We start from the raw sequence: 115343 nt of genomic DNA, 5'->3' as shown, positions 1-115343 counted from the left end.
TGGTCGCAGGCACTCCTGCAACTCGGATTCGGTGGATCCCGGCGCCTCCTCCAGTTGCTGCATCAGCGCGTCGCTGCCGAGGTTCGAGGTCATCAGGATGACGGTATTGCGGAAGTCGATTTCACGCCCTTCGCCGTCGCGCATGAAGCCGCGGTCAAACACCTGGTAGAACAGGTTAATCACGTCGCGGTGTGCCTTCTCGACCTCATCGAGCAGCACCACGCTGTACGGGCGCTTGCGCACCGCTTCGGTAAGGATGCCGCCCTGACCGTAGCCGACGTAGCCCGGCGGGGAGCCCTTCAGCTGGCTGACGGTGTGCGCTTCCTGATACTCGCTGAGGTTAATGGTAATCAGCGACTTCTCGCCGCCGTACAGCAAATCGGCCAACGCCAGCGCGGTTTCGGTTTTGCCTGTGCCACTGGTGCCGACCAGCAGGAACACGCCCTGCGGGCCGTTTTCAGAGGTGAGACCGGTTTTCGAGGCGCGCAGGCGCTGGGCAATGGCGCTGAGGGCGGTATCCTGCCCGACCACACGGGTGCCAAGCTGGTTTTCCAGCGCCAGCAGCTCTTCCTGCTCATCCTTCATTAACGAGGAGAGCGGTACGCCGGTCCAGTCGGCAATCACGCCAGCCACAATACGCGCGTCCACGTCCAGCGTCAGCAGCGGTTCGCCCTGCTGCAGGGCATATAGCGCGCCTTGCAGCTCCTTGGGGCGCGCCTGCTGCGCACGGTCGCTGCGGCTTGCCAGCAGCGTCTGCACCAGCTCGCGTTCGGCGGCGTAGCTCAGTTCCAGCTGCTCCAGCCGCTCATCGCCTTCCGCCAGCTCGAGCGTAATGTCGCTGATACGCTTGTCGTCCACCGCACCGCCCAGCTCCGCGTCATCCAGCAGCGCGCGCTTTTCGGTGTGCAACCCGTCCAGGCGGGCGCGCAGCAGCGTGATGCTCTCCGGCACCGTGTCCTGGCTCATCACTGAGCGCAGGATCTTTGAGGATGGACTCCAGCTCTTTGCGGAAGGTCACGTTGTCGAGCAGATTGGATTTGAGGTCGCGCAGCAGATTGCGCATCGCCAGCATCGCTTTGAGTTGGGGGATCTGACGTGCGACCTGCTCTGGCTCGAAGTCTTTCATGTTGCTGAAGGTGAGGTTAACCGCCTGCTCGCTGCCGTCGCCCGCCAGGGTGTCCGGCACGGTGAGACGTACAGCGGGAGAGAAATCCGCCAGCACACTGTCGAAGTTGTTTTTGTTAACGTTGACCTTCTCGCGCTCAGAAAGCACGCGATCTTCCTGGCCGTTGCTGAAATCACCCGTGACCAGCAGCTTCAGTGGCAGTTCCATTTTGCGGGCTGCACCGCCGGTGTGTACGTCAAGTTTAATGTTGACGCGCGCTTTGGGTATTTCATTTTGATAAGAATTACTCATATAAACTCCTGTAAGAAAAGCGCGGAAAGCACGCTTCAAGCACACTTTCCTTGTGTGTTTCAGCGCGAATATAGCTCAGGGCGATTTGAGTTAGCAACAGGCAATGTTGATCTTTATGATCTGATTTATATAAGAAATTTCTGATATGTGGTTTTAAGTCGTTGAAGTTAATCCGGGATTCTGATTAGGAACACTCCGAAAAAAATTTATTTTTGTTGATCATCCCTACGACTTCACCTTAAGAATAATCGCAAGAAATATCCTAAACACTAATGTATTTAGAAGAGAAACAGTCCCCATTAAAAATCATTCAGCAGGCGAGATTCAGGCAGAAAAAAACCCGCAGGAAGCGGGTTTGAAAGGGTCAGCTATTACGCTGTAAATGGCTACTGACAAAGGCTCGACAGCGCTCAGAGAGTGGGTCATTAAACACCTGCTGTGGCGGGCCGGACTCCTCGATTTTCCCTTGATGCAGAAACACCGCTTTGTTGGACACGTCGCGCGCAAAACCCATTTCATGGGTGACGATAATCATCGTGCGCCCCTCTTCTGCCAGGCTGCGAATAACCCGCAGCACTTCGCCCACCAACTCCGGATCGAGCGCTGATGTAGGCTCGTCAAACAGAATGGCCTTGGGCTGCTGTGCCAACGCGCGCGCAATCGCCACGCGCTGTTGCTGCCCACCCGAAAGCTGCGAAGGCCACGCGTTGCGTTTTTCATACAGCCCGACACGCTGCAATAAAGCTTCGGCTTCTTCAATCGCTTCCTTGTTGCTGCGCTTCTGCACATGAACCGGCGCTTCAATGATGTTCTGCAATACCGTTTTATGCGGCCAGAGATTAAAACTCTGGAACACAAAGCCGAGCTGCATGCGCATCAACTTGATGCGGCGTTGCTGCTCGCGAGTCAGTTTCTCATCGGGGTTATCGATGGTCACTACCTCATCCCCAACCGCGATTTCCCCGCCCTGCGGCACCTCCAGGAAAGGAATACAGCGCAGCAGCGTGCTTTTGCCAGAACCGCTGGCACCGATCAGCGATATCACATCGCCGTCATGCGCGGTCAGGCTAATGTCATGTAGCACTTCATGCCCGCTATAACTTTTTCTGAGATGGCTCAGGGCGATAGTGGGTTTACTCATTGTCGTGCTCCAACATGATAAGGGGACAAACGGCGCTCCAGCAGCGCCACTGCTTTGCTCACCAGTACGGTCAGCAGCAGGTAAATAATCGCCGCGCTGATAAACACCTCCAGCGCGCGGAAGGTTTCCGAAACGATTGAATCCGCAATACCGGTCATCTCCATCAGGCTGATGGTACTAACCAGAGAAGTGGATTTAATCATCGAGATAATCTCATTGCTGTATGCGGGTAGCGCCTGACGCACGGCCAGCGGCAAAGTAATCCGGCGCAAAGTGGTGAAGCGCGACATGCCGCACACCTTCGCTGCCTCCAGCGACTGGACGCTGACAGCATTCAGCCCGCCACGCAGTATCTCCGAGGTGTAAGCCGCATCGTTCAGCACCAGCGCAATCAAGCCACACCAGTAAGGGTCGCGCAGCAGCGGCCATAACACGCTTTCGCGCACTGCGGGTAAGCTACCAAGTCCGTAGTAGATCATGAAGATCTGGATCAACAGCGGCGTACCGCGAAACAGCCAGACGTAAAAGCGCGCGAATACACTGCCGAATCGATTCTGTCGCAACAGATTCAGCAACAACGCCAACACTCCACCGCCCAACAGCGACAAAACGGCCAGATTCAGCGTGAGCGGCAAGCCACGCAGCAACGCGCTCAGCGTATGCTGTAAGAACGTGAAATCCATGGTGGCTCCTTACAACCGCGCGCGTTGTTGCCCGCGCATGGCCACTTTTTCCACATAGCGGAAAACAAAATCGGAACAGGTGGTGATGATCAGGTAGATCACCGCGCCGACGCTGTAAAAGAAGAACGGCATTTGTGTGGAGTTGGAGGCGGTGGAAATCTGGTTCATGGTTTCCACCAAGCCAGTCACTGAAACCAGCGCAGACTCCTTAATCACGGATTGCCACTGATTCCCCATGCCGGGCAGTGCCGTTCGCAGCGCTTGCGGCACAATCATGCGGCGGAACAGCATCAGCCGTCCCATACCGGTGACGGTTGCCGCTTCCAGTGTGCCCTTCGGGATGGCGTAAAACGCACCGCGAAACACACCACTTTGATAGGCGCCAGAGATTAAGCCAATCGCGATGGCGCCCGCGACAAAGCCGTTCACATCGAACGGTCCCTGCAAGCCAAGCGATTCACCAACGAAAGACACCACCTGGCGTCCACCAAAATAAAACAGGTAGATCACCAGCAGCTCAGGCACGCCACGGAACAGCGTAATGTAGCCATTGGCGAGGCGCTGCTGCCAGCGCGCGCCACCAATCTGCATCCAACAGAGCAGGCTGCCGAGCACTGCGCCCAACAGCCATGCACACAATGAAACGGTGACGGTCACCGTAGCGGCGTTAAGCAACACGCCGCCCCAGCCTTCATCACCAAAACCTAACAGTTGCCAGTCAATAGTCATAAGCGCTTAGCATTACTCCGCTGGCGCGACGTTCTCGCCGAACCATTTTTCTGACAGCTGTTTCAGCGTGCCATCTTTGATCATCGAAATTAACGCGGTATCCAGCGCTGCTTTCAGCTCAGGATTGTTTTTCTGAATGGCAATAGCGGAACCCTGCCCTAACACACCACCGGAGAAGCCATAGCCGGTGCTGTTCACGGTATCGGCGTGTTTTTTCACATAGGCATTCAGGTTGGTACGTGAAGCCATCACCGCGTCTACACGTCCGTTAAGCAGATCGGCGAAGGTTTCTGGACCGGCCTGATAAGTACGGATGGTCGCCACATCGGCAAGGTATTTGTTAAGGAAATCAGCCTGGATGGTTGCAACCTGAACGGCGATGGTTTTGCCTTTGAACTTGGCTTTCAGTGCATCAATGGCTTTTGTCATACCTGCATCATCACCTGCCTGCACCACTTCACCGTTACCAGGCAATGTGTCAACGGCGCTGCCTTTCAGGGTCACGAAACCCGAAACGCTCACAGTGTATTGATGGGTGAAATCCACCACTTCTTCACGCTTTGGCGTCACGGTGACCGCATCAATTACCGCGTCGTATTTGCCATCGACCAGGCCTGGGATCATGCCCGACCATTTTTGCGCCACGATTTCGTATTTGAAGCCCGCGCGTTTTGCCAGTTCAGCCACCATATCTGGCTCATAACCGACGATCTTGCCGCTTGGCGTAGATTGGTTAAACGGAGGATAAGCCGCCTCAGTGGCGAATTTCAGGGTGCCAAAATCTTTGGCCTGTACCAGTGCAGAAGCAGCTAACAGCAACATGCCTGCGGAAGCGGTGAAAAGCCCTTTACGCATCATCATAAAACCTCAGTGTTCATTATTTTTAAGAGAGTAAATCGATGGCTAAACGGGCTAATGCCTGAGTGCCTGCGTGAATACTGCGCTCATCGGGTTGGTAATCCGAATTATGCAGATGGTCATCGCGCCCTGGGGCACCGGAGCCAATGTGTATCTGACAGCCCGGCGCACGTTCGGTAAACAGCGAAAAATCTTCCGCGCCGAAACTGGCGCTGGGTTTACCGATTATCGGCTTGCCAAACTGGTGCGACAAAATCGCCTCTAACGCATCAATTAGCGCATCATCATTCATTAACGGCGGTACACCGCGCTGATAATTGACGTCGATTCGCGTGTTGAGCGACAGTGCGACACCGGCGCAGATGCGTTTGAACGCCGTTTCGATATGCGCACGTGCCTCTGGCGATTTCGCCCGCACCGTGCCCTGAATGAGACAGCTATCGGAAATGATGTTGTGTGTCGTGCCGCCATGTATGTGGCCGATAGTCAGCACCGCAGAATTGGCCGGATCGAGTTCACGCGAAATGATGGTTTGCAGTTGGCTAACCAGACTAACCGCCGCAATGATTGGATCGGTGCCCATATGCGGACGTGCCGCATGGGTCGATTTACCGTGCACCACCACATCAAATTCATCACTCGATGCGGTACTGGCACCGCGCGTCAGGCCAATCTCGCCCGCCGCCAGTTCGGGTTTGTTATGTAGCGTGATCGCCAGATCAACCCCTTCCGCTGCCCCATCAGCGATCATCGCTTCGGCGCCGCTGTCGGGTGTCTCTTCGGCAGGCTGGAAAATCAGGCGAACGGTACCTTTTAACTGGGCACGGTAGTGCGGCAAGATCGCGGCTACGCCCAGCAGGGTGGCGGTGTGAATGTCGTGGCCGCAGGCATGCATTTTACCCGGATAGGTGCTGCTAAAGGGTAAACCGGTTTGTTCGTGAATGGGTAATGCATCCATATCGGCACGCAGCAGGATTGTTTTCCCAGGCTGGTCACCGACGATATCGACCATCACCCCCGTTCTGCCCACACCGGTTTTTGGCTGCAGGCCAAGGCGCACTAATTCACGCTCTACGAGACTGGCAGTACGGATGGTGTCGAAACCGAGTTCAGGGTGTGCGTGAATATCACGGCGGATGGCGATGAGGTGCGCCTCTAAACTTTCACTTCTAGCGCTGATATCCCTGGCTAAAGCATCTTTAAGGTCGGTCATGTTTGCAGTGATCTTTTCAGGCGGGTGCCTGGCCTTTATGGCATTTTTATTAAGCTTGGCCTCGTATTTATTCACAGCCCCCATCAGATTGCAACGCGCAATACCATGGGTTACTTGCTGAATTTTCGTGATATTTCCTAATACACTGCCTGAGCAGGATAAAACACTGCCACTGCATTAGCAGTCAGTTATAACATTCATGATCCCGCCAAGATCATCAGTTTTACTGATTTTGATATTGAACAAAAAATCCCAGCATTCCCCCTCACTTTACTTGCGCCATTAACCACTCACGCACCGCCAAAACCGTGGCTTGTTCCCTCGGGCGACGTGGAGAAACCAGATACCATCCGGCATCCACTGTCATATGCTGGTTGAATGCCGACACTAAGCGTCCGCTGGCGAGATCGTTTTGCACGAACTCTGGGCTGGTGAGCGCAATACCTTGTCCACTGATGGCCGCCTCCAGCGCCAGCGCCGTCTGGTTAAAGCGCAGATGATGTTGATGCTGCATAGTGGCATCCGGGAAAATGAAAGACAGGAACGCAGGCCAGAGATGGTGCCCGTCATGCAGCAAGGCATAGCGCAGGCAATGATCACGCACCCGCGGATCGCCCAGCTCCGCCAACAGGGCTGGGCTGACAACAGCCATAACATTTTGACTAAACAACAGTGTGGCATCCAGCCCTGCGCCAAACGGCGGGCGGCCGTATCGCACCGCTAAATCTACCCCCTCATGATGAAACTGCACCAATCGTTCTGAAGCCAGCACGCGCAGGTCGATATCCGGCCAGGCTGCAGTAAATGCCGGTAAACGAGGCAGCATCCAGCGGCTGGCAAAAGTGGGCGTGACACTCAAGGTCAGGTGATTGGGTTCGGGCCGCAGAGCGCGGGTTGCCTCATCAATTAACTCGAAAGCCTGGCGTACACTCACGGCGTAACCAGCGCCCGCGCCGGTTAACGCCAGCGTGCGGGGCAAGCGATCAAACAGCTTTAAACCCAGACTGCTTTCCAGCCCACGGATCTGTTGCGCCACCGCGCCCTGTGTCACGCCGAGTTCTTCCGCTGCTAAGCGAAAGTTAAGATGCCGTGTCACCGCTTCAAAGACCTTAAGCGCGTTGAGCGGTGGCAGCGTAGTAAATCCTTGGATCATCCTGTAGTTTTCCTATCGTCAATTGCGAACCAGACTGACTCTCTCATGATGCTAACAACCACTATACTGCGTGAAATCAGCTATAAGTCACTAAGGAATTAAAACCATGACAGTAGAAAAAGTAGCAGTGATCATTGCAGGCGGCAGCGGTATGGGTGCGGCAGCGGCAGAAAAACTGGCGAGTGAAGGATTTAAGGTCGCCATTCTCTCCTCGTCGGGTAAGGGAGAAGCGCTGGCTGATCGTTTAGGTGGCTTGGGCATCACCGGTTCTAATCAGTCGGTTGACGATCTGACAAAACTGGTTGAGACAACCATCGCACGTTGGGGTCGTATTGATGTGCTGGTAAATAGTGCAGGTCACGGTCCACGCGCCCCGATTTTGGAACTCAGCGACGATGACTGGCAGCGCGGCATGGAAACCTATTTCCTGAATGTGGTGCGCGCTGCGCGCCTGGTCACGCCCTTTATGCAAAAACAGGGTGGCGGCAGCATCATCAACATCTCATCAGCCTGGACGTTCGAACCTACCGATATGTTCCCCACTTCAGCGGTATTCCGTGCGGGTTTGGCCTCATTCACTAAGATCTTCGCTGACACCTACGCGATGGACAACATCCGTATGAACAATGTGTTACCGGGTTGGATCGATAGCCTGCCGAAAACCGATGAACGTCGTGATAGCGTGCCATTGCAACGCTACGGGACATCTGAAGAGGTGGCCGCGACCATCGCCTTCCTGGCGTCACCGGGCGCGGCTTACATCACCGCACAAAACATTCGCGTTGATGGCGGGGTAACGCGCAGCGTGTAATGCGTCGTCAATACTGCACAATCTTTTGAGCAGCGTAACCATAACGTCCTCACAGTCGGAAAACCAAGACGGGTCTCGTCGATCGGTGTTTAAAAAACCGTCAGAATAGTCTTATTCGCAGCGGCTACCGGTTAACCGCAGCCACTGACTACTCCTTTAAACTTTCTGACTTGAGGTCGTTATGCAAATGATTTTACGTGCGCGCCTGAATGCGCTTTTCAACCCTGAACGTCACCAAATCTGGCAGTGGATGCTGAGTGGCTGTGCGCTGTTCTGGATTTTAGTGGTGGTTGCCGTGATGGGTCTTCGTTGATTCAGTGTGGCTGCAGCCGTGCGGAAAGTTGTTCCGGCGGCAGCAGCTCAAACGCTTTTTTCATTACCCGCGCTTCTTCCGCCGGACTGCGGCCAAACATGCGTTTAAATTCCCGATTAAACTGAGAGTCGCTTTCATAGCCCACTCGTGCCGCCGCGCCCGCCGCCGTCAGGTTATCCCGAATCATCATCAATCGTGCCTGATGCAAGCGCAGTGATTTGAGATACTGAATCGGCGATGTCTGGGTGACAGTTTTAAAATGCAGATGGAAACGCGCTACGCTCATCCCCGCTTCGTTCGCCAGGTGCGGCACATCCAAAGGCTGTTTCCAGTCAGCATGAATACGTAGTAACGCCCGCGCAATACGACCAAAGTGCCCCTGATACGTCAGCGCTGCACGCACCGCCCCACCCAGCTCACCCATTAATACCCGAAAGCAAATCTCCTCAACGCGTGCCGGCCCCAACACTTTCGCCTCAAGCGGATCGCTCAGCGCTTGCAACAAGCGTAAGGTGCTTTCCGCCAGAGCATCATTGACAGGCGTTGAGACAATCCCGGCTGGAGGTTCCGTCAGCGCCTTTTCAACATCGGCCAGTTGTGCCACCAAACGTGCCACCATGGTCGCATCCAGTCGAATGGCAATACCGAGCAAAGGCTCTTCCGAGGTCGCTTCGGTCTCGGCAGAGAAAGGCAGCGGCACCGACAGCACCAGATAATGCTGCGCGTCGTAGCGATACATCTTATCGGCAAGAAAAGCCCGCTTTGAACCCTGACAAATAATGATGATGCTGGGCTCATAAAGTACCGGCGTTCGTGACCATTGTTGGTCGGCGCGCATAAAACGCACGCTCTCCAGCAACGACTCGGTATAGCCTTCCTGACGCGCCAACTGACGTAGCAGATGGCAAGTTTGCTGTTGCACGCTGTTCGACATAAGAATTTTCCTGAGAGATTCAGGCAAAGCATAGCCTTGTAAATTTCATTAGCACAATCGCGACGAGAGAATCAGGCAAAGATGCACCACTTTCCGGTCTATTGGCCCTAAGCGTTTTTTTTAACAATGGCTTCCTCAACCAAAGGAGAAGCCACCATGAACCCCAATGCAAAAGTGATTATTCTGACCGGTGCCAGCAGCGGTATCGGCGAAGGGATTGCCCGTTACCTGGCACAGCAAGGCCACACCTTGGTACTTGGTGCCCGACGTACCGAACGTCTCGCGACGTTGTGTGATGAATTGCGTAGCCAAGGCGCAGTCGTCGATTATCTTGCCACGGACGTCACCCAACGCAGTGATACGCAAAAGCTGGCGAATTTTGCACTGGAAAAATATGGCCGCATCGATGTAATGATCAATAACGCGGGCGTGATGCCGCTCTCGCCGATGAGTTCAATGAAGGTCGAGGAGTGGGATGCGATGCTGGACGTCAATATTCGTGGCGTGCTGTACGGGATAGCGGCGGTGTTGCCGACGATGCAGACCCAACGCGCCGGGCACATTATCAACATCGCCTCGGTAGGGGCGCTGACGGTGTCACCGACCGCCGCCGTCTATTGCGCGACAAAGTTTGCCGTGCGCGCCATCTCAGATGGTTTACGCCAGGAATCACGTGAACTGCGTGTCACGGTAATCAACCCCGGCGTAGTGGAGTCTGAACTCGCTGATAGCATCAGCGATAGCGTGGCGCGCGAAGCGATGAAAAGCTATCGTCAGATTGCACTCAAACCCGAAGCCATTGCTAAAGCCGTCGGCTGGGCCATCGATCAGCCTGGCGAAGTTGATGTCAACGAAATCACTGTGCGCCCTACTGCCAGCGGGCATTGAGGCTAAATAAGCGTGGCGATTTCAGGCTGAAATTCGTAAAAATCGCTGCGGCGTTTCGCCCATTAACCGACGAAACATGGAGATAAAAGCGCTGGGGCTCTGATAACCGAGTTGATTGGCAGTGCGCAACACGGTTTGCCCCTGCGCCAGTTGCACCAGCGCTTCTGAAAGTCGCAGTTGCTGACGCCACTGGGTAAAGGTAATGCCGGTTTGCTCGCGGAACAGTCGCGCCAGCGTGCGTGAACTGGCACCCACCCGCTGCCCCCACTCCTCCAATGTATCGCTGCTGGCCGGGCTTGCCAGTAACTGCTGGCAGATATTGAGCAAGCGACGGTCGCTCGGCAGCGGTAAATTGCACACCGGGCCATCGGCAGCGCGATGAATCTCATCCAGCAACAAAGGTGAAATCAATGCTACCCGAGTCAACTCGGGCTGCGGTTGCAATTCAATTTCCACTAGCGCTTGCATCAACGCCTGCAGCAACGGCGAGATCAACATACTGCGCGCCTGTGGCCAGAAAGCGCGGGCCAGTTTCGGATCGAGATATAAGCTGGTACTGCGGATATCGCTTAGCGCTGTCAACGCATGCGGTAACGTCCCCGGCAGCCAGAGTGCGCGACCGGGCGTTAAGGTCCAGGAAGCCGTCTGCGTTTGTACCCGCATCACTCCTTGCGTGCAAAGCACCAACTGCGCCACCTCATGCGCGTGCCAGCGCTCCTCACGACCCGCGTGATAATGCATCTCGCGCGTGGCGAGTAAAGGCTGTGGTGGCGTCATCTCCGCCGCAAGTGGTTTCTGCAACACCCTTTCACCCAATCCCGTTAATTTGCCGTTTGATGTCTGCTCTGCGTGATTAGTGGTAAACACCGCGTGAATCCGCCAGCAGGACGCTATTAAATAAAATAGTAATGATTATCATTTGTATCACTAATTGGGGCCATTGGAACATATCGGGGAAAATAAATGCCGGGTCATCGCACCTTTAAGCGCAAGCCATTGAGCGCATTGCTGCTGATAATGATCAGCAGTGCGCCGGGCTGGGCCGCTGATAATAATAATTCAAACAATACACTGACCGTGACGGCCAACAGTGTCGATAGTGACAGTGGTGATGCCGACAGCTGGAATCAGGTGGCTAAGAAAGCTGATTCTGTCACGAAAAGCACGCGGCCGATTATCGAAACGCCACAAAGTATCGCCGTGATTACCCAGGCACAAATGGCCTCACAGGCGGCGTTGAATGTTCCGCAGGCCTTGCGCTATAACGCCGGGATTGGTGCGGAAGGCGGCGGTGCGGATTACCGTTTTGACGATATCTATATCCGTGGTTTTTCCGCTGACGAGTACCTGGATGGCCTGCGCTTACCCACGGTAACCTATTGGTCACGTCCGAATTACGACACTTTCCTGTTGGATCGCGTTGAAGTGGTTAAAGGCCCAAGCTCGGTGACATTCGGACAAGCCAGTCCTGGCGGCGTGATTAACCTGATGAGCAAGCGCCCGACGGCGGAGCCAATTCATCAGATATTCGTCAGTACCGGTAGCCACAATCTGTTTGAAACCGGCCTCGATCTCTCGGGCGCATTGGATAACGATGAACACTGGCTGGGCCGCATCACCGGCACCTGGTCACGCAATGATACTCAGGTCGATTACACCAAATATAAGCACTATGACATCGCCCCTGCGCTGACCTGGCAGCCCAATGACGACACGCGCCTGACACTACTCGGTCAGTTCCGCAAAGATCCCTACACCGGTTTCTATAACCAGATGCCGCTGGAAGGTAGCCTGATCAAACTGGCTCAAGGTAACTATTCAGACAGTTTCTATGGGGGTCAACCGGGCTTCGATTATTACCGTCGCGAGCAGGCCAGCATCGGCTATGACTTTATGCACAAATTTGATGACGTCTGGAGTGTGCATCAGAACCTGCGTTATCTGCACACCAGCAGCGACTATCAGATGGTGTATCCAACGGCCACGATAACCGATGGTTCGGCCACGGTGAGCCGCGACAGCATGCGGGTGATCGAATCGTTCAACGCCTTCGATGTTGACACCAATCTGCAAGGTAATGTGGATACCGGTGCGATCAATCACGCGCTGACGCTGGGCTTCGATTTTGTGCATGACGATCTGCGCCAAAACAGCGGTTATGGCAGCGCTTCGGACATCAGTTACCTCAATCCAGACTACAGCACGCCGGTTGAGTCACCGTCGATCGATTATCACAGCCGCTCGTTTATGACCCAGCAAGGTATCTACCTGCAGGACAGCATGAAGTGGAACAACTGGGTGCTGAATCTGGGTGGACGTTATGACAAAGCGCAAACCCGCAGCCAGAACTGGGTCAGCGGTGTGCGCACCGAGTTAAATAATTACGCCACCACTGGCCGTGCCGGGTTGTTGTATCACTTTGATAACGGCATCGCGCCTTATATTAGTTACGGCACCTCGTTCCAGCCGCAGGCGGGCACCTCCTTTGGCGGCGATCCATTCAAGCCGACCAAAGGCAAGCAGTCCGAAGTGGGCGTGAAGTATCAACCCAACGGCTTTAATGCGTTGTTTAGCGCCGCACTGTATGACCTGCGTCAGACCAACGTCTTAACCGCCGACCCGGATCACGCTAACTACTCGGTGCAAACCGGCGAAATTCGCTCACAGGGACTGGAGTTGGATGCCAAAGCGAATATCACGTCACGCTGGTTGGTTAATGCGTCTTATGCGCTGACCAATCCGAAAGTGCTTTCGGCCAACGACGATACCCAAGGCAAACAGCCGGTGGCCATTGCGCGTCAGACGGCAGCACTGTGGACCGAATATGCCTTACCTGGCGTGCTAGATGGCGTGACCATCGGCGGTGGCGGGCGCTACGTCGGCACCAGCTATGCCACCACGGACAACAGCCTGAAAGTGCCGGCCGCGATGATCTACGATGCGATGATGCGCTACCGCTGGCAAGACTGGCAGTTGGGGCTGAACTTGCAAAACCTGACCGACAAACAGTACATCAGCAACTGTAACGATCTCGGCTGCCACTTCGGCCTGCGGCGTCAGCTGATTGCGACGGTCAGTTATCAGTGGTGATACGTCGTCGAACACTGATTAAGGGGGCGCTGGCAGGCGCTGCCCTTTTTTCATTTCCGGCATGGGCACAGCCTGCGCCGCGTTGGGTGATCCTTGACTGGGGATTAACCGAAATGGCGCTGCTGTTAGGCATCACGCCGGTGGGTGTGGCTGCACCGGATTGGTATCGCCGCCTGTTCAGCCAGCCCGCTTTACCCTCCCAGGTTGCTGACGTGGGTTTGCTGTTCCAACCGAATTACGAAACGCTGTTTGAACTGCGCCCGTCTCAATTGCTGGTCACGCCCGCACACCGCATGGCGGAGGCACAGCTCTCCCGCATTGCGCCACTGTCCTATTTTGCCACCAGCGGCCCGAGTCCGTGGCAACTTGCACAGCAGAACTTTCAAAAGCTGGCACAGCTTGCAGATGACCCTACTCAGGCCGACAACGTGATGGCCAGACTGCAACAGCGCCTTGTAGTGGCGCGTCAACAAGCCGCGCGCTTCAAAAACCAGCCCATCTACTTGCTGCATCCACTGGATACCTTACACGTGCTGGCCCTTGGCGCAGGCAGCTTGTTTGTGGATGTGTTGGCGCTCTTAGACCTGCAACACAGCATACCGTTTGCCGTCAGCGCACAAGGTTACGCGACCCTGGAATTAGAAACACTGACTCAGCTCGCGCCCGGTTGGTTAGTGCTGCTCCCCTCCTGGCCCGAGATCGATATGACGCCCGTTTTACAATCACCGTTGTGGCATACGCTGACGCGCCCTGAAGGCCATCGCTTACTGTTGTTGCCGGACGGCCTCTCAACCGAGGGTGGCGTGCTGACTGCCGTGCGTTTTGCGGAAGCCCTGGTCAAAGCGCTGCAGGAGGCGAATCCTTGAGTCGCCATCCCGCTTCACTCACCTTACTGCTGTTTGCGATGGCCCTCATATTGTGTCTGGAGCAATTAGGCCATCAACTGCCTTGGCACGAGGCTTGGCAAGCACTGCGCGGTACCACTCGCCCGACGCTGGCGCAACAGGTGTTTACCCTGATGTGGTTGCCGCGTCAGGGTATGGCAATCCTGTGCGGCCTGGCACTGGGCTTTACCGGCGTGGTGATGCAGCAGGCATTGCGTAATCCGCTGGCGGAACCCATGACGCTGGGCATCGCATCCGGCGCAACTTTAGCACTCTCTTTGGTGACGCTGATGGCGCCCGCCTGGCTGTTGATTGGCCGGGAATGGATTGCCCTGAGCGGTGCATTCGTCGCCTTTGCCATGGTGATTTTACTCAGCCTCCGCCAGGGATTTACCCCACTGGCGTTAACCCTGGCCGGTATGCTGGTGAACCTGTACTGCGGTGCCGCCAATCTGCTGTTATCGATCATTTATGATCGTTCACTCTCAGCCGTATTTATCTGGGGCGGTGGCTCGCTGACGCAAGAGAATGCGCACGCACTGTGGTGGCTGTTGCCGCGCTTGCTGATGGCTGCCCTTCCTGTTTTATTCATTCTGCGCCCCTTGCGTCTGCTGGCGCTGGATGAGCGGGTCACGCGATCAATCGGCCTGCCCGCCGGATGGGTCCGTGCTATCGCGATTGCCTCAGCTCTACTGATCAGCAGCCTGGTGATCAGCGTGGTGGGAGTGATTGGCTTTATCGCACTGGCGGCACCGCATCTGGCCGCGTTAGCAGGCGCAAAACAGCTGCGGCAGAAACTTATCTGGTCGCCGCTGTTAGCTGCCGGATTGCTGTGGCTGACCGATCAAGGAGTCAGTCGGCTTAATGGCATCGATGGCCTGCTGCTCCCCACCGGCATGATGACTGCCCTGGCTGGTGCGCCGCTGCTACTGTGGTTTTTGCCGCGCCTGCGCCATATATTTCAGCCCGATGTTAACGAGCCTCAGACCTCGCCTTTTCCCGCTCGCCGTTTTGCGTTGCTTCCGGTAGTCATGCTTTTACTGATTATGTTGGCCGTTGCACTTGGATTTGCGCATGGGGTGAATGGCTGGCACTGGAATTCACTCAACGAAATGCGCGTGATGTTGCCGTTTCGTCTGCCGCGCCTGCTGGCGGCGATTGCGGCGGGTGTGTTACTGGCAGCCGCGGGGGTGATTTTGCAGCGTATTAGCCGCAATCCTATGGCAAGCCCTGAACTGCTGGGGATTGGTGCCGGTGCATCGTTGGGCATCACGCTGCAGTTGTTGCTGTGGCCAATGGCGGGCATGTCAGGAATGTTAGTCAGCAGCGCCGCCGGTGCCCTGCTGACGTTGGGGCTGACGCTGTGGCAAGCGCGTCACTATGCCCTCAACCCTCAACGTATGTTGCTAAGTGGATTGGCGATCACTGCGCTGTTCCAGTCGGTTGCCGCAATTGTGATCAGCAATAACGGTATGGCTGCCGCGATGCTGCGCCAGCTGATGACCGGCTCCACCTATTACGTCAGCACACCGATTGCCGCCATCGCGTTTTCCCTGGCACTGGTGCTACTGGCCATCACGCCGCTGCTGCGCCGCGCCTTAGTACTGCTGCCGCTGCATCAAATCCCGTCGTCGTTGGGTCTTAACATCACCCAATCCCGGCTGTTGCTGATGCTACTGGCGGCAACCATGACTGGCGTTGCCACCTTGATTGTTGGACCGCTGTCATTTATTGGCCTGCTCGGTCCCCAGTTGGCTCGCCAGCTTGGCGCGCGCAGGCCGATGGGACAACTGATGCTCGCCTCGCTGATCGCGGCAATGCTGATGATGCTGGCCGACTGGGCAGGCAGCAATTTGCTCTATCCGCGCCAAATCCCGGCAGGACTGATGGCAACACTAATGGGTGGTCCATGGCTGGCGCTGTTGCTGTGGCGACCGCTGAATAGCTCAAACTCATAGGAGATGAGGTGGCGATTTATTTGATGTTACTGCGCACCACCGGTGTGTTGTTCATTGTCGCGCTGGCGTGCAGCGTGATTGGCGGGTTAAGCAATGCGGCACTGTTGGCGGTGATTAATCAGGGTTTAGGCGCCAGTGATGCACAGCGCTGGCACTTAGCGTGGCAGTTCGCGCTGCTGGCACTTCTGATGCTTGGCACGCGCACGCTGAGTCAGTCACTGTTTATGGCAATGGGTCAGCGCTGCAAAGCCGAGTTGCGCCGCAAGCTGGTACAACAGGTGGCGGATGCCGGTTACGCCCAGCTGGAACGGCACGGCATGCCGCGCGCACTCAGCATCCTGACGCAAGATCTCGATCAGGTGGTGGTATTTTTTATCGCCCTACCCAGCTTTGTCATGTCGCTGGCGGTGATCCTGGGTTGCATGGGTTATCTCGGCTATCTCTCGTTGAGCGTGATGGTGATTGCGCTCGTGACCGTGCTGGTTGGCTCGCTCGGCTATCACTGGGTTCACGGCCGCGCGTTGAAGTTGATGCGCCAGTCACGCCAGCGTGAAGAGACGCTCACCGGCGAAGTCAGTGCGTTGTTTAGCGGGGCGAAAGAGCTTCGCCTGCACGCACCGCGCAAGCAGGCATTCCTGCACAACAAACTGTTTCACACCATTGAACAAGTGCGGGTCGAGCGCACGCGTGGCTATGTGCTGTATGCCCTCGCCAACATCTGGGCCAGCGTATTTTTCTTTGCATTTATCGGCGTGGTGATGTTTTTACTGGCGGACAGACTCAATGTGCAAGGTGCCGTAATGTCAGGCTTCGCCATGGTGTTTCTCTATATGATCGTGCCGATTGAAAATGCGCTCTCCGCCCTGCCCGGCCTAACCATGACGCAGGTGGCACTCAAGCGTATCAACGCCATGCAACAGCAACTGCCACCCGAGCACACCCACTTTGACGCACCACCGCTCAGCTTCCAGCGCCTGGAACTGCGTGCTGTCACCTATCGCCACGATGCGTTTCAGCTTGGACCGATTACGCTGCAGTTTCAGCCCGGTGAGTTGGTGTTTCTTACAGGAGGCAACGGCAGCGGAAAAACCACGCTCGCCAGGTTGCTGACGGGCTTGTATCCGGCTGATAGCGGTCAACTGCTGCTGGACGGCAAAGAGATAAATGCCGTCAATCGGGCGGGTTATCGTCAGCTGTTCTCTGCGGTATTCAATGATTTTCACTTATTTGAAGATTTGCAGGGTATTAATAGCGCACGCTGGAATGATGACGCTCAGGCACTGCTGGCGGCGTTGCAATTAACGCAAAAGGTGACGCTGGAGGAGGGAAAATTCTCGACGTTAGCACTCTCCACCGGGCAGCGTAAGCGCCTCGCGCTGCTGGTGGCCTGGCTGGAGGACCGTCCATTCTATCTGTTTGACGAATGGGCCGCCGACCAGGACCCCGCCTTTCGCGAGGTGTTTTACCACCAGCTGCTTCCCGCGCTGACCGCTCGGGGTAAAGCAGTGGTGGTCATCACTCATGACGATCGCTATTTCCACCTTGCGGATCGCTGTTTAAAACTGGAATGGGGTCAGTTGGTTAACGCTTAAGTCTGGCGGCCGCCGCTTCTGTTGCCACGCGGCGGCGGGTAATAAAATCCTGCATCTGCTTTTGCGCCTGTGAAAGACGTTCGGGTGAGGCGCTGCGTGGCGACCCGGCGTTAAATGGCGGTGCCGGATCATACTCCATCTGCAGCTGAATATTTTCTGCCACCTCACGACCAAACAACTCTTCCGCCACGGTCAACGCAAAATCGATCCCCGAGGTCACACCCGCCCCGGTGATGCGGTTACGATCCCGCACCACACGTTCCGCAACCGGCGTTGCACCCAGAAGGCTGAGTTGATCAAGCGATCCCCAATGGGAAGTGGCGCGATATCCTTGCAACAATCCCGCGGCCCCCAACACCAGTGAGCCAGTGCACACCGACGTCACCCATTGCGCGTTTTGCGCCGTGTGCCGCACAAAATCCAGCGTCTCCTCGTCGTCCATCAGCGCAATTTGCCCTGGACCACCGGGAATGCAGATCAAATCGAGTGGCGGACAGTCAGCAAAGGTGGTGGTCGGCACGATAGCCAGGCCGCGATCGGACATCACCGGTTGGCGATCTTTCCAGATAAGGTAGTTATTCACACCGGGTATGCGGGCAAAAACTTCCCACGGGCCGGTCAGATCGAGTTGTGTCAGATTGGGGAACAGCAGCAGACCAATGTTCAACGGCGAGGAAGCGGCCATGATAGGCTCCAAAGGGGAATCAGAGCGTTATCATGGCCTTGTTGCTAAAACGATTGCAATACGTTAGTTAAGTATCGGTTTTGCTAACGGCTGTTTTACGCCATCGGCCAGGGCAAACAGCGCCTCCACACGGGCTTTCTCTTTGTCATCGACAGGGATAAGGATGCCACACAGCACAAACACCGCGACGTTGCCCGCCAGTCCAACAATCCCGCTGGTGAGAGAACCCAGCGCCGGGATGTCATCTGGGAAGAACACCGTCAGAACAATGGCGATAATGATGCCAGTCATCATGCCCATTAACGCGCCTTGCTTGTTGCCGAAGCGGCTAAAGATGCCAAAGAACAGCGGGACCGCCAGCTGGATAATGCCCTGATACGAGATCTGTGCCAGCAACTGCAAACGTGAATAGTTAAAGGTAAAGTACGCCAGCAGTGCCGCAGCCACGATAAACACCACCATGCCCGATTTGGCCAGCACCGTCAGTTGGCGATCGCTGCGCGGTTTATTCCAGGTGGCAAGGTCGTTGGCAAATTGGGTGCCACACACCTGCACACAACCGTCCACGTGACCGATACTCGCCGCCAACACGATGACCAGCGCCAACGCCAGCAGCCAAGGGCCGCCTTGATCAAACAGCGCGGTAAAGAAGCCGTTTTGTGGATTGGCCTGAACGTTAGGATCCTGACTCACTGCCGTGGCAAACAGCATCAGGATGGCGTAAAAACCGCCCACCAGCAGAATGGTCAGCAAGGTGCCTTTCTTCACTGCGCGAATACCACTGGCGGTGTAAATACGCTGGAAGCTCATTGGCCAGCACATCGAACCAATCACACCGGTAAAGATCAGGCTGAACATATACCACGGACCATAATGCGATCCTTCAGCGCCGGGGATCTGCAACATCGCTGGCGGCAGTGAGGCCAGTTGCCCAAAGCCATGGTCACCGCCAAACAGCAGAGCGACACAGACTAATGCACCCAAGCCATAAGCGATGATGCCTTGATACATGTCTGTCATGATCAGACCGCGCATCCCCATGCTCACCGTCCAGTATTGACGGACCAGGATCAGCAGCACACCGGCGATCAAACAGGTGGTGACGCCCCAGCGGCCAAAGCTGGCGAACTCCACCAGCAGTGCCAGGGCCTGAATGCCCATCACCACCCACGGGAACACGCAGATGATACCGATAATCGAGGCCACGCGTTTTACCGCTGGACTGTTAAAGCGCATGCCGAGCAAATCGGGTTGTGTGGTGAGATTGAAATGCTGCCCCCACTTCCATGCACGTCGAGCCATCAGATACATCGCGGTGACACCCAGCGTTGAGTAAACCGCACCGTAAAAACCAATGACGCCGCTGACTGACAATGAAAAGAATGCGGTGAAGGTTGCGCCCGGCCACCACGAGTTGGTGTAACTCATGGCGATGTACCACGGACCATAGGATCGACCGCCCACTGCATAATCAGAAAACGAGGTGCTTTTACGGTTAGTGGCGTACAACACCGCGATCATGATCGCCAGAAACAGGCCAATCATGCCAAAGGTAATCAAATAATGGGGTTCTGCTGCGCTAATGTTCATGCTACTTCCTCGTCATCCGGAATCTCACCAAAGGCACATTCCGCCAGGTACATCACCCATAATCCCACACCGAGAAATACCGCTATTGCCAGCCAGTAAATAATCGGCAGTGGGATCCCCAGAAATAACGCGCTGTTACCGCTCACGCTTAAATAGAGTGGCGGGCACAGTGCCAGCAGTAATAATGCTGCCAGGTATAAGGCAAATATTTTATTTTTAATACTAATGCGGGCGCGCAATTGCTGCGCCATGACCATCGAACTCATAACAACCTCCGAATATTACAATGACGATGAGCGCACTCCTTTACCTGCTGAAAAACAGCATTTCCCCGTTGGTGCTATTTAAAATTCTTTTAAAACAATCCTACGCCCTGAATCATTCGCGGCACAGCAAGGCGACAAGAGAGCCCATCCCCATGAAGTCAGTGACTGGGGTGGACATCCGCAGCCAACGCCGCTGTGACTCGAAGTTTGACGGGAATATTAGACAGCGCGCAGCCAGTTCTCCCAATCCGGATGATTCAACACGCTGCGTGCGCGTAAGTTCTTCCACGCCCCATATTTAGAAAAGTCAAAATCAATATCCGCCACATGATGCTGAATAATGGCCCAGGTAGACCACTTCATATCGGCAAGATATTTATGAATTTGTACGCGAGCAAATAAGGCGTTATCGACTTTGCCGAAATAATCTTCCAGTAATTCCTGCTCAATTTGTGGCGTAAAGAACATTTCGCCAAACCACAATGCCAGTTCATAGCAGCGATCATTATTCGAAGCGTATTCAAAATCCACCAGCCGAATATCATCGCTATCATTAAGCATGAAATTACCCGCGAGAGTGTCATTCATGCAGGGCACCAAATCCAGCCCTCCGGCCTCTAATGCGCGCTGCGCACGCTTGGCCTGTTTGTGCAACCAGGCGGCATCGGCGGAGAACGGTACGTTCAGCGCCGTCACCTGCTCAATGTGCTCATCCAGCATGTCGAACACGGTTTTATTCTGTTTGAGCAGCGGCTGATCGTTGAAACTCTTCAACCCCTGTAACGCACGATGGCGAATGGCCCGCTGCTGAAAATCCAGGTTCGACGAGGCACGCCAGCCGTCAATAAATTCGAAGATCTCAACGCCCAGGTCGCGCAGATAAGCCACCACCGGCACGCCATAACCGGTTTGTGCCGCTTTCAGACTGGCTTCATGCGCGGTATCACGATTGATGAAACGTTCTGTACCTTCACCCGGAATCTTCACAAAGTAGGCACAAGGCGCACCCTCCACCGCAACGTGCCAGTTTGCGTTGGAGATCCCGCCACTGACCGGACGATAGTGCACTGCCCTACCCTGCCATTCCGGCATCGCTGCAATCGCTTGTTCAACCCGCTGCTCTTGCCAGCTCTGCGCTTCACCCAAGGATTTACTCATTTCGCCTTCTCCGCAGTCAGGTTCAACCAACGTTCAAAACGGGGATCGCTCGCACTCTGGCGACAACGCAACAACTGCCATTGCCCGAGTTTGGCAAACTCCAGCCCACGCGGGCTGGTCGCGCCGTTTAGCATCCCCCACAGCGTCCAGTGATAATCATCAACAAAGGCATACAACCGGCAGCGTGCCACATCGGCTTCACTGCAACTGCCGCGCCACGTCCGGATGGCATCACGCCAGCGATCGTCAGTGGGCAGCTGTTCATGGATTAACGTGGCAATATCGTGCCAGGCATCACCTTGTGCAGCGTAATCAAAATCGAGTAAACGCCATTCACCTTGTGGGTTCACTACCCAGTTGCTGGCGATGTTGTCCCCGTGGATCAGCACCGGCTCAAAAGGGGTGGCATTGATTGCCTGCCAGGCGAGATCGACACACTCCCCCAGCCAAAGCATCTCATCAGGCAGCACCAGCGCCGCCTGCTCCGCTAACCCGCGCAGCCGCAGCATATCTTGCTGACGAGAGTGTGAGGGCAACGGCAATCCGGATTGATGCAGTCTGTCCAGGGTGCGCGTCAACGCGGCAAAATGTTGCGGGTCACGCAATTGTTCCAGCCTGGCCCAGTGAAAATCGCTATCCAGTGCCGTAAAGATCAACACGCCTGCAGCTGAATCGACATGACATAACGTTGGCGAGATACCGAGTTCGCCTGCCTGTCGACTGATTTCAGCGCTGCGTTGAATATCAATCAGTGCCTGTTGGTCATCAAATAACACTTTGGCGTAATAGTGCTGACCGTTCGAGGTCAGGCGAAATCCTGCCCACTCCGTCGCTAAACGATGCGGTGAGGCAACTCCCGCCGTTCCCGGCTGAAAATCAAACTCAAGTGCTGGCTGCCAGCCCGCCAGCGCCTGCTGCAAACGCGTCAACATGGAGTGCCCTCGCTGGTTAGACAGAGTTGACTCAACAACGCCATCAGTAAATCGAGACCCGTATGCAGGTCAGCCGTGGCGGTAAATTCGTGCTCGTTGTGGGAAAGCCCACCGGCACTGGGTACGAACAGCAGCGCACTGGGGCAGTGATAGCTGAGGCTGATAGCATCGTGCCCCGCCACCGATCGCATGGGCATTGCGCTTAATCCCAGCGCCGTTGCCTGAGCAAGCACCAGCTGACTCAAATCAGCATCCAGTTGCTGGCGCGGACGATAGTGCGCGCGGTCGAGGCTGACATCCGTTGCCGTCATCTGAGCAATCGATTGCATCTTTTGGCTAAAACTCTCCTGCAACTGTTTTAACAACGCCTCATCAGCAGAGCGAAACTCAATAAACAGCGTGGCCTTTGACGTCACCACGTTGGGGGAATTCGGGGCGGTTTCCACTCTGCCCACCGAGGTATGCAGGATGTTGCCATAATGATCAGCCTCGGCGCGCACAGCGACAATGGTGTGTGCGGCGGCCAACAGCGCATCACGCCGACGCTGCATTAATGCGGGGCCGGTATGGTTCTGTTCACCACTGAAGGTGACCTGCCATTTCAGCGCCGCCCAGGTTTCGGTCACCACGCCGATCTGCTTGTGTTGCTGCTCCAGGTGCGGGCCTTGCTCGACGTGGAGTTCGAGATAGGCTGATAAGGGCAGCCCCGGTAACGGCGTACCGCAATAGCCGATGTCATGTAAGGCGGTTTGTAGTGAGATACCGTCGCCATCCACACAAGCCAAAGCCTGCTCCAGCGTCATGGCACCGGTAAATACTGAACTGCCGGTCAGGCTGGGCTGAAAACGCGCACCTTCCTCATTGGTCCAGTTCACCACCGCCAGATTGCGCTGAGCAGATTGCGGGCTATCACGCAACTGGCGCACCAAAGAAGCAATGGTGGTCGCCGCACCGGTCACACCGTAGGCACCATCAAAACGGCCACCCAACGGCTGGCTATCCAGATGAGAGCCGCACAAAATCCACGGCGCGCCTTCTCGCAACGTCATCAGACCAAAAATGTTGCCAATTTCGTCGATATGAACCTGAAAACCCTGCTGGGTCAGCCAGGTACAAAAGGCATCGCGCATCTGCTTATCGGCCTCGGAGGCCGTCAGGCGATGCAAGCCTCCTGCGGGCGTCGCACCAATACGGCTACTGAGGGCAAATAGCGCATCAAATGCCTGATAATCTTGCGCTGTCATCCGCGGCATTACCGGGATGGAGGATGTTGACATGTGCGTTCTCCAGACTCGCTACAAAAGCTGCCGCCGGTGGCGCATTGGTCACTAAGGTGTCGACCGCGCTAAACGGCAGCGTATTCACAAACGTTCGCAGTCCAAATTTGCCTTCATCTGCCAGAATCACACTCTGGCGACAGTGCGTGCTCAGCACGCGCCTCAATAACGCCTCAGGCTCTTCGTAATCCATAAACCCGTTCTCCCGATCCACGGCACCAATCCCCATAAAGGCGATGTCGTAATGGAACTGTCGAGCGAACTCCAGCGTATGGGGGCCAATCAGTGCGTTATCATTTCGCCGTACGCGCCCTGGTGTTAGCGTGACAGCATTCTCGCTTTGCTGCGTTAACAGCGCGGCGATATCCATTGAGTTCGTGATCACTTTCAGACGCGAAAACCGCGTTAACTGCTGCGCCAGGGCCAGCGTCGAGGTGCCGGTATCCAGAAACAGCGCCATCCCCTCTTCCACCAACTCGCTGGCCAGTTGCCCGATGCGTACTTTGGCGCGCGGCTTAATGCGGCTACGGATCTGTAATGGCTGCTCCTCACTCGGCACCGGTAAAATGGCGCCACCGTGTACCCGTCGCAACACGCCTTGCTCTTCCAGATACTTCAGGTCTCGGCGTATCGTCTCTTCCGATACCACGAACTTTTGCGCCAACTCCGTCACGCGCACCCGTTTTTCGTGGCTCAAAATCCGTTTTATTTCATCGAGTCGTGGCTGATTAATCATGCTTACCTTCTGTTTATCTACGCCAAACTCGCAGTATACCTTCGTGTGGTCGCAAGCGGCTTCCTACAGAGCGGGTTGATGTTGATCCCATGGCATCAGTGCTTCCAGTGCAGCGCAGAACTGCAAGACATCGCCTTCTGCATAGCGGCGGCCAATCACCTGCAAGCCCACTGGCAGCCCTTCTTTGGTGAAACCACAGGGAAGGGTTGCTGCCGGATTGCCGCTTAAATTGAAGGGCCAGGTGAACGGCGTCCATCGTGCCCACTCCACACCACTGTTGCCGTTGGCTTGCGTCTCCGGCACGTGACGACCGGCCGCGAAAGGCAGAATTGGTAGCGTGGGCGTTATCAGTAAATCGATCTCATCAAAGAGCGCATGCACCTGGCCGTTAAAGGCCGCACGCTGTTTTTGTGCCGCCAGGTAATCCGCCAGGGTCAGGCTTTGTGCACGTTCGATCAGGGCAGCAAAGCCGGGATCGAGTTGGTCAAGCTGCTGTTGCAAAGCAGCACCATAGGCCACGCCACGCCCGCCGCTCCATAAGGTATCGAAAGTATCAAATGGCGATGACCAGGCGAGTGGACCGGTACTGAGCGTTACAGGCAGCGCATGCGCAATCTGTTCCACCGCCTGTTCAACGCAGGCCGCAATTTGCGCATCCACCGGCGTATTAAACAGTGTTGGGCTGTAGTGAACCCGCAATCCAGATAAGGGCTGATCGCAACGCGCCAGCCAGGATTCCGTTTTGGCGGGCAGCGCCTGATGATCACGCGCATCCGGCCCGGAAAGCAGATCGAACAGCAGCGCACTGTCGCGCACCGTCCGCGTCATCGGCCCGGCGTGGCTCAGCATCTCGGTGGCGGACCACGGCCAGGTGGGAATGCGGCCCAAGGAGGCCTTGAGCGCGAAAATACCGCAAAAAGCGCCGGGTATACGTACTGAGCCACCGCCGTCAGAACCCAGCGCCGCTGGCACCATGTGGGCAGCCACACTAATAGCTGAACCGGAACTGGAGCCGCCGCTGGTTAATGCCGGATTCCACGGATTGCGGCCGTGGCCAAATACTCGGGAGTAGCTCGAACCTGTCCAGCCAAACTCGGTAGTGGCGGTTTTGCCGATAATGATCGCCCCTGCCGCTTTTAACCGTTCAATAATGGGCGCATCGCTATCCGGCACATTATTCAATGATGTCAGTGACCCTTTGGTGGTGCGCAATCCCGCAGTGGAAAACAAATCTTTAACGCCAAAAGGCACACCATGTAGCGGTCCACGGATTTTGCCCTGCTGACGTTCGCGATCGCAGATAACCGCTTCTTCCATTGCCTGCTGGTCATAGACATCACCAAAGGCATTTAATGTGGGATTGTGGGTTTTAATCTGTTTCAGGCAATGCCCAACCAGCGCTTCGCTACTGCTCTCACCCTCGCGGATTTGCTGAGCTGCGCTGAGTACATCGGGAACACGCTGGGATAAATCCTGCTTAACCACCATCTTCACACCTTACTGACAGACCATACTATGAGGGTGATAGTCGCAATAGTTGATGTGTGAATCAAGACCGTCAAATGTGGTAAATGTGGGATATGTTGTATTTAACAGGACTGAGTAATAGGAAAAGATGATGGTTAAAAAGTCAGCAACATGACAAGGAAGTGGCAGTTGGATGAAGGTTTAAATCCGCAAGGCGCATCAGCATTCACTTGCGGGCTTTGGGTCCTTATCACTAAACGGGGCGGTTTTTGGCGGATTCAGGCTTCACTGCGTTGCCGAATCGAACGCAGTGATAACAAAATCATTTGGAAGAAAATCGTTGTGGCTTTACAGCCAACCCGCTTTTTTCAAGCGTGACCACATCAGACCACAAATCATCAGCGTGACGATCAGCACCACCGGATAGCCAAAATGGGTTTTCAACTCCGGCATGTCCGAGAAATTCATGCCGTACATACTGAAAACAATGGTGGGCACAATCAGTACGGCCCCCCAACCAGCGAGCTTTTTGTTTACCTCACTCTGCTGAACCGAGACTAATGCCAGATTGACTTGCATGGCGCTGGTGAGCATTTCCCGCATGTCTTCGGCATCAATCATCACATGGTGTGCATGGTCCTGAACATCACGCAGATAAGCGCGCAGGTTTTTCGGAATAATATCTTCATGGAAGCGAGCCAGCTGCGCGCAGATTTCGGTGACCGGCATGGCAGCGTTGCGCAGCGAAAGCAATTCACGCCGCAAGTGGTAAACGTTCTCCAGCGTTTTACTGTCGAAACGCGTGGTGAACATGCCGTCCTCCAAATCCCCAATGCGGGAACTGAGTGATGCGGTGATTTTGCTGTAGTTATCGACAATAAAGTCGAGGATGCAGTAAAACGCATAGCCCGGTCCCTGGCATAGCATGGTGTGATTTTTTTCGGCTTTTGCGCGAATCGCCGCATACCCTTCTGAAGAGCCGTGGCGCACCGTAATCAGAAAGTTTTTACCGAGGAAAAAGTGGGTTTCCCCAAAGCTGATACGCTGCTGGTCGTCAAGGTGAGCGGTTTTCACCACGATAAATACCGACTCGCCATACTGTTCAATCTTCGGGCGCTGATGGGCCACCAGCGCATCCTCGATCGCCAACTCATGCAGGCTAAACTCCTCCTGCAAAGTCTGCATAAAACCCGGTTCAGGCTGGTTCAGGCCCAGCCAGATAAAGGCGTTTTCATCTTTCAGCACTTCGCTGATGTCGGCGACATCGACATGCTCTTCACGTTTGCCGTGGCGATAGGCCACGCAGTTAATCACCATTTTGCTGCTGTCCATGTTGTTATTCACTCTCTTCATCATAGTGTCAGCATCATCTCGACGCAGGGAAGATCGGCTTTGGCTAACGCGGAGGGGTATAAGGCTTCTCGCACTGTGCTGAAACCGTGGAGGAGGTAAAAGCCGCTGGCATTCGGGGTAGCAGCCAGCGTCAATTGTTTGAAACCGCGCAGGCGCGCTTCGTGGATAATCGCCGTCATAATCGCACTGGCGTAGCCCTTACCGTTGCACGCGGGCAAGGTGAATATCGCCTCGACGCTGCCGCTCTTGAGGTCCAGAAAGCCTGTAGCCGCCACGCCATGTTCAGGATCGTCTATGACGAAGAACGGATTACCTTTAATCGCTTCAAAGTACCCCGCAGGTAACGCATCGGGCGTCCACGCGGTGATCACCTCAGCGGGATACACCGACTTGCAACCATGGCGAATGGCAAGATTGCGGATGCGCCAAAGTACGGCGGCTTCGTCAGGGTGTGCTAAGCGCGGGGTCATATGTCCTTCTCTTTAGGCGATTTCCGGATGCTTCACAGTAACAAAATCGATGCGCCGCGTTTGTTGATTTTGCTCACGGCACCCCAAAGTAGCGTAGCAAAGCCGTCATCACTGCCGCGCCGATGATCACCAGGATCAGCGGGGTACGACGCCACGCCAGGAACACGGCAAACAGCACGCCAGCAATACGCGCCACGCCGGCAAAGTGACTGCCTTCAAACAGTGCCGTGGTGACGGCAACCGCTAACAACAACACCGTAGCCGCATCCGATAGCATGTTGCGCACGCTGTCTGACATCTGCATCCGGCTGCCCAGGCGGTAACCGGCAAAACGCATCGCATAGGTGCCCACCGCCAGCAGTGCGATACCCGCAATCACTAAGTTATTGTGCATTTTTACGCTCCCGCCAGCTCAGCAAACCGAGTAAGGAGAACAACACCGGCATACCTGCTGGTACAAAGGGGGTGACTAACACGGACAGCACCGTGCCCAGCGTGGCCGGAATGCGCGTACGACGCTGACGCAAAGCAGGAAAAATCAGAGCAATCAGGATCGCCGGGAACACAGCGTCGAGGCCAATGGCGGAAACATCCGGAATAAACCGCCCGATCACTGCACCGCACACCACGCTCAGCGGCCAGATGGCAAAAATCCCTAAACCACAAATCCAGTAAGCCGCACGGCGCTGGCCGATTTTCTTTTGGGAAATGCCGAACACCACGCTTTCATCATTCATGATGTGGCAGCCTAACAGGCGACGACCGCCCTGCCCGACCAGATCTTTAACGGCAATACCAAAAGGTAAATGGCGCGCGTTGACCAGTAAACCGGCCGCCGCTGCGGTTAATGGGCTGCCTCCTCCGGCGACAATACCGATAAACAGAAATTCTGAAGCGCCCGCCAGCACCAGCGTGGAGAGTGCAATCGGCACCCACAGTGGAAAGCCATCCGCCGCCGCCAGCGAACCGTAAGAGAGACCGACAATCCCATCGGCCAGACAGACAAGGAAAATCGCTTTTAAAACGCCGCGATCAAGCGGAACTGCACCCAGACGCATCACAATTTGATCTCATATCGAACAAGAAAGTCGTTATAATGAACGCCCCTTGGATGTTTTACAAGATGAACAAAACGTTCGATATAAAGAACAGGAGTAACTGTGACACCACCGATTGACCTTATTGCGGCCGGCTTAGTGCGTGAGCGCCAGCGTGCCGGGCTGTCACTTACGGAAGTCGCTCGTCGTGCCGGGATCGCGAAATCAACGCTGTCACAGCTTGAATCCGGCAACGGCAATCCCAGCATCGAAACCCTGTGGTCACTGTGTGTGGCGCTGAATATTCCTTTTGCGCGCCTGATGGAGCCAGAAGTGAAACGTTTGCAGGTAATCCGACGCGGCGAGGGCATGATGGTGTCGGCAGAGTTAGCGGATTACCAGGCCGCGCTGTTAGCCAGCTGTCCGCCGGGCGGCCGCCGCGATCTTTATCTGATCACCAGCCAGCCCGGTGCGCCGCGTGCATCGCATCCTCACCCACCGGGTTCGGTCGAGCACATTATTATTGCGCGTGGCCGCGCACGTGTTGGACCCACGGATGCGCCTGTTGAACTGCATCCCGGTGACTATATTTGCTATCCGGCTGACGAACCGCACATCTTTGAGGCGCTGGAAGCGGACACCATGGCGGTGCAGTTGTCAGAACAAAATTAGCCATAATAATTTCCTATCGTTAAACCCGATGATCGGCGCGTAACACAGTGGCATGCTGTGTTTTTCGTATGATGATTATCAGGAACAAATGGACATTATTCCCGCTCGCCCACATCACGCCGCCGCCATTCAGAAAATCTATGCCTGGCATGTGATTCATGGCACCGCCACCTTCGAAACCGAGCCGCCCAGCGCAAGTGAAATGGAAAACCGTATCAAGGATGTACAGCAGCGCGGTGGATTCTGGCTGGTGGCACAAGAGAATCAGCAGGTGCTGGGTTACTGCTATCTCGCGCCCTATCGCCCTCGCTACGCCTATCGCTTTACGCTGGAAGATTCAATTTATCTCGATCAACAGCAAACCGGACGCGGTATTGGCCGCGCGCTGTTGCAGAAGGCCATTGCGCTAGCGGAAGCGGCGGGGTTTCGCCAAATCATCGCTATCGTCGGTGATAGCGCCAATCAGGGATCGCTGGGATTGCACCGGGCGCTCGGCTTTGAGCACACCGGTGTGATGAAGTCCGTGGGTTTTAAACACGGCCGCTGGCTCGACACCGTGGTGATGCAACGCTCATTAGGTGCCGGAGACAGTCAGCCACCTGAACGTTAAGCCGCCTGCATCGCCAGCACGCGATGGGCGCTTTTTTCCAGCAAATCGCGATCGTGGCTTACCAGCAATACCGCACACTGCTGCTCGTGCGCCATCTCGATAATGAGTTGCAAGGTTTGTTGCTGTACCACCGGATCGAGCCGCGATGTGGGTTCATCGGCGAACAAAAACACCGGCTCCAGCAGCATGACGCGTAACAGCGAAAAACGCTGTAACTCACCGCCGGAAAGCGAATCGGGGAGACGTGCGAGTAATGAGGCGTCCAGTGCCAGTTGCTCCATCAGCTTATCTCTACGCGGCCGGGCGATGCGGTGCAGTCGCAGAACATCATCCAGACTTTGCGCCAGCGTTTGCAGAGGGGGAAACAGCGCAGAGGGATCCTGATAGATCTTCTGATACTTCAACCCGTCAGCGGACGCGAGGCGTGTGATGGTGCCTTGCTGCGGCTTTAATAACCCCAGCAACACATCGCCAAAGCTGCTTTTACCACTGCCGCTCGCCCCCTGTAACCCGACGATTTCACCGGCATGCAGCGTGAAATTTTCCGGTACGCCCAACGCTTTACCGCCACGCTCCAGCCTGATGCCTTGAGCCTGAACCACCGGCTTGCTGCGAATCACCGCGGGTTGCCGTGCGGGCCAGTTGGCAGGATCAGCCGCCAGCAACTCGCGCGTGTAGCGCTGAACTGGCGTCTGCAATACATGCTGTGCCCTGCCCTGTTCAATCACTTTACCCTTGTGCATCACCATAATGTCGCCGTCCAGCTGACGTGCCAGCGCGATATCGTGGGTGATGGTGAGTAACGTGCCGCCCTCCGCCACTTCACGGCGCAATAAAGCAGAGACTTCATCACGTCGTGACACATCCAGCCCTTTGGTGGGTTCATCTGCGATTAAAATCTGCGCACCGCCCGCGCGAGCGGCGGCAAAGGCCGCTCGCTGCGCCATACCGCCAGAGAGTTGCCAGGGGTATTTGAGCGCTGACGCTGCTAAACCGAGTTGTTTAAGGTCATCTTGCGCGGCAGCCTCGCTGCGATTGTCTGAATGACCCCGCACGAAGCGATAGCCCTCAGCGACCTGCTGCTGGATCACCATCGTGGGGTCCAGTGCCCGCCAGGGTTCCTGTGGCAGTGACGCGAGAGTGCGCCCCCACAAACCACGCAACGCCGCACCGTCCTGCGGCAAATGATAGTGCTGACCGTTAATGATCAACGTGCCGCTGGCTTGCAATCCCTGCGGCAAAATCCCCATCACCGCCTGTGCCAACAGACTTTTTCCCGAGCCCGTTTCACCAAGTAACGTCAGCGGCTGACCGGGTTGCAGCGTGAAATTCACCGGATCCACCAGCGTGGCCTCGTCTGCGATGACCGTAATCCCGATGGCCTGTAATCCTTTCATTTGCGTTCCTTTTTCATCATCAGATTGAGGCTAATCAGCAGTAAGAACAGCGCGATCACCGGCTGGAGCAGCAACCACGGCGCTTCCCAGGCAAACGGCAACAGTTCCGTCATCATTAAACCCAGTTCGGGCGTGGGCGGACGCACACCGACGCTGATGAAGCCCAGCGCGGAGACGGCCATAATGGCGCTGCTGAACGAGAACAGCGCTACCGTCAGTAACACCGGCGCCAGCGCGGGCCATAAATGACGACGGAAGCGATAAAAGGCCGAGAAGCCCAGCAGTTTTGAAGCCTGCATGCCCGGCGCCTCGATGATGGGGCGCAGCGTTGCCCGCGTAACGCGGAAGAACTCCACCCACAGCACCAATGAAATGCCCAGCCACAGCATCTGCGGTGAGTCCGGCGCAATGGCGGCCAGCAATAGCACCAGCAGCAAACCAGGCAGCGCCAGACACATATCAGCCAGCATACCGATCACTCGGTCCAGCATGCCGCCGTACAGCGCGCTCAGCACGCCAGCCAGCACGCCGGTGATCAAAGCGCTGATCACACACAATGCGGCAAGGCCAAGGGAAAGGCGCAACGCAGCGCTTAAGCGCGGCAACATGTCGCGACCAAGAAGGTCGAACCCCAACAGATTGGCATAGCTGGGAGGCTGCAACATATTCAACAGTTCCTGCTGCAAAGGATCCCCGAAGTGAAACAGCGGCAGGAGAAATGCGTATGCCAGCAGCAGGGCTAACAGCAAAAGGCCCGTTCGGCGTGAATTCAGTTTCATGCGCGCGTCCCTCGCGGATCGAGCCAGTAGCAACCTGCATCCACCAGCATGTTAAGTCCAACAAACAGTAAGCCAAGTGTCATCGCGCTGGCCTGGATTACCGGCACATCGCGGGCAAAGATGGCGTGCACCAGCGCATGCCCAATGCCCGGCCAGGCAAACAGGGTTTCCACCACCACCACGCCCTCAACCAGCCAGACAAACTGCATGCCAAACCAGGTGAGGACCGGCGTGCCGAGATTGCGTAATCCGTGACGACGCAACAAGGCGACAGGCGGTAAGCCTTTTTGCGCCCCCCAGCGATAATAATCAGCATTCACCACCTGCAAAGTCGCCTCACGCACCACGCGCACACCGACGGCAGTCAACGACAGCGCCAGCGTCATCGCGGGCAGCAGGAAATGACGCAGCTCGCCGTGTCCGGCGCTGGGCAGCCAATCCAGTTGCAACGCAAACACCACAATCAGCAGCATGCCAAGGGCGAAATGCGGCACGGATTTCAGCAGCGATGTCAGCCAAAACAGCAAACGATCAAGCTTGCCATTGGCGTGGCAGCCGGCCCAAATACCCAATGGCAGCGTGAGGATCAGCGACAGCAGCAGCGAACATCCCGCCAGTGCCAGTGTCTGGCTTAGCTGCCAGTGCAATTCATCCATTACAGGTTCACCTGAAACCAGAGAACGACCAAAATTGAATTGCAGCAGCTCGAATAGCCACTGCAGTAGTGCACTCGCGTGATCGGTTGCGCCGCTTAACTCTTGCTGCACACGCGCCACCGCATCGGCATCAACCCGGTCATAGCCGTAGCGTCCGCTGGCAATACGCCACGCCATATCGCCCGGCAGCGCCCGCACCAGAAACCAGGTCAGCAATCCCACCGACAGCATTACAAATAGCGCCTGCATCAGTCGCCAGCTCAGTTGTTTGATCATCACGGCTCCCAGTGCATGTTGCGCAGGCCAAAGTGACGCTCAAAGGGATCGAGTGCGACGTCTTTTAGCTGGCTGTTAATAGCTGCCGATTGCTGATACCAGGCAATGGGTATGACCGGAAGATCCTGTTGCAGCGCCGTGGTGATCAGTGCGCGAGCCTGTGCGCGTGCGGCTGCATCCGTTGATTGGGTCAGCGTGTGGAGTGCGGCACTGAAGCCAGTGGGATGCCAGTTCATTGCGCCCCAGTCACCGCCGTTTTCCGCATAATCCTGCAGCAATGTGCCGGTTGGGTCAGGCGTCAGTGCAAAATTACGTGAGAACAGCGCCATTTGCAGTTGCCCGCTGTGGTGCTGAGCCGGGATTTCGCTGGCATTGGTCGAGTTGATCTTTACTTCGATGCCGACTTTGCGCAGCTGCTGCTGGATGACCATGGCCATTAATGGCAGTTCGGGGCGATCCGGGAACGTCAGTAACGTGACGCTCAGACGCTGCCCGTTGCGCGTTAAAACACCATCAGAACCTGCTTGCCAGCCCGCTTCTTTTAAACGTTGCGCCGCCCGTTCGGGTTGATACTGCAACGGTTGCAATGCCGCGTTGTGCCACTCCCCCATATTCTGTGGAAACAGTTGTGTGGCAGCTCCAGGGTAACGCAACACCGCCATTGCCATTGCGTTACGATCGATGGCCATGCTGATCGCCTCGCGCACGGGAAGTTCGGCCAACAGTGGGTCGCCAAGATTGAGTTTCAACATCAACGTGCGGGGAACAGGAATCGCGGGTATTTGCAGCCCAGGCTTACGCGCCAGCCGCTGACGACTGGCTGCATCGAGATTGAAAACGTAATCGGCATCGCAACTGTCCGCCAACAGTGCACGCGTTTCTGCACGTCCGGATGAGAGATAACTGGCAGCCGCGATCTGCGGTTTTTTGCCCCAGTAATCTTCAAAACGTTTTACCGCCAGCGACTGCGGCGGCTGGAAGGCCATCAGCATAAAGGGACCTGAGCCGATAATTTGCGTGATGTTGCCCTGCTGATCCCAACTGGATAACGCCAGAATTTGCGAACGGCTCTCCGCCAATACCGAGAGTAACGGGGTGAACGGCTCACGCAGCCTGATAGTCACCACCTGCCCCTCCCCGCTGATATCACTGATTGGCGTTTTATCTAATAAGCCCTCTTTGCTGCGTGCGGCATTCAGTGATTTCACTACGGCTTGCGCATTCAACGGTGAGCCATCATGAAAGCGCACGTTATCGCGCAACACAAATTGCCAGTGCAATCCGTCATCGGATACCTGCCAGCTCGCAGCCAACGCGGGGATTGGCTCAGCGTGTGCATCCACTTCCACCAGCGTTTCGACCACATCCATACGTAAAAGGATGTCGCCCGACAACGCCGGATCTGCGCCTTTAATCTCAAACGGAGCGGCAATGCGCACCGTGTTTTCCTGATGGGGCGCCGCCAATGAGGCGCACGAAGCCACGCCGAGCGCCGTAGCGATCAGCAATTTTTTCATTGATTTCATTATGATTTCCGAAAAATTACACGTTAAAAACCCAGAGTGTTTACGTTATAACATAACAATACACATTTAAACACAGATCCCCTGCAGGGATAAACGGTTTGAGAGAGGTTATGACAAATTGTCGCTGCGTGAGCGGCCCTGGCTGGGTTATGCTGAAACCTGAATCTGAACCCTCAAAGGAGACACGGATATGCCAGAAATCGTTGTTTATGCTGCGGAAGGCCGCACAGTTGAGCAGAAGAAGAAGTTGCTAAAAGCGGTGACCGTCGCCGTGGCGGAATCGTTTGAAATTGATGCCAACTCCGTGACGGTGTCGATCATTGAAACGCCAAAACATCATAAAGCTAAAGGTGGCGTACCGTTTGATGAGCGCTGAGTGAAAGGTACGATATCACAGGCGGCCAAAAGGCCGCCGCTACAACAGAATGCACTACTTCAATGGGGTGAAAATTCAGTATCATAACCCCACCGATTGCCTACCTCATTGAGTGTCACTGTCTGCTATGACCGATCACGCTTCCCTGTTTTCGCGACTCACCCACACGCTGGCGGAAGAGAGCCGTACACCGCTGTATAAGCGTTTTGCTGTGGCAATCAAAGATGCGGTGCGCGATGGCACGCTGGTGAATGAAGAGATTCTGCCCAGCGAGCGCGATTTCAGTCAGTCGCTCAACATCTCACGTATTACCGTGCGCAAAGCCATGGATGAGTTGGAGAAGGAGGGTGTGGTATTTCGCTCTCGCGGTTACGGCACGCAGATCTGCAGCCAGTTTGAATATTCGCTGAAAGAGCCAAAAGGCTTGTCGCAGCAGGCTGTCCTACGCGGTAAAAAGCCAGATACCGTCTGGATTAACAAAAGTAAAATTCAGTGCAGTGCGGAGATTGGTGAGAAGCTGGGATTAGATAAAGGCAGTGATGTTTACCAGCTCAAACGCATTCGCTATGTCGATCAGCAAGCGGTTTCGGTGGAAGAGTCTTGGGTGCCTGCGCGCTTTATCGCAGACGCCGATGAGATTGGGATTTCGTTGTATGACTACTTCAACAAACAGCAAATTCTTCCGGTTAAGTCGCAAAGCAGAGTGAGTGCCCGCATGCCTGATGAAGCCCTTAAAATGCAAATTGCCCTGCCCGACAATGTGCCGGTGCTGGTGATTAAGCAACTGGCACTCGACGCGCAAGGCAATCCGCTGGAATACAGTATCAGCTACTGCCGCAGTGATATGTACGTGTTTATTGCTGAGTGATTTTTTGCCGCCAGTAAGTCTGCAACGCATCGCGATCCGGCGCGCAATCCCCCCCGCGCTGCGAAACCACATAAGAAGCCACGGCATTGCCCAGCGCAACACTCTCCGCCAGCGACCAGCCTGAAGCTAACCCTGCCAGCAGTGCCCCGGCATGGCTGTCGCCCGCGCCGATGGTATCGACCACTTTCGTGACCAGCGCGGGCACCCACCCCTGGGCATGTGCATCGGCAAAACCCGCGCCTTCACTGTCCAGACGCACCACTATCGCGCCACCAAACTGCGATTGCCATTGCGCCATTAACTGTCTGGCATCAAAGGGTTCAGCCTGGTTCAAACGCTCACGCCACAGCAATTCCGCTTCTTGTCTGTTCACTGTAATCAGTGGTTTTCGCCCCATGATGCGGTCAAATTGCGCATCGCCGATATCCGCCAGGCGCGGCCCGAAGTCCACCAGCAGCTGATAGCTTTGCTCCTGCTGCTCAAGCCAATCGATCAGGACATTGCCGCTTTTACTGGTGAGCTGATAACCCGAAAGATAGATCCAGCGATCTTTCGGCTGCGGCACCGCCCTCAGCAGTTCCGCATCCCACAGATTTTCCACGCCACTGACGGAGAGAAACGTGCGCTCACCGTCCGGCTCCACCAGCGCCAGGCACCAGCCGTTATCGCCTTTAGGGGCTTCCAGTACGCTTTCAATGCCATACTCCTTCAGCTTTTGCCGCACAATGCTGGCCCAGGTCCCGTTACCCAGCGGCAGTGCGTTGAATGCTGGGATCCCGAGCCGATGCAGTGCGATCGCCACATTCAGTGCGCACCCTCCCACATTGACGCCCTGCTGGTGGAGTTCAATGTCACTGCCCCGATGGGGTAAGGAATAGGCATCGGCAATCACATCAACGACGGCAGCCCCAATCACGCACACCGGCAAACGCGCTTGCAACCGATTCAGGTCATCAGGCGTTAGCATAAGCGGCCTCACGCTGCTGGCGAAAACGGGTAAAGGCGCTGCTGTAGCGCGTGAAATCCAGCGCGTTCGCCGCATCCAGTTGTACTTTGAGATCGGCGTCGATGCCGTCGATGCCGTGAAGCGCACCACAGATCGCCACCGCCATCGCGCCAATGGTATCGGTATCGCCCCCCAAATTGGCGCAGAGGATCGCGCAGCGATTGGGGTCAGTGCCAGCGAGTTCAACCATGGCAATAGCAGCGGGCACGGATTCGATGGTGCTGGTTCCCGTGCCGACCAGGTCGTATATCTGTTGCATAGTCGATTCCACACCCCGTCCCTGCGCCACCACAGACAGGGCTAACTCAAGACGCGCAGCCATGGATGCGCTAAAGGTGGTGACGCGTTTTTCCTGTGCTGCGCGCGCAATCGATGGCAGCTCATCGCGGATCGTTGTCCAGGTGGCCCCATCGACGGCACGAGAAACCGCCCAGGCAACCACCGTCGCCCCAGCGATGGCAACGTCAGATTTGTGCGTGGGACTGGATGCCAGTGCGACGGCATCAGTAAAGGCACTGAGGTCACGCGCGGGCAGCAGGCAGCCAAGTGGTGAAACGCGCATTGCCGCACCATTGGTCATGCCGTTGTTTTCCAACTGAGCCACAGGGATACCGTTTTTCAATGCATTGAGCGCGATCTTTGAGGTTGGCCCAAGCACGTTTTTATTGAAGGCATCAAAGTCTTCTGCCCAACGCAAAATATTAGCGCCAATGGTTTCCGCGTCGATTTCACCGTGATGGGTCATGATGGCATCGGCCAGCGCCAGTGCCATCGACGTATCATCCGTAAAGGCCGCCTGACCGAAATAACAGGCGGCATTGTTTTCTGCTGGCCCCGGCAGGAAGCGATCAATCCAGCCAAAGTGCTGCTTAACACGGCTGCGCGGCCACAATTCTGAGGGCATACCCATGGCATCGCCCAGCGCCTGACCGTAAAACGCGCCTAAAATCCGTTTTTCCTGGAGTGTCATCGTCATCATTGCTTCTCTTATTTATGGCTATCAGCGGTGGTTGATTGCTCAAACGAGGTTAATTCGTCACTGCGTTTTTTACCGTCACGGAACAGTACGATGAAGGCGACAGTGATAATGATGATCATCACGCTGCCAAACATCCACATACCCGCCCAGTTAAACGTCTGTCCGTTGCGCGGTTGGTCATAAGCGAACATCTCCTGCATCAGATAGCCTCCCAGGCGATAGCCCAGCAAGCTACCAATCCCCTGACAGGCGAGCGTGATCAAGCCCTGAGCGGCATTGCGCATGGCAACAGGCGCTTTTTTATCGACGTAGATGTAGGCGGTGATGAAGTAGAAGTCGTAGCTGACGCCGTGCAACAGGATGCCCATAAACAGCATGCCCATGGTCAACATGTTTTGATCGCCGCCAAACACGAAGAAGATGTAGCGTAAAGCCGCTGTGGTTAAGCCGAGTAACAGGACTTTGCCGATGCCGTAGCGTTTGATGAAGAACGGCAGAGCCAGCAGGAAGAAGATTTCGGATACCTGGCCAAGTGTCATCCAGCCGGTGGCATGGGGTAAGCCCACTTCCGTCAAATAACCTTCAGCGAAGATGTAGTAAAACGCCAGCGGCATGCTGAACAGGAAGGAACAGACAAAGAACACCAGGAAGCTACGATCTTTTAACAGATGCAGCGCATCAAGCCCCAGCGCCACGCGCAGGCTGAATTTTCCGGTGCTTTTGGGTTCAGTGGCGGGCAGCGTCAAGGCAAAGATCCCTAGTACCAGCGAACTGGCCGCAGTGATCAGCAGCGGAACGTTACTGGCGGAGATATCGCCAAAGCCCATCAGAGGAGGTAAGAAACCGCAGGCGATGCCTGAAGCTATCCAGCCTAACGTCCCCATCACGCGTACTCGTGGGTAGTCTCGCTCTACATCACCCACGTGTGAAAAGGCGATACTGTTAGTCAACGCAATGGTTGGCATGTAAGTGAGCGCATACAACAATAGCAGCGGGAAGAAGCCACTGAAGTGGGTTTGCTGAGCGGCAAAGTACATCAGAACTGAGCCGACGATCATCAGTAACGACAGTACCTTTTGTGCCTGGAAGAAACGGTCTGCCAGCGATCCGACCAGGATCGGTGACAGGATGGCGGCAATCGAGGTACAGGCGTAGCACCAGGCGATCTCAACCGGCGAGAAGCCGTTTTTGCTGAGAAAGGCCCAGAGTGGTACAAACCATGCTCCCCAGATAAACCACTCGAGAAACATCATGAACGATAATTTTGGGATTGTTGTTTTCATTAAAAGGGACTCCCCGGTGTAGGTGAGGCCAATCTAGCACCACTAACAATACCTTTATAATACCATTGGCGGATTTTTTGAGCTGCCCCACAACAATTTTAACGGGGGATTTACAGTTGAAGAGTAGCAATGCTGAGGAAATGGGCGCGAGGTTCGCGCCCAGAAGGGGTTAGCGGCGGTTTTTCCAGACGGTCTGGATGTTACAGAATTCATGAACGCCGAAGCTGGACAGCTCACGGCCATAACCACTTTTCTTCACTCCACCGATTGCCACACGTGGATCGGATGCACCGTTACCGTTAATAAATACCGCACCGGTTTCCAGTTTTTCCGCCAGGTCATTGGCAACGCTTTCGTTTGCGGTCCACACGGTGGCACTCAAGCCAAATTCGCTGTTGTTTGCCAGTTCTAACGCATGTTGCGCATCACGAGCGACAGTGATTGCCGCAACAGGACCAAAGATCTCCTGCTGGAACGCGGTCATCTCCGGCGTCACATCGGCAAGGATCGTGGGCGCGTAATAGTTACCCTCACCCTCGATCTTATGACCGCCAAGAACCAGTCGGGCACCTTGTTTAATGGTTTCCTGGACTTGGCTATCTAACTCGTCACGCAGATCGTAACGTGCCATTGGGCCAATAAAAGTCTCTTCGTTCAGAGGATCGCCGATCTTCAGTGCCTGAACCGCAGCGCTGAAACGCGCCTCAAACGCTTCTGCGACACTCTCTTCAATGATGAACCGTTTGGCAGCCATACAGACCTGTCCGGTGTTCTGGTAGCGTCCTACGACCGCTGACGCCACTGCTGCGTCCAGATCGGCATCCGCCAGCACAATAAACGGATCGGCGCCGCCAAGTTCAAGCACGGTTTTCTTCAGAACAGCACCCGCTTGTGCCGCAATTGCCCCACCCGCTCTTACGCTTCCGGTGACGGCTACGGCAGCGATCCGGGGATCTTTGATAGCTTGTGACACACCGTCGTTATCCACGTTGATCACCGTGAAGCCACCTTTGGGCAGATCAGTCGCATCAAACAGTTCTGTCATCAGGTGCGCGGAGCCCATTACGCTCGGTGCATGCTTCAGCACATAGGTGTTGCCCGCCAGCAGCATGCTGACTGCACCGCGCAGAACCTGCCAGTAAGGAAAGTTCCATGGCATCACGGCAAGGATGACGCCTAAAGGACGGAAAGATTGCCAGGCTTGCTGATTCTCCACCAGCGAAGGCTTGTCTGCCAGTATGGCTGGGCCATGTTCTGCATACCAGTCACACAAGTTTGCGCACTTCAGCACTTCTGCGCGCGCTTGCGCGATAGGTTTACCCATTTCGAGAGTCGCGGTTTTCGCGAGCTGATCCTGACGCTGGCGAATTTGCTCTGCTAACTGACGCAACACGATAACGCGCTGCTCCATAGTCGTTGCGCGCCACTGTGCGAATGCTGCAGCACTTTGTTGCAGTGCAGTTTCTAACTCAGCTGCACTCTGCAATGGATAGGTTGCGATGATTTCGCCCGTTGTGGGATTACGCGAGATGACGTTGTCAGTCATAAGATGCCTTCCTAAATGTTTAATAGGGTCGTGTTGGATTTCACCTTACGCCTGCCAAAGGTTGATGAAAAATGAATAATAATGAGGAAGTTGTTCATCTTGAATGAATCAGCACGTTCTTTCTCGCGGAGAACTTATGTTTATCTGTGTTAGTGAGGGTGGCTTTCAAAAGCGGCATGTTTTGACAGTTTCGACCCACAGATGTCGATTCATCATAGGGTTATGCAGTTATACAGTGAATAGATCTCTATTAAAGATCATAGAGAGATCTTAAAGAGATCCTAAGAGATCCCCGATCGTCGCAAGCCGCACCACACAAGGCCTGAGAAGGTGATCGCGTTCACTATAATCAGATAAACGCCCACTGTAGTCAGTACAATATTCACTATAGACTGTAGAATGTTCACTATAAACAGTGTTAATGTTCACTGTAATCAGAAATCGATCCTTTTCATCCACAGAATGAAGACCTCAGGCTATGGCAGATAAAGAGAGTGAAAACAAAGCGTTACTAGAACCTTTTCTGTCGGTGACAAAAAATAGCGGTGAAGTTATCCAGCTCCACCCTAATAAAAATAACACCGTACAACCGGTCGCTTTGATGCGCCTGGGACTGTTCGTTCCTACCTTGAAATCTACCGCACGCGGCAAGTCGGGTGCGATGGCCTCAACAGACGCCACCAAAGAGCTTAAGAACCTCTCACTGGTTAAGTCGGAAGGTTATGAAAAGATTACCATTACCGGCGCGAGGCTGGATATGGATAATGATTTCAAAACCTGGGCTGGCATTATTCAGTCATTCTCACGCTATCCCTCAAAGGGCGATACCGTCACGCTGCCGTTTATCGATTTCGTAAAAATGTGCGGGATCCCTTCGGCTAACTCATCTGCGGCGCTGCGGAAGCGGTTAGATGCTTCTTTACGACGCATCGCGACCAACACCTTGTCCTTTGAAGGTAATGGCAAAGCGTACCACACCCACCTTGTGCAATCGGCGTATTACGATCGCGAAAAGGATCTGGTACGTATCCAGGCCGATCCTAAGCTGTTTGAGCTGTATAACTTTGACCACAAGGTTCTGTTGCAGCTGCGAGCTATTTCCCGGCTGAAACGCAAGGAGTCGGCCCAGGCACTCTACACCTATCTGGAAAGTTTGCCGACGAATCCGGCGCCTATCTCGCTAGCGCGTTTACGCATGCGTTTAAATTTGGGTTCTAAGACTACGACGCAAAACCACGTCGTCAGACGCGCGATGGAGCAGCTAAAAGAGATTGGCTATCTGGATTACTCAGAAGTTAAACGCGGTCGTTCGGTGTTCTTCATCATCCACAGCCGCACGCCAAAACTTGATGGAATGAGCAATCTTGAGAGCATCGACTCTCTCGATGAAATCGAATTCGAAGACTGATTTTCGCGTTCACTGTAATCGGAACGTCCTCTGTGGCAGTGTCACTTTATGAGCAAAAGTGACACTCGCTCTCTTCATTATGTTCACTGTAATCAGCACTGCCTTCCTCATTCACTGTAATCAGTAACATTCACTGTAAACAGTAGAGCGCGCTTATCCCGTAACGCACTGCAAAGCTGTCCATCTATGGCTTGCCTATTTATAAAGCTATTCATGATAGTAAGTACTTACCAGGTGGCTATTCCACCCTCTTAGGATTTCCATGTAAGGTGGATTGCTGATTACAGTGAACATACAGGGTTCGATATCAGTCTACTGATTACAGTGAATCCCTTGAAAGTGCGGTGTGCTGACTACAGTGAACGTTTTTGTTCAACTTATTGTTTATATTGATTTTAATTAGTCTTTCTTATTACGTTCACTGTAATCAGTAAATGACCTGTAAAAGTAAACAGTAAAAGTGACAGGGTTCGTCATCTAAGCTGATTACAGTGAATGTAAGAACCTTGTACCGATTACAGTGAACGTTTTACACCACCCTCCATCGACGTATTTATCACGATCTTTGCGGACGTCACGCTGTCACTGATTACAGTGAATCTTCGGTCTCCCTCCCCTCCTCCGGCTACTGAATCTGATCATTACAGTGGTGCTGGGTAAGTCATTTTACTGATTACAGTGAATGGTTGTTGCAACGGGAGTAACCGCTTTCTACTGATTACAGTGAATGTCTGCTGCCCATGTGTTTCTGTGTGGTGAGGATGAAACGCATATCAGCTTACTGATTACAGTGAATGCTTCAACGCAATATCTGGTTTACTCACACAAAACACACTCACTTGTGAGAGCCAGATTCAGTGGCTATGACGCTGAGATTTACTGATTACAGTGAACGCTGTTGTGGTTGTTAACTCATCCGGATGGACGAGCTTTTGTAAGCGACCACGCGCTGCCAGCTAAGCATCAGGCAGTGCCTGTGCTGATTACAGTGAATGTTTTACTCGCCTGCAGAGTGGGATTTTTACTGATTACAGTGAATGTTTGCGGAAGGTGTATCCATCACTAGCCAAGAACAGAATGCGCTGCGTTCAATGAGTACTGATTACAGTGAACGTTTTATATGACGATTGATTTGAGTTACTGATTACAGTGAACACTCGAATATGAAGTGTACGGACTGACTGATGACAACGAATCTCCAATCAACGGGTATGTATCCGCTTTGCTGATTACAGTGAATGTTTATATCTCAGGATGGATGAAAATGTTGGGTGTTCACAGATTACAGTGAATGTTTCACCTCTCGCGATGAACATAGGATGCGGGATACTTACTGATTACAGTGAACGTTTGAGGTTAATGTGGGGGACTAACGAATTGCATTCGATGGCTCTGTGAAGTCACGCCAACAGTCATTTACTGATTACAGTGAATCTTTCTCATCTGACTACTGATTACAGTGAACCTTACACAGATTACAGTGAATGTTTACTGGTTATAGTGAATGTTGTGCAGATCACAGTGAATGCATGCACGATTTCAACCGCAATGCCCTGCTCTTCTTAACGGGCTATCTTCTCATCCCCTTAATACCGAACTGCTGATTACAGTGAATGTATGCTACCTGTTCTAAAGCTGAGGGAGATCACAATTTCATCAATTACAATAGTCTGGCTAAAATGCATTCACTGATTACAGTGAACGTTTGCATTAACTCGCTCTTACCTAACGTATTTTCTCAACACTAAATGTTCCTCATCAAATGAGATAGATTTGCCTCATGTGCAGGATTTCGGTATAAAGTCATAAATCCTACATGTGTGGAGCAAGTATGGCTAATGATGAGAAGCAAGTTCTGAAGGTCGCACAACGTTCAGAAAAGATGCTGATGAGCCTGACAGAACAAATTCAGGCACAGAAAGAAGAGTTGCAGGAAAATACGTTTTATCAGGTTTACGCAAAAGCGGCGTTAGCCAAATTGCCAAAATTAACGCGTGCGAGCGTTGATTACGCTGTAAATGAGATGGAAGAAAACGGATATCCGTTCGACAAGCGCGCGGCAGGCAGTTCAACCAAGTATGCGATGTCGATTCAAAACATCATCGATATCTACCATCACCGTGGTGTGCCTAAGTATCGCGATCGCCATCAGGATGCGTTCACGCTATTTGTGGGTAACTTGAAAGGCGGCGTGTCCAAAACGGTATCGACCGTGTCGCTGGCTCATGCTTTGCGAGCCCACCCGCATCTGCTCTATGAAGACTTGCGAATTCTGGTTATCGACCTCGATCCACAGTCTTCCGCCACCATGTTCCTTAATCACGAACGCTCGGTTGGGCTGGTAGAAGCGACCGCTGCTCAGGCGATGCTACAAAATGTCGAGCGTGAGGAGTTGCTGAACGAATTTATTGTTCCGTCAATCATCCCTGGCGTGGATGTCCTGCCTGCTTCCATTGACGATGCGTTCATTGCGTCCCGTTGGGAAGAGCTTTGCAGCGAGCATTTACCCGATCAGAACGTCCATGCCGTGTTGTATGAGAACGTTGTGGCCAAACTGAAGAAAGATTATGACTTCATTTTCATCGACAGTGGTCCGCATCTGGATGCCTTCCTTAAGAACGCGATTGCCGCTTCTGATCTGTTAATGACGCCGGTTCCACCTGCACAAGTGGATTTCCACTCTACTCTGAAGTATTTGACTCGTTTACCAGAGCTGATTGGCATTATTGAGGAATCGGGCGCAACCTGCCGCTTGCAGGGCAATATTGGTTTTATGTCTAAGCTCTCCAATAAAGCCGACCACAAGCTGTGTCACAGCCTGGCGAAGGAGATCTTTGGTGGCGACATGTTGGATGCCGCATTACCCCGTCTGGATGGATTTGAGCGCTGCGGAGAGTCGTTTGATACGGTCATTTCCGCTAACCCATCCACCTACGTGGGCAGCACCGAAGCCTTGAAGAATGCCCGTTCGGCTGCGGAAGATTTCGCTAAAGCCGTGTTTGATCGCATTGAATTTATCCGCCTGAACTGAGGTTACTATGAGCGCAAAACGAATCACGATTGGCCGAACCTTCAGCCAAACACCTTTGCAAACTGAGGATGCTTCAGAAGGCCATTCTCAGACGTTTATCCTCTCGACCGGTAAACGTGCCCTCTTCACGCTTGAGCACATTGCGGCGAAAGAAATTGAAGAAAAAACCTATGTGGTGATGGAGACCAATGGCCGCGATCAGTCCGGCCTGACGCCTGAATCGCTACGCGATATTATTCGCACTATCAAATTGCAGCAGTTTTTCCCCGCCATCGGTGTTCTGCGTGGCGACCGTATAGAGATTCTTGACGGTTCACGCCGCCGTGCAGCCGCACTGCACTGCAAAACCGGCTTGGATGTGCTGGTTACTGAAGTGGCTATCTCTGCTGACGAGGCGCGTCGTTTGGCGCAGGATATTCAGACGGCTCGTGAACATAATCTGCGTGAAGTGGGCATGCGCTTGTTGTCGCTCAAAGAGAGCGGCCTTTCACAGAAAGATATCGCACAGAGTGAAGGGCTCTCACAGGCCAAGGTGACGCGCGCCCTGCAAGCCGCCAGCGTTCCGCTGGAGTTGGTCACACTCTTCCCCAATCACTCTGAGTTGACCTATCCCGATTATAAAACGCTGCTGCAGGCTTACGAGAAGTTGCAGGAAACGGGCCAGACAGTCGATGCTTTGATTGATACCATCGGTATGGATGTTGATTCTGTTTGCGCGCGTGATGGTCTGGCTGAAGATGAAGTGAAAAACGGTATTTTACGTCTGGTGCGCAATGGTAGCCAGACGCTGATTCAGTCTCCCGCCAAAGATAAAGTGGTGGCCACGCCATTGTGGACTTTCGCGGACAAAGACCGTTACGCACGTAAGAAGACGCGTGGCCGCATGTTCAGTTACGAGTTTAACCGTCAGTCGAAAGAGTTGCAGGAAGAGTTGGATAGGGTGATCAACGAAACACTCAGCAAGTACCTTAATCAATAATCGAAATGCCGCCTCAGGGCGGTTTTTTTTCGTCCTTAGCTGGGGCTTCGCCAGCGTAATTTCATCGCTAACTGTATGAAAATTAACTGACATGCGTTGAAATTTCAGGCTGAAATCGCCACTAATTTCATCATCCAAGTTTGTCACTGCCGCCTTCAATCGCTTCCAGCCAGATCGGTTGCAGCTAAAGTAACCAGCTGAATATCAAACCGCCTAAACAGCATTCATGCGGAAATCCAGATGAAAATACGCCTGCAATTCACACTGTTCGCCGTAATGATTTCACTCTTAACTCTATGAATTTACGGCGTTTGTCTTTTAAATTTCAGGGTGAAATCGCCAGGTTTCACCAAGGCTACAACGTCTGCCAGAAGACACAAACTCAGTTTAGTCAGATGATATTCAATGATTTATCCACAGAAAAGGTGGATAACTCTCAAGGTGACTAAGCCGTTAGCGTCAGCGAAGTAGAAAACTGCCAGACTGCATCCCGAACCCTAACAGGCTTATTAATCAAACCCAAGGCATAGAAACGATCGGCGATAATCTGTTGCTCTTTAATCACTTCAAATGCCATGGCCCGGGTTCTGTGGCTTCGGCGGCTAAGCGCCCTTTCTACAGATGCTAATTCCAGTCCCAGCTCCTCAGCGAGCAAGCCCGCCGCCTCCTCTCGATGGCTATCAATGAACAACCCGGTTTGCTGTAAACTTTCCACCAGTTGCTGTACCACATCATCATGCTGAAGTACGTAATCACGGCGAGAAAGATAGAACTGGTGGTTACGCACACGTCCTTCGCCATTTGCTAAAACACGCAGTTCAGCATTGGACTCAGCTGCACTCAAAAGTGGATCCCACATCATCCAAGCATCCACCGCCAGATAATCACTAGCGGTTAAAGGGTATTTTGGCGGCGCATAAACGACTTTGACCTCATCCAACGCAATGCCGGCTTCTTCAAGCAGTTGCAGCAGAAGCCAGTGAACGTTTGACCCTTTATTAATGGAGATACGCTTACCGCGTAAATCCGCAAGGGTTTGAATATCACTGTCATACGGCACCACCAGACCCACGCTGTTGGGTGCGGGAGGTTCCCAGGCAATATAGGTCACGGCATTGCCCCCAACCTGAGCGAATATCGGTGGGACTTCACCGGTGGTACCAAAGTCGATTTCGTTATTTTGCAGCGCGTGAAGCAATTGAGGTCCGGCTGGATATTCACTCCACAACACGCTGACGCCTTGCTGAGAAAAGCACTGCTCAAGGCTTTGGCGTGCTTTTAACACCCCCAGGTTGCCAAATTTTTGATAACCAATACGCAGTTCACGTTCCTGACCATCAACAGACGCAGGTGTGACTGTTGCGCCGCTGGTGGTTTTACGGCGGCCTTTAATCATGCCTTGATGGGCAAGTTGAGTACGTAATGTATGACGACTGATGCCGAGTAAGGCCGCAGCCTGAGTCTGATTCTGATCCGTGAGCTCAAGCGCATTATTAATCAGGCTGGCAACCACACGATCAAACAGTTGATGCGGTTCTGACGAAAGTTGCTGACGCAGAAAACTGTCCAGCGTTGAATCTGACGAAGAGATAAACCGATGTTCACTGTAACCTGCAAGCCGCAGTTGTGCCGGGGTCAGCGTTTCATCACGGCTGAGCAGTACCGCGTTATGCAGGGTGTTTTCAAGTTCACGGATATTGCCCGGCCAGCTGTATTCGTGCAATGCCTCAAGCGCGTCGGGAGAAAGCCGCCGTGCAGGACGCCCCAAACGTCGTGCGTACAACGTCAGAAAATGTTGTGCCAGAAGAGGAATATCATCCCGGCGCTGACGTAAAGGCGGCAAGGGCACCACGGCGATATTGAGTCGATAAAAGAGATCTTCCCTGAATCGACGTTCGCGGATGGCCTGAGCTAAGTCTACATGTGTTGCTGCAATGACGCGCACATCCACTTTAATCGCTTTACGTGAGCCGACGCGGTTAATCTCCCGCTCCTGCAACACGCGCAATAATTTAACCTGCAATGGCGGGCTAAGTTCACCAATTTCGTCGAGGAGCAGCGTACCGCCCTGCGCAGATTCAAACCAGCCAGGATGTGCCTGCGTCGCACCGGTGAAAGCCCCTTTCTCATGACCAAAAAGCTCAGCCTCCGCCAGACTCTCGGTCAGCGCTCCACAGTTCACGGCAAGAAAGGGGCCATGGCGGCGCGCGCTATGGTGATGTAGATAGCGGGCGACAACTTCTTTGCCGGTGCCGGTTTCACCCACAATCAACACGGTGGCATCCGTGGGGGCAAATTTATCGAGCAGTGATTGAAAGGCAAGTGAAGCCGGGTCGACTAAACGAGGCGAATCGGTGTGGTTGGCGTAGGTGTTGAGCATGGTTTGATTTCCTTTCAGGAGCATCATCACACGCTAACCATTCAGGTTCACTGTGAACAGCAGGAAAAAAGCATAAGCAGTTGCATATGCAGCAATAGCTGTTGACGTGAAGTTGTGAATGCAACAACGCTTTACGGAGTGCATAAAGCTAACTGGCTGAAATACCGTAAGTAAGGCCCATTACCAAGCTGGCACGCTTTTCGCTAATAGCCATATAACTAAATAAACAGTCAGAAATGACCAATTTCTAATAAAGTTATATAGGAAAAGCATAATGGCCGATTCCGCAAACAACGCTATCAATGTCTTCTGGTTTCTCCCTACTCACGGCGATGGCCGCTATCTGGGCACCACCGAAGGAGGTCGCCCGGTTGACTTAGCCTACTTACAGCAGGTGGCTTTGGCTGCCGACAATCTCGGATTCTACGGTGTGCTGATTCCAACCGGTAAAAGCTGTGAGGATTCATGGCTGGTTGCGTCTGCACTGGCACCGATTACGCGTCGGCTACGCTATCTGGTTGCGGTGCGTCCAGGCTTGCAGCCGCCAACCCTAGCGGCACGCATGGCCACTACACTCGACCGTTTGTCTGAAGGGCGTCTGTTAATCAACGTAGTGACGGGTGGCGATCCGGTTGAGAACAAGGGCGACGGTATCTTCCTGAATCACAGTGAACGTTATGAGGTGACCAAAGAGTTCCTTGACGTCTACAGCCGCTTAATGCGCGGAGAGAAAGTTGACTATCAAGGAGAGCATATTCATGTGGAAGGTGCCGAAGTCCTGTTCCCGCCGGTACAAGAAAATGGCCCACCGCTCTACTTTGGTGGGTCTTCCGAGGCGGCCATAGAGGTCGCGGCACAACAGATTGATACCTACCTGACGTGGGGCGAGCCGCCTGAGCAGGTAGCGGAAAAAATCGCGGTGGTGCGTGAACGTGCCGCCGCACGCGGACGCAAGCTTGAGTATGGCATTCGCTTGCACGTCATCGTGCGTGAGACCGAAGAGGAAGCGAAAGTCGCTGCAGACAAGTTGATTGGTCAACTGGATGAAGAGACCATCGCGCAGGCACAAAAGATCTTTGCCCGCATGGACTCGGCAGGGCAGGCGCGGATGAGCGCCTTACACAAGGGATCACGCGATAATCTCTACATTGCGCCAAACTTATGGGCAGGCGTGGGGCTGGTGCGTGGCGGTGCCGGAACGGCACTGGTGGGCAGCCCGCAGCAAGTGGCAGAACGTATTCGTGAATATCAGGCGTTGGGTGTGACCAACTTCATCTTGTCAGGCTATCCGCATCTGGAAGAAGCCCATCGTGTGGCAGAATTGTTATTACCGCTGCTGCCGTTGGCGCACGGACAACAGCAGCGAGCGCGCACGTTCAATACCGGGCCTTTTGGCGAAACCATCGGTGGCGATAAGCGTCCATCGAAGCAAACGAGCGCCAGCTAATGCAGGAGAAGGCAATGGCGATAGCACATGTGATGATTGTCGGCGGCGGCTTTAGCGGAACCGCCTTAGCGATTCACCTTGCGCGTACCTCAGCCAGCCGATTACTGATTACAGTGGTCGAGCCGCGCGATCGCCTTGGCGGCGGTGTTGCCTATTCGACGCAGGAGCCTGCGCATCGTATTAATGTGCCCGCATCGCGTATGCAATTAAGCGGTGATGAGCAGGGTGCATTTGACCGCTGGTATCGTCAGCAGCCGGAATGTTCACTGGACTCAGTAGCCCATTGCACCGACGGATCGGTCTATCCGCAGCGCGGACTGTTTGGTCGCTATCTGGCGGAACAGTTTGCGCTCGCCGCACAAGCGCATCCACATGTCACGCTACGACATGTTCGAGCCCGCGCCATCGCGTGGGAAGGAGATCAGTTGCTACTCAGTGATGGTCAAATCCTTAAGGGCGATGTGCTGGCTTTGGCCGTGAGTCATCCACCGCCGTCATTGCCACATTCATTACAGCCCTTAGCGCAGCATCCAGCCTTGATCGCCAATCCCTGGCAGCAAGGCGCACTGGATGCCATCGATCCTGACACATCGGTGGCGATTATGGGCACCGGGCTGAGTATGGCTGATGTGGTTGCCTCACTGGCCACCCGTCACCATCGTGGCCCGTTAATCGCCTTCTCACGCCGTGGGCAGCTCTCACGCGCTAATCTGACAGGTGAGTGGCCTGAATGGACGTTAGCGCCGCAGAACGCCGCAGAGACGCGTTTGTGGCTACACCATATTCGCGCCGAGGTCGATCGTGCTGCGCAGCAGCAATTGCCCTGGCAGCGCGTACTGGATGAGGTCCGTGTGCAGGGGCAGCGTATCTGGCAATCATTGCCGTTACGTGAACAGCAACGGTTTGTGCGTCATCTGCGCTCCTGGTGGGATGTACACCGCTACCGCATTGCGCCTCAGGTGTCGGCGATCATCACTCAACGTCAGCAGCAGGGCAGTTTGCAGGTGCTGGCGGCCAGACTGCACGCTATCGCTGCGCACGGTCATCAGCTGGAAATAACACTGCACACTCGGCAAGGTGAAACACTGACGCGGCTTCTGGACCATCTGATCGTCACTACCGGTCCAGGTCACGATGCTTTGACCCACAGCCAGCCGCTATTACATTCGTTGAGTGAGCAAGGCCTGATACGTGCCGATGCACTCGGCTTCGGTCTGGATGTGGATGAACAATCCCATGCCCTTAATCATCAAGGCCGACCCAATGCCCGGTTGCTGGTGGTTGGCCCCGCCGCACGCGCACGCTTTGGTGAGCTGATGGGCTTGCCGCAAGTCGCCGACCATGCTGCGGCCGTGGCGCAGCAAATCCTGAAAGAACTGCATATCGCTCATGCCGAGCGATGTCCCCCATCTGATTCTTAATCTCTCAACATCTTAAAAATTAACTGACGAACGCCGGGTCGTAGCACGATCACGGCCTCGCTATGGAGATTGCTATGCCATCGCAACGTGAAATTCGCTTGAATGCATTTGATATGAACTGTGTCGGACACCAGTCACCCGGACTGTGGGCCCACCCGCGTGACCGCTCCTGGCAGTACAAAGATCTGGAGTATTGGGTCGATTTGGCGCGTCTGTTGGAACGCGGGAAATTCGATGGGCTGTTTATTGCCGATGTACTGGGCATCTACGATGTGCTGAATGGCAATGGCGATGCTGCCATTCGCCAGGCAACGCAGGTGCCGGTGAACGATCCGTTGGCGCTGATTACACCGATGGCGCTGGTTACCGAACATCTCGGTTTTGGCCTCACCGCGTCGCTGTCATTTGAGCATCCTTATCCTTTTGCGCGCCGCCTCTCCACGCTCGATCACCTCACCAAGGGACGCATTGGCTGGAACATTGTCACCTCGTATCTGGAGAGCGGCGCTCGCAATATTGGCCACCAGGCACAGACCGATCACGACAGCCGTTATGACTATGCCGATGAGTATCTGCAAGTGGTCTATAAACTGCTGGAAGGGAGCTGGGAACAGGATGCGGTACTGCGCGATCGCGAACGCCGTATATTCAGTGACCCTCGCAAAATCCATCCGATTAATCATCAGGGCACCTTCTTCAATGTGCCCGGTATCCACCTGTGCGAACCCTCGCCGCAACGGACACCGGTGTTGTATCAGGCAGGGGCTTCAAGCCGCGGTAAGCAGTTTGCCGCTGAGCATGCAGAGTGCGTATTTGTGGCGGCACCGTCAAAGGTGCTGCTGAAGAAAACCGTGGCCGATATTCGCCGCCGTGCAGAAGAAGCAGGACGCGATCCGCGCAGCATTCTGATCTTCAACCTGCAAACGGTGATTGTCGGGGAAACCGATGCGGCGGCGCTGGCCAAGTGGAAAGAGTACCAAAGTTGGGTCAGCTACGAAGGTGCGTTGGCGCTGGTGTCCGGCTGGACCGGTATCGACTTCGGACAGTATCAGCCGGATCAAGTGTTGAAGTACCTGCACACCAATGCCATTCAATCTGCCGTGGAAACCTTCTCGACTGCCGACCCCGATCGTCAATGGACGGTCAAAGCATTAGCGGACTGGGTGGGTATTGGTGGTTTTGGCCCGCTGATTGTCGGCAGCGCAGAAACCGTGGCGGATGAACTGCAAAGTTGGGTCGAAGATACCGATGTGGATGGCTTCAACCTGGCCTATGCGTTGACGCATGAAACCTTTGAGGACGTGGTTGAACTGCTGATCCCTGAACTGCAAAAGCGCGGCGTCTATAAAAAGGATTACGCACAAGGCACGCTGCGCGAGAAGCTGTTTGATGCCGGACCTCAGCTCACTGCACCGCATCCGGGCGCAGGCTATCGCGTGAAAAGCCGTGTGCAGCAGGAGGTCTGATGATCGAGATTGAACAGCTGAGTAAGCACTATCGCAGCACTGATGGCCGCGTGACAGAGGTGCTGAAAGCGATAAACCTGCAGGTTCCTCAGGCCAATATCACTGCCGTGGTGGGTCCGAGCGGAGCCGGTAAATCGACGCTGGCAAAATGCATCAGCCTGCTGGAACAGCCCAGCTCCGGTAGCATTCGCGTGAACGGCAGCGATCTTTCCAGACTGGATGGTGAGGAACTGCGCCGCGCACGCCGATCGATTGGTACGGTGTTTCAGTCATCTGCGCTGCTGCAACGCAAAAGTGCGTGGGAAAATATCGCGTTGCCGCTGCGCTATCTCGGCGTGGTAGAGCGTGATATTGCCGCGCGCGTCGGTGAGTTGCTGGAGAGTGTCGGCCTGAGCCACAAAGCCAACGCCTACCCTGGGCAGCTTTCCGGTGGTCAGCGCCAACGGATCGGGATCGCGCGTGCACTGGCATTGCGTCCTTCGGTGCTGTTGGCCGATGAAGCCACCTCAGGGCTCGATCCTGAGGCAACGCTTACCGTGCTCGATCTGCTCAAGAAACTGCGTGACGACTATAAGCTGGCGATTGTGTTGATCACCCATGAAATGGATGCGGTACGCCAGGCAGCCGATGCGGTGGCCGAGATTCGCAATGGGGAAATTGTACAATACGGCGTGGTGAAAGACTTACTGGCTGAACCGGATTCAGCGCTGGGGCAACGCCTGTTCCCGCTGGTGGCAAAACCGGGTGTCGCAGAACTGATCCTGCAACTCCGCTATCGCACCGATGTGCCGGTCGCCAGCGACTGGATTTCGCGGCTTAGCCAGCAGTTTGCGCTGCGCATTGACCTGCTTGGCGCGCATATCGAACAGGTCAATGGCATTCATGCTGGACGCTTGCAGGTCGGTATTCACTTCCAACAGGAGCGCGTGCCGCTCGCACGTTTACTGACGCAACTTGAACAATTCGGGTTAGTCGCCAGTGTCTCTGGCAGCGTGCTGCCATTAAGGGAGGCGGTATGAGCGTCTCCGTGATGAGTCAAGACACGCCATGGCTGGAAATCCCAACCTTGATGCTGCCTGCGTTGGGTGAAACCGCGTTGATGGTGGCAATCGTGATGCTGTTTGTCGTGACATTCGGCGGCATGGTCGGTGTGGTACTGTTCAACACCTCGGCTCGCGGGTTGTTTCCCCATCGCGGCGTGCATCGGGTGTTGAGTTGGATCGTTAACATGGGGCGATCACTGCCGTTTCTGGTGCTGATGGCCGCGATCATTCCGTTCACTTTCTGGCTAACCGGCACCACCATCGGTATTCCAGCCGCGGTAGTGCCGATGATTGCCGCTGGCATCCCGTTCTTTGGTCGGCTGGTGGATAACGCCTTGCGCGAGCTGCCTGGCGAGGTCACGGCGGTGGGGCTGGTGTGTGGTGGCTCGCGTTGGCAAATCATCCGCTCGGCGCAACTCAGTGAAGCCTTGCCCGCTATCGTGGCCGCTATCACGCTCAACCTGATTTCGATGATTGAGTATTCGGCAATTGCCGGCACCATCGGCGCGGGCGGCATTGGCTATCTGGCCGTGGTGTACGGCTACCAGCGCTTCGACAACCACATCATGATCGCCACCATCGTGGTGTTAATCGCTCTCATCCAAACCATTCAATTTCTCGGTGACCGACTGGTTACCGCATTGCGCCATCCTCAGGGGACATCCATATGACAACACAAGAGTTTGAATTACGTAAAACCCGCCGCTGGCCATGGCTGCTACTGATTATAGTGGTCATTGCACTGGCCGCTGCGGCCTGGTTCTGGCGCAGCCAGCAGGCACAAGCGGTGGTCTTTGGTAGCACCTTGCAGGTGCACTTTGAACCAGCAATGGCCGGTGAGCAGAAGCTAATTGAGTATGTCGGCGAACACATCGCACCTGACTACGGCCTGAAGCTGCAAGCTGTGGGTGTGCAGGACCCGGTGCAAGCTGACCGTGCCGTCGCCGAAGGGCAGTATGCGGCCACGGTTTATCAACATCAGTGGTGGCTGAAGCAGGTGGTCGACGCCAACGGCTTTAAATTGACTTCTGCTCTACCGCTGTTCCAGTGGGCATTTGGTATCTACTCGGACCGCTATAAATCGGTGGCCGATCTGCCGCAGGGCGCTACCATCGTAGTTCCCGATGACGGCGCCAACCAAGGTCAGGCACTTTGGTTACTGGCACGTCAGGGATTGATCACGCTGGACCCCAATGTCGAACCGCGTACCGCCAAACTCAAGAATATTGTGGGCAATCCGCACGGCTTTGTTTTTAAAGAACTCGATTTGTTAACGATGCCGCGTGCCCTCAATTCTGTCGATGCTGCGATTGGCTACGTCTCACAGTTTGATGCCGGCAAAGTCTCGCGCGATAAAGGCATCCTGTTCCCGCCAGCACCGCGTACCTTTGCATCGCAGCTGGTGATTGGCACGCCGTATTTAGAGCAGGAAAATATCGTCAAACTCAAGCAGGCATTCTCCGACCCGCGCGTTCAGCAGTGGTTAAAAACCACCGATGACCCACTGGTAAAAGGTGTGCTGGTGCCTGTCTCCGCTGAGTAATCCCGCGGCTTTCAATACCCCCCGGACTCGCGCTGTGCGTCCGGGTTTTTGTGCTTGTTTTGTTTTTATCTTATTGATATATAACACATTAATATCACTATTTGTTGTTTTGGTCCTGCCAGTAAAGCGTTTATAACAACCTCACCTGCATAACTAAAAATAACGTGAGGCGTTATGAGTACTCTTCCTTTAGAAAACACCTTGCCGGCTTCCGAGCCGGTGCGTTCGGTCAGTGATGTGGCAAAGCTGATCAACACCCGCAGTGACAAAAACAATTATGCGCGCATGATTGTGTTCCTCGCGCTCGGCGGCGTCTTCCTTGATGCTTACGATCTCACCACGCTCTCCTACGGCATTGATGACGTGGTGCGCGAATTCCAGTTAAGTCCTTTCATTACCGGGCTGGTGACCTCTTCGATTATGGTCGGCACCATCGTCGGCAACCTGATTGGTGGCTGGCTCACCGACAAATATGGCCGCTACTCGGTGTTCATGGCCGATATGTTGTTCTTTGTGGTCTCCGCCATTGCCGCCGGATTAGCGCCCAACGTCTGGGTACTGATTGGCGCACGCTTCCTGATGGGGATTGGCGTCGGCATCGATTTACCCGTGGCGATGTCCTATCTGGCGGAATTTTCGAAGTTTGCGGGCAAAGGTAACAAAGCGGCGCGTCTGGCTGCCTGGTGTCCGATGTGGTACGCCGCCTCAACGGTGTGCTTCCTGCTGATCTTCGGCCTCTATTTCCTGTTACCAAAAGAGCATCTCGATTGGTTATGGCGCGCTTCGCTGCTGTTCGGGGCGGTTCCTGCGTTGCTGATCATCGCTGTGCGCAGCAAGTTTATGAACGAATCCCCATTGTGGGCCGCCAATCAGGGGGATCTGAAATCAGCGGTGCGCATCCTGCGGGATTCTTATGGCATTCATGCGCATGAAGCCGAGCCGGAAGCGCCACCTGCAGAAGCCGCGCCGAAGGTGAGTTTCCGCGTGCTGTTCCAGAAACCCTGGCGTGAGCGCACTATCGTGGCCGGTGTGATGAACATCTGCATCTCGTTTGAGTACACGGCGATCGCGTTTTTCCTGCCCTCTATTCTGGCGCAATTCCTCGGCGCTGGTGTGTTTGAAACCATATCTGCTTCGCTGGGCCTCAACGCCTTATTCGCCTTTACCGGCGGTTTGTTAGGCATGCGTCTGGCATGGAAATATCCGTCACGCCACGTGGCTATCACCGGTTTTGCTTTGCAGTTCTTTGCTCTGATCGCGCTGGCACTGATTGGGCATCCTGAAGCCATCGCCGGGATTGCGTTCGCGATACTGATGCTGGGCTTGTGGCTGTTTGCTGAAGGCTTCGGTCCTGGCGCACAGCTGATGGTCTATCCGGCGCTCTCGTATCCCACCTTCATTCGTGCCACCGGCGTGGGTTTTAGCCGCGCGCTTTCCGGTATTGGCAGTGCGCTGGCACTGTTTATTCTGCCGATTTTGCAGTCTGCACTGGGCACCAACATGTTCTGGGTGGTGTCACTTGCCGCCATCATCCCGATCTTTTTCCTGCTGGCGGTACGTCACGAACCGACTCGCCATGACATCGACGATCTTTCTCATCAGGAGTGACCATGAGCTTACTTTCAACAGGTACTGATTACGCTGCGCTGGCAGCCCATTTCCGCCCGTTGTTTGCCCGTATTGCCGAAGGCGCAGTGGCGCGCGAACGCAGCCGCACCTTGCCGCATGAAGCCCTGACGTGGCTGAAAGAGGCCGGATTTGGCACGGTACGCATCCCTAAAGAGAAGGGGGGCTGGGGTGCATCACTGCCGCAACTGTTCCAACTGCTGACTGAACTGGCGGAAGCGGATTCTAATCTACCGCAGGCGCTGCGTGCGCACTTCGCTTTCGCCGAAGACCGCCTGAACCAACCTGACAGTGAAGAGCGCGATCGCTGGTTCGGCCGTTTTATCGACGGCGAGCTGGTGGGCAGCGGCTGGACGGAGACTGGCGTGGTGAAACTCGGTGATGTGATCACGCGCGTCACGCCGATGGCAAACGGATGGACCCTTAGCGGCGAGAAGTTTTACAGCACCGGGACGCTGTTTGCTGACTGGATTGATGTCTATGCGCGTCGCAACGACAACCAGGGTGATGTGATCGCTCTGGTGAATACTCACCAACCGGGCGTGACACGTGAAGACGACTGGGATGGTTTTGGCCAGCGCTTAACCGGGAGTGGCACCACGCGCTTCGATAATGCGCATGTTGAACAAGCGCACGTGTTCGATTTCGCCACGCGCTTCCGCTATCAAACGGCGTTCTATCAGCATGTGTTACTGGCTACGCTGGCGGGGATTGGCCGTGCGGTGGCGCGAGACGGTGCACAGGCGGTTGCGGATCGCAACCGCATTTACAGCCACAGCAACGGCGGTGCGTCACGCGACGATGTGCAGGTACTACAGGTGATAGGCGAGATCACCAGCCTGGCATTTGCTGTTGAAGCCACAGTGATCCGCGCAGCACATTCACTGCAATCAGCGTACGAGGCACACTTAAGCCACGATGAGGCACAGCGCCTCGCCGTGAATGCATTGGCGGAAGCGGAAGCCGGGCAAGCGCAGGTGATCGCCAGTGAACTGGTGCCGCGTGCTGCCACTGAGTTGTTTAATGCGCTCGGGGCGTCTGACACGCGAATCAGCAAAGCGCTGGATCGCCACTGGCGTAATGCGCGTACGGTGTCATCACACAATCCGGTGATCTATAAAGCGCGTGATATCGGTGGCTGGAAAGTGAACGGCACGCCACCAACGGGAATTTGGCAGATTGGTCGCGGAGGAGAATAAAAGCCTGTAGGGAGTGGCGGCCTTCAGGCCGCCTGTTATGAAAAAAGCAATTTACTTCTTATCCAGCGACCAGGTCGCGCTGCGCACATCCACTTTCACTGGCAGCAGGCCAACGCGGGTGAACGTATCTGCCAACGCTTGTTGCTCGTCGAATACCTGCGGAGTCATGCGCGTGGCACCGTACGGCAGGCGTTTTAAGGTGGTTTGCCAGATGGTTTTATCCAGCCCCGTCGATTTTGATAAAATCGCAGCTGCCTCATCCTGATGCTGGTTCGCCCAGTCACTCAGCTTGCTTAACTCATCCACCACCTGTTTAGCCGTATCCGGGTGGCCTTCCGCAAACGGGCGGCTGGCGAGATAGAAGGTGTAATGCGGCACTAACCCTTCGGCGTTGCGGATTTCACGGGCATCGGCGTTGGCTTCCACTTCAGCCAGGAACGGATCCCAAATCACCCAGGCATCAATCGCCCCTTTCTGGAAGGCGGCACGCGCATCGGCGGGTGGCAGATAAACGGGTTTCACATCTTTGTAGTTTAAACCAGCATCTTCCAGCGCCTTAACCAGCAGATAGTTCACGTCAGAGCCTTTATTCAGGCCAACGCGTTTACCTTTCAAATCCGCCACGCTTTTAATCGGGGAATCTTTAGGTACCACAATGGCTTCGGTTTTTGGGTTAGCAGGGGAGTGGCCAAGGTAGATCAAGTCGGCTTTGGCGGCTTGCGCGAATGCTGGCGGGGCATCGCCTGTCGCGGCCAAATCAATGCTGCCGACGTTCAATCCTTCCAGCATCTGTGGACCCGCAGGGAACTCCACCCAACGCACATTGATGCCTTCTTTTTTGAAGGTTTCATCCAGCGTGCCGCGATACTTTAGTAGTGCGAAGATATTGGCTTTTTGATAACCAATGGTGACGGTTTCTGGGTTGGCGGCAAAGGCATGCGCAGAGAGCAGGCCGATGCTGAGGGCTAACGCGCTCAGAACAGGAATTTTAGTTTGCATGATGAGTCTCTCGTGGTTTTTTTCTCACCATAACAAAGCGCTTATATAACCAATAAATAACTAATTTCGATTGCTTATAACCTAATTTTTGTGATCGCGATCATTCACTGTAATCAGTATGTCATCCCAATTTGCATAGATGCCCAGATAGTTAGCACGGTAATAATTTGTATAACAAATCAAAATGTCATATCGATAGTCTTCTGTCAGGATAGGCACTTACGTTGCCTGCTATGGGTTGCTTTCGCTCTATGAAGTGGTTTTCACAAAGTGCAGTGTTGTTCTCTGCCAAAACATGTCTTGCTGCCTTTCTGGCTTTTTACATCGCTCTGGAACTCAATTTAGACAAACCGGCCTGGTCACTGACTACAGTGTACGTTGCCTCGCAACTCTATTCGGGGTCCACCGTTTCGAAATCGATATTTCGCTTCTTTGGCACCGTGCTCGGCGGCTTGTTTACCTTGCTGATTTATCCCACCACCGTCGAGTCACCAATGCTGTTTAGCCTGTGCATTTCACTCTGGGTGGCGGTGTGTCTTTATCTGTCCCTGCACGATCGCACACCGAAAAGCTATGTGTTTATGCTGGCAGGTTACAGCGCGGCCATTATGGGGTTTCCCGATGTCACTGCGCCCACAGAAATTACGTATACGGTGATTTCGCGCATTGAGGAGATCACGGTCGCTATCATCTGCAGTAGCCTGGTACACCGCTTGATCATGCCGGTGTCGATGCGGAATCTGCTGGAGCAGAGCGTCAGCCAGTGGTACCAAAACGCGCGTAAACTGTGTAGCGAGTTAGTGACGGCCATGCCTGCAGAGAAATCGCTGGAGCGCGAAGATATCCTGGTGCAAATGGCTAACTATCCGCTCAATGTCGAGACGCTGATTACGCACTGCGTGTACGAAGGCGATGCGGCACGCCGCCTGGTGCGACTGGTTAGCGTGCAGTATCAGCATCTCTCTTATCTTATTCCTACGCTGACAGCCATTGAGTCGCGCCTCAACCTGCTGGCACAGCAGCAAATCCGCTTTCCTGGGCATGTCGCAGAGGCTTTCCAGCAGTTTTTGTTATGGCTGAATGGCGATGAAAGTGTACCGGTGCGCGATATTCTGACTGTGTCACAAGCGCAGTTAAAGCAAGCCTGGCAGGAAGGGCGCTTAAACAGCGAAGAGACTATTTTGCTGATTGGTTTACTGGAGCGTTTGCTCAATTTCGTGCGCATCGCGGATGCCTATCAAAGCGTCAGCGAGCGCGTGAGTGAGTGGACACCAACGGTAAAAGCAGGCAAACCTGCACGCGCGCACAAGCACGTTGATAAGGGTTTGCTGCTGCTCTCTTGTTTCACGGCGTTCTTTGCCACCTTCGCCACCTGCCTGTTCTGGATTGGCAGCGGCTGGAAAGATGGCTCGACAGCACCGATGATGGCGGCGGTGCTCTGTTCCTTCTTCGCGGGAATGGATAGCCCAATAGCGCCGATGAAACTGTTCCTGAAAGGAGTGCTGATCTCCATGGCGATTAGCCTCCTCTACGTCACGGTGTTGATTCCGCAAGCGGTGACATTTGAGGCAATGGTGATATGTCTGGCACCTGGCTTGTTTGCTTTGGGATTAGTGATCGCTAACCCTTCTACCAATCTGATTGGCTTGATCGTAGCCACACAAATTCCCGGTTTGATCGGCATGAGCCATCACTTTAAGCCAGATCTTCTGCTTATAGTGAACGCGATGATTTCGACGCTGGTGGGCATTGTTATCGCCCTGGTGCTCACGCTGCTGATCCGCAACAAGCGCCCGTCCTGGACGGCGAAACGCGCGGTACGTAAAGGGATTCGCGATTTACTGCAGTTCATCGCGGTGCTGCGACTGAATACCGTCACCATGACGGCCCGCCAGCAGTTTGTCGCGCGGACGCTGGATAAGGTCAACATCATCTTGCCGCGCAAACGCGTCGATCCGTCACCTGACCTGATATCTGGCGGGAATCTGATTGCCGAAGCCTGGCTTGGGGCTAACTGTTATGACTACTACACCCGACACAAGGCGTTGCTGACCGCGAATGGCATTGAAAGTGCGGCTATGTTCCATGAGCTAAGTGTGTTCCTGAAACAGCGTCTGAAGTCGTTGCATACGCAGCCTCAGCCCGCGCTTTTAGAGGAACTGAATCGTCTGTTGCTGCGTCTGGATGCGGGTGCTCGTCAGGAGCAGGCCCTGTTCGCGCCGATGTTCCATCTGTTTAATGTTCGCTTATCGCTGTTTCCTTCAGCGCGCTGGCCAGAAATCCCGTACAGTGCAGAACAAGCTCTATAAAGGATGATGACAAATGAAAATGATTGGCTTAATCGGTGGTATGAGTTGGGAATCAACCGCGCTCTATTACCGCATTATCAATGAACAGGTAAAGCAGCAGCTCGGCGGATTGCACTCGGCGCGTAGCCTGATGTACAGCGTCGACTTTCAGGAAATTGAAAAGCTGCAGGTTGCGGGTGAGTGGCAGCAAGCCGGTGAGATTCTGGCGGATGCGGCGCGCAGTCTGGAAAAGGGTGGGGCAGATTTTATTGTGCTCTGTACCAATACCATGCACAAAGTGGCCAATCAGATTACCGATGCGGTGGATATTCCGCTGCTGCACATTGCGGATGCCACGGCGCAGCGCATCCACCAGGCAGGCGTTAAACGCGTAGGGCTGCTGGCGACCGCGTTTACCATGGAGCAGGATTTCTACAAAGGTCGTCTGGCGCAGTCTGAGATCGAGGTGCTGGTGCCTGCTGCCGCAGGGCGCAAAGCGGTGCACGACATCATTTATCAGGAGCTTTGCCTCGGTATTATCCGGGAGGAATCGCGAGCACGTTACCGTGAGATTATTGCTGAGCTGGTGGACCAGGGCGCCGAAGCCATCATTCTGGGCTGCACGGAAATTACTTTGCTGGTGAAGGCCGAAGATGCCAGCGTGCCGCTGTTTGATACCACATTGATCCACGCCGAAGACGCGGTGAAACTGGCTCTGGCAGGAAAATAACTAGCCTGCTAATTATAATTTGTGTTATTATTTGTTCATTGAAGGCACAACGTCTGACCCCACATGGTCGTACAGGGATGTGCCAGAACTGGCTGCCAGTATTGGCAGCCTTTTTTGTGGTCAGAATGCTGTTTCCAGTGAATCTGTGACGCAATATTGGTCATCCACCAGCGGCAAATAACGCCACTTATCGAACGCCGTGCAAGGATGTGAGATACCGCATCCCACCCAATCCCCCGGTTGCAGCGTTTCATCATCAGGCAACAGTAAATAAGCGTGCTGATCATTCACATCACTGATGCGCAGGTGCGTTGCGCAGCGTGCTTCACTGCCATCAGCGTTGCGAATCCATAATGGATTAGGCAAGTCCTGATCAAAAGGCACGTCACGCCGACCAAAATCAACAAACGCTAATCCCGGTTCTGGCCGCGATAACACGCGTCCCCAAATCTCCAGCGCCGCTTCGAAATGGTGGTGAGCGCCAGGTTGCGCGAACGGCGCGATACGCGCATACAAACCGCTGTCGTGCGCCATGTAGGCACCGGAGCGAATCAGTGGAGTCATCGGCAGTGGCAATACAGCAGCGGTAAAACACTCCGTCACCACATCAAACCACGCGCCGCCGCCAGCACTCAGAATGATGTGTTCACTGCTGAACAACTGTTTCTCCGCCAGCATGGCGGCCGTGTTTACCATCATCTGGCAGTAATCTTTGACCTTTTGCATCCCCGCCGCATCACGACCTGCCCCGAGCGCACCTTCGTAACCGGCTACGCCCACCAGATTCAGCGAGGTGCTGCCCTGGATTGCCTCGGCAATCGCCAGCGCTTCCGACTGTGAACGGCATCCGGTGCGTCCGCCGCTGACCGACATCTCAAGTAGCACGGAAATATGTGCACCGCCAAGATGCTGCTCCAGCAGTTTGACGCCCTGCAGTGAATCGACATAGCACAGGAAACCGTGATCGGGATGCTGCTGCTGCCATTGACCAATCCAGCGTATGCCTGCCGGGTCGACCAACTCGTTAGCGAGAAACACGTTACGAATGCCAAACTGGCGCAGCGCTCGCACTTGCGCTGGCGTCGCGGCGCCTAATCCCCATGCGCCGCCTTCAGCAATGGCGCGGCGTAAAATGGCAGGAGACATCGAGGTTTTGCCGTGTGCCGCCAACATAACCCCCTTTTCCTGACAGAACGCCGCCAGTTGGCGCAAGTTATTCTCCAGCGCTGACTGTTTCATGATCATCAACGGTGAGAACACCTCATCACTGCTGAAAATATCGGTGCCCTGCGCTAATGGCGCGTTACCTGTCCCCGCGACCGATTTAAAGCGCGGTGCGCATTGCGGCGCATCCAGTAAACCGTCTGCGTGCAGTGGAAATTGAATCGACATGCTCTCTCCTGTTAGTGCTCAAGCACGCGCGATAAAAATTGCTGGGTGCGCGGATTCTGCGGATTAACAAAGATCTGCTCTGGAGAACCCTGTTCAGCGATGACACCCTGATCCATAAACACCACGCGGTCAGCGGTTTTGCGCGCAAAGCCCATCTCGTGAGTGACCACGACCATAGTCATGCCTTCGCGTGCCAGACTGCGCATCACTTCCATCACTTCACCGACCAGTTCCGGGTCCAGCGCTGAGGTGGCTTCATCAAAAAACATGATTTTGGGTTCGACCGCCAATGCACGTGCAATGGCCACGCGCTGTTGCTGACCGCCGGAAAGCTGCGCCGGATAGTGATGGGCGCGCTCGGCGAGTCCTACACGCGTCAGGGCAGCCATGCCGCGCTTGTTGGCTTCGGCTTCAGACAGCTTTTGCGCTTTAATCAACGCCAAGGTGACGTTGCCCAACGCAGTTTTGTGTGGGAACAGATTGAACTGTTGGAACACCATGCCCACGTGACCGCAAATCTCGCTGCTGCGTTTACGGTCGTGCAGCGGTACTTTATTGACCCAGATTTCACCGCCGTCGGCCGTCTCCAGGCCACTCATGATGCGCAACACGGTACTTTTTCCGGAACCGGAAGCACCAATCAGCACCAGCACTTCGCCGGGTGAAACATCCAGGCTGATCTCTTTCAGCACTTGGGTCGAGCCAAAGGATTTGGTAATGCGGCTCAGCGTAATCGCGGATTGGCTCATGATAACTGGCTCCTGGTTTGATGATGTTGAACCCAACGTGACAGTGGGAAGCAAATAGCGAAGTAGAGCAGGGCCACCAGACCGTAAATCACCACCGGCTGACCGATGCGATCGACAATCGCCTGGCCTTGATGCATCAGTTCGGACATGCCGATCATGCTGACGATCGAGGTGTCTTTAATCAGCGAAAGATACTGACCCGCCAGCGGCGGTAACACGATGCCGCGCGTTTGCGGCAGAACCACGCTCATAAAGGTTTGACGCTTGGAAAGGCCAAGAATCCACGACACTTCCCACTGACCTTTCGGCACGGCTTCAATCCCGGCACGGAACACTTCGGCGATATAAGCGCCTTGATAAATACTCAGCCCCAGGATGCCGGCGGCAAACAGGTTAATCTCGTAACCGAAGTAAGCGACACCGAAGTAGATAAACATCAGGGTGATCAGCACCGGCGTGCCACGAAACAGCTCGGTATAGAGCACGGCAATCTGTTTAGCGACCGGCAGCCGGCTGGTGCGCAGCACCGCAGCCAGTAAACCCAGCAAGGTACTGCCGATGATCGCGGCGATGGACAGCAACAGCGTGATACCCAACCCCTTGAGCAGGATGGGGAAAGAGCTGATGATTAATTCGCTCATAACGCATTCTCCCGTTTCACTGGATTAGTCAGCCATTTTTTTGCCCACCACCAGGCGGACTTTTTTACCGGTGTCACCAGCGGCGGATGGAACATGCGCCGTCCTGCTACCGTGCCCAGCCAGGAGAACAAATTGCTCAACACCAGATACACCAGCGCCACAACGCTAAAGGTCTGGATATAAAGCAGAGTACGGGCATTGATCACTGTTGCTGTCCCGGTCAGCTCTGGCAGCGCAATGGCTGAAAGCAGCGAAGTGCCGAGCAGCAGCTGAATCAGGTTATTGATAATCGCGGGCCACACCGCGCGAGCTGCCTGAGGTAACACCACGCTGATAAAGATCTGCCGACGCGGAATGCCGAGAATATAAGCCGCTTCCAGCTGTCCTTTTGGCACCGACTGAATCCCCGCACGGAAGGTTTCGGACAGATACGCCCCGACGTTGATCCCCAGCGCCAGTACGCCAGCCGTAAACGCACTCATGGTGATACCGAGAGAGGGCAGGCCGAAGAAGATGATGAAAATCTGCAACAGCACAGGCGTATTACGGATAAATTCGACGTAGCAGTGGCTGATCCAGCGCAGTGGGGCAACAGGCGACGACTTCGCGAGTGCCGACAACAAACCCAGTGCCACCGCCAAAATGAAGGCCAGCAGCGTCACCTGTAATGTCAGCCAGGCGGCTGCCAGAAAGGTGTCCGCGTAACGCCACAGGGTTAGCCATTGATAATTCATGGGTTGACTCCTTCGAGCGGCGCGACAGCAACTGTCGCGCCGCGGCAATCAATTAAAATTGCGGGTTCAGCGGGTAACGTGGTTTGCTGCCAAACCATTTCTGATACAGCTGGGCGTTCTCACCTGATGCGTTGATTTCAAACAGGAACTCATTCAGATAGTTGGTCCACACCTGATCCCCCTGTTTCACGCCAAAGGCGTTATATTCCAGCGGCACCAAGGCTTCGTTGGTCACCGTCAGAGTGGGGTCGAGTTTGGCCTGATAGGCGAGGAAGTTGTTATCTTCGATCATCGCATCAGCCTGGCCTTGTTTAACGGCGAGGATGGCGGCCTGCGATGAGTCGTACTCTTGAATTTTCACATCAATGCCGAGGTTGCGGACTTCATCACCGTTGGTGGAGCCTTTCACGGTGGCAATCGTCTTACCTGCCATATCGTGTGCAGATTGAATGCCGCTGTTTTTACGCACCAGCATCGCTTCACTCGCCACCACATACGGGTTGGTGAAACCGATCTCTTTGGCACGTTCCAGATTGCGCGTGAAGTTACAGAACACCACATCAACTTTGTTAGTTTGCAGGTTAGGAATGCGGTTCGCGCTGGTGGTGTTCACCATCTCCAGCTTCACGCCCATCTCTTTAGCCAGTGCTTTCGCGAGATCCACGTCATAACCATCCGGGTTGCCGTCTTTGTCGTAAAAGCCAAACGGGGCAAAGCTCAGGCAGTCACCCACACGCAGCGTGCCGCGTTGCAGTACGTTCTGCAAAGCGGATTGCGGCGCGGCTCCCGCCTCTTTTTTCTCTTCAGTTGGGGTGCAGCCTGCTAAAACCAGTAACGCCAGCGCAGCCGCGCCGAATTTAAGCGATGTTGTGTTCATTTCATGCTCTCTTATAAAATTTAGACGAGACGGCTTACACCGATATTTCACAGAAAAATGAAAAGCATCAATTAATAACAGGCTGTCCTGGTGTGGGCGAAGAAATAAAAAATACGCCAGCCTGTTTTAACCGTAATAATTATTTACGATCGGCGCGGAAGCACTTCATATCGACTTCCACTTTGCAGTCGACCACTAAATCCTGCACGCTACAAATACGTGCGGGTGGGTTTCCGCTGAATATCTCACTGAATACTTTATTAAAGGAGCTGAAATAGCGCGCGTCGGTTAATACCGCTGTGACGTGTACTACATCCTCCACGCGATAGCCCGCCTCGCGCATGATGTTCAGGCAGTTATCGAACGCCAACTGCGTTTGTTCAATGATGCCACCTTCTACTACTTCACCGTCGAGCATGGGGGTCTGGCCTGAAATATACAGCCAGCCATCGGCTTCTACGGCGCGCGCGAAGGGCAGCTTTTGCCCACCGGTGCCGGTTCCGCCTTCAATGCCATAACGTTTAATCGCCATGCAATTCTGCCTCGTTTCTGTGTTGATTGATTGTCCGATATATCAGACTTCAATCTGCAATACCGGATAGGGCAAGATTTGCACAGGAAATTGGCTTTTGCAATATGTGACGCGCTATTTAATTTTTTGTGATGTTGGCGGGATCGCAAAATAAATCGCTTTGCATAGTTTTGTTTAACAAGAGTGTGACCGCTGTCGTGATTTCTCATTTATTAAAAATAAGGCGTGCGCCAAAACGAGGCCCCAAAATAGATCACCATAATATAACGGGCGTGACGATTTTTTATTTTTACGGGGATGGGTAATTGTTGCATTGGGGTGTATGATGCATCTCTTTTTTAGCGTATTCCATTCGCAGTCATGCAACAGGGGAGTGAGCGTATGCCGGATGAAAAACCGTCACGGGCGCGCGGCGTTGACCGGGTTATTGATATTTTTCGTCAACTGCATATTGCCCGTCAGCCGATGGCGATGCGGGATCTGATCGATGCCACCGGCGCACCGCGTTCCAGCGTGTATGAGCTGGTGAGCTTACTGAGTGAAGCGGGTCTGGTGGAGTTAGATGCTGAAGGCGCGGTGTTCTTTGGTCGTGAAATGCACTATTACGGTGCGGATTACATGGCACATAACGATCTTATCCGGCGCGCACATCAACTGATGGTTGAGATCGTGGCTCGTCACGGCGAAACCATTCAGCTTTGCATGCTGGAAGGGGATAAATACACGGTGGTGCTGTCTGAAAGCAACGCTCACCCGTTCAAGATCAGCTCCGATATTGGCGTGCGGGTGCCGATTACCTGGACCGCAACGGGGCGTTTACTGCTGAGTAACTGGTCGGACAGCGCCATCCTCGATCTGATCCCAGAAGAGGATTATCGTCTTGCCAGCGGCCAGATTCTCGATAAACAGGCCTTTCTCGATGAGATTCACCATGCGGGCAAATTGGGCTACTGCATGACGGAAGGGTTATCCGAGAGTTTCACCTGCTGCATGGCGGCACCGATCCGTTCGCGCAGTGGTCAGGCGGTGGCCGCCATCTGCTTTATGGTCAGCCGCGATACCCCACAAGAGCGTCGCCAGATGTTGTTGCAGGAGCTGATCACCTCTGGGCAGAAGCTGTCCGATTTCACTTGATGATGTTTTCCGGTGAGCATCAATGCGCACCCTACGAAAACCGCGATCGATCGTCGTAAGGTTGCCATTTATGGCAACCGAAAAGCGCTAAGCCGACACGTTATACGCCATTGATGGCACCACCTTATCATTCCAACTTTTCGTCGCATTCCGTTACAACCCATTGCCCCGGCGTTTATTTTCCCCGCTTAAGGTTGTGTTAAGGTAATTGATAATAATAACTATTCTTTTTACCACGGAGTTTTAGGATGAAAACGCGCCTGCTACTGGCAATGGGGTTACTGGCTTCCACCGCGGCTTCGGCCACGACTTACCCGCTCACCGTCACCGACATGGACGGTCATACGCAAATCATCAATAAAGAGCCGCAACATATCATCCTGCAGGATGGTCGCGATATTCTGACGCTGGCACTGCTGGACCGCGATGATCCTTTTAAACGCGTAGTTGCATGGAATAACCTGCCGAAAAAACAGGACACTCAAACCTGGGATCTGCTGAAGGGAAAATGGCCGGAAGCGACCAAAATTGTCGATATGGGCTTTAGCGATCAAGGGCAGGTGAATCTGGAAAGCGTGTTGGCGCAGAAACCCGACATGATGATTGCTCAGCTGCGCGCGAAACCGGCACTGGAGCAGTCTGGCGTGCTGACTACGCTGAACAACCTGCATATCCCGGTGGTGTTCGTGGATTACGAACTGCATCCTGCGCAGAATACGGCACCCAGCGTGACGCTGCTGGGTAAGATCCTGAACCGCGAAAGCCAGGCCAAAGCCTACACCGATTTCTACCAGCAGAAGTATGACCACATCATGAAAGGCGTGGCTGAGGTGAAGAACAAGCCGACCGTCTTTATTGAACCCATAGCAGGCAATAGCGATAACTGCTGTTTCACGCACAGCCACAACGGCTGGGGTGGGTTAGTGGAAGCGGTGGGGGGCAAGAATATAGGTTCTGAGCTGCTGCCGGGCAATGCTGGATTTGTGGCACTGGAAAAAATCATCGCGATGAAACCTGATGTTTACATCATGTCAGGCTCTAAGCGTCCGAACACTAATGTGCTGCCATTCGGCTATGGCGTGCAGCCGAAAGAGATCAACGCCACCTTCCAGACGTTGCTGAAGCGCACGGGCCTGGCGCAGATTGAGCCAGTAAAAAATGGTCGTGTATACGGTGTGTACCACCATTTCTATAACCATCCGTACAACATCATCGGAATGGAAATTCTGGCGAAAGACCTCTATCCGCAGCAGTTCGCCGATCTCACGCCTACCGCTGATTTCCGTACCATTGTGAAAACCTTCACCAAGCTGCCCGATCAAGCTATCGACCTGAGCTATCCAGACAACAAGTAATGCTGTTGAGCGGGAGGCTGAGGGCTAGAGGCTTTTCATACCTGCGTGTTGTGGTCGCCATTCATGGCGACCCAACCACTAAAAATTCTCTGACAATATGACATTCAATATTGTTATGTTATAACATAACAATAAACAGGGTTGCGATCAGCTTGCTGACGCAACTGGATTGGTCATTTTGAAGGAGTTGCAATGTCATCACTACCCCCAGACTTTAAAAAATTGCCCGTCACGGTGCTCTCAGGTTTTCTTGGCGCAGGAAAAACTACGCTGCTCAACCACATTCTTAATAATCGCGAGGGTCGCCGCGTGGCGGTGATCGTCAACGATATGTCGGAAGTCAACATTGATGCAGCTCTGGTGCGAGAGGGCGGGGCAGAGCTTTCTCGTACCGATGAGAAGCTGGTTGAGATGAGCAACGGCTGCATCTGCTGCACACTGCGGGAAGACTTATTACTGGAAGTGGATCGTCTGGCAAAAGATGGTCGCTTCGACAATCTGGTAATCGAATCCACCGGGATTTCTGAACCTTTGCCGGTGGCGGAAACCTTCACCTTTGCCGACGAAGAGGGGCAGAGTTTGTCAGAAGTCGCGGCGCTCGACACCATGGTGACGGTGGTGGATGGCTTCAACTTCCTGCGTGACTATGAATCCAGTGAGAGCATTCAGGCGCGTGGCGAATCCATGGGTGAAGAAGACTCGCGCACTGTAGTGGATTTGCTGGTGGATCAGATTGAGTTCTGCGACGTGCTGATCCTGAATAAAACCGATCTGATAGATGAGGCAGAAAAAGCGCGCCTGATGGCGATTCTACGTTCGCTGAATCCTCGTGCGCGCATCGTCACTTCTGAATTTGGCAAAGTGCCGTTGGATCAGGTGCTCGATACCGGTTTATTTGATTTCGAAGCGGCTTCGCTCGCGCCCGGTTGGTTGCAAGAACTGCGCGGTGCACACACGCCAGAAACCGAAGAGTACGGGATTCGCAACTTCGTGTTTCGTGCGCGTCGGCCATTTCATCCCCTGCGTTTTGCTAAGGTCATCGAAGGTGATATGCAAGGAGTGGTGCGATCTAAAGGCTACTTCTGGCTCGCCAGCCGCCCACACCATGCCGGTTCCTGGTCGCAGGCGGGCGGCGTATCACGCCAGGGCTTAGCGGGTTTGTGGTGGGCAAGTGCGCCTAAAGAGCGCTGGCCGCAAGACGCCGAAACGCTGGAATACATCATGGAAAACTGGGTGGAAGGCAGCGGCGATGCGCGTCAAGAGTTAGTATTTATCGGTATTGAGATGGATGAATTGGCTCTGCGCAGCAAGCTGGAACAGGCACTGCTCACGGACGAGGAGATGGCACAAGGAAAGGAAAAGTGGGCAGCGTATCTGGACCCGTTTGAGCCCTGGTTTCAGTGAATAAAAGCCGCGTGGGTCGCCATAAATGGCGACCCCACAACGATTCTGCGCTGTCTTCGTAGTGTGTGCATTCATGCGCACCGACATTAATATTCTTTTTTTGCACTGATTACTGTGAACGTCCCAACCACATTGATACTTCTACACCGTCATTAAAGGGCAGAGACATATAGCCGCGTCCGCTGTGCACGCGCTCCAGATACTCGGGGCTGAAATCGGCATCATCGGCGATAATCAGCGCGCCTGGGCGGAGATGCGGCTCGACCAGCGCCAGTATTTCTGGGTAAATCGCCTTCGCACCATCCAGCACCAACATATCGATCACATCAGGCAGATCGCGGCTCAAGGTGTCGAGCGCATCACCAACGCGTACTTCAATCAAATCGCTCACACCGGCATCGGCGAAATGGTTACGTGCCAGCGCGACTTTACCCGGTTCGAATTCACTGGTGATGATCTGGCCGCCGCCGTTATCGCGCACCGCGGCTGCCAGGTGCAGCGTCGAAATGCCAAATGAGGTGCCAAATTCCACGATAGTTTGCGCTTTGCTGCTGCGCGCCAGCATGTACAGCAGTTTGCCGGTTTCACGCGATACCGCCAGCGGCACATTTTTCAGGTGGCCGTAGAGTTCGAGGTACTCCGTTTTGCTCTGCATCAGGCGATTTTGCTCTTCATCGGACATGACGCGAAAAGCTTCATTGGTCGGATGTGCCATGTTGTCAGCCAGCTCGAACAGATAGTTGAGCAAAGGGGCTAATGGTGCAGACGTTAAGGTATTCATGATGTTTCTCCGTGGATTTCTCTGTGCAAAAAGAATACGATGAATCATTCGCATTTCACTATTCGTGTTCAGGAGTGACTGATGGCTGAACGTCGTAACACTAAGATTTCAGAGAGAAAAAGGCCGCAGCAGGCACGCTCCAGCGAACTGGTTTCTGCGATTTTGCAAGCCGCTACTCAGGTTCTGGAACTGGAAGGTGCCACGCGATTCACCACGGCACGTGTCGCGGAGCGTGCGGGCGTCAGTATTGGATCGCTCTATCAATATTTCCCCAATAAAGCGGCTATCCTGTTCAGACTACAAAGCGAGGAGTGGAAGCGAACCGGCGATTTGCTGGGTTCGATCCTGCGCGATCGCAGCGTTCCGGCGCGTGAAAGGCTGCACCAACTCACATACGCTTTTTTGCACTCAGAGTGTGAAGAAGCGGCGATGCGTACCGCGCTCAACGATGCCGCTCCCCTGTATCGAGATGCGCCGGAAGTGGCAGCAGCGCGTGCGGCGGGTGAGAACGTGGTGGGTGATTTCTTACAGGAGTTGTTGCCGAACCTGGAGGAACAATCGCGCCTCAGGGCGGCAGATTTGATCAACAGCACACTGGGCAACGTCGGTAAGCATTTTTCCGAAACGCCGCGCTCTGATGCTGAAATTCAAGCCTATGCCAGCGATATGGCAGACATGTTCTGTGCCTGGATCAGGGAATTGGGGGCAGAATTGCAGTAAAACATGGGCCTGGAAATCTCTGAAAGCAGTAAACAATCTCATTATTCGCATTCTCATTAATCCACACCGCGAGTAAGCTTTATGAAAACCTTTTCACAGCCGGATGGAAACACGGCCAGCAGATACGGGAGAGCAAAATGGCAGTAAAAATGATTGCGGTGGATATGGATGGCACTTTTCTCGACGATAACAAGCAATACAACGCGCAGCGCTTTTCGCGTCAGTACGCGTTGCTGAAAGAGAAAGGCATCCGTTTCGTGGTCGCGAGTGGCAATCAGTATTACCAGTTACAACGCTATTTCCCTGAGATCAAAGATGAGATCGCCTTTGTTGCCGAAAATGGCGCATGGGTCTCTGACAGCAATGAAGAAATTTTTTGCGGCCAACTGGCACCCGAGCGTGTGCATCAAATCCTCGATATCCTCGCTAAAGAGCCGGACATCAGTACCGTGGTGTGTGGCCGTAACGGCGCCTATGTGCATACCTCGATGCCGGAAGAGGTCATTGCGATGTTAGCCAATCACTACCATCGCCTTGAAAAGCGCGACAATCTGTATGACATCGATGACACCATCTTTAAGTTTTCACTCAACCTGGCACACGAAGGGGTAGATGCACTGCTTACGCGTCTGCACGCGGAGCTGGGCGCGATTGAAAACATCATGCATCCGGTCTCCAGCGGCTTTGGCTTTGTTGATTTGATTATTCCCGGCTGTCATAAGGCGCATGGCATTGCGCTACTGCAGGAAAAATGGGGCATCGATGATTGCGAAGTGCTGGCGATAGGTGACAGCGCCAACGACCTCGAAATGCTGCGTCAGGCCTGCTACAGCTTTGCGATGGCCAACGCCGCCGAAGTCGTCACCGCTGTGTCGCGCTATAAAACCGACAGCAACAATGACGAAGGCGCATTGAATGTGATTGCCCGTTTGCTGGCACGCGAAGAGCCGTTTGGGTAAATATTCCAGGTGCGCATTAATGCGCACCCTACGCCTGCAAAAACCGCGCTCGATCGTTGTAGGGTTGCCATGTATGGCGACCGAAAAGCGCTTAACCGACATGCATGTCAGCATTACCTCAGGAAAAATAACCCGCTTCGCGCATATCCTGCAGCAGACCTGGCCCTGTCGGCTGCCAGCCAAACGTTTGGCGCGTCCATCCACTGGAAGCTGGGTTATCCACGGAGGCAAAGAAGGCCATCCAGCCGAGCCACGCTTTAGCTTCTTCCTGCGCCAGGCTTTTGACCGGCAAGGATAAGCCGGCTCCAATGGTTTCGGCGATTTGGCGAAACGCGATGCCTTCCTCCTGAATCGCATGCAGAATTGTCCCGGCTTCTGCTTTCTCCGCCGCCAGACAAAACAGTTCAGCGGCATCATCACGATGCACCGCGGGCCAGCGATTGCTGCCATCACCGATATAGACCGCAGCCCCTTTCTCCTTCGCCATGTTGATGATCATCGGCACAAATCCGTGGTCGCCTGCGCCGTGCACGGTCGGTGGCAAACGCACCAATGACACGCGAACCCCTTTGTCGGCCATCGCCAGTGCAGCGATATTAGAGTCAGAGCGGGGATGGCCGCCCGATACCGGTTGGGTTTGTTCAACGGCGAGGCGGCCGGGCGACACCAGTGCGGTGCCGGTGGTGACGACCAATGGGCGGTTAGATCCGGCGAGCACCTCGCCCATAGCCAGAATCGCTTGTTGATCGATCGCCGCCGCATGATCCATGCGGCTGAAGTCATGAATGTAGCCGGCATGAATCACGCCATCACTCTGTTCAACGGCGCTGCGTAAGCTGGCAATATCCTCTAAATCCCCGCGTATCACCTGTACACCCTGGTGTTGCAGTTTTTCGGCGGAAGCGTCACTGCGCGCTAACCCGAGTACGTCCACGCCACGCGCCTGTAATTTTTTCACAATGGCAGAACCGATAAATCCGCTCGCGCCGGTCACAAAAAGTCGCATATTGGTACTCCTCTTTCTGGCTGTTGAAGCACTATGATAAAAGTCTGCGGCGCGGCGAAAAGTCGTGAGCTTATACAGGTATATGCACTAACAGGATAACGCCATGCCTCTGCAAGACGACAATCTGCTCGGAAACTATCTGCGTGAACGCCGCCAACGGCTGGATGCCGGCAAACTCGGTTACCCGCTGCAGCGACGTCGCACGCCGGGATTACGCCGTGAAGAAGTGGCGGTGCGCGCGTGCGTCAGTACCACCTGGTACACCTGGCTGGAACAGGGAAGAGGAGGCGCGCCCTCAGAGGAGGTGTTGGAGCGTTTAGCCAAAGCGCTGGAGTTGAGCGCCGCGGAGCGTGACCACCTGTTCCTGTTGGCACAAAACCGGTTGCCGGGCGTGACCTGGCAGGCGGGTGTGGATGTCTCACCCTCTTTACAGCGAGTGCTGGATAGCATGACGCACACCCCTGCGCTGGTGAAAACCGCAGAATGGCAGGTGGTGGCCTGGAACCATGCGGCGACGAAAGTGTTCGTGGATTACGCGCAACTGCCGCCAGAGCAGCGCAACATTCTGCTGATGATGTTCAGCAATGAAGAGATGAAAAAGCGGCTGCCGGATTGGCATCAGGTTACGCGTGGCATGGTGGCAAACTTTCGCGCTGACGTCGCACGGACCGGCGCAAGCGAACATGTGCGGGCGCTGGTGGACGAACTCTGTGCAATGAGTGAGACCTTCCACCAATTGTGGCAATCGCAGGAGGTGAGCCAGCACGGTGAAGGGATCAAACAACTGTGGTTGCCCGACGAAGGCGTGCTGGAGTTGGAGTACAGCACCTTCGCCGTTGAGGGTAAACCCGGGTTAAGTCTGGTGGTGTTCAATCCTCGTTTACAGAGGGATTGTGAGACGGTTGCGCGCTTGATGGCGCGTCCATAGCGGCGCGTAAGTTGGATTCCATAGCATCCAAAGCGGCCTGATTTTCCAGCCCCCACTGATACATCTGCTCAATAGGTTTCGCGAAGGTCATCCCCAGCGGCGTTAAGCGATAGTCCACTTTAGGCGGGATCACATCATAAACGTGGCGCGCGATTAGGCCACGCTGCTCCAGCTCTTTTAACGTTTGAAACAGCATCTTCTTGGAGATGCCCTGCAAGCTGCGCTGCAGTTCGCCGGTGCGCGCTCGCCCATCGGGCCAGTGATAGAGCGCATGGAGTACCATGCTGCTCCATTTCAATGAGAACAGATCCATCAGGCGGCGCGGCGGCGAATCCGCGAAAAAAAACAGCTTTCCATCGACCCATGCTGGCATGGGAATCTCCTCTTATGGTTACCATTTGGTAACTACTATCATTATCGAACCAGGTTGACTATAGTCTGCCGCCTTCAATTCAATAACGCCAGCCATGGCGGAGGCAGCATGAAAATCAACGCATTAGTCGCACAAGACGCAGCCAAACCTCTGGTATCCAGCCAGATAGCGTTGCGCCCTCTGCAACCACAGGATGTCAAAATTGATATCCTTTACTGCGGCGTATGCCACTCCGATTTGCATATGGCGCGTAACGAGTGGGCGGTCAGCCGCTATCCGCTGGTACCCGGTCACGAGATTGTTGGTCGGGTAAGGGAAACCGGTGCCGCGGTAACCAACGTCAAAGTCGGTGATGTGGTGGGTGTCGGGGTAATGGTCGATTCCTGCCGTGAATGTCACTTCTGCCAGCAGCAGGAAGAGCAATATTGCGAAGCCGGTTTTACTGCCACCTATAACGGCATTGATAAACACACGGGTGACAGCACCTGGGGCGGCTATGCGCAGAATGTGGTGGTCGATCAGCATTTTGTGGTGTCAGTGCCACAGAACTTGCCGCTGGCAGGCGTCGCGCCATTGCTGTGTGCGGGAGTCACCGTTTGGTCGCCGCTGCGTCACTTTAAGGTTCAGGCGGGTGACAAAGTTGGCGTGGTGGGCTTGGGTGGTTTGGGCCATATGGCGGTGAAGCTGGCGAGCGCGATGGGAGCGGACGTCACGTTATTCACCACTTCACCGCAAAAGGGTGCGGATGCGAAACGTCTGGGTGCCAGCCGTGTGGTGGTATCGCGTGATGCTGAGCAGATGGCGGCAGCACAAACCTCACTCGACTTCATCATCGACTGCGTTTCAGCGCCACACGATCTCGATCCTTATCTCGCCACACTGAAAACCAACGGTCGTTTGGTGCTGGTCGGTATCCCTGATCAACCCCATCAATCCCCTGACGTGACGCCGATGGTCTTCCGTCGCCTGAGCATCAGTGGCTCTTCAATTGGCAGTATTAAAGAGACCCAGGAGATGTTGGATTTCTGTGGCGAACATAACATTACGGCGGATATCGAATTAATCGCTGGCGAAGCGGTAGAAGATGCTTTTGCGCGTATGCTGAAAGGCGATGTGAAGTATCGTTTCGTGATTGATGTAGCGGCCACCCGCTGGTGATAAAAGTTGGCGATTTCAGCCTGAAATCGCCAACATAAAGCTAGCTTAACAAGGGGATATTAGGCCTGGTTTAACCGCATCGATTGAAATGCGCCGATTTACTGAGCACTATATGGCCTGTTCTAGTCAGAAATGGCAGGAGGCCACATGTATCCCCTCGAACTTCACTTTATAAATGCCCGTCAGACACTTTCTCTCAAACAGCATGAAATTAGCTCTGTATTGCAACGCACCTGGCAGCAAGCTAATAGCCACATTGCCTTTAATCCACTCGATGTGGTGATCAAGGCGGGGCAATTCGTCCTTGAAGGTAAAGGATGTCTGGGATACTGCCCAGAACCGGGTATTGTCTATCTTACGGTTGATCCGCACATCAGCGATTTGACCGAAGAGAGTCTGACGCGCATGTTCGCGCACGAATTACATCACGCCGCTCGCTGGGACGGCCCCGGTTATGGCAGAACCCTGGGCGAAGCGCTGGTGTCTGAAGGTTTAGCCGGACATTTTGCGCTAGAGGTCTGTGGCGGCGGCCCGGAGCCATGGGAGAGACTCGACAGTTCTGTACTTGATGCTTTTATTGAACGCGCTGCGGAACAGTGGTCGCAACCCTGGTACGACCATAATGCGTGGTTTTTTGGTACAGCAGAGATTCCGCGCTGGTGCGGCTACTCGCTGGGCTTTGCATTGGTTAAGGCCTATTTACGCGATCATCCGCAGCAGAACGCGGCATCCTTGGTGCAGGCAGATGCGCAGCTGTTTCACCCGTACCTTAACCGGTTAACACGTTAGCGCAGTTCCAGCATCATTCTGGCTGTGGCGGGAACTGGCCAATCTGCTGGAACATCGCCATCCAGTCTTCCATATGCCAGGTGGTCGTCACGCGCTCGCCGTTAAGCAGGTGAAATTCATGAAGCCGCACGCTGATGCGCTTGCCGGTGGGCGCGATGCCCATAAATTCACCCTCATGCGTGCCGGTGATTTCAGCGCGTACCGCTATTTTCCCCGGTTCCTGCAGCATGTCGTGCACGATGATGTTGATATCCGGGAACGCGGTGATGAAGCCTGCCAGCAACGGCTTGAAACCTTCAGGACCTGGCCCTTGTCCTGGCGCCAGCGGAATATCTTGCCAGTCGGGTGTCACCGCCAGATCCAGCAGATTCGGGTTCTTATCACTGAAAGCACGATACAGATTTTCTACCGCTGCACGTTCATTTTGCAGGCGAGAGGTCGATTGAGTCGCAGACATGTTAGACACCTTTTTGATGAGTTAGCGGTGCAGTTCACCGGCTTGTGCAGTATTCCCGAAGCTGCCACTATCAATCCAACAAATGAACGGTATAGAGCGTTATACAAAAAATGAATTTTGATGGTTTCGATCTCAATCTGCTGGCGGCATTCAATGCGCTGATGCTGGAGCGTAACGTCACTAAAGCGGCGGCGCTGGCCGGGGTGAGCCAACCGGCGATGAGTGCCGCTTTGGGTCGCTTGCGTCGTGCGTTTGATGATCCGCTTTTTATCCGCAGCGCCGAGGGGTTGCGGCCGACCGCGAAAGCACAGGAGATCGCCATTCCAATTGCTGAGGCATTAGGGCAAGTACGCCAGCTGATGAAGCCCGCTGAGGTATTCGAACCTAACGCTAAACCGCGCACTTTCACCCTGGGATTGACGGAATACCCGCTGCATGTGCTGTTGCCGGCATTAACACAAAAGCTCGCGATACTCGCGCCCAACTGCACAATCCACGTGCGTTATTTTATTGACCGCGATGAAGTGGTAGCGCTGCTGGACGCCGGCAAGATTGATATGGCTGTCGGCGTCCCGCCGACCAAAGCAGAAAACCGTATTCTTTCCCAACCGCTGTTACGTGATGATTTTGTCACCATGGTGGGACGCGATCATGCGAGCGCGGGTGAGAAAATGAGCCTGCAGGCATTTTTGTCGATGCGGCATATTCTGGTGTCACCCGAGGGCCAGCATTATGGTCTGGTGGATCAGAAACTGCGTGAGCAAGGGCTGGCAAGAACCATCAGCCTGACGCTGCCCACCATGTTTACCGTCCCCGCTCTTCTGCGAGGCACGGATTATGTGGCGACGGTACTACGCCGAGTCGGCACCACCTATGCTCGCCAGCAAGATATCATCATGTTCGAACCACCGCTGACGCTGCCTTATGTTCCCTTTGATCTGCTGTGGCATCGCCGCACTCAGGATAGCGCGGCGCACCGTTGGTTGCGGCAGGTGATCGAAGAAGTGGGAAGTGGCGTATAGTGGCATCATAAAAATAACGTTTCAGGCCGTTCTAACCATACAACATCAGACCAGGAGTCCACTTTTCATGCTGGGGATTATTCGTGTATTAACCCATCCGGATCAGCACTTTGTCGAAGAACATGCTCGGCTGATCCATCTGGAATACGGTATCAATGCCATCAGTCGGGCGATCCCCGACCAGTACAAAGGCATTTACGATGACGCCAGTGAAGCGCTGGCAGTGCCAAAAATTGTTGCGCTGGGTCAGCAGTTAGAAGCCGATGGCTGCAACGCGCTGTTTCTCAGCTGTGCGGCCGATCCGGGCCTGGCATCATTGCGTGAAGCGGTATCGATTCCGGTGATCAGCGCCGGTTCGGCATCGGCCAGCATTGCACGCATGCTCAAGCGTCCGGTAGCGGTGATGGGCATTGGCGCGGCGGCACCTGCGCCATTCCGTCAGCTATTGGGTGAAGACGTGCGTTATGCCCGCCCTGCAGGGGTATTGAACACCACCGATCTCCTGAGCGCAGAGGGGCGGGCGAGTGCCTTGGCCTGCGCGGATAATCTGTATCGTGAAGGCATCGAAGTGATTGCTTTCTCCTGCACCGGTTTCTCCACCATTGCGCTGGGCGACAGCATTCGCCAACAGCTGGGCAAAGTGGCGGTGGATGCCGTCAGCGCCGCCGGTTTGTTTATCAGCCAACTCGCGCCTGCCACATCAAGATAAAAGTGTTGCGCCGTTGATGAACGGCGCACATCAATCCGAAAAATTTTTGTGCTATTGGCAATAAACAATTCCTGTCGCGTTCCGATAACTCCTCTCGCAAGCTCAACAAAAATAACAATCGCAGGGGAAGAAACATGGGACTGGTTTCACGATTACGCAATGTGCGCATTACCCGCAAATTGTCGGCAGGGTTCGGGATTGTGCTGTTGCTGGTGGCACTCGCGACGGGATTAAGCGTGCAGCGCTTCACCACCATTCACGATATTTATCAGAAAACCAATCTGATTTATGACATCAATATTGAGGTGTTCCAAGCGAAGATTAATCGCCTTAAATATCTCTATGGCGATGATAAATCGGGCAAAGTTATGGCCGATTACGTGACGCATGCACAGCAGCTAAACCGTGAAGCCAAACAGCTCAGCTGGACTGACAGCGCCCGTGCGCTGGTTGATGAGCTGGATACCCACCTCGCCAGCTTCCAGAACAGCATTGGCGCGATGACGCAGGCTACCCAACAATTAAACAGTCTGCGCGCACAGCTTGATTCCTTGAGTCAGCAGGACATGACGTCGCGCTACACCCAACTGATCCGCACGCCGGTGACCAATCCCGAGCTCACCAATCAGATTTATGAGCAGCTGTTTGCCATTAGCAACGTGCGTGAAGAAGCATGGGCGCTGCGCTTCAATGTGTCTGACACGCTGCGCAATACGCTGCAAACCCATTTCCAGCAGGCCGACCAAGGCATGAAAGCGCTGCTGGCTCAGCTGCCGCCGGAACAACAGGGCGGGTTTACTGCGTTGTGGCAGGACACTGAACGCTTTAAAGATCTCAGTCTGCAAGCTGCCGACAGCTACGGACAATTACGTAGCTCGGAAGACACCGTCAAAGTGGCGGGTGATAAAAGTAGTGCGGTGATCAAAAAAATCATCTCGATTGTGAAAGAGCGTAACGATGAGCTGGCGAATGGTTCTGCTAAGCTGTCGCTGCTGATTGGTGGTCTGGCGATTCTGTTTGGCGTGCTGGTGGCGTGGTACATCATTCGCCAGATTACGCGTCCGGTGTTCCATAATCTGGAGCTGGCGGAGCGCATCGCCAGCGGCGATCTCAGCTCGCAATTCACCACTGACCGTCACGATGAACTGGGCAAGCTGACATCCGCTATGGGCCGCATGAACGATCGTCTGCGCAGTATGATTGGCGATGTCCTGAGCAGCGTCAGCAGCGTGTCGCAGGCCGCCAGTGAGATCAATCAGGGCAACCTGGATTTGTCATCTCGCACTGAACAGCAGGCGGCAGCGGTAGTGGAAACCGCAGCGAGTATGGAGCAGTTAACGGCAACGGTGAAAAATAACGCCGCGAACGCCCGTCAGGCGAGTCAGATCGCCGCAGAAGCCTCGCAAAATGCCAATAAAGGCGGTATTGCGGTGCGCGATGTTGTAAGCACCATGGGCGAAATCTCGGATAGTTCGAAGAAAATTGCTGATATCACGGCGGTGATCAATAGCATTGCCTTCCAGACCAACATTCTGGCGCTGAATGCCGCAGTTGAAGCGGCTCGTGCCGGTGAACAAGGGCGTGGGTTTGCAGTCGTTGCCAGCGAAGTGCGTAACCTGGCACAGCGCAGTGCGGGCGCCGCGAAAGATATTGAACAGCTGATCAGCGAATCGGTCAGCCGTATCAGCAACGGTCACCAACAGGTGGCGCGTGCCGGTGAAACCATGGATCAAATTCTTGGCAGCATTGCGCGTGTGAACGAGATTATGGAAGAGATCTCCGCCGCATCCGATGAGCAAAGCCGTGGTATTGAACAGATTGCCCGCGCGGTCGGTGAACTCGATACCACCACACAGCAAAACGCCACGCTGGTGAGCGCCTCGTCGCATTCGGCAAACTCGCTGGAAGAGCAGGCAATGATGCTGGAGCGGCTGGTGGCGCAATTCCGCTTACAGGACGCGGGGCGGTAATTTTCCGACGATTGCAAAGGAGGCCATCAGGCTTAATGCTTGTCAGTTAAGAGGCTGGCGATAACGCCGGCTGGAGCCGCACCGGGGCCGGCGGTCCTCGCGCCGCTACGCGGTACCTTCACTTCACTCGTCTGCCTAACGGACCGGTGCCGATGAACTGAACCCCTTAACCTGGACTGCTTAAGTCAGCTTATTTTGATTCTGAGTCCGGTACTCCACCGGGCTCAGTCCGCCAAGTCCCATCTTTATCCGCGAACGGTCCGTCCGGCACGACGTGGAAGTCGAAGGTACCGCTTTAGCGGCGCGAGGACGGCCCAGAGGGGGCAGTAGTGGCGGCAGAGCCCGCACAGAAAAGAAAGGCCACTTATCAATAAGTGGCCTAAGTTCTTAACTGACAAGCATTAGGCCATCAGGCCGCCTTTGTTATTATAACGGCTTGAGATGATCGTCTTTTTTTAACGTCAGCAGTGCGACAAAGCTCACCAGCGCGGTGAGCGATTGAAAATCGCTGTGGGTTCATAGTTTTAACTGATGAAAAGTCGCGGGATGCTGGCCATATTGCTGTTCTTTGCAGCGTTACGATAAGTTTTTGCACTATTAGTTAAGCGCAAGGTAAATATTCTTAAAATAAAGCGCTGCGCTTGTCCCTTTTGCCGTTAAACTGCTTTTCTTGTCGATCAGATTTTTCCTGTGAATGAATTATTACTCGCCTGATGATAGCCACCTGAAGCGGCGTTCGGAGCGCTTCGTTCGTCGTATGTTTATCATGCGCCAGCTTGGCACAATTTTATGTTTCTTCCCGATTCTCTCTGTATTGATGGAGATGCATCGAGGCGTCGCCTTCTGCGCCTTACTGTTTGTGAATGCCTTTATCTGGCCGTGGATCGCCTGTCGCCGCGCATTGCGTGCCGAAGACCCCACCGGGACAGAACGTAACAACCTGACGCTTGATGCTGCCTTCGGTGGAATCTGGGTGGCGCTAATGGCGCTGAGCCCGTTACCTTCATTTGTCATCATGGCGGTGCTGGCTTCAGATCGTTATGCTGCGGGCGGTGCAGCGCAATTGATCGCCGCTATGCAGGCGTTTCTCTGCGCCTTTGTGATGGTGTGGCTGGTGGATGGCGCAGCGGTGAATCTGACATTCAGCACGCAAACTGTGTGGCTGACGTTGCCGCTGGCAACCTGCTACATGTTGGTACTCAGCGTGACCTCATACAATCTGACCTGGCATCTGCGTAAACGAAATCGTGAATTAGAACGTATAGCACTGATGGATCCGGGTCTGGAAATCCCTAACCGTCGTCTGTTTGAACGCCGTCTGGAGAGTGAGTTTCTCAGTACGCGTCGTGGCGACAGTGCAGGCTATCTGTTGCTGATGGATCTGGATTACTTCAAATCGGTCAATGATACCTGGGGCCATGAAGCAGGGGATTTCCTGTTGGCCGAGATCTCAGCGTTGCTGCGCAACGTGGTGGGTTTGCAGGATATACCCGCGCGCTTCGGCGGTGATGAGCTGGGGGTGATTGTGCACCATGCCACGGATGAATCGGTGGTGGCACTGGCGGAGTTGCTTAAGGATAAAATTGCTCAGGTGCGGTTACCGGCATCGGCTGATTTTCGCTGCTCGGTCAGTATTGGTATTGCGTCTGCTGCGGGTGCTGAATCTCTGCGTCACTGGTTGCGGCATGCGGATGAAGCGCTGTATGAAGTGAAACGCGCCGGTCGTAATGGGGTGCGCCTGTGGCAATCACCCCTCGCCGGCGCGGCGTAACTATGCGAAGGTGGGTTCGCAATCTACCGGGAAATTGAGTGAATTGGCGATGAAACAAGCTTCATGCGCCTGATGATGTAATGCGCTTGCGCGGTCCGCATCTGCCGGATTGCGCAGCGTAATATGTGGCTTCAGAGTGATCTGGGTGAAACGCCCGCGCGTCCCTTCCTGCATCGTCCCTTCTGCGGCATCTTCGTAGGCTTCCACAATAATGCCCGCAACCGCACACAGATGCAGATACCACAATTTATGGCACGCCGATGCGGAGGCCAGCAGTAACTCTTCAGGATTCCAGCGTGAATCATCCCCCAGAAATGCAGGGTCCGCACTGAGTGCAACGGTGGCTTTGCCGTCTGCCAGCAACTCGCCATTGCGATCGTAAGCCGTATAAGATGAAGTGCCCTTACCGCGATTGCCGGTCCAACGTACTGTGACCTGATAATGGTGTTCCTGTGCCATGCCGAAGTTCCTTTCATTACGTAACAGGCGGACAGTCTATATCAAACAGACCGAATATCGCGGCGCATTTTATTGCGACATCCGGGCTAACAAGCGTGATAAATCACGCCGCTACGCATCAAATGCTGTTGATATTCCTTAAATTCCGCGCGTTAAATCCTCAATATGCAATTTTTCTGTCTGGCAGATGGAAATCAGGCTGGCGGGTGCCTCGCTCAGACGGACAAAGGTATGCCGCATGGTGCTGTCGATATAGGCACTGTCACCTTGGGCCAACCGTAATGGCGCATACAACTGCGTATGCAGCATCACTTCGCCCGCCAACACATAAATAAACTCTTCACCGGCATGCTGCGACCAGGCTTCGGGTGGCGGCAGTTCACGCGTTTCAATCTCCATCACCACCGGAATCATCCCTTTTACCAGCAGTTCAGCGGCGTGGACTTCATAGCGAAAATAGGGATTGGTGAACGCTAAGCCTTTCCCGGCCAGCGTGTAGGTGCGACGTCCCTGGATTGCCACACTCTCCACCGGTTGGTGCGGGAGTTCATCGGCAAATAACTCCGCCAGAGAGTAATCAAAGGCGCTGGCAATCTTCGCGATGGTATCGAATGACGCTGAGACCTGTCCTTTCTCAATCTTCGATAGCGAAGAGATTGAGACACTGCTCAATTCAGCCACCTGCTCCAGCGTTAACTCACGCGCCTGTCGTATCGTCTTGATACGCAATCCAAAATCCTGCTCGCCGGTTAAGGCGGCACCCAGCCCGGAGGTTTCATGTTGTCGGGTGGTTTTCATCGGAGACTCTCCTCCACTGAGTGAACTGGAAAGCCAATTTCTCACATATGATAAAAATTTTCACATAAGAAAATTGTATTGGTCTAAATGTGAGCGACATAGCAGTTTAGGGAAAAAATCTCTGGGAGCGGCTATGAACACCACCATTGCAACCATCACCCTGCCCGCGTTCTACGACAAAACGCGCAATCTCAATAATCTGCTCGACTGGATGACGCGTGCCGCGTCTGCCGGGGCAGAGTTGGTGGTTTTCCCCGAGCAGGTTTTACAGGGCTATCTGCCCGATACGCTTAACTGGAGTGGTGAAGCGGTGAGCTGGCAAGTGGCGCAGGCCGAAGTGGTGCCAGAGGGCGAAAGCGTGCAGGCACTGCAAAACCTCGCCACTCAGCTCGGATTGCATGTGGTATTTGGCATGACGGAACGTCATCCCGAACGTGCCGAAGTGCTGTTCAACAGTGCAGTGCTGCTGGGCCCATCGGGGTTGGTCGGCGTATATCGCAAAGTGCATCAGCCTGGCGATGAAAAGCATGTCTACTATCCCGGCAGCGACTTTCCGGTGTTCAACACGCCGTTGGGGCGCATTGGCATGCTGATCTGCTACGACAAAGTTTTCCCTGAGAGTACCCGCGAACTGGCGCTAAAAGGGGCTGACATCATGATCATGCCCACCGCCTGGGGCTACGCCGGTGACGGCAGTGCGGGGGACGCCGATCCGATGGTAGATTGCTACACCCTGTTTGGCCGCGTACGCGCGCTGGAAAATCAGTGCTGGATGATTGAATCCAACCTGTGCGGTCATCACGGCAATCTGCACTATCACGGTCACAGCCGCATTATCGATCCGCTGGGCAATATTGTCGCGGACAGCGGCACCACCGAAGGCATGGCGCTGGCCACCATCGACACGCAACCGGCCATTCTGCGCGCCCGCAGCACCGACTATATCGGCTATCACTTCCTGAAAGATTACGTTCCGGTGCAGGCTCCGCCTTCACCGCTGACGGTTCACAATCGCCACGCGCGACCTTTGGGAGAAAACCATGAATAAAGTTCTGGAAGCCGCTGGCATCCATAAAAGTTATCCCACGCCGGAGGGGGAGGTGACGGTGTTGCGTAACCTGAACTTCCACGCCAATCGCAACGAGTTTGTCTCCTTTGTCGGACCGAGCGGCTGCGGTAAATCCACATTGTTCAACATCATCACCGGCCTGTTGATGCCGGACAGCGGCAGCATCCTGCTGAAAAACCGCGAGACTACCGGCACGCCGTCACCGGAACTGGGTTATGTGCTGCAAAAAGACCTGTTATTCCCGTGGCGCACGGTGATCGACAACGTGATTCTCGGGCTGGAAGTGCGCGGCATGCCGAAAGCGGAAGCGCGGGCTAAAGCGCGTGAACTGTTTGAACTCTACAAAATGACCGGCTACGAGCAGAAGTATCCCTCACAGCTTTCTGGTGGGATGAAACAACGTGTCGCCCTGATGCGCACCATGGTGACCAACCCGGAAATCATCCTGATGGATGAAGCCTACAAGGCACTGGATTATCCGCTCAAGATCTCGCTCGAAAGTGAACTGTTGAGCGTGGTGAAACAGCAGCACAAGACGGTGATCTTTATTACGCACGATATCGAAGAGGCGGTCACGCTGTCCGATCGCGTCTACGTGATGAAAGCGCGCCCAGGGGAGATTGTGCAGGAGATTGAAGTGGATCTCGGCACGGACAGTTTGTCGATCCCTGAGCGCCGCCTGTCACCGCGCTTCAACGAATATTACGAGCACATTTGGCGCAGCATTGGCATCCAGCCTGAGCCGGTCAACTAACGAGAGGACAAGATGGTAATGAATACAGTGTCTACGCGTCCAACCGTGAGTGCCACCGCGAACCGCAGCGTCCGCGAAACCTTTTTCCGCTCGGCTAACGCCCGCCGCTATACGTTGCTGTTCTTGCAGGTGGCGATTGTAGTGGTGTTGCTCGGTGGCTGGGAGTTAGGCGTGCGCAGCGGCAATATCAATGCGTTTCTGTTCTCCAGCCCGTCTCAGGTGTGGGATGTGCTGGTACAACGTTTTCAGTCTGGTGAGATGCTGACCGACATCCGCGTTACCGCGATTGAAACCCTGGTGGGGTTTGCGGTGGGCGCGGTTGGTGGCTCGATTCTTGGGCTGCTGCTGTGGTACTCACGTTTTATTTCCGACCTCGCTGCGCCCTTTATCGCCGCCATTGGCTCCATTCCGGTGCTGGCCATTGCGCCGATGACCATCATCTGGTTTGGCACGGAGATGCTGTCGAAAGTAGTGATCGTGGCGTTTTCCTGCGTGGTGGTCTCTCTCACTACCTCCTACAAAGGCGCGATGCGCACCGATCCTGACTTAATTAACCTGTTGCGCTCCTTCAACGCGGGACGCGGAACCATTTTCTTCAAGCTGGTGGTGCCGTCGGCGATGCTGTGGGTGCTGTCGGGTTTACGCCTTAACGTCGGGTTTGCGCTGGTGGGGGCCATCGTAGGCGAGTACATCTCTTCGGATAACGGTGTGGGTCACATGATCCTGCTGGGCAGTTCCAACTTCGGTATGAACATTGTGCTGGCTGGCATCGTGCTGGTCATGCTGATGATGCTGTGCTTTAACGCGCTGGTGGCATTTCTTGAACGCCTCATTCTCTCCTGGGACAGGAAATAATCATGAAAAAATTCCGTTTGGCTACGATCTCTGCCGTTGTTTCTTTGGCTTCACTGGTGAGTGCGCAGGCGGCTGACACGCCAGTGCGCATCAACCAGGCATTTCAGTCGCTGCTTTACCTGCCACTGTATGTGGCGCAGGAGCAGGGCTTTTTCAAACAGCAGGGCGTTGATGTAAAAATCAGCACCGGCGGCGGCGGGGCGCAATCCTGGGCGGCGGTGATTGGCGGTTCCGCTGATTTCTCGATTCAGGACCCGGTATTCGTGCCGAAAACCCGTGAAAACGGCGGCAAAGGTGTGGTGGTGGCGGGGGTGCAAAATGCGCCCACCATCTTTGTGTTCGGCAAAGAAGCAGCATCATTGCAGGATAACTTATCGCTGTTAGCGGGCAAGCGCGTGGTCACCAGCCCACAGCCGGACACCACCTGGGCGTTTATGAGTTATCTGATCAAACAGAACAATTTAAAAGATGTGAAGCTGGTGCATGTGGCGATCGGTAACGAGATCCCAGCCGTAGCGGCGGGTCGCGCGGATTATGCGTTGGCGGCAGAACCGCAGGTGACCATGGCGGAAGAGCAAAACGGCCTGCATGTGGTTTACTCCTTCTCAGCCGCGCAGTCCTGGTATCCGTTTGCTTTCTCCAGCCTCACCACTACTCAGCAGTACATCGATAAAAACCCGCAGGCGGCACAAGCGGTGGTCACCGCGTTTGAGCAGGCATCGCGCTTTATTTATAAGCACCCGGATGAGTCGGTGACCATCGCACGTAAATACTTCCCGGCATTGCCAGAAGCGGTGGTGAAGAAAGCGGTACAGCGTGAGATTGATGCCAAAGGCTATCCAGAGAATGTATTGGTGTCGCAGAAAGCCTGGGATAACAACATGAACATCGCGCTCTATGCCAAAAACATTAAAGCTTATCCGTCGGAAGCGACCTCTTATCAAAACAACGTGAACACCGCACTGGCGACCAAAGCCAAAGAGGTGGTGGATGCGATGGGTGATAAATAAACCCTTACTGCGTCTCGATATCCGTTGGGGCGGCCTTCAGGCCGCCTGTGAGCCAAATGATCAGGAGTTATTATGGATGCCATTGCCCTTCGTCTGGCACTGATTCAGCGCCACTGTGCGGCCGATGCCGCTGAACTTGAACATCTACTCACCGATTGTGAAGCGCGTGCGGCGGGAATATCTGCCTTCGCCCTGCAACATTTTGCACCGACATTGCTGCCCGCCAACGCCTGGGTTTCCGCATTGCAACCGCCACTGGAGTTACCGCATGAGTGAGTTAATTGACACCTCAATGCTGAAGCTGGCGCAGCAGCTACGTACACGCCAGACCAGCGTGCCGGAACTGGTGGAAGCGTGCCTGGCGCGCGAAGAAACCACGCGCGATCTTAACGCGTTCAATGAAGTCTATGTGTCTCAAGTGCGACAAACCGCCAAGGCCAGCCAGCGCTTGCTGGAACAGGGCTACGATCTCGGCCCGCTGCACGGTATGCCGATTGCCATCAAAGCCAATATCGATTTGGCGGGTGAAGAGATGCATGCCGGCAGTGAGATTCTGCGCGGCAACATCGCCAGCCGCGATGCCGTGATGGTACAGCGGCTGAAACAAGCGGGCGCGCTGATTATCGGCAGCACCAACATGCATGAGTTCGCGTGGGGCGGCACCACCAACAATCCGCATTACGGTGCCAGCAGCAACCCGTGGGATGACAGCCGTATCCCGGCGGGATCGAGTGGCGGATCTGGTGTCGCGGCATCGGTTCGTAGCGCATTGGCAACGTTGGGGACTGACACGGGCGGATCGATCCGCTTGCCTGCCTCGATGAATGGCATCACCGGTTTACGTCCTGGGGTGGGGCGACTCTCGACAGAGGGCATTTTCCCGCTGGCGACCAGTCTGGATACCGTTGGGCCATTGGCACGTTACGCCGAAGAGTGCGAAGTGTTGTTTAACGTGCTGGACGGTAAGACGCAGCCGCTGACCACGCTGCCGGAGTTAGCGGGCTTGCGCATCGGCCTGTTACCGGATGTGCATCAGCAGGTTCAGCCGGATGTGGCTGCCGCCTATGATCAAATGGTGCAGTGGTTTAGTGCAGCGGGCGCGCGTTGCCAGACGCTGAGCGTTACCGGGCTTGATCAGGCGGTTAATGCGCTGGTGCTGATCAACCTCGCTGAACCTGCCTCGCTGCATGCAGCGTGGCTGGCAGAACGCCCGCAGGAGTACGGCGCGGATGTACGCAAATTGCTGCAAGCGGGTCTGGCGATCACGGCGGTGGAGTATTTGCAGGCGCAGCGCTTCCGCACAGGCTTACGTATGCAGCTGTTACAGCATCTCAATCAGGTGGATGTGATTCTGGTGCCGACCTTGCCCTTCACCGCGCCACACAAAGGTCTGGAAGCGATTCAGATGGGCGATCGTGAAGAGAGCGTGTTGACGGGCAACATGCGTTACAACGCGTTGGCCAGTTTATCGGCGCTGCCCGCCATCAGCCATCCGGCGGGTTTTGACCGCGACGGTATGCCGATAGGTATGCAGATGATTGGCCGGGATGGTGCCGAGCGTCAGTTATTGGCATTGGCGCGCGCCTTCCAGCGCGAGCATGATTATCACTTGCACACGCCTACCCGGCTGCGCGCGTGAAAGCCGTCTCGTTACGCGATGTGCTGATTCTGCTGCTGGTGGTCAATGGCTGGGCGTTTAATGTCATCGCGATGAAGTTTGGTCTGATGGAGTTGCCGCCGCTTTTTATGCTGACGCTACGGTTTGTGCTGGTCGCGGCGATTTTACTGCCTTTCCATCGCCTGACGTGGCGCCAATTGCCGGGCATGGTGCTGCTGGCCTTCACCTTTGGTTTTGTGCATTTCGGTTTGATGGTCATCGGCATGCAGACTGCCGATGCCGGCACCACGGCGGTATTTATCCAGATGGGCACGCCGATTGCTATGCTGCTGGCCGCTGTGTGGCTAAAAGAGCGGCTCAACTATCGGCAAATCGCCGGAGTGGTGGTGGCGTTTCTCGGCGTGATTATTCTGGCAGGCAGCCCGGCGCTGGAACACTGGCAAGGCATGCTGTGGCTACTGATCAGTGCCTGCGGCTGGGCATGTAGCACGGTGATCATCAAGCGTCTCCCGCCTGTCGCACCGCTGGCGATGACCGGTTGGTTGTCGCTGTTTGCCATTCCGTTGGTGGGTGTCAGTTCACTGCTGACGGAACAGCACCAGTTGGCATTGCTGATGTCGGCGGGCTGGCGCGGTTGGCTCGGAGTGATTTACAGCGCGCTGGGCTCGTCAATATTTGCCTATTCGTTGTGGTACGGCCTGCTTAAACGCTATCCCGCCAGCCAGATACTGCCGTGGTCACTGCTCAGTCCCGCGCTGGCGTTACTGATGGGCGTGGCGATCCTGCATGAAACCCTGGACCACAGCAAAGTGCTGGGCACCTTGTTGATCGTCGGCGGGATTTTATTGGCGGTGGTAAGGGGCACGGCGATCAGGAAAAGGGTGATGGCGTGAGGGAGCTGTCTAATCTGATATGTTTAAAAAAATGGATTTTATCGACATATCGCCAAAACGTGTCGATGCCATAAACATGTCACGGCCATATGTTTAAAAAAATGGATTTTATCGACATATCGCCAAAACATGTCGATGACATAAACATGTCACGGTCATATGTTTAAAAAAGTCGATTTTATCGACATATCCTCAAAACGTTTCGATGCCATAAACAGGTTCACGTCTTTACATCACCCAATAGCAAATCCAGATCGTTGTCAAAATACGGTCAACACCAGGTTGCACTGATGTCATGCCGATGTCATTAGTGTTGCACCTCTATGGCACTTTAATTCTTTCAAGCGCCACGCCTTCTTGGTCTGAACATTCACCATCTCAATGAATTAACAATGAATTTTAAAAATTCTTAAACATGGCATGCATCCTGCTTTGTTAGTTACATGTCAAAACGTAGTGCAATGACAGCTCAATAACATTGAATCCACTATGAATGCGAAAACAGACTTTTTTAATGCCATCGAAGCGGCCTATAGCCATCAGACGCCCAGCGAAAAACGGGTAAGTGCCTGGCTGCTGAGCCATCGGGAGCAGATCCCGTTTGAAACTGCTGACAGCATCGCGCAGGCCACTGGCACCAGCGGCATTACCGTCGGACGCTATCTGCGCAAGTTGGGGTTTCGCAACCTGGACGACGTCAAAAATGTGCTGCGTGAGTTGCCCAATACGCCTTACAAACACTGGGGCGTGATTGATCGTCTGGATGCGTGGGACCAGCAACAGTCGCTGCCCGATCGCGCTAACCAGTCTCTGCAAATGGAGTTGGATGCGATCCGTTACGTCTACCAACTGGCGCAGAGCGACACCTTTGCCCGTGTCAGCCAGCACATTGCGCAAGCTGATGCGGTGATCATCCTGGGGATTCAATCGACCCGCGGCATCGCCCATACCTTTTTCAGTCATCTGGAGTATCTGCGCCCGCGAGTGAGCTACGCCGATGGCAGTTCTGGCAGTTGGCTCGAATCGCTCAACTCTGAGTATGAAAAACCCTACGTGGTGCTGACCGACACGCGCGCCTACTCCACGGTTGCACGCCAGTTTTGCCGGGTGGCAAGCGAACGCCAGCTCTCCATGGCACTGGTCACCGATATCTGGTGCCCATGGGCGCGGGACTATCCGCTGGATTTACTGCAGGTGAAAACCGATACCGCCAACTTCTGGGACTCACTGGCCCCGGTGAGTTGCTTATTTAACTTACTGCTCTCAGCCGTGGTTGAACGCCTTGGGCCGCAACTATCGGCGCGCCTTGCAAAGAATCGCGCGCTGCAGCAGGAATTTGGCCAGTTTGAGCGCTAAAAAAACAGGAAATTGAACATGAATCAGGATACGCACCTAGTCGATCTCGCTGAGCAATTCCCTCAGCTCAACATCGATATGAAATATGCCACCGCGGACAACATTACCGGCCAGCCGATCTATAGCGTGGCGCGCTGCTTATTGCACGTCGATGCCGCCAACGCACTGGAAAAGAGTATTGAGATTGCACGAGTCGCCGGTTTCACGCTTCAGGTACTGGACGCCTATCGGCCACAAAAAGCGCAGGCGTTGCTCTGGCTGGCCTGCCCCGATCAAAACTACGTGGTGCCGCTCTCTCAGGGCTCCAACCACAGTCGGGGCACCGCTATTGACGTCACGCTGATCGATGCGGACGGCAATGCACTGGATATGGGGACCGGCTTTGATGAGATGACCGAACTTTCCCATCCGTACCATCCCGAACTGGCCGCCTCTTTCCAGCGCAACCGACTGCTGCTCAATGCCGTGATGTTCGGTGGCGGCTTCTGCGGTATCGCGACGGAGTGGTGGCATTTCGAATTACCCGGAGCGGCGGCTTATCCGCTCATTGACGATGTTTTCACTTGTATTTCCCCAGCACAGACTGACGGAGTATTACCATGAAAATGAAGTTCAGCGCCTCCAAAGGCTTTCTCTCTCTCTTGATTGCAGCAGCAGTAACCACCGCCAGTGCACCCGCCTGGTCAGCCGTACCCAAAGATATGTTAGTGATTGGCAAAGCGGCCGATCCGCAGACGCTGGACCCAGCGGTGACCATTGATAACAACGACTGGACGGTAACCTATCCGGCCTATCAGCGTTTGGTGAAGTACAAAAACGAAAACGGTAAAGGGGCTACCGATGTGGAAGGCGACCTCGCTGAGAGCTGGCAGAGCGAGAATGAGGGTAAAGTGTGGACCTTCAAACTGCGTAAGGGTGAGTTTTTCGATGACGGTTCACCGGTGACCGCGGATGCGGTCAAACTCTCTTTTGAACGCCTGATGCGCATCAAGCAAGGCCCATCAGAAGCCTATCCCGCAGGACTGAAGGTTGAGGCCGTGGATCCGCAAACGGTTCGCTTCACCCTCGATACACCTTTTGCGCCTTTCCTTTATACCCTGGCAAACGACGGTGCCTCGATCATCAACCCCGCTGTGCTGAAAGCCCATGCCACCGATGATGCACGCGCTTACCTCGCTGAGCACACGGCCGGTTCCGGCGCCTATATGTTGCAACGCTGGCAGAAGGGACAGCAGTTGGTGCTGGTGCCAAACCCGCATTTCGCGGGTAACAAGCCAGCGTTTAAGCGTGTTTCGGTCAAAATCATCAGCGAAAGTTCTGCACGTCGTCTGCAACTGGAGAAGGGTGATGTGGATATCGCCGATTCACTGCCGGTAGATCAATTTGCGGCGTTGAAGAAGCAGGGCGACGTAGCGGTGTATGACTATCCTGCCTTGCGCGTGACCTACCTCTATCTGAACAACAGCAAAGCGCCGTTAAACCAACCCGATTTACGCCGTGCGGTATCCTGGGCCACGGATTACAAAGGGATGGTCTCCGGTATTCTGGGCGGCAACGGCAAGCAGATGCGCGGTCCGATCCCTGAAGGCATGTGGGGTTATGACGCAGGAGCCATGCAATACAGCTTAGATTTAGCGAAAGCGAAAGAAGCCTTCAGCAAAGTCGCGGACAAGCCGAAAACTCTGTCATTCCTCTATTCGGATAATGACCCTAACTGGGAGCCGATTGCGCTGTCGATGCAGGCCAATCTGCAAACCCTGGGCATTGACGTCAAACTGGAAAAACTGGCTAACGCCACTATGCGTGAGCGTATTGGCAAAGGCGACTATGACATCGCGATCGGCAACTGGAGTCCAGATTTCGCTGACCCGTACATGTTCATGAACTACTGGTTTGAATCCGACAAAAAAGGGTTGCCGGGCAACCGATCCTTCTATGCCAATCCGCAGGTGGATAGCTTGCTGAAGCAGGCTCTCTCGACACCGGACCAGGCGCAACGCACTCAATATTATCAGCAGGCGCAGAAGGTGGTTATCGACGAAGCCGCCTACGTCTATTTGTTCCAGAAGAACTATCAGGTTGGGATGAATAAAGCGGTTAAGGGTTATGTCTTCAACCCTATGCTGGAGCAGATCTTCAATCTTTCTGAGATGAGCAAATAGCGATTGATATTCAACCTTAATCAGCAGGGTCAACTCTGACCCTGCTAAGGCAGGCAATATGAGTTTCTGGAGTTTGATCAGACAGCGCAGCTGGGGACTGATATTGGTGGTCGCTGGCGTCTGCGTGATTACGTTTATTATTTCGCATCTGATTCCCGGCGATCCCGCGCGATTGCTGGCAGGTGACCGCGCCAGTGATGAAATTGTGCAGCATATCCGGCAGCAGCTGGGGCTGGATTTACCGCTGTGGCAACAGTTTATTCGCTATGTCGAACAACTGCTGCACGGTGATCTCGGCATGTCTATTCGCACCGGTCGTCCTGTGCTGGAAGACCTGAAGAACTTTTTCCCGGCCACGCTGGAACTGGCTTTTTGCGCGCTGCTGATTGCTTTGGTGGTTGGCGTGCCGCTTGGCGTATTGTCGGCGGTGTACAAAAATCGCTGGCTTGACCATCTGGTAAGACTGCTGGCGCTGACCGGTATCTCTACCCCGGCCTTCTGGCTTGGCCTGGGCGTGATTGTGCTGTTCTACGGAAAACTTAATTTACTGCCCGGCGGTGGTCGTCTGGATGACTGGCTGGATCCGCCGGCGCGCGTGACGGGTTTCTACCTGATTGATTCCTTGCTCAGTGGCGATCTGGAGGTGTTCTTCAACGCCTTGACTCACTTGGTATTGCCCGCCACCACCCTGGCGTTTGTGCATTTAGGGATTGTGGCGCGTCAGATTCGATCGGCGATGCTGGAGCAGCTCAGTGAAGATTATGTGCGTACCGCGCTCGCCAGCGGACTAAGTAAGTTCACTATCGTGGTGCGTTATGCCCTGCCTAACGCGTTGATCCCGTCTGTCACGGTGTTGGGGCTGGCATTGGGTGATTTGTTGTATGGCGCCGTGCTGACCGAAACGGTGTTTGCCTGGCCGGGGATGGGCGCGTATGTGGTCTCTTCCATCCAGGCGCTGGATTTCCCCGCGGTGATGGGCTTCGCCATTGTGGTGTCGTTTGCCTATGTGCTGGTGAACCTGTTTGTTGATCTGCTGTATCTCTGGATCGATCCGCGCATGGGTCGGGGAGCGGAGAAATGATGCTGACACAGGAACAGTCGGTAAACCCCCGCGCGCGCCCGTGGTTGCAGGCGTGGAAACGTCGATGCTGGCTGATCAGCCGAAGCCCGCTAACGGTGATCGGCGCGGCCATCATCGTGCTGATGATGCTATTGATGATTTTTGCTCCGTGGATTGTGCCGCAGGATCCTAATGCCATTAATCTGGCCGAACGCTTACAGGCCCCGAGCGCGCTGCACTGGTTTGGTACCGATGAAGTGGGACGCGATCTCTTCAGCCGCGTGATTGTTGGCTCGCAGCAATCGGTGGCGGCGGGTCTTGCGGTGGTGTTGCTGTCAGGCGTGAGCGGTTCACTGTTGGGCTGCTTGTCGGGCGTATTAGGCGGGCGCAGCGATGCGGTGATTATGCGCTTAATGGACATTATGCTGTCGATTCCTTCGCTGGTGCTGACCATGGCGCTGGCCGCCGCGCTGGGACCCAGCCTGTTCAATGCGATGCTGGCGATTGCCATTGTGCGTATTCCTTTTTATGTACGCCTGGCGCGCGGACAAACGCTGGTGGTGAAGCAGCACACTTTTGTTGAAGCCTCTCGCACATTTGGCGCGTCGCGTTGGCACCTCATTAGCTGGCATATTCTGCGCAACGCCATGCCACCGCTGGTGGTGCAGGCGTCGTTAGATATCGGCAGCGCGATCTTAATGGCGGCAACCTTAGGATTTATTGGCCTGGGCGCGCAACAACCCACGGCTGAATGGGGCGCAATGGTCGCGGTAGGACGTAACTATGTGCTGGACCAGTGGTGGTACTGCGCGTTTCCCGGTGCTGCCATTTTAATCACCGCCGTAGGATTCAATCTGTTTGGCGACGGCGTGCAGGATTTGCTTGATCCGAAAGCGGGAGGGCGCAACTGATGAGCGACAGCATCCTGACCATCGAAAATTTACGGCTGAGTTTCCCGATTTATCAGGGCGAAGTGAAAGTGCTGAATGGCGTCTCTTTACACATCAACCGCGGCGAGATTGTCGGCGTGGTTGGGGAGTCGGGTTCGGGAAAATCAGTCACGGCGATGCTGGCGATGCGCCTGATCGCGCCAGGCAGTTACCGTGTGCAGGGCGGGTCACTGGAGATACTGGGCAAAAACGTACTCACGGCCAGCGAAGCAGAGATGCGCCAACTGCGAGGTAGCAAGGTGGCGATGATATTTCAGGAACCGATGACGGCCCTCAATCCCACACGCCGCATTGGGAAGCAGATGGTGGACGTGATCCGTCAGCATCAAGTGTTATCCACGAAACAGGCCAAAGCACGCGCCATTGAACTGTTGAGTGAGATGCAGATTGCGGATCCGCAAAGCGTACTGGAGCGTTATCCCTTTGAGTTGTCCGGCGGGATGCGTCAACGCGTAATGATTGCTCTGGCCTTCTCCTGCGAGCCGGATTTACTGATCGCGGATGAACCTACCACGGCGCTGGATGTGACGGTACAACGCCAGGTGTTGCGCTTGCTAAAACAAAAGGCGCTTTCAACCGGCACTGCCGTGCTGTTCATCAGCCACGATATGGCGGTGGTCTCGCAGGTTTGCGATCGTCTTTATGTCATGTATGCCGGTGCGGTGATTGAGAGCGGGGCCACCGATAGCGTGCTAACGACGCCCTGTCACCCCTATTCGGCGGGGTTGCTGGCGTGTTCGCCAGAGGGTAGCGAGCCACGCGCCGAGCTGACTTCGATTCCGGGTACGGTGCCGAATCTTGCCAAACTGCCCACCGGCTGTGCTTTCCGTGAACGCTGCTTCGCGGCGGGTGAAGCCTGTGGTATCACGCCCGAACTACACGCCGCAGGGCAATCCAATCGTCAGGTGGCGTGCTGGTATCCGCAACAGGAGCGCAACCATGTCTGAAGCACTGCTTGAAATCAGTAATGTGCACGTCAATTTCCCCGCCAAAACCAACTGGCGCGGCAAAGTGACCGAGCGGGTGCATGCGTTGAATGGTCTCGACTTACGGGTTGAACGCGGCGAGACACTGGGCATTGTTGGCGAGTCCGGCTGCGGGAAAAGTACCCTGGCCAAATTGCTGATGGGCATGCTCAAACCCAGCACCGGCCAGTTGGAATTAACGCGCTCACCGAATTCATGGCTGGGGCGGGGGATGCAGATGGTGTTTCAGGATCCGCTCTCCTCGCTGGATCCCCGTTTACCTGTCTGGCGTTCCATCACCGAACCGGTGTGGATTCAGTCCCGCAGTTCGGAAAAAGAGCGGCGCGCGTTGGCGGCAACACTTGCGGCACAGGTGGGGATTCGCCCGGAATACCTCGACCGTCCGCCGCATGCTTTTTCGGGTGGGCAGCGCCAGCGTATTGCCATTGCCCGCGCACTCTCCGGTCAACCCGACATTATGGTGCTGGATGAGCCGACTTCCGCACTGGATATTTCGGTGCAAGCGCAGATTTTGAATTTGCTGGTGGAGTTGCAGCGGCAGCGTAATCTCACTTACGTGTTGATCTCACACAACGTGTCCGTGGTGCGCCATATGAGCGACCGCGTGGCCGTAATGTATCTCGGGCAGATCGTTGAATTGGGTGAAGCAAAGCAGGTATTAGATTCGCCAAAACACCCTTATACGCAATTGTTGATGGAGTCTGTGCCGCGCATTGGCGCAGCGCTGGACGGTGCGCCGACCAATACGGAACTGCCGGGAAATCGGGTGTTGCCGCAGGGGTGCTATTTTAGGGATCGGTGTCCGCATGCGGGTGCGGGGTGTGAAAAACCTCAGGGGTTGCGGGAGGCGGGGAGTGGGGGGATGGTAAGGTGTTGGCGGGTGGGTTAATGGACTTTCATCCGCTCGCCAGAACGTAAAATTTCACATCTTTCTCATTTTGTTTAATAGTGGCGTTTCACCAATATGGCGTTTAATTAAGGATGAATCATGGAGTTAGTGACTGAGCGTCTGAAATTAGAACCCTTCCGGGCCGCACATTATGATGGCTTACGGGCGATGGAAAGCGATCCTGACATCATGCGTTACATCAGCAATGGTGTAGTGAAAACACCAGAAGAGACATGGGAAAGTATTACGCGTGTTCAGCAACGCTGGGAGAAATATGGATTTTCCTGGTGGGCGATCAGGGAAAAAGTTTCTGGGCAGGTAGTTGGCGCGACATGCTTGCAGCACTTAGCCAATATTGAGGGTGCGCCTTTGGAAATTGGCTGGCGGCTGATCGCGGAGCACCATGGAAAGGGCTACGCGTCTGAAGCGGCTCAGGCCGTTATTGCGTTTGCTAAACAACAGATTGGTACAAGTTATCTGGTGGCCGTTGCCGTTCCGGAAAATCATGCTTCACAACGCGTGATGCAGCGTATTGGTATGACTTACAAAGCGATTGAGCAGCATTATGATGTGCCTTGTGTGGTTTACGAAATGCATATCAACAACCGAAGTTAAACGGCTCTCAATCTCCTGGCTGCCGTAGTGAAATCTGCACGCATTTGTTCTGACTTAACGGTAATTTATGCAGCCTTATTCATTTTCGGAAAGTCAGTGTAATGAAAAATCTGTCGATGGTTGTGGTGACTTTAGGGCTGCTTCTGGCATTCAGCTCTCAGGCTCAGGCGGAAGGCTGTCTCAAGGGCGCGGTAGTCGGTGCCGCTGCCGGGCATGTTGCACACCACGCCGTGATGGGTGCAGTTGCGGGCTGTGCGGTGGGTCATCATATGGCCAGTAAAAAGAAGAAAGAGGATGAGGCGAAACTTCAGCAACAGAAGTAATCTCTCGCCATTAGTCCTTGAGGCCACTTACTTAAGCCTAAAATACATTTTTATCCTGGTGCGCATGAATGCGCACCCTACGAAAACTGTGCATTGTCGTGGTAGATTCGTTATTTATGGCGACCAAAAAGGATGTTCCAGTGATGATAACCATCGAACCCGCCGATCCTTCTTCTCCTGAATCACAACAGCTTATCGAACAACTCTCTACTGAATTGGCGGCTATCACAGGGAATAACGGCAAAAGCCACTTCAGTGCTGAAACGCTAGAGGCAGAACGTGCTGTCTGGGTGTTGGCAAAAGATGAACAGGGCAGAGCGATGGGATGTGGTTCACTGAGATCCCTGTCGCAAGACGCAGCCGAACTGAAACGCATGTATTCAGACCGCAGCGTGTCTGGCGTGGGTGCAGCAATTTTGGCGTATCTACAAACCTGGGCGTTAGAGGTGGGTTATCGAGAAATCCGGCTATCAACCCGTGTTATCAACAAGCGCGCGGTGGATTTTTATCTCAAGCATGGTTTTCAACAGGTTGAAAATTATGGCCCTTATGTTGGGCACGTGGAGTCCGTTTGTTTAGGTAAAAAGCTTTAAGCGGAGGTTATCTATTTGCATCGCGTCTGTGATGCCTGCACGCGTTTTCAGTCGCCATGAATGACAACCCTACAACGTTGTAGCGCGGTTTCAGTAGTGTGCGCATTTATGCGCACTGGCATTCAGCCTCATTGGTTCGTGAGCGGCACGACGCATCACAAACTCGCCATTTCCTCCGACGCCGTCTGCTCAAAAAACTGGCACAGCAACTGCCACAAATGTTGTGCCGCAGGCGTGAAGCGGTGGTCTGTGCTGCGTAACAGATGGCACTGGCTTTCACGGGCGATGCGGTGGTTAACAGGGACGGCCACCAGATTGCGGGAGGACAGGCCATCTTCCACCACTTTGGCAGTCATAAAAGCAATCCCCATCCCCGCCTGGCTCAGGGCAATAGCGCTGGTAAACAGATTGCAGCTATACGCCGGGGCGAACACCAACCCTTCCTGGTTAAACATCACATTCATATAACTTTGGATGCCAAAGTCTTTATCCATGCCAATCAGCGGATACTCGGCGAGATCGGCGACATCCACCTTTTCATACAAGGCGATCGGATGTTCACGATGCACGATGGCGCAGATGGGGCCACGATGAAAGCTATGGCATTTCACGCCGGGTGGTCCAACCGGACCAAATCCCACCGCCATATCCACTTCGCCACGGGTAATCAGGCTGACGGTGGTCTGCATGTCACCGGACAAAATATCGATAAACACTTCAGGATAGTTTTGCGAGAAGGGCTGTAGCACGTACTTCACGACCTCATCCACCATGCCTTGCCCGACGCGCATGGTGATTGAACCGCCGCGTTTGTGGCGTAAATCACGTAAGCGTCTTTCCAGCTGGCTTCGGCGTTGATGTGTCTGCGCGTAGTCTTCGGCGAGCAACTTTCCGGCTTCAGTCAGTACCACATTCCGACCGCGACGCTCCAACAGCGGTAACCGCATATCGCGCGCCAGTTGTGAAAGCTGACGACTAATAGCCGCGGGATCAACGTCCAGCGCCTCCGCAGCACGGCGAATGCCGCCGTGAATACCCACCTCATACAGGTATCTTATGGTTTTGTCGGAATAGAGCAGCATCGTCATAGGTTTTGTTTATCTGTTGATCTCAGGTCAACAATAATAGCGTTTAAACCCCATTTTTTAAGCCTAATTTTATCCTCATACTCGGGATTCACTTGGTGAGGACAGAAGTAATGAAAAATATAATAAGTTATTTGCAACAGCATTCAGGCGAAATTCTCTCGGATATCAAAACCTTGGTGGCAGCAGAATCCCCGTCAATGAATAAGGCGGCGGTGGACCGCTGCGGCGAGGTGCTACAGGCGATTTTTGCCAAACGGCTGGGTGTGGACGCTGAAATTGACGTGCAGGAAAAGTACGGTAACCATCTGAAGTTTACCCTTGGCACGGGCAGTGAGCAGACCGTGGTGCTGGGTCATTTTGATACCGTCTGGGATGAGGGTGAGCTGGCTATCCGCGAGGAACAGGGCAAGCTTTACGGACCTGGCGTGCTGGATATGAAAGCCGGGTTGGTGCAGGCCATCTGGGCGGTGCGTGCCTTACAACAGCAGGACCTGCTGGCAGGTAAGCGCATTGTTTTCCTGTGTGGCAGCGACGAAGAAGTGGGCAGCCCCAGCTCCAGTGACTGGTTATCTCATCACGCTATGGGTTCAGCGCAGGTACTGGTGGTTGAACCTGCGGTGGCGGGCAGCGGTGCGCTGAAAGTGGCGCGTAAAGGCACCGGGCAATATCAGGTCGCCATCACTGGATTAGCTGCACATGCAGGTAATAACCCGGAAGAGGGTATTAGTGCGGTGCAGGAGATGGCGCATCAGGTGCTGTTCTTGCATGGGCTGAATGCGCCAGAGCGCGGTACTACCGTTAACGTGGGGATCGCGCAGGGCGGCAATCGCGTCAATGTGGTGGCCGATAAAGCGGTGCTGGGCATCGATACCCGCGTCACCAGCGAAGAAGAAGCGCAGCGTATTCACGCTGAAATCACCCAACTGCAACCGCATCTGCCGGGCATTAAGCTCGAAGTCTCGGGTGCACAGTCGCGTCCGCCGATGCGTCAGAGTGCGGAGTCATTGGTGTTGATGCAGCGTGCTCAGTCCGTTGCTCAACAGCTTGGTTTCACGGTGGAAGGGAAATCGGTTGGCGGTGGCAGTGACGGCAACTTTACTGCCGCTTTAGGGATTCCAACGCTGGACGGTCTAGGCGCGACGGGTGCGGGCATTCATGCGCGTCATGAGCATATCCAGATTGCGGATATTCCTGCGCGTGCGGCGCTGGTGGCTGGTTTGATTATGGGGGATGCCAATGTCACAGGTTAATGTAGAGAAACACGCGGGCACCCAACCCACTCCCGCTAAAAGCGAACAGAGCCCTTATCTGCTGCTGTTTATTATTCTGGTGCTGGCGGCCGTCGCTACCTGGATTATCCCGGCAGGAAAGTTTGACCACGAAACCCGCAATGGTGTGACCTTTGCCATTAAGGGAAGCTTGCATGAAGTGGCGCGCACGGGTGTGTATCCCGGCGAAATCTTTATGGCGATCGTACAGGGCGTGATTAAAGCCGCACCAATCATTTTCCTCATCCTGTTCACCGGCGGTTTGCTGGCGGTGATTGAAGCCACGGGTGCGATTGCTACCGCGCTGAACTCGCTGTCACGCAGCACCAAAATCAGTGATACCCGTCTGATCCTGATCTTTGGAGTGATTTTTGCCATCCTCGGCAGCACCGGCGTGGTACAAAACTCGGTTGTGGCCTTTGTGCCGATTGGTCTGCTGGTGGCGCGTTCACTTGGTTTGCCGCCGGTGATTGGCATGGCCTTGGTTTACCTGACCTGCGCAGCGGGCTTTAATGTCGCGTTCTTAGGCCCGGCGACAACGGGACTGACCCAGCATCTGGCGCAGTTGCCGCTATTCTCCGGCATGTTATTGCGCGGCATCACCAATCTGCTTTTCGTGTTGACGGTAGCGATTTATTTAATCTTTACCGTTAAGCGACTGCGGAAAAATGGCCATGTGCGCACGGATGTCCAGGTTGAAAACGCCCCGGTAATGGCGATTACCGGTCGTCATAAATTGATTCTGGCGACCTGTGCCTTAACGCTACTGCTGTTTATGGTGGGAACGGTGCAACTGCACTGGGCGACCAATGAGATGTCAGCGATGTTCATCATCTTGTCGATTTTGGTGGGGTTGATTGGTCGTATGTCGGGTTCTGCGATTGCCAACACTTTCCTGAGCGGCTGCTCTCAGCTGGTGAAAGGCGGCTTTATCGTCGGGATGGCGGGCGCGATCTCTGTGGTGTTGCAGCAGGGTAATATCCTCGATCCTATCGTTGGCTTCCTGTCTGATTTGCTGGCGCCGGTGCCACCCGCCATTGCGGCGGTGGGGATGTTTATCAGTGCGGCGCTGATGCACTTTGGGATTTCATCGGGCTCGGGTGAGTCAGCTCTGCTGATTCCGATTTTCTCACCGTTAGGCGATAACCTTGGGCTGACGCGTCAGGTCACGGTGCAAACGGTGCTGCTGGGTGAGGGGATTGTGAACTCAATTAGCCCAACGTCTGGCGTACTCATGGCGGCGCTGGCAACGGCGAATATCTCGTTTGGGAAATGGATCAAGTTCGTTGCACCCGTGGTCGCTATCTGGTTTGCGATTTGCGTGGTGACCTTATTGATTGGCGTGGCGATTAACTGGGGTCCTTTCTAAGTAACTTATGCGGTGGGCGGCCATCAGGCCGCCCCTACAACGCTACTGCAGAAATGCCTGATACTCCTCTCTGAACGCGTCAAACAACTGATGAATCACTTCACCGCCAGGCGCGGTTTCGCCCTGCGCTTCCGCTGCAGCGAGCGCATCGAATAAGCGATGTTTAATATGAAAACGCCAAATCACCGGAACGCGTGACAAGATATCCGTCATCGCCAGGTAACGCTCGGGCGTCCAGCTTTGCTCAAAACGCGTGCGCCATGGGCCAAAGTCGAAATGCGCAACAGGCGCTGCCGCCTCGGTCAGTGCTGTTCGTTTCTGCTGGGTGGCGATCAAATCCAACTCATCGTGACGTACTACCACGCCATAATCCTGCTCGGCACGCGCAGCAGTGACATACCCGCGCTTCACATCCGACAGCACTTGTTGCGGATCGCGATCCAGCGGTGAACCGTAACCGCCGCCGCCTGCACCCGTTAACCGAATCACATCACCCGCCTGGCAACGGATCACATCACTGTTGCCGAGCATTTCCGGTGCATCACTGTCCGGGTTTTTGACGAAAATGGCGTTGCTGCCCGCCATTCCTCCCAGTACGCCCCAAGAGGCGAAATGCGTGCGATCGCGGTTGCGCGCGGTGACGGTGGTATCTGGCGCGAACACCTGAAACTCCATCATCAACCCAGAGCCGCCGCGATATTTCCCCGCGCCGCCCGAGTCGGGAACCAAACAGTAACGCGTAATTCTGATGGGCACTTCTGCTTCATTAATCTCTACGGGCGTATTACGCAGGAAAGCCACATTCGCGCCAGAACCCTCTTCGCCGTCCCCAAATGGCATCCCCCCTGCGCCACCGCCTACCGGACCAATTGAGGCAATCACCGAACGCCCAGCGGTATTCGTGGTTTTCACATTGAGGATCGCCAAACCGCAGGCGGCGCAGGCTGGAAGACGGTCGGGTATGGCTTGCGAGAACGCGCCAAAGGTCAGTACATGCGTTAACTTGCAAGTCAGACTGCGCATACCAACCGCCGCCGGGTAGACCGCATTCATTACGCTGCCTTCCGGCAGTACACATTCCACCACGCGATCCAGACCGGCATTGAGCAGAATGTCGGGATTGAGGGTGTAGAGAACGTAGTGATAGCCTACCAGCGCCAGCGCGTGGCGTGTCATCCCACCTGTCGGCATATTCAACGAGGAGAGTAATTGCGGGTCGCTGCCGGTGTAATCAAGGATGGCGCGACCGCCGCGAATTTTGAGCGTCATGGCCACCCGCATCGGCTTGCCGTTTACACTGTCTTCATCGGCGTATTCTGCGAAGAAGTAGTCGCCATCAGGCACGCTTTGCAGAATGCGCTCCGCCTGTTGTGCCGCATAGTCGAGCAATGCCACCATGCCTTGCTGGAAATCATCCACGCCAAAATGCGCGATCATCTCCAACACACGCTTCTCGCCATTGGCCAGCATGGCCAGTTGCGCATGCAGATCACCGATATTCTGTTCAGGCGCACGCACGTTGGTTTTAATCAGTGTCAGTAGCGACTCATCTAACACCCCTTCCCGGACGATTTTGGTCGGAGGGATACGAATCCCTTCCTGATGAATCTCTGTCAGGGTGCGAGAGAGTGAAGCGGGAACGGCGCCGCCCACATCGGTGTTGTGAATATGACCACCGACAAAACACACCAGCCTGTCTTGCCAGAACACCGGCTTCCACATCACCATATCCGGGCTGTGCGTCGCGACGCTGCCGCTGTAGGCATCATTGGTCATCGCGACATCACCTGGACGATAGTCGTCGATCATCCCCAGTACCGGCCCATAGTCGAGGCCGATATACCAGGTGGCACCCAGGGTTTTCGGTGAGGCGAAAGCCAGTCCCTCGGGCGTCAATAGTGCGCAGGAGAAATCTTCCGTCTCTTTGACGAACGTCGAGTGTGCGGTGCGCACCAGGGTGTGCGCCATGCTCTCCGCTGCCGCCACACAGTAATTGGCCAGAATCTGCAGACCTGAAGTATCAAAAGCCATATTGCGACTCCTTTATTGAGGGGTGTGGGTGAGGTCAGTGAGGATCAGATTGCCGAGCGCATCGACGTGAGCGCGGAAATCCGGCAACACGGCGACAGTGGTGTCAGATTGGGTAATTACCGCCGGGCCGCTGAAGTGCTGCCCTCCAGCTAACTGCTCGCGTTGATACAGTGGAACGGTGAGGTACTCGCCTGACATCCACACATCGATATGCTCGGCAGGCACCGGAGCAGCATCGGAGCGGGGTAACGGCTCCAACTGAGGTTTCGGCGTGGGCATACTGACCACCAGACGCAGTGACACCACCTGAATTTGCGCATCACGATCGCAGTAGGCATAAAGGTGTTGGTGTTGAGCATGGAAGGCTTCTCGCAGTGGCACCAAGTTACCTTGCGCCAAATCATCGCGCTGCAATGGGGTTTCAATCTCGAAGGACTGGCCCTTGTAACGCATCTCAGCCGAGAGGGTAAATTGTCCTTTGCTGGCATCACTCACTTCATGGCTCAACCACTCTCGCGCCTGCTGCTCAAGTTGCTGATATTCTGCTTCCAGTCGCGGTAAGCTCTCAGCGGTTAAATCGCTGTAGATGATGCGTACAAAATCGTTCTTAACATCAGCAACTAACCCTCCCAGCGCACTTAATACGCCTGGCGTTAGTGGCACCAGCACTTCGCGCATATGCATCGCTCGCGCCAGATAGCAGGCCATCATCGGACCGGCACCGCCAAACGGCATCAGAGCAAAAGCGCGCGGATCGATGCCAAAGCGGGAAACCAGTCTGCTGATACCGGCGTACATGCCTGAAACGGAGACATGAATAATGGATTCAGCGGTCGTTTCAATGGATTGACCGAGACGGTCGGCGAGGGAGGCAATGGCGTTTTTCGCCGCTGCAACATCGACATTGACGGCGTTGTAGCCTAACTTTGCCTGGCCGAGAATGCCCAGGGTGACAAACGCATCGGTGATGGTGGGTTGCGTGCCACCGCGCCCATAACACACTGGACCCGGCGTTGAACCTGCACTTTCGGGGCCGACCTTCAGCACACCTAACTCATCGACGCGTGCCACCGATCCGCCACCATCGCCAATCGACGTCACGGATACCGAAGGGATATGGATTTGGTAATCACCAATATACTCACCGGTATCGTACTGCGCCTCACCGTTCACGATCAGTGCCACATCGGCCGTGGTACCGCCAATATCCAGGCTCATTACGTTTTCGCGTCCGCACTGGCGCGCCACCCATGCCGCACCCATCACGCCAGATGCCGTACCTGACAGGATCATCTGCACGCACTCGGCTTTGCCGCTTTCGGCGCTCATCACGCCGCCGTTAGATTTGGTGACTTTAAGGTCAGCAGTCACGCCCGCCTGTTTGAGCGCCTGTTGTAAGGCGCCGAGATAATGTGAAACGCGAGGCTGCACGTACGCACCAATCACCGCCGTTTGGGTACGTTCGAACTCGCGAATGGTGGGCCAGACATCGCTGGAACAGCAGACAAAAAAGCCAGGCAGGGCGCCCTCAATCAGTGCCTGAACCTGCTTTTCATGCTCGGGGTTGCGGTAGGCATGCAGCAGGGCGATCACCACTCCTTCGCAACCCGCGGCACGTAAGCCTTCAACAGCGGCCAGCACGCTCTGGGTATCAATTGGGGTGAGGACTTTGCCGGCGGCATCTAAACGACCATCAATGCCAAACACATGTTCGCGCGCCACCAGTGGCTCAGGACGCAGGGAATGCAGGCTGTACATATCCGGGGTTTTCAGTCGGCCGAGTGCCAGCACATCCTCGAAATAGCGATTGGTGATCAGCCCCAATTTTGCGCCTTTTTTCTGTACTACAGCGTTCACGCCTACCGTGGTGCCGTGGGTGAAATAGTGGATATCTGCCGGGTTGATGGCGTAGCGCTTGACCAACTCCTGAATACCCTGCAGCACTTCCTGCCCTGGATCATCGGGGCGTGAAAACACTTTTAGGCTGTGTAACTGACCTGATTCTTCATTAAATACGGCGAAGTCGGTAAAAGAACCGCCGATATCGACACCAATGCGTAATCCCATACTTCCCCCTTAATTGGTTTGCGAATGTGCGGATTTATCCAGGCGATCGCGCACCTGGTAGTAGCTGCCAAGCAGCGGCATAAACCAGGTGTTGCCGGTATACAGCGGATGGCCCGGTAATGGCGTCACCCCGTAAGGACTGGTATTAAGCGGTGTGCTTTCCAGCAAATGGCGGGCTAAGCGATGGCCGAGCCAGCTCATCATGGTGACCCCGCTGCCATTGCAGCCCACGGCGTAGTAGCAGCCTTGCGGCGTCTGCCCTATATGTGGCAGATAATCCAGCGTGACCGCGACTTTGCCGCCCCAGCTGTGACTGATTTTGATATCGCGTAACTGCGGAAAACGTTGGGTCAAATGTTGGTGCAGTACGCGTGCTGACTGCTGGCGATTGAGCGAGTAGAAACGCGCGCGACCACCGAACAGCAAGCGAGTGCCATCGGGCGAGTAACGGAAGTAGTGCGTCACGCGTTGGGTTTCTGCCACGCCGCGCTGGTTGGGAATTAAGGATTGACGCAGCTCAGCGGAGAGCGGTTCAGTGGCAATCTGGTGGCTGGTGACCGGCACCACCCGCGCATGCAGATGCGCCATCTCCGGGCCGGTATAACCATTGGTGGCGATGATCACCTGTCGCGCATTGATGCTGCCACGTCGTGACGTGACGTTAAAATGCCCACCTTGCTTATCGATCTGGCTCACGGCCGAACCGCTGCAAATCACTACCCCGGCTTTTTGCACCGCTTGCAGCAAACCCGCAAAGTAGAGTGCAGGATTGAGCAAGCCAGCACGTTTAATCAGTACCCCACCGTGGTAAGCCGGGCTGTCCAGTTCATCCCGCAGCTCTTCACGTGTCAGGACGCGCGCCTCAACCTGGCTAATGCCGTTGAGCAAGGGTAAACGCTTTTTCCAGCCCTCCAGATGCGCGGGGATCCATGCGGCGGCCAGGCGACCGGTTTGGCGGTAATCGCAGGCGATATTGTGCTGAGAGATCAGGGCTTCAAGGTAGCGATAACCCTCAGCGGCGTCGCGCAATAAAGCCTGTTTTAACTGCTCGCCGCCTTGCCGCAGGCCCTTTTTCGACGACATGGTTTTGCCCACGTTAATGCCGCCGGTAACCTGACCCCCGCTCAGGGTGCTGGCACCGCTGCCCGGTACGTCGGCCTCCAGAATCACCACCTGTTTACCGTGCTGCGCTAACGTTAATGCGCAGCACAACCCGGCATAACCGGCACCAATGATCACGAACTCCGCCTCTGCTGGGACGTCGTCAGGAGACGCATCTTGCGGCTGCCACTGCTCCCACCAATAGGGTGACGCCTTAAAATCTTCAGTAAATATCGACGGATGACCTGCCATCACTTCGCCTCGCAAACACTAACCCACGAAATCAGCGGCTGAAAAATTAGCCGTTCCACAATAAGGAATGCCATTCCATAAAAATAACCTGGCATGATTTCATTGCCCCTGCAAGAACAAAATTTAAGCGTTTGGATGGCGTGTTGAGCGACCCTGGCGTAAAACGCTGAGCGACGAATGGCAGGCTGTGCCATATTACGGCACAGCAAACGGAAACGTTGAAGTCCATAAAATCGAGGATGGAGTGATGCAAAGCCTGATTAAAAGCCTGAAAGTGCTGGAGAAGGTCGCCGAAAAGCAGCCGGTCAGCGTGGGCGAATTGGCAAAGATGATGTCGATGCCGAAAACCACGGTTCAGCGCATCCTGTGGACCTTTCATGAGGCGGGCTGGTTACGGCTGATTGAGGGCGATATGCCACGCTGGAGCGTCAGCCCGCGCGTAATGAGCGTACGCCCCATCGAGTTGGCGGGCGGCGGACTGGCGGCAGCGGTTCAGGATCCGATGGCGGAATTACGCAATGCGACGCAAGAGACGGTGTATGTCTCAGTGTACGACGGCAACGGTGCCGTGGTGGTAATTGATCGACTGGAGAGCCCGCATCCGGTGCGAGCTGTCAGCCCCATTGGTGATATAGCACCGATCCACTCAACCGCAAACGGCATGGCAATTTTGGCTTTTTTACCGCAAAGCCAGGTTGATACTCTGCTCAACGGCGAGCTGAGCGCGTTCAATCCCGCCACCATCACCGATGCTGCTCAACTTCGCGCTGAGTTGGCACAGGTGCGCGATCGCGGCTACTCCATCAACCGTGGCTATTATCGCTCGGGTATTTTCGCCATTGGTGCGCCGATTTTCGATGCTGCGCACCAGCCGGTAGCCAGTATTTGTATCTCCATGCCGGACTCGCGCTACCACGAAGAGAAGATCAGGGAGTGGGGCGAACTGACCATAAAAGCGGCGCAAGCAATTGGCTTCCAGAGAAATGCCAGAGGCTAATCACATGACAAACAAGCAACGCTGAGGCGTTGCTTGTTTCTAATAACATATTGTTTTATATGATTATTATCAATCTATCTTCATCCCGGCTTTGCCTTTTCTCACGTAACGTGACCCATAGCGAAATCCTCTCACCTGCATATTGACGTCTATTTTTCACTCAACTAACGTATTTAACGGAATGCCATGCCGTAATGTGGAATGAGTGATTTCATTCCGACTCACGTTCAACTGACCGTGCTGTAACGCGGTGAAGATGGGGTTAATCATGACAACTTCTGCCACGCTTCCTAAGGTGACACCTGAAATGCAGCGGAAAACGCTGATTGGGGCTGTAGCTGGCAATCTGGTCGAGTTTCTCGACTTTGCCCTGTATGGCCTGATGGCCAGCGTGATTTCGCGGATATTTTTCCCGCAGGATGCACCGCTCACCGCATTACTCTCGGTGCTGTTGCTTTACGCATCCAGTTTTCTGGTGCGACCCATTGGCGGCATTGTATTAGGTCTGGCAGGAGATCGCTGGGGCAGACGTTCGGTGTTGATGATCACCATCACCGGGATGAGCGTGGTTACCGGGTTAACCGCGCTGTTGCCAACCTATGCGCAAGCGGGTACTACCGCCACGGTGCTGTTGGTGATTTGCCGCTTGATTCAGGGCTTTTTCGCGGGTGGCGAGTATGCCACGGCCACCGACTACATTGTGGAAAACAGTCACGATAAACGGCGTGCGTTTCGCGCCTCGTTTTCGCCGATTGGTGCCTACATCGGCACGGTCATTGCAATTGGCCTCTACACGTTACTCTCTTCCTTGATCACGTCAGCGCAAATGGAAATCTGGGGATGGCGCGTGTTGTTTGCCATCGGTTTTCCGCTGGGTTTAGTCGGATTACTCATCCGTCGTAAACTCGATGAAAGCCCGGAGTTTCGTGCCGTTGAACGCGCGCGCATTGAGCAACGGCTGAATCCGCCGACTGTCACACAGGTGATCCGCTCGCAGTGGAAGAACATGCTGGTGTTTATGTCGATCCTGATGAGCCATACGCTGCCGAACTATTTGATTCTCGGCTTCTTCGCCACTTATCTCACCACTTTTGTCGGTTTAGCTAAAACGGATGCGGCAATGGCGGTGCTGGTGTCGCAGTTTGTTTTAATCTTCAGCACCTTGCTGCACGGTTATCTCAGCGATGTGATTGGACGAAAACGCTGGTTAATGCTGGGTTGTGTGCTGATCATTCCGGCGATGTTCTTTGCGTTTACCTACGCCGAGCACGGCACGCTGAGCAGCGCGATTATTGCGGCGGTGGTGCCGGTGATGATTTTCCCGATGGTCACCAGCGGGATGACCATCAGTCTGGTGGATATGTTCCCGGCCGAAATGCGTGCCTCGGCGGGTGCCATGGCTTACAACACCGGCACGGCGTTATTTGGGGGGACGGCACCGCTGATTGGGGCCGCTTTAATTGGCTGGTCTGGCAGTGCGTTTACCTTGGTGTATTACGTGGCTGCGGTGGCAGTAGTATCACTTATTTCAATCGGATTATTCTTCCGTTACCCCCATCGGCAAATGTCTGTTGGTGTACATGAATATGTATCCGTAATGACCGCCAAAAAGTAATAAAAAAAAGATTGGCAGCTGTTCAGGCTGCCAATCACTTCCGGTTAACGGTTGCGGCCTCGAAATATTGTGGTATGGTAAGTTCACGATTAATTCACCGGAGTGTATGTCGCAGGCCTGAAAACAGAAGCAAGGTCTGTCACCCAATATCATAATGATGAATGCTGACTTGTCGTTTTTCACCACTTACAACACCCGTCTTCGTTACGCACGCCATTATCTCCAGCAGTAGCCTTCAACTCTAAGTTATTCCCTCTTTTATCTCTTTATTGCAGAGATATTCTGACGCCATTTATTGGCATGAAAAAATAATAAGGTTTCCATTATGACCAGGAAAAGTCTGCTTGCTGTTTCTCTCGCTGCGTTAATCAGTTCCTCTGCGGTATATGCTGCCGAATTACCGGGCAAAGGCGTCACTGTCTCGCCGGTGCAGAGCACCTTGCCGGAAGAGTCGTTTCAAACTGAATTGATTAACAGAGCGTTAGAAAAGTTAGGTTATGAAGTTAAGCCAACGGAAGAGGTCGATTACAACGTGGCCTATACGGCGATTGCCTCCGGAGATGCCACCTACATGGCGGTGAACTGGGAACCGCTGCAAAAAGATATGTATAACGCAGCCGGTGGCGACGCGAAATTTTATCGTCAGGGGACCTATATCAGCGGTGCGGCGCAGGGTTATCTGATTGATAAAAAAACCGCCGATAAATACCACATCACGGATATTTCGCAGCTGAAAGATCCGAAACTGGCGAAGCTGTTTGACGCGAATGGCGATGGCAAGGCCGATCTGGCCGGTTGTAATCCTGGCTGGGTATGTGGACAGGTCATTAGCGCGCAAATCGCCGCTTATGGCCTGAGTAATACCGTGCAGCAGAATCAGGGGAATTATTCTGCCATTATTGCTGATACCCTGACGCGATATAAAACCGGTAAGCCGGTGCTCTATTTCACCTGGACGCCTTACTGGGTCAGCGATGAATTAAAACCGGGCAAAGATGTGGTGTGGCTTACGGTTCCCTTCTCTGCCACGCCGGGTTCACAGAAAAATGAAAATACGGCGCTGCCGAATGGTAAGAATTATGGCTTTAAGCCTAACAACGAACATGTTGTTGCCAATAAAGCCTGGGCGGAAAAGAATCCGGCTGCCGCCAAATTGTTCGCCATCGTCAAACTTCCACTGGCTGACGTGAACGCGCAGAATCAACGTATGCACGCGGGAGAATCTTCGAGCGACGATATACAGCGCCATGTCGATGGCTGGATCCATGCCCATCAAGCTACTTTCGATGGTTGGGTGAAAGAAGCGGCGGCAGCAGCCAAATAACGCTGATATGACTCACGCCCTGTGAGAGTGCAGGGCGTGACGTGCTTTTAACGCACCTCATTCACGTACATAAAGTGCTCAGTACTGAAGCGGTGGTGCGCCAGTATCACCGGTATTGCGCTCTGGTCAAACGACACCTCATCAATCACCATCACGGCTTGCGGCAACGTCAGTTCCAGCAAGGCGGCATCCTCCTCATCAGCAAGCTGTGCGGTGATCTGTTCGCGCACTGCGGCGACGCGCAAATCGTAATGTTCAAACAGATAGCGATACAACAGCGGTGGCAGCTGAGCGGCAGAAGGAAAATCGGGCAGACGAGCGGCTGGCAACACCAGACGTTCATGCATGGCCGCCATTCCTTTTACCCGACGCTGTCGTTTCAGGCGAATCACGTCATCGCCCTCCGCAATCTGTAGTTTCTCCGCTTCAACCAGCGTGGCTTGCCCGATCTGGTAATCCAGCAATGTGGTTTCAGATTGCAGCAGCCCACCTGCCTTATCGTGCAGGCGGAAATACTGGAAGAAGTGGCTGAGATTGTGCAATGGCGCCCAGCCGGTGACCACCGTGCCAGTTTTCCGCCGCCGCATCAACATCCCTTCCGTGGTCAACGCGGCCAGCGCTTTGCGCACCGTGCCCACCGACACGCCAAACTTCGCTGCCAGGCTATTCTCGCTCGGCAAAATGGTGCCAGCGGGTAACTCACCTTGCAGGATGGATTCACTGATATGCCGCTTCACCACTTCATACAGCGGTGCGCCTTCGCCTTCACTGAGCCGAGTGAATTGCGGTGTGTCGCCTGCGTCATAGTTTTTTTGCATGTTTCTGATTACCGATTGACCTGCGTCGTTAAATTGCATTATCTATAAACTATATAGAAATACAACAGACGATAATCCTATGTTGCGAAACTCTCGCCTTAACAGTGCGTTAGAAAAAATAGCGGATGATACCGATCAAATCACTGACGATATGCAGCGCATGTTAGCGGTGGATACCTGCTTCCCACCGGGCAACGGATACGGGCAATTTGCTGACCTGATAACGCAGTTGCTAACGCAGATGAATTTCAGTTGCCAGCGTGTTTCCGTGCCCGAACATCTGTGGCAGGCACCGGATGGCAGCGCGCAGGGCGAACGAGTGAACGTCCTTGCGACACTCAACAGCGGGGCGGCAGAAAACTGCAATCTCTACTTCCACACCGATACCGTGCCTGCCGGTGATGGTTGGCGCTTTCCGCCACTGGCGCTCACCGTGGCGGAAGGCAAACTGTATGGTCGCGGTGCAGCTGATATGAAAGGCACCATCGTGGCGGCGATGGCCGCGGTTCGCGCAGCCCAAGCCTGCAATCTGCCGTTGCGCTTTAATCCGGTTTTCCTGCTGTGCACCGATGAAGAGGGCGGCCTTTATCCCGGTATTCGTTACCTGGCGGAACAGCAGCTGTTCTCCGGGCACTTGCTGAGCTTTAACGGCGGTGCGGTGCCGCGCATTTGGGCGGGCTGTTTTGGCAGCATCGATCTTAAAGTGGTGATCACCGGGCGCTCAGCGCACTCCGGCGATCCGCTGCTGGGTGTCAATGCCATCGAAGCGGCACTCCCCTTGATGAACGCTCTGTATCAACTCAAAGGTGAAGTGGAACAGCGCACCTCAGCGATGCCATCGCCGCCGCATTATCAGGGGCAACCACTCACATCACTGCTGACCCTGGCCGCTGCCCACGGTGGCAGCAAAGGCTCCACCATCCCGGAACGGTTTGAGCTGTTGATCAATCGCCGTTATGCGCCGGAAGAAGCATTTGACGATGTCTGGCAGGAACTCACGCAGTGCATCGATCAGGCGATGGATGGCAGCCGCGCACTGGATGTCAGCTTGCAGTTGATTGGTCATCTCGCCCCGGTCGCCGATCCTTACGGCCCACACTGGCCGCGCTGGCAGGCCGCACTCTCTCAAGGTTTCGGCTTCCCCCGTGAGGCGTTCAAACCCTGGGGATCGTCCACCAGTTCTGACATGGGCTGGGTACAACAGGCCGGTATTCAGGAGATTTTACTCGGCGGCTTAGCCCGCCCCGATAACCGCATTCATGCCGCCGATGAGTTCACAACGATGGCAGATGTGATCGCACTTTCGCAGTCCATTTTGGCGTATCTCGCCGATGATTTTCAGCCAACCCAGGGTATTTAACTCACTAACGAGGAAGAGAAGATGTGCGCAATG

Annotated in this window: 108 protein-coding genes and 1 pseudogene (2 of these 109 running past the window's edge); 60 read left to right on the top strand and 49 right to left on the bottom strand. The window is 54.6% G+C overall.

Annotated elements, in window-relative coordinates; translation table 11 throughout:
• The 8 genes and pseudogenes from QMZ30_RS01605 to QMZ30_RS01570 form a co-directional block, all read right to left on the bottom strand.
• Positions 1–801 (bottom strand): annotated as a pseudogene (locus QMZ30_RS01605) (AAA family ATPase) (its annotated part extends 354 nt beyond the left edge of the window); the annotation flags it as partial.
• Positions 802–877: 76 nt separating this feature from the next.
• The gene (gene tssB, locus QMZ30_RS01600; protein WP_283226090.1) at positions 878–1417 is read right to left on the bottom strand and encodes a type VI secretion system contractile sheath small subunit; all 540 of its coding nucleotides are present in this window, start codon (positions 1415–1417) and stop codon (positions 878–880) included.
• 364 nt (positions 1418–1781) lie between these two features.
• Positions 1782–2558, bottom strand: coding sequence for an ABC transporter ATP-binding protein (locus QMZ30_RS01595; RefSeq protein WP_039330280.1), 777 nt, complete (start codon positions 2556–2558; stop codon positions 1782–1784).
• Complete coding sequence (locus tag QMZ30_RS01590; protein ID WP_283226089.1) at positions 2555–3241, bottom strand: ABC transporter permease; 687 nt, start codon at positions 3239–3241, stop codon at positions 2555–2557. Before QMZ30_RS01590 ends, QMZ30_RS01595 begins: the two co-directional genes overlap by 4 nt.
• Positions 3242–3250: 9 nt before the next feature.
• Positions 3251–3970, bottom strand: coding sequence for an ABC transporter permease (locus QMZ30_RS01585; protein WP_283226088.1), 720 nt, complete (start codon positions 3968–3970; stop codon positions 3251–3253).
• A gap of 12 nt (positions 3971–3982) precedes the next feature.
• Entirely contained in the window at positions 3983–4831 is an 849-nt protein-coding gene (locus QMZ30_RS01580; RefSeq protein WP_231568847.1) for a transporter substrate-binding domain-containing protein, read from the bottom strand.
• A 22-nt stretch (positions 4832–4853) separates the two neighbouring features.
• Positions 4854–6041: a M20 metallopeptidase family protein gene (locus QMZ30_RS01575; protein ID WP_283226087.1), complete on the bottom strand. Its 1188-nt coding sequence runs from the start codon at positions 6039–6041 to the stop codon at positions 4854–4856.
• 265 nt (positions 6042–6306) lie between these two features.
• On the bottom strand, positions 6307–7194 hold the full coding sequence (locus tag QMZ30_RS01570; protein WP_283226086.1) for a LysR substrate-binding domain-containing protein: 888 nt from the start codon (positions 7192–7194) through the stop codon (positions 6307–6309).
• Positions 7195–7300: 106 nt separating this feature from the next.
• Here QMZ30_RS01570 and QMZ30_RS01565 point away from each other — a divergent pair, with 106 nt between their 5' ends.
• The gene (locus tag QMZ30_RS01565; RefSeq protein ID WP_283226085.1) at positions 7301–8005 is read left to right on the top strand and encodes an SDR family oxidoreductase; all 705 of its coding nucleotides are present in this window, start codon (positions 7301–7303) and stop codon (positions 8003–8005) included.
• Between the two features lie 181 nt (positions 8006–8186).
• Complete coding sequence (locus tag QMZ30_RS01560) at positions 8187–8318, top strand: hypothetical protein (RefSeq protein WP_268810637.1); 132 nt, start codon at positions 8187–8189, stop codon at positions 8316–8318.
• A gap of 1 nt (position 8319) precedes the next feature.
• On the opposite strand, the gene QMZ30_RS01555 is transcribed toward QMZ30_RS01560, so the two are convergent.
• Positions 8320–9252 (bottom strand): AraC family transcriptional regulator, encoded by a 933-nt coding sequence (locus QMZ30_RS01555; protein ID WP_283226084.1) that lies wholly within the window; start codon positions 9250–9252, stop codon positions 8320–8322.
• Positions 9253–9408: 156 nt separating this feature from the next.
• Between QMZ30_RS01555 and QMZ30_RS01550 the strand changes: the two genes are divergently transcribed.
• A complete protein-coding gene (locus QMZ30_RS01550; protein WP_283226083.1) occupies positions 9409–10140 on the top strand; it encodes an SDR family oxidoreductase in 732 nt (243 codons plus the stop codon).
• 21 nt (positions 10141–10161) lie between these two features.
• Here the strand turns inward: QMZ30_RS01550 and QMZ30_RS01545 are convergent, their stop codons facing one another.
• Positions 10162–11007, bottom strand: a complete 846-nt coding sequence (locus QMZ30_RS01545; RefSeq protein WP_283226082.1) for an AraC family transcriptional regulator — start codon at positions 11005–11007, stop codon at positions 10162–10164.
• 96 nt (positions 11008–11103) lie between these two features.
• Between QMZ30_RS01545 and QMZ30_RS01540 the strand changes: the two genes are divergently transcribed.
• Genes QMZ30_RS01540 through QMZ30_RS01525 form a run of 4 tightly spaced genes read left to right on the top strand, consistent with a single transcriptional unit; the run spans position 11104 to position 17664 of the window.
• Positions 11104–13230 (top strand): TonB-dependent siderophore receptor, encoded by a 2127-nt coding sequence (locus QMZ30_RS01540; RefSeq protein ID WP_283226081.1) that lies wholly within the window; start codon positions 11104–11106, stop codon positions 13228–13230.
• A complete protein-coding gene (locus QMZ30_RS01535) occupies positions 13224–14096 on the top strand; it encodes an ABC transporter substrate-binding protein (protein WP_283226080.1) in 873 nt (290 codons plus the stop codon). The genes QMZ30_RS01540 and QMZ30_RS01535 overlap by 7 nt, the downstream gene beginning before the upstream one ends.
• Positions 14093–16072, top strand: coding sequence for a Fe(3+)-hydroxamate ABC transporter permease FhuB (gene fhuB / locus QMZ30_RS01530; protein ID WP_283226079.1), 1980 nt, complete (start codon positions 14093–14095; stop codon positions 16070–16072). The genes QMZ30_RS01535 and fhuB overlap by 4 nt, the downstream gene beginning before the upstream one ends.
• A gap of 8 nt (positions 16073–16080) precedes the next feature.
• Positions 16081–17664, top strand: a complete 1584-nt coding sequence (locus QMZ30_RS01525; protein ID WP_283226078.1) for a cyclic peptide export ABC transporter — start codon at positions 16081–16083, stop codon at positions 17662–17664.
• On the opposite strand, the gene QMZ30_RS01520 is transcribed toward QMZ30_RS01525, so the two are convergent.
• From QMZ30_RS01520 to QMZ30_RS01465, 12 genes are all read right to left on the bottom strand, one after another.
• Positions 17654–18349: a DJ-1/PfpI family protein gene (locus QMZ30_RS01520; protein ID WP_283226077.1), complete on the bottom strand. Its 696-nt coding sequence runs from the start codon at positions 18347–18349 to the stop codon at positions 17654–17656. The two genes, QMZ30_RS01525 and QMZ30_RS01520, sit on opposite strands and share 11 nt — an antisense overlap.
• A gap of 63 nt (positions 18350–18412) precedes the next feature.
• Positions 18413–19939, bottom strand: a complete 1527-nt coding sequence (locus QMZ30_RS01515; RefSeq protein WP_283226076.1) for a sodium:solute symporter family protein — start codon at positions 19937–19939, stop codon at positions 18413–18415.
• Positions 19936–20205, bottom strand: coding sequence for a hypothetical protein (locus tag QMZ30_RS01510; protein WP_039330260.1), 270 nt, complete (start codon positions 20203–20205; stop codon positions 19936–19938). Before QMZ30_RS01510 ends, QMZ30_RS01515 begins: the two co-directional genes overlap by 4 nt.
• Positions 20206–20424: 219 nt before the next feature.
• Positions 20425–21363, bottom strand: a complete 939-nt coding sequence (locus tag QMZ30_RS01505; protein ID WP_283226075.1) for a choline kinase family protein — start codon at positions 21361–21363, stop codon at positions 20425–20427.
• Positions 21360–22295 (bottom strand): phosphotransferase, encoded by a 936-nt coding sequence (locus tag QMZ30_RS01500; RefSeq protein WP_283226074.1) that lies wholly within the window; start codon positions 22293–22295, stop codon positions 21360–21362. Before QMZ30_RS01500 ends, QMZ30_RS01505 begins: the two co-directional genes overlap by 4 nt.
• A complete protein-coding gene (locus tag QMZ30_RS01495) occupies positions 22289–23572 on the bottom strand; it encodes a M20 family metallo-hydrolase (RefSeq protein WP_283226073.1) in 1284 nt (427 codons plus the stop codon). Before QMZ30_RS01495 ends, QMZ30_RS01500 begins: the two co-directional genes overlap by 7 nt.
• Positions 23511–24308 carry a DeoR/GlpR family DNA-binding transcription regulator gene (locus QMZ30_RS01490; protein WP_039330253.1) on the bottom strand — a complete coding sequence of 266 codons (798 nt, stop codon included), beginning with the start codon at positions 24306–24308 and terminating at the stop codon, positions 23511–23513. The genes QMZ30_RS01495 and QMZ30_RS01490 overlap by 62 nt, the downstream gene beginning before the upstream one ends.
• Positions 24309–24371: 63 nt before the next feature.
• Positions 24372–25796, bottom strand: a complete 1425-nt coding sequence (locus tag QMZ30_RS01485) for an amidase (protein ID WP_283226072.1) — start codon at positions 25794–25796, stop codon at positions 24372–24374.
• Between the two features lie 327 nt (positions 25797–26123).
• A complete protein-coding gene (gene corA, locus QMZ30_RS01480) occupies positions 26124–27092 on the bottom strand; it encodes a magnesium/cobalt transporter CorA (RefSeq protein ID WP_283226308.1) in 969 nt (322 codons plus the stop codon).
• A 35-nt stretch (positions 27093–27127) separates the two neighbouring features.
• Positions 27128–27598 (bottom strand): GNAT family N-acetyltransferase, encoded by a 471-nt coding sequence (locus QMZ30_RS01475; RefSeq protein WP_283226071.1) that lies wholly within the window; start codon positions 27596–27598, stop codon positions 27128–27130.
• Positions 27599–27671: 73 nt separating this feature from the next.
• Positions 27672–27992: an AzlD domain-containing protein gene (locus QMZ30_RS01470; RefSeq protein ID WP_283226070.1), complete on the bottom strand. Its 321-nt coding sequence runs from the start codon at positions 27990–27992 to the stop codon at positions 27672–27674.
• A complete protein-coding gene (locus QMZ30_RS01465; protein WP_283226069.1) occupies positions 27982–28656 on the bottom strand; it encodes an AzlC family ABC transporter permease in 675 nt (224 codons plus the stop codon). Before QMZ30_RS01465 ends, QMZ30_RS01470 begins: the two co-directional genes overlap by 11 nt.
• Positions 28657–28758: 102 nt before the next feature.
• Here QMZ30_RS01465 and QMZ30_RS01460 point away from each other — a divergent pair, with 102 nt between their 5' ends.
• Complete coding sequence (locus QMZ30_RS01460; RefSeq protein ID WP_283226068.1) at positions 28759–29307, top strand: helix-turn-helix domain-containing protein; 549 nt, start codon at positions 28759–28761, stop codon at positions 29305–29307.
• Positions 29308–29395: 88 nt separating this feature from the next.
• Positions 29396–29917 (top strand): GNAT family N-acetyltransferase, encoded by a 522-nt coding sequence (locus QMZ30_RS01455; protein ID WP_283226067.1) that lies wholly within the window; start codon positions 29396–29398, stop codon positions 29915–29917.
• Here the strand turns inward: QMZ30_RS01455 and QMZ30_RS01450 are convergent.
• The 4 genes from QMZ30_RS01450 to QMZ30_RS01435 are packed head-to-tail and all read right to left on the bottom strand — an operon-like array spanning position 29914 to position 34551.
• Positions 29914–31314, bottom strand: a complete 1401-nt coding sequence (locus QMZ30_RS01450) for an ABC transporter ATP-binding protein (protein ID WP_283226066.1) — start codon at positions 31312–31314, stop codon at positions 29914–29916. The two genes, QMZ30_RS01455 and QMZ30_RS01450, sit on opposite strands and share 4 nt — an antisense overlap.
• A complete protein-coding gene (locus tag QMZ30_RS01445) occupies positions 31311–32093 on the bottom strand; it encodes an ABC transporter permease (RefSeq protein WP_283226065.1) in 783 nt (260 codons plus the stop codon). The genes QMZ30_RS01450 and QMZ30_RS01445 overlap by 4 nt, the downstream gene beginning before the upstream one ends.
• The gene (locus QMZ30_RS01440; protein ID WP_283226064.1) at positions 32090–33025 is read right to left on the bottom strand and encodes an ABC transporter permease; all 936 of its coding nucleotides are present in this window, start codon (positions 33023–33025) and stop codon (positions 32090–32092) included. Before QMZ30_RS01440 ends, QMZ30_RS01445 begins: the two co-directional genes overlap by 4 nt.
• Positions 33025–34551 (bottom strand): ABC transporter substrate-binding protein, encoded by a 1527-nt coding sequence (locus QMZ30_RS01435; protein ID WP_283226063.1) that lies wholly within the window; start codon positions 34549–34551, stop codon positions 33025–33027. The genes QMZ30_RS01440 and QMZ30_RS01435 overlap by 1 nt, the downstream gene beginning before the upstream one ends.
• 190 nt (positions 34552–34741) lie before the next feature.
• Here QMZ30_RS01435 and QMZ30_RS01430 point away from each other — a divergent pair, with 190 nt between their 5' ends.
• Positions 34742–34927 carry a tautomerase family protein gene (locus QMZ30_RS01430; RefSeq protein WP_039330238.1) on the top strand — a complete coding sequence of 62 codons (186 nt, stop codon included), beginning with the start codon at positions 34742–34744 and terminating at the stop codon, positions 34925–34927.
• A gap of 127 nt (positions 34928–35054) precedes the next feature.
• Positions 35055–35795: a GntR family transcriptional regulator gene (locus QMZ30_RS01425; RefSeq protein WP_283226062.1), complete on the top strand. Its 741-nt coding sequence runs from the start codon at positions 35055–35057 to the stop codon at positions 35793–35795.
• Here the strand turns inward: QMZ30_RS01425 and QMZ30_RS01420 are convergent.
• From QMZ30_RS01420 to QMZ30_RS01405, 4 genes are all read right to left on the bottom strand, one after another.
• Positions 35782–36762, bottom strand: coding sequence for a PfkB family carbohydrate kinase (locus QMZ30_RS01420; protein WP_283226061.1), 981 nt, complete (start codon positions 36760–36762; stop codon positions 35782–35784). The two genes, QMZ30_RS01425 and QMZ30_RS01420, sit on opposite strands and share 14 nt — an antisense overlap.
• On the bottom strand, positions 36749–37777 hold the full coding sequence (locus QMZ30_RS01415; RefSeq protein WP_283226060.1) for an ADP-ribosylglycohydrolase family protein: 1029 nt from the start codon (positions 37775–37777) through the stop codon (positions 36749–36751). Before QMZ30_RS01415 ends, QMZ30_RS01420 begins: the two co-directional genes overlap by 14 nt.
• 11 nt (positions 37778–37788) lie before the next feature.
• Positions 37789–39063 carry a nucleoside permease gene (locus QMZ30_RS01410; protein ID WP_283226059.1) on the bottom strand — a complete coding sequence of 425 codons (1275 nt, stop codon included), beginning with the start codon at positions 39061–39063 and terminating at the stop codon, positions 37789–37791.
• 169 nt (positions 39064–39232) lie between these two features.
• Positions 39233–40609, bottom strand: a complete 1377-nt coding sequence (locus QMZ30_RS01405; RefSeq protein ID WP_283226058.1) for an aldehyde dehydrogenase family protein — start codon at positions 40607–40609, stop codon at positions 39233–39235.
• A gap of 478 nt (positions 40610–41087) precedes the next feature.
• Here QMZ30_RS01405 and QMZ30_RS01400 point away from each other — a divergent pair, with 478 nt between their 5' ends.
• The 3 genes from QMZ30_RS01400 to QMZ30_RS01390 all read left to right on the top strand — a co-directional run bounded on the left by QMZ30_RS01400 (position 41088) and on the right by QMZ30_RS01390 (position 46027).
• Positions 41088–42017 (top strand): RepB family plasmid replication initiator protein, encoded by a 930-nt coding sequence (locus QMZ30_RS01400; RefSeq protein ID WP_039330228.1) that lies wholly within the window; start codon positions 41088–41090, stop codon positions 42015–42017.
• Between the two features lie 1831 nt (positions 42018–43848).
• A complete protein-coding gene (locus QMZ30_RS01395; protein ID WP_283226057.1) occupies positions 43849–45048 on the top strand; it encodes an AAA family ATPase in 1200 nt (399 codons plus the stop codon).
• A gap of 7 nt (positions 45049–45055) precedes the next feature.
• Positions 45056–46027, top strand: coding sequence for a ParB family protein (locus QMZ30_RS01390; RefSeq protein ID WP_283226056.1), 972 nt, complete (start codon positions 45056–45058; stop codon positions 46025–46027).
• Positions 46028–46472: 445 nt separating this feature from the next.
• On the opposite strand, the gene QMZ30_RS01385 is transcribed toward QMZ30_RS01390, so the two are convergent.
• A complete protein-coding gene (locus QMZ30_RS01385) occupies positions 46473–48407 on the bottom strand; it encodes an aliphatic sulfonate ABC transporter substrate-binding protein (protein WP_283226055.1) in 1935 nt (644 codons plus the stop codon).
• 274 nt (positions 48408–48681) lie between these two features.
• On the opposite strand from QMZ30_RS01385, the gene ssuD reads away from it, so the two are divergent.
• The 8 genes from ssuD (at position 48682) to QMZ30_RS01345 (ending at position 58152) form a co-directional block, all read left to right on the top strand.
• On the top strand, positions 48682–49854 hold the full coding sequence (gene ssuD, locus QMZ30_RS01380; protein WP_283226054.1) for an FMNH2-dependent alkanesulfonate monooxygenase: 1173 nt from the start codon (positions 48682–48684) through the stop codon (positions 49852–49854).
• A gap of 14 nt (positions 49855–49868) precedes the next feature.
• Entirely contained in the window at positions 49869–51275 is a 1407-nt protein-coding gene (locus tag QMZ30_RS01375) for an FAD/NAD(P)-binding protein (RefSeq protein ID WP_283226053.1), read from the top strand.
• 74 nt (positions 51276–51349) lie between these two features.
• The gene (locus QMZ30_RS01370; RefSeq protein WP_283226052.1) at positions 51350–52741 is read left to right on the top strand and encodes an LLM class flavin-dependent oxidoreductase; all 1392 of its coding nucleotides are present in this window, start codon (positions 51350–51352) and stop codon (positions 52739–52741) included.
• Positions 52741–53760: a methionine ABC transporter ATP-binding protein gene (locus QMZ30_RS01365; protein WP_283226051.1), complete on the top strand. Its 1020-nt coding sequence runs from the start codon at positions 52741–52743 to the stop codon at positions 53758–53760. Before QMZ30_RS01370 ends, QMZ30_RS01365 begins: the two co-directional genes overlap by 1 nt.
• Positions 53757–54455 (top strand): methionine ABC transporter permease, encoded by a 699-nt coding sequence (locus QMZ30_RS01360; protein WP_283226050.1) that lies wholly within the window; start codon positions 53757–53759, stop codon positions 54453–54455. Before QMZ30_RS01365 ends, QMZ30_RS01360 begins: the two co-directional genes overlap by 4 nt.
• The gene (locus tag QMZ30_RS01355) at positions 54452–55327 is read left to right on the top strand and encodes a MetQ/NlpA family ABC transporter substrate-binding protein (RefSeq protein WP_283226049.1); all 876 of its coding nucleotides are present in this window, start codon (positions 54452–54454) and stop codon (positions 55325–55327) included. Before QMZ30_RS01360 ends, QMZ30_RS01355 begins: the two co-directional genes overlap by 4 nt.
• A 174-nt stretch (positions 55328–55501) precedes the next feature.
• Positions 55502–56935, top strand: coding sequence for an MFS transporter (locus QMZ30_RS01350; RefSeq protein WP_283226048.1), 1434 nt, complete (start codon positions 55502–55504; stop codon positions 56933–56935).
• Positions 56936–56937: 2 nt separating this feature from the next.
• Positions 56938–58152: an acyl-CoA dehydrogenase family protein gene (locus QMZ30_RS01345; protein ID WP_283226047.1), complete on the top strand. Its 1215-nt coding sequence runs from the start codon at positions 56938–56940 to the stop codon at positions 58150–58152.
• A gap of 51 nt (positions 58153–58203) precedes the next feature.
• Here the strand turns inward: QMZ30_RS01345 and QMZ30_RS01340 are convergent, their stop codons facing one another.
• Positions 58204–59151, bottom strand: a complete 948-nt coding sequence (locus QMZ30_RS01340) for a sulfonate ABC transporter substrate-binding protein (protein WP_283226046.1) — start codon at positions 59149–59151, stop codon at positions 58204–58206.
• Positions 59152–59402: 251 nt separating this feature from the next.
• Between QMZ30_RS01340 and QMZ30_RS01335 the strand changes: the two genes are divergently transcribed.
• On the top strand, positions 59403–61460 hold the full coding sequence (locus QMZ30_RS01335; protein ID WP_283226045.1) for an FUSC family protein: 2058 nt from the start codon (positions 59403–59405) through the stop codon (positions 61458–61460).
• Between the two features lie 13 nt (positions 61461–61473).
• Positions 61474–62169, top strand: a complete 696-nt coding sequence (locus tag QMZ30_RS01330) for an aspartate/glutamate racemase family protein (protein WP_283226044.1) — start codon at positions 61474–61476, stop codon at positions 62167–62169.
• A gap of 120 nt (positions 62170–62289) precedes the next feature.
• Here QMZ30_RS01330 and QMZ30_RS01325 read toward each other — a convergent pair whose 3' ends face one another.
• From QMZ30_RS01325 to QMZ30_RS01300, 6 genes are all read right to left on the bottom strand, one after another.
• Positions 62290–63561 carry an alanine racemase gene (locus tag QMZ30_RS01325; protein WP_283226043.1) on the bottom strand — a complete coding sequence of 424 codons (1272 nt, stop codon included), beginning with the start codon at positions 63559–63561 and terminating at the stop codon, positions 62290–62292.
• 11 nt (positions 63562–63572) lie between these two features.
• On the bottom strand, positions 63573–64310 hold the full coding sequence (locus QMZ30_RS01320) for an amino acid ABC transporter ATP-binding protein (protein WP_034822369.1): 738 nt from the start codon (positions 64308–64310) through the stop codon (positions 63573–63575).
• Positions 64307–64951, bottom strand: coding sequence for an amino acid ABC transporter permease (locus tag QMZ30_RS01315; protein WP_039330205.1), 645 nt, complete (start codon positions 64949–64951; stop codon positions 64307–64309). Before QMZ30_RS01315 ends, QMZ30_RS01320 begins: the two co-directional genes overlap by 4 nt.
• Complete coding sequence (locus tag QMZ30_RS01310) at positions 64948–65685, bottom strand: amino acid ABC transporter permease (protein WP_283226042.1); 738 nt, start codon at positions 65683–65685, stop codon at positions 64948–64950. Before QMZ30_RS01310 ends, QMZ30_RS01315 begins: the two co-directional genes overlap by 4 nt.
• A gap of 52 nt (positions 65686–65737) precedes the next feature.
• Positions 65738–66562 (bottom strand): ABC transporter substrate-binding protein, encoded by an 825-nt coding sequence (locus QMZ30_RS01305; RefSeq protein ID WP_039330201.1) that lies wholly within the window; start codon positions 66560–66562, stop codon positions 65738–65740.
• A 139-nt stretch (positions 66563–66701) separates the two neighbouring features.
• Positions 66702–67094: a RidA family protein gene (locus QMZ30_RS01300; RefSeq protein ID WP_039330199.1), complete on the bottom strand. Its 393-nt coding sequence runs from the start codon at positions 67092–67094 to the stop codon at positions 66702–66704.
• A 381-nt stretch (positions 67095–67475) separates the two neighbouring features.
• Between QMZ30_RS01300 and QMZ30_RS01295 the strand changes: the two genes are divergently transcribed.
• The 3 genes from QMZ30_RS01295 to zigA all read left to right on the top strand — a co-directional run bounded on the left by QMZ30_RS01295 (position 67476) and on the right by zigA (position 70987).
• Positions 67476–68228, top strand: coding sequence for an IclR family transcriptional regulator (locus tag QMZ30_RS01295; protein WP_039330197.1), 753 nt, complete (start codon positions 67476–67478; stop codon positions 68226–68228).
• 248 nt (positions 68229–68476) lie between these two features.
• A complete protein-coding gene (locus QMZ30_RS01290; protein WP_283226041.1) occupies positions 68477–69583 on the top strand; it encodes an ABC transporter substrate-binding protein in 1107 nt (368 codons plus the stop codon).
• A 192-nt stretch (positions 69584–69775) separates the two neighbouring features.
• On the top strand, positions 69776–70987 hold the full coding sequence (zigA, locus tag QMZ30_RS01285; protein ID WP_283226040.1) for a zinc metallochaperone GTPase ZigA: 1212 nt from the start codon (positions 69776–69778) through the stop codon (positions 70985–70987).
• A 109-nt stretch (positions 70988–71096) separates the two neighbouring features.
• Here zigA and QMZ30_RS01280 read toward each other — a convergent pair whose 3' ends face one another.
• A complete protein-coding gene (locus tag QMZ30_RS01280; protein WP_283226039.1) occupies positions 71097–71768 on the bottom strand; it encodes an O-methyltransferase in 672 nt (223 codons plus the stop codon).
• An 81-nt stretch (positions 71769–71849) separates the two neighbouring features.
• Between QMZ30_RS01280 and QMZ30_RS01275 the strand changes: the two genes are divergently transcribed.
• Both QMZ30_RS01275 and QMZ30_RS01270 read left to right on the top strand, forming a co-directional pair.
• Entirely contained in the window at positions 71850–72488 is a 639-nt protein-coding gene (locus QMZ30_RS01275; protein WP_283226038.1) for a TetR/AcrR family transcriptional regulator, read from the top strand.
• Between the two features lie 137 nt (positions 72489–72625).
• Positions 72626–73447, top strand: coding sequence for a Cof-type HAD-IIB family hydrolase (locus QMZ30_RS01270; RefSeq protein WP_283226037.1), 822 nt, complete (start codon positions 72626–72628; stop codon positions 73445–73447).
• Between the two features lie 118 nt (positions 73448–73565).
• On the opposite strand, the gene QMZ30_RS01265 is transcribed toward QMZ30_RS01270, so the two are convergent.
• On the bottom strand, positions 73566–74453 hold the full coding sequence (locus tag QMZ30_RS01265) for an SDR family oxidoreductase (protein ID WP_283226036.1): 888 nt from the start codon (positions 74451–74453) through the stop codon (positions 73566–73568).
• 103 nt (positions 74454–74556) lie between these two features.
• On the opposite strand from QMZ30_RS01265, the gene QMZ30_RS01260 reads away from it, so the two are divergent.
• Positions 74557–75381 carry a helix-turn-helix transcriptional regulator gene (locus QMZ30_RS01260; protein ID WP_283226035.1) on the top strand — a complete coding sequence of 275 codons (825 nt, stop codon included), beginning with the start codon at positions 74557–74559 and terminating at the stop codon, positions 75379–75381.
• Here the strand turns inward: QMZ30_RS01260 and QMZ30_RS01255 are convergent.
• Positions 75323–75754: a winged helix-turn-helix transcriptional regulator gene (locus tag QMZ30_RS01255; protein WP_283226034.1), complete on the bottom strand. Its 432-nt coding sequence runs from the start codon at positions 75752–75754 to the stop codon at positions 75323–75325. The genes QMZ30_RS01260 and QMZ30_RS01255 overlap by 59 nt on opposite strands.
• A 108-nt stretch (positions 75755–75862) precedes the next feature.
• Here QMZ30_RS01255 and QMZ30_RS01250 point away from each other — a divergent pair, with 108 nt between their 5' ends.
• Together QMZ30_RS01250 and QMZ30_RS01245 are read left to right on the top strand one after the other, a co-directional pair.
• Complete coding sequence (locus QMZ30_RS01250) at positions 75863–76912, top strand: NAD(P)-dependent alcohol dehydrogenase (RefSeq protein WP_283226033.1); 1050 nt, start codon at positions 75863–75865, stop codon at positions 76910–76912.
• Positions 76913–77059: 147 nt separating this feature from the next.
• Complete coding sequence (locus QMZ30_RS01245; RefSeq protein ID WP_283226032.1) at positions 77060–77701, top strand: DUF2268 domain-containing putative Zn-dependent protease; 642 nt, start codon at positions 77060–77062, stop codon at positions 77699–77701.
• 13 nt (positions 77702–77714) lie between these two features.
• On the opposite strand, the gene QMZ30_RS01240 is transcribed toward QMZ30_RS01245, so the two are convergent.
• On the bottom strand, positions 77715–78158 hold the full coding sequence (locus QMZ30_RS01240) for an ester cyclase (RefSeq protein WP_283226031.1): 444 nt from the start codon (positions 78156–78158) through the stop codon (positions 77715–77717).
• Positions 78159–78268: 110 nt separating this feature from the next.
• Here QMZ30_RS01240 and QMZ30_RS01235 point away from each other — a divergent pair, with 110 nt between their 5' ends.
• From QMZ30_RS01235 to QMZ30_RS01220, 4 genes are all read left to right on the top strand, one after another.
• Positions 78269–79180, top strand: a complete 912-nt coding sequence (locus tag QMZ30_RS01235; protein ID WP_283226030.1) for a LysR family transcriptional regulator — start codon at positions 78269–78271, stop codon at positions 79178–79180.
• Between the two features lie 67 nt (positions 79181–79247).
• Positions 79248–79889, top strand: coding sequence for an aspartate/glutamate racemase family protein (locus QMZ30_RS01230; protein ID WP_283226029.1), 642 nt, complete (start codon positions 79248–79250; stop codon positions 79887–79889).
• 134 nt (positions 79890–80023) lie between these two features.
• Positions 80024–81859 carry a methyl-accepting chemotaxis protein gene (locus tag QMZ30_RS01225; RefSeq protein WP_283226028.1) on the top strand — a complete coding sequence of 612 codons (1836 nt, stop codon included), beginning with the start codon at positions 80024–80026 and terminating at the stop codon, positions 81857–81859.
• A gap of 694 nt (positions 81860–82553) precedes the next feature.
• The gene (locus QMZ30_RS01220) at positions 82554–83630 is read left to right on the top strand and encodes a diguanylate cyclase (RefSeq protein WP_283226027.1); all 1077 of its coding nucleotides are present in this window, start codon (positions 82554–82556) and stop codon (positions 83628–83630) included.
• Here QMZ30_RS01220 and QMZ30_RS01215 read toward each other — a convergent pair whose 3' ends face one another.
• Positions 83631–84089, bottom strand: a complete 459-nt coding sequence (locus QMZ30_RS01215) for an OsmC family protein (RefSeq protein ID WP_058970479.1) — start codon at positions 84087–84089, stop codon at positions 83631–83633.
• 138 nt (positions 84090–84227) lie between these two features.
• A complete protein-coding gene (locus QMZ30_RS01210) occupies positions 84228–84887 on the bottom strand; it encodes a helix-turn-helix domain-containing protein (RefSeq protein WP_283226026.1) in 660 nt (219 codons plus the stop codon).
• A gap of 133 nt (positions 84888–85020) precedes the next feature.
• Between QMZ30_RS01210 and QMZ30_RS01205 the strand changes: the two genes are divergently transcribed.
• The 17 genes from QMZ30_RS01205 (at position 85021) to QMZ30_RS01125 (ending at position 100020) form a co-directional block, all read left to right on the top strand.
• The gene (locus tag QMZ30_RS01205; RefSeq protein WP_283226025.1) at positions 85021–85935 is read left to right on the top strand and encodes a carbon-nitrogen hydrolase family protein; all 915 of its coding nucleotides are present in this window, start codon (positions 85021–85023) and stop codon (positions 85933–85935) included.
• Positions 85928–86710, top strand: coding sequence for an ABC transporter ATP-binding protein (locus QMZ30_RS01200; RefSeq protein ID WP_283226024.1), 783 nt, complete (start codon positions 85928–85930; stop codon positions 86708–86710). Before QMZ30_RS01205 ends, QMZ30_RS01200 begins: the two co-directional genes overlap by 8 nt.
• A gap of 18 nt (positions 86711–86728) precedes the next feature.
• The gene (locus QMZ30_RS01195; RefSeq protein WP_283226023.1) at positions 86729–87565 is read left to right on the top strand and encodes an ABC transporter permease; all 837 of its coding nucleotides are present in this window, start codon (positions 86729–86731) and stop codon (positions 87563–87565) included.
• 2 nt (positions 87566–87567) lie between these two features.
• Positions 87568–88575, top strand: a complete 1008-nt coding sequence (locus QMZ30_RS01190) for an ABC transporter substrate-binding protein (RefSeq protein WP_283226022.1) — start codon at positions 87568–87570, stop codon at positions 88573–88575.
• A gap of 72 nt (positions 88576–88647) precedes the next feature.
• Positions 88648–88851 carry a hypothetical protein gene (locus tag QMZ30_RS01185; RefSeq protein ID WP_283226021.1) on the top strand — a complete coding sequence of 68 codons (204 nt, stop codon included), beginning with the start codon at positions 88648–88650 and terminating at the stop codon, positions 88849–88851.
• Positions 88844–90214 (top strand): amidase, encoded by a 1371-nt coding sequence (locus QMZ30_RS01180; protein ID WP_283226020.1) that lies wholly within the window; start codon positions 88844–88846, stop codon positions 90212–90214. Before QMZ30_RS01185 ends, QMZ30_RS01180 begins: the two co-directional genes overlap by 8 nt.
• On the top strand, positions 90211–91086 hold the full coding sequence (locus QMZ30_RS01175; RefSeq protein ID WP_064511449.1) for a DMT family transporter: 876 nt from the start codon (positions 90211–90213) through the stop codon (positions 91084–91086). The genes QMZ30_RS01180 and QMZ30_RS01175 overlap by 4 nt, the downstream gene beginning before the upstream one ends.
• A 489-nt stretch (positions 91087–91575) precedes the next feature.
• Positions 91576–92442: a MurR/RpiR family transcriptional regulator gene (locus tag QMZ30_RS01170; RefSeq protein WP_283226019.1), complete on the top strand. Its 867-nt coding sequence runs from the start codon at positions 91576–91578 to the stop codon at positions 92440–92442.
• An 18-nt stretch (positions 92443–92460) separates the two neighbouring features.
• On the top strand, positions 92461–93045 hold the full coding sequence (gene ddpX, locus QMZ30_RS01165) for a D-alanyl-D-alanine dipeptidase (protein ID WP_058970462.1): 585 nt from the start codon (positions 92461–92463) through the stop codon (positions 93043–93045).
• The gene (locus QMZ30_RS01160) at positions 93042–94604 is read left to right on the top strand and encodes an ABC transporter substrate-binding protein (protein WP_283226018.1); all 1563 of its coding nucleotides are present in this window, start codon (positions 93042–93044) and stop codon (positions 94602–94604) included. The genes ddpX and QMZ30_RS01160 overlap by 4 nt, the downstream gene beginning before the upstream one ends.
• Before the next feature lie 58 nt (positions 94605–94662).
• Entirely contained in the window at positions 94663–95685 is a 1023-nt protein-coding gene (locus QMZ30_RS01155; protein ID WP_283226017.1) for an ABC transporter permease, read from the top strand.
• Positions 95682–96575, top strand: a complete 894-nt coding sequence (ddpC, locus tag QMZ30_RS01150; protein ID WP_283226016.1) for a D,D-dipeptide ABC transporter permease — start codon at positions 95682–95684, stop codon at positions 96573–96575. The genes QMZ30_RS01155 and ddpC overlap by 4 nt, the downstream gene beginning before the upstream one ends.
• Positions 96575–97561: an ABC transporter ATP-binding protein gene (locus QMZ30_RS01145; protein ID WP_283226015.1), complete on the top strand. Its 987-nt coding sequence runs from the start codon at positions 96575–96577 to the stop codon at positions 97559–97561. The genes ddpC and QMZ30_RS01145 overlap by 1 nt, the downstream gene beginning before the upstream one ends.
• Positions 97554–98489 carry an oligopeptide/dipeptide ABC transporter ATP-binding protein gene (locus QMZ30_RS01140; protein WP_283226014.1) on the top strand — a complete coding sequence of 312 codons (936 nt, stop codon included), beginning with the start codon at positions 97554–97556 and terminating at the stop codon, positions 98487–98489. The genes QMZ30_RS01145 and QMZ30_RS01140 overlap by 8 nt, the downstream gene beginning before the upstream one ends.
• Positions 98490–98588: 99 nt before the next feature.
• Entirely contained in the window at positions 98589–99104 is a 516-nt protein-coding gene (locus tag QMZ30_RS01135) for a GNAT family N-acetyltransferase (RefSeq protein WP_283226013.1), read from the top strand.
• 101 nt (positions 99105–99205) lie between these two features.
• Positions 99206–99427, top strand: a complete 222-nt coding sequence (locus QMZ30_RS01130; protein WP_039330142.1) for a hypothetical protein — start codon at positions 99206–99208, stop codon at positions 99425–99427.
• A 68-nt stretch (positions 99428–99495) separates the two neighbouring features.
• A complete protein-coding gene (locus tag QMZ30_RS01125; RefSeq protein WP_349306820.1) occupies positions 99496–100020 on the top strand; it encodes a GNAT family N-acetyltransferase in 525 nt (174 codons plus the stop codon).
• Between the two features lie 155 nt (positions 100021–100175).
• On the opposite strand, the gene QMZ30_RS01120 is transcribed toward QMZ30_RS01125, so the two are convergent.
• Positions 100176–101108: a LysR family transcriptional regulator gene (locus QMZ30_RS01120; RefSeq protein WP_283226012.1), complete on the bottom strand. Its 933-nt coding sequence runs from the start codon at positions 101106–101108 to the stop codon at positions 100176–100178.
• Between the two features lie 110 nt (positions 101109–101218).
• Here QMZ30_RS01120 and QMZ30_RS01115 point away from each other — a divergent pair, with 110 nt between their 5' ends.
• Positions 101219–102358 carry a M20 family metallopeptidase gene (locus QMZ30_RS01115; RefSeq protein WP_283226011.1) on the top strand — a complete coding sequence of 380 codons (1140 nt, stop codon included), beginning with the start codon at positions 101219–101221 and terminating at the stop codon, positions 102356–102358.
• Positions 102345–103745 carry a YfcC family protein gene (locus tag QMZ30_RS01110; RefSeq protein ID WP_283226010.1) on the top strand — a complete coding sequence of 467 codons (1401 nt, stop codon included), beginning with the start codon at positions 102345–102347 and terminating at the stop codon, positions 103743–103745. The genes QMZ30_RS01115 and QMZ30_RS01110 overlap by 14 nt, the downstream gene beginning before the upstream one ends.
• Before the next feature lie 42 nt (positions 103746–103787).
• On the opposite strand, the gene QMZ30_RS01105 is transcribed toward QMZ30_RS01110, so the two are convergent.
• Genes QMZ30_RS01105 through QMZ30_RS01095 form a run of 3 tightly spaced genes read right to left on the bottom strand, consistent with a single transcriptional unit; the run spans position 103788 to position 109196 of the window.
• Positions 103788–105776 carry a hydantoinase B/oxoprolinase family protein gene (locus tag QMZ30_RS01105; protein ID WP_283226009.1) on the bottom strand — a complete coding sequence of 663 codons (1989 nt, stop codon included), beginning with the start codon at positions 105774–105776 and terminating at the stop codon, positions 103788–103790.
• 12 nt (positions 105777–105788) lie between these two features.
• Positions 105789–107843, bottom strand: coding sequence for a hydantoinase/oxoprolinase family protein (locus QMZ30_RS01100; protein ID WP_283226008.1), 2055 nt, complete (start codon positions 107841–107843; stop codon positions 105789–105791).
• A 9-nt stretch (positions 107844–107852) separates the two neighbouring features.
• Complete coding sequence (locus tag QMZ30_RS01095) at positions 107853–109196, bottom strand: NAD(P)/FAD-dependent oxidoreductase (RefSeq protein ID WP_283226007.1); 1344 nt, start codon at positions 109194–109196, stop codon at positions 107853–107855.
• Between the two features lie 247 nt (positions 109197–109443).
• On the opposite strand from QMZ30_RS01095, the gene QMZ30_RS01090 reads away from it, so the two are divergent.
• The 3 genes from QMZ30_RS01090 (at position 109444) to proX (ending at position 113132) form a co-directional block, all read left to right on the top strand.
• Positions 109444–110193 (top strand): IclR family transcriptional regulator, encoded by a 750-nt coding sequence (locus tag QMZ30_RS01090; RefSeq protein ID WP_283226006.1) that lies wholly within the window; start codon positions 109444–109446, stop codon positions 110191–110193.
• Between the two features lie 268 nt (positions 110194–110461).
• Positions 110462–111808, top strand: a complete 1347-nt coding sequence (locus QMZ30_RS01085) for an MFS transporter (RefSeq protein WP_283226005.1) — start codon at positions 110462–110464, stop codon at positions 111806–111808.
• Positions 111809–112133: 325 nt separating this feature from the next.
• Positions 112134–113132 (top strand): glycine betaine/L-proline ABC transporter substrate-binding protein ProX, encoded by a 999-nt coding sequence (gene proX / locus QMZ30_RS01080; RefSeq protein ID WP_283226004.1) that lies wholly within the window; start codon positions 112134–112136, stop codon positions 113130–113132.
• 47 nt (positions 113133–113179) lie between these two features.
• Here proX and QMZ30_RS01075 read toward each other — a convergent pair whose 3' ends face one another.
• A complete protein-coding gene (locus QMZ30_RS01075; protein WP_283226003.1) occupies positions 113180–113950 on the bottom strand; it encodes a GntR family transcriptional regulator in 771 nt (256 codons plus the stop codon).
• 79 nt (positions 113951–114029) lie between these two features.
• Between QMZ30_RS01075 and QMZ30_RS01070 the strand changes: the two genes are divergently transcribed.
• On the top strand, positions 114030–115310 hold the full coding sequence (locus tag QMZ30_RS01070) for a M20 family metallopeptidase (protein WP_283226002.1): 1281 nt from the start codon (positions 114030–114032) through the stop codon (positions 115308–115310).
• 21 nt (positions 115311–115331) lie between these two features.
• A protein-coding gene (locus QMZ30_RS01065) for an ABC transporter substrate-binding protein (RefSeq protein ID WP_283226001.1) crosses the window boundary here: on the top strand, positions 115332–115343 show its beginning. 1587 nt of this gene lie beyond the right edge of the window; the window shows 12 of its 1599 coding nt (coding positions 1–12); its start codon is at positions 115332–115334; the stop codon falls past the right edge of the window.

Origin of the sequence: Pantoea sp. EA-12, assembly GCF_030053355.1 — a bacterium.
Lineage (GTDB): Bacteria > Pseudomonadota > Gammaproteobacteria > Enterobacterales > Enterobacteriaceae > Pantoea > Pantoea vagans_C.
The sequence above is the reverse complement of the archived record's forward strand: the minus strand, read 5'-3'. Positions and strand labels throughout refer to the sequence as shown.

Excerpts from the sequence above, each read along its gene's own strand:
- tssB (WP_283226090.1), bottom strand. The coding sequence starts at position 1,417 with ATGAGTAATTCTTATCAAAATGAAATACCCAAAGCGCGCGTCAACATT.
- QMZ30_RS01595 (WP_039330280.1), bottom strand. The coding sequence starts at position 2,558 with ATGAGTAAACCCACTATCGCCCTGAGCCATCTCAGAAAAAGTTATAGC.
- QMZ30_RS01590 (WP_283226089.1), bottom strand. The coding sequence starts at position 3,241 with ATGGATTTCACGTTCTTACAGCATACGCTGAGCGCGTTGCTGCGTGGC.
- QMZ30_RS01585 (WP_283226088.1), bottom strand. The coding sequence starts at position 3,970 with ATGACTATTGACTGGCAACTGTTAGGTTTTGGTGATGAAGGCTGGGGC.
- QMZ30_RS01580 (WP_231568847.1), bottom strand. The coding sequence starts at position 4,831 with ATGATGATGCGTAAAGGGCTTTTCACCGCTTCCGCAGGCATGTTGCTG.
- QMZ30_RS01575 (WP_283226087.1), bottom strand. The coding sequence starts at position 6,041 with ATGACCGACCTTAAAGATGCTTTAGCCAGGGATATCAGCGCTAGAAGT.
- QMZ30_RS01570 (WP_283226086.1), bottom strand. The coding sequence starts at position 7,194 with ATGATCCAAGGATTTACTACGCTGCCACCGCTCAACGCGCTTAAGGTC.
- QMZ30_RS01565 (WP_283226085.1), top strand. The coding sequence starts at position 7,301 with ATGACAGTAGAAAAAGTAGCAGTGATCATTGCAGGCGGCAGCGGTATG.
- QMZ30_RS01560 (WP_268810637.1), top strand. The coding sequence starts at position 8,187 with ATGCAAATGATTTTACGTGCGCGCCTGAATGCGCTTTTCAACCCTGAA.
- QMZ30_RS01555 (WP_283226084.1), bottom strand. The coding sequence starts at position 9,252 with ATGTCGAACAGCGTGCAACAGCAAACTTGCCATCTGCTACGTCAGTTG.
- QMZ30_RS01550 (WP_283226083.1), top strand. The coding sequence starts at position 9,409 with ATGAACCCCAATGCAAAAGTGATTATTCTGACCGGTGCCAGCAGCGGT.
- QMZ30_RS01540 (WP_283226081.1), top strand. The coding sequence starts at position 11,104 with ATGCCGGGTCATCGCACCTTTAAGCGCAAGCCATTGAGCGCATTGCTG.
- QMZ30_RS01520 (WP_283226077.1), bottom strand. The coding sequence starts at position 18,349 with ATGGCCGCTTCCTCGCCGTTGAACATTGGTCTGCTGCTGTTCCCCAAT.
- QMZ30_RS01515 (WP_283226076.1), bottom strand. The coding sequence starts at position 19,939 with ATGAACATTAGCGCAGCAGAACCCCATTATTTGATTACCTTTGGCATG.
- QMZ30_RS01510 (WP_039330260.1), bottom strand. The coding sequence starts at position 20,205 with ATGAGTTCGATGGTCATGGCGCAGCAATTGCGCGCCCGCATTAGTATT.
- QMZ30_RS01505 (WP_283226075.1), bottom strand. The coding sequence starts at position 21,363 with ATGAGTAAATCCTTGGGTGAAGCGCAGAGCTGGCAAGAGCAGCGGGTT.
- QMZ30_RS01500 (WP_283226074.1), bottom strand. The coding sequence starts at position 22,295 with ATGTTGACGCGTTTGCAGCAGGCGCTGGCGGGCTGGCAGCCAGCACTT.
- QMZ30_RS01495 (WP_283226073.1), bottom strand. The coding sequence starts at position 23,572 with ATGTCAACATCCTCCATCCCGGTAATGCCGCGGATGACAGCGCAAGAT.
- QMZ30_RS01490 (WP_039330253.1), bottom strand. The coding sequence starts at position 24,308 with ATGATTAATCAGCCACGACTCGATGAAATAAAACGGATTTTGAGCCAC.
- QMZ30_RS01485 (WP_283226072.1), bottom strand. The coding sequence starts at position 25,796 with ATGGTGGTTAAGCAGGATTTATCCCAGCGTGTTCCCGATGTACTCAGC.
- corA (WP_283226308.1), bottom strand. The coding sequence starts at position 27,092 with ATGGTGATTAACTGCGTGGCCTATCGCCACGGCAAACGTGAAGAGCAT.
- QMZ30_RS01475 (WP_283226071.1), bottom strand. The coding sequence starts at position 27,598 with ATGACCCCGCGCTTAGCACACCCTGACGAAGCCGCCGTACTTTGGCGC.
- QMZ30_RS01470 (WP_283226070.1), bottom strand. The coding sequence starts at position 27,992 with ATGCACAATAACTTAGTGATTGCGGGTATCGCACTGCTGGCGGTGGGC.
- QMZ30_RS01465 (WP_283226069.1), bottom strand. The coding sequence starts at position 28,656 with ATGCGTCTGGGTGCAGTTCCGCTTGATCGCGGCGTTTTAAAAGCGATT.
- QMZ30_RS01455 (WP_283226067.1), top strand. The coding sequence starts at position 29,396 with ATGGACATTATTCCCGCTCGCCCACATCACGCCGCCGCCATTCAGAAA.
- QMZ30_RS01450 (WP_283226066.1), bottom strand. The coding sequence starts at position 31,314 with ATGAAAGGATTACAGGCCATCGGGATTACGGTCATCGCAGACGAGGCC.
- QMZ30_RS01445 (WP_283226065.1), bottom strand. The coding sequence starts at position 32,093 with ATGAAACTGAATTCACGCCGAACGGGCCTTTTGCTGTTAGCCCTGCTG.
- QMZ30_RS01440 (WP_283226064.1), bottom strand. The coding sequence starts at position 33,025 with ATGATCAAACAACTGAGCTGGCGACTGATGCAGGCGCTATTTGTAATG.
- QMZ30_RS01435 (WP_283226063.1), bottom strand. The coding sequence starts at position 34,551 with ATGAAATCAATGAAAAAATTGCTGATCGCTACGGCGCTCGGCGTGGCT.
- QMZ30_RS01430 (WP_039330238.1), top strand. The coding sequence starts at position 34,742 with ATGCCAGAAATCGTTGTTTATGCTGCGGAAGGCCGCACAGTTGAGCAG.
- QMZ30_RS01425 (WP_283226062.1), top strand. The coding sequence starts at position 35,055 with ATGACCGATCACGCTTCCCTGTTTTCGCGACTCACCCACACGCTGGCG.
- QMZ30_RS01420 (WP_283226061.1), bottom strand. The coding sequence starts at position 36,762 with ATGCTAACGCCTGATGACCTGAATCGGTTGCAAGCGCGTTTGCCGGTG.
- QMZ30_RS01415 (WP_283226060.1), bottom strand. The coding sequence starts at position 37,777 with ATGACGATGACACTCCAGGAAAAACGGATTTTAGGCGCGTTTTACGGT.
- QMZ30_RS01410 (WP_283226059.1), bottom strand. The coding sequence starts at position 39,063 with ATGAAAACAACAATCCCAAAATTATCGTTCATGATGTTTCTCGAGTGG.
- QMZ30_RS01405 (WP_283226058.1), bottom strand. The coding sequence starts at position 40,609 with ATGACTGACAACGTCATCTCGCGTAATCCCACAACGGGCGAAATCATC.
- QMZ30_RS01400 (WP_039330228.1), top strand. The coding sequence starts at position 41,088 with ATGGCAGATAAAGAGAGTGAAAACAAAGCGTTACTAGAACCTTTTCTG.
- QMZ30_RS01395 (WP_283226057.1), top strand. The coding sequence starts at position 43,849 with ATGGCTAATGATGAGAAGCAAGTTCTGAAGGTCGCACAACGTTCAGAA.
- QMZ30_RS01390 (WP_283226056.1), top strand. The coding sequence starts at position 45,056 with ATGAGCGCAAAACGAATCACGATTGGCCGAACCTTCAGCCAAACACCT.
- QMZ30_RS01385 (WP_283226055.1), bottom strand. The coding sequence starts at position 48,407 with ATGCTCAACACCTACGCCAACCACACCGATTCGCCTCGTTTAGTCGAC.
- ssuD (WP_283226054.1), top strand. The coding sequence starts at position 48,682 with ATGGCCGATTCCGCAAACAACGCTATCAATGTCTTCTGGTTTCTCCCT.
- QMZ30_RS01375 (WP_283226053.1), top strand. The coding sequence starts at position 49,869 with ATGGCGATAGCACATGTGATGATTGTCGGCGGCGGCTTTAGCGGAACC.
- QMZ30_RS01370 (WP_283226052.1), top strand. The coding sequence starts at position 51,350 with ATGCCATCGCAACGTGAAATTCGCTTGAATGCATTTGATATGAACTGT.
- QMZ30_RS01365 (WP_283226051.1), top strand. The coding sequence starts at position 52,741 with ATGATCGAGATTGAACAGCTGAGTAAGCACTATCGCAGCACTGATGGC.
- QMZ30_RS01360 (WP_283226050.1), top strand. The coding sequence starts at position 53,757 with ATGAGCGTCTCCGTGATGAGTCAAGACACGCCATGGCTGGAAATCCCA.
- QMZ30_RS01355 (WP_283226049.1), top strand. The coding sequence starts at position 54,452 with ATGACAACACAAGAGTTTGAATTACGTAAAACCCGCCGCTGGCCATGG.
- QMZ30_RS01350 (WP_283226048.1), top strand. The coding sequence starts at position 55,502 with ATGAGTACTCTTCCTTTAGAAAACACCTTGCCGGCTTCCGAGCCGGTG.
- QMZ30_RS01345 (WP_283226047.1), top strand. The coding sequence starts at position 56,938 with ATGAGCTTACTTTCAACAGGTACTGATTACGCTGCGCTGGCAGCCCAT.
- QMZ30_RS01340 (WP_283226046.1), bottom strand. The coding sequence starts at position 59,151 with ATGCAAACTAAAATTCCTGTTCTGAGCGCGTTAGCCCTCAGCATCGGC.
- QMZ30_RS01335 (WP_283226045.1), top strand. The coding sequence starts at position 59,403 with ATGAAGTGGTTTTCACAAAGTGCAGTGTTGTTCTCTGCCAAAACATGT.
- QMZ30_RS01330 (WP_283226044.1), top strand. The coding sequence starts at position 61,474 with ATGAAAATGATTGGCTTAATCGGTGGTATGAGTTGGGAATCAACCGCG.
- QMZ30_RS01325 (WP_283226043.1), bottom strand. The coding sequence starts at position 63,561 with ATGTCGATTCAATTTCCACTGCACGCAGACGGTTTACTGGATGCGCCG.
- QMZ30_RS01320 (WP_034822369.1), bottom strand. The coding sequence starts at position 64,310 with ATGAGCCAATCCGCGATTACGCTGAGCCGCATTACCAAATCCTTTGGC.
- QMZ30_RS01315 (WP_039330205.1), bottom strand. The coding sequence starts at position 64,951 with ATGAGCGAATTAATCATCAGCTCTTTCCCCATCCTGCTCAAGGGGTTG.
- QMZ30_RS01310 (WP_283226042.1), bottom strand. The coding sequence starts at position 65,685 with ATGAATTATCAATGGCTAACCCTGTGGCGTTACGCGGACACCTTTCTG.
- QMZ30_RS01305 (WP_039330201.1), bottom strand. The coding sequence starts at position 66,562 with ATGAACACAACATCGCTTAAATTCGGCGCGGCTGCGCTGGCGTTACTG.
- QMZ30_RS01300 (WP_039330199.1), bottom strand. The coding sequence starts at position 67,094 with ATGGCGATTAAACGTTATGGCATTGAAGGCGGAACCGGCACCGGTGGG.
- QMZ30_RS01295 (WP_039330197.1), top strand. The coding sequence starts at position 67,476 with ATGCCGGATGAAAAACCGTCACGGGCGCGCGGCGTTGACCGGGTTATT.
- QMZ30_RS01290 (WP_283226041.1), top strand. The coding sequence starts at position 68,477 with ATGAAAACGCGCCTGCTACTGGCAATGGGGTTACTGGCTTCCACCGCG.
- zigA (WP_283226040.1), top strand. The coding sequence starts at position 69,776 with ATGTCATCACTACCCCCAGACTTTAAAAAATTGCCCGTCACGGTGCTC.
- QMZ30_RS01280 (WP_283226039.1), bottom strand. The coding sequence starts at position 71,768 with ATGAATACCTTAACGTCTGCACCATTAGCCCCTTTGCTCAACTATCTG.
- QMZ30_RS01275 (WP_283226038.1), top strand. The coding sequence starts at position 71,850 with ATGGCTGAACGTCGTAACACTAAGATTTCAGAGAGAAAAAGGCCGCAG.
- QMZ30_RS01270 (WP_283226037.1), top strand. The coding sequence starts at position 72,626 with ATGGCAGTAAAAATGATTGCGGTGGATATGGATGGCACTTTTCTCGAC.
- QMZ30_RS01265 (WP_283226036.1), bottom strand. The coding sequence starts at position 74,453 with ATGCGACTTTTTGTGACCGGCGCGAGCGGATTTATCGGTTCTGCCATT.
- QMZ30_RS01260 (WP_283226035.1), top strand. The coding sequence starts at position 74,557 with ATGCCTCTGCAAGACGACAATCTGCTCGGAAACTATCTGCGTGAACGC.
- QMZ30_RS01255 (WP_283226034.1), bottom strand. The coding sequence starts at position 75,754 with ATGCCAGCATGGGTCGATGGAAAGCTGTTTTTTTTCGCGGATTCGCCG.
- QMZ30_RS01250 (WP_283226033.1), top strand. The coding sequence starts at position 75,863 with ATGAAAATCAACGCATTAGTCGCACAAGACGCAGCCAAACCTCTGGTA.
- QMZ30_RS01245 (WP_283226032.1), top strand. The coding sequence starts at position 77,060 with ATGTATCCCCTCGAACTTCACTTTATAAATGCCCGTCAGACACTTTCT.
- QMZ30_RS01240 (WP_283226031.1), bottom strand. The coding sequence starts at position 78,158 with ATGTCTGCGACTCAATCGACCTCTCGCCTGCAAAATGAACGTGCAGCG.
- QMZ30_RS01235 (WP_283226030.1), top strand. The coding sequence starts at position 78,269 with ATGAATTTTGATGGTTTCGATCTCAATCTGCTGGCGGCATTCAATGCG.
- QMZ30_RS01230 (WP_283226029.1), top strand. The coding sequence starts at position 79,248 with ATGCTGGGGATTATTCGTGTATTAACCCATCCGGATCAGCACTTTGTC.
- QMZ30_RS01225 (WP_283226028.1), top strand. The coding sequence starts at position 80,024 with ATGGGACTGGTTTCACGATTACGCAATGTGCGCATTACCCGCAAATTG.
- QMZ30_RS01220 (WP_283226027.1), top strand. The coding sequence starts at position 82,554 with ATGAATTATTACTCGCCTGATGATAGCCACCTGAAGCGGCGTTCGGAG.
- QMZ30_RS01215 (WP_058970479.1), bottom strand. The coding sequence starts at position 84,089 with ATGGCACAGGAACACCATTATCAGGTCACAGTACGTTGGACCGGCAAT.
- QMZ30_RS01210 (WP_283226026.1), bottom strand. The coding sequence starts at position 84,887 with ATGAAAACCACCCGACAACATGAAACCTCCGGGCTGGGTGCCGCCTTA.
- QMZ30_RS01205 (WP_283226025.1), top strand. The coding sequence starts at position 85,021 with ATGAACACCACCATTGCAACCATCACCCTGCCCGCGTTCTACGACAAA.
- QMZ30_RS01200 (WP_283226024.1), top strand. The coding sequence starts at position 85,928 with ATGAATAAAGTTCTGGAAGCCGCTGGCATCCATAAAAGTTATCCCACG.
- QMZ30_RS01195 (WP_283226023.1), top strand. The coding sequence starts at position 86,729 with ATGAATACAGTGTCTACGCGTCCAACCGTGAGTGCCACCGCGAACCGC.
- QMZ30_RS01190 (WP_283226022.1), top strand. The coding sequence starts at position 87,568 with ATGAAAAAATTCCGTTTGGCTACGATCTCTGCCGTTGTTTCTTTGGCT.
- QMZ30_RS01185 (WP_283226021.1), top strand. The coding sequence starts at position 88,648 with ATGGATGCCATTGCCCTTCGTCTGGCACTGATTCAGCGCCACTGTGCG.
- QMZ30_RS01180 (WP_283226020.1), top strand. The coding sequence starts at position 88,844 with ATGAGTGAGTTAATTGACACCTCAATGCTGAAGCTGGCGCAGCAGCTA.
- QMZ30_RS01170 (WP_283226019.1), top strand. The coding sequence starts at position 91,576 with ATGAATGCGAAAACAGACTTTTTTAATGCCATCGAAGCGGCCTATAGC.
- ddpX (WP_058970462.1), top strand. The coding sequence starts at position 92,461 with ATGAATCAGGATACGCACCTAGTCGATCTCGCTGAGCAATTCCCTCAG.
- QMZ30_RS01160 (WP_283226018.1), top strand. The coding sequence starts at position 93,042 with ATGAAAATGAAGTTCAGCGCCTCCAAAGGCTTTCTCTCTCTCTTGATT.
- QMZ30_RS01155 (WP_283226017.1), top strand. The coding sequence starts at position 94,663 with ATGAGTTTCTGGAGTTTGATCAGACAGCGCAGCTGGGGACTGATATTG.
- ddpC (WP_283226016.1), top strand. The coding sequence starts at position 95,682 with ATGATGCTGACACAGGAACAGTCGGTAAACCCCCGCGCGCGCCCGTGG.
- QMZ30_RS01145 (WP_283226015.1), top strand. The coding sequence starts at position 96,575 with ATGAGCGACAGCATCCTGACCATCGAAAATTTACGGCTGAGTTTCCCG.
- QMZ30_RS01140 (WP_283226014.1), top strand. The coding sequence starts at position 97,554 with ATGTCTGAAGCACTGCTTGAAATCAGTAATGTGCACGTCAATTTCCCC.
- QMZ30_RS01135 (WP_283226013.1), top strand. The coding sequence starts at position 98,589 with ATGGAGTTAGTGACTGAGCGTCTGAAATTAGAACCCTTCCGGGCCGCA.
- QMZ30_RS01130 (WP_039330142.1), top strand. The coding sequence starts at position 99,206 with ATGAAAAATCTGTCGATGGTTGTGGTGACTTTAGGGCTGCTTCTGGCA.
- QMZ30_RS01125 (WP_349306820.1), top strand. The coding sequence starts at position 99,496 with ATGCGCACCCTACGAAAACTGTGCATTGTCGTGGTAGATTCGTTATTT.
- QMZ30_RS01120 (WP_283226012.1), bottom strand. The coding sequence starts at position 101,108 with ATGACGATGCTGCTCTATTCCGACAAAACCATAAGATACCTGTATGAG.
- QMZ30_RS01115 (WP_283226011.1), top strand. The coding sequence starts at position 101,219 with ATGAAAAATATAATAAGTTATTTGCAACAGCATTCAGGCGAAATTCTC.
- QMZ30_RS01110 (WP_283226010.1), top strand. The coding sequence starts at position 102,345 with ATGTCACAGGTTAATGTAGAGAAACACGCGGGCACCCAACCCACTCCC.
- QMZ30_RS01105 (WP_283226009.1), bottom strand. The coding sequence starts at position 105,776 with ATGGCTTTTGATACTTCAGGTCTGCAGATTCTGGCCAATTACTGTGTG.
- QMZ30_RS01100 (WP_283226008.1), bottom strand. The coding sequence starts at position 107,843 with ATGGGATTACGCATTGGTGTCGATATCGGCGGTTCTTTTACCGACTTC.
- QMZ30_RS01095 (WP_283226007.1), bottom strand. The coding sequence starts at position 109,196 with ATGGCAGGTCATCCGTCGATATTTACTGAAGATTTTAAGGCGTCACCC.
- QMZ30_RS01090 (WP_283226006.1), top strand. The coding sequence starts at position 109,444 with ATGCAAAGCCTGATTAAAAGCCTGAAAGTGCTGGAGAAGGTCGCCGAA.
- QMZ30_RS01085 (WP_283226005.1), top strand. The coding sequence starts at position 110,462 with ATGACAACTTCTGCCACGCTTCCTAAGGTGACACCTGAAATGCAGCGG.
- proX (WP_283226004.1), top strand. The coding sequence starts at position 112,134 with ATGACCAGGAAAAGTCTGCTTGCTGTTTCTCTCGCTGCGTTAATCAGT.
- QMZ30_RS01075 (WP_283226003.1), bottom strand. The coding sequence starts at position 113,950 with ATGCAAAAAAACTATGACGCAGGCGACACACCGCAATTCACTCGGCTC.
- QMZ30_RS01070 (WP_283226002.1), top strand. The coding sequence starts at position 114,030 with ATGTTGCGAAACTCTCGCCTTAACAGTGCGTTAGAAAAAATAGCGGAT.